General features: G+C 69.7%; 110 protein-coding genes and 1 tRNA gene (2 of these 111 running past the window's edge). 53 read left to right on the forward strand and 58 right to left on the reverse strand.

The genetic code is table 11. The features are described from left to right. Positions 1-657, reverse strand: the 5' portion of a protein-coding gene (locus T9R20_RS09885; RefSeq protein ID WP_322409147.1) for a hypothetical protein. The gene continues 138 nt to the left of window position 1, outside the view; the window shows 657 of its 795 coding nt (coding positions 1-657); the start codon lies at positions 655-657; the stop codon falls past the left edge of the window. A 109-nt stretch (positions 658-766) separates the two neighbouring features. On the opposite strand from T9R20_RS09885, the gene T9R20_RS09890 reads away from it, so the two are divergent. The 7 genes from T9R20_RS09890 (at position 767) to T9R20_RS09920 (ending at position 4,674) form a co-directional block, all read left to right on the forward strand. Next, entirely contained in the window at positions 767-949 is a 183-nt protein-coding gene (locus T9R20_RS09890) for a helix-turn-helix domain-containing protein (RefSeq protein WP_322409148.1), read from the forward strand. Then, complete coding sequence (locus T9R20_RS09895; RefSeq protein ID WP_322409149.1) at positions 946-1,233, forward strand: hypothetical protein; 288 nt, start codon at positions 946-948, stop codon at positions 1,231-1,233. The genes T9R20_RS09890 and T9R20_RS09895 overlap by 4 nt, the downstream gene beginning before the upstream one ends. Before the next feature lie 25 nt (positions 1,234-1,258). Beyond that, complete coding sequence (locus tag T9R20_RS09900; RefSeq protein ID WP_322409150.1) at positions 1,259-1,963, forward strand: helix-turn-helix domain-containing protein; 705 nt, start codon at positions 1,259-1,261, stop codon at positions 1,961-1,963. 18 nt (positions 1,964-1,981) lie between these two features. Further along, positions 1,982-2,311 (forward strand): hypothetical protein, encoded by a 330-nt coding sequence (locus tag T9R20_RS09905; protein WP_322409151.1) that lies wholly within the window; start codon positions 1,982-1,984, stop codon positions 2,309-2,311. Beyond that, positions 2,308-2,571 (forward strand): hypothetical protein, encoded by a 264-nt coding sequence (locus tag T9R20_RS09910; protein WP_322409152.1) that lies wholly within the window; start codon positions 2,308-2,310, stop codon positions 2,569-2,571. The genes T9R20_RS09905 and T9R20_RS09910 overlap by 4 nt, the downstream gene beginning before the upstream one ends. Before the next feature lie 257 nt (positions 2,572-2,828). Beyond that, complete coding sequence (locus T9R20_RS09915; RefSeq protein WP_322409153.1) at positions 2,829-4,001, forward strand: phage major capsid protein; 1,173 nt, start codon at positions 2,829-2,831, stop codon at positions 3,999-4,001. A 142-nt stretch (positions 4,002-4,143) separates the two neighbouring features. Then, positions 4,144-4,674 carry a hypothetical protein gene (locus tag T9R20_RS09920; RefSeq protein WP_322409154.1) on the forward strand — a complete coding sequence of 177 codons (531 nt, stop codon included), beginning with the start codon at positions 4,144-4,146 and terminating at the stop codon, positions 4,672-4,674. A 954-nt stretch (positions 4,675-5,628) separates the two neighbouring features. Here the strand turns inward: T9R20_RS09920 and T9R20_RS09925 are convergent. From T9R20_RS09925 to zapE, 5 genes are all read right to left on the reverse strand, one after another. Continuing rightward, entirely contained in the window at positions 5,629-6,279 is a 651-nt protein-coding gene (locus T9R20_RS09925) for a DUF3800 domain-containing protein (RefSeq protein ID WP_322409155.1), read from the reverse strand. A gap of 89 nt (positions 6,280-6,368) precedes the next feature. Beyond that, the gene (locus T9R20_RS09930) at positions 6,369-7,196 is read right to left on the reverse strand and encodes a nucleotide-binding protein (protein ID WP_322409156.1); all 828 of its coding nucleotides are present in this window, start codon (positions 7,194-7,196) and stop codon (positions 6,369-6,371) included. 209 nt (positions 7,197-7,405) lie between these two features. Then, positions 7,406-7,927, reverse strand: coding sequence for a type II toxin-antitoxin system PemK/MazF family toxin (locus tag T9R20_RS09935; RefSeq protein WP_322409157.1), 522 nt, complete (start codon positions 7,925-7,927; stop codon positions 7,406-7,408). A 66-nt stretch (positions 7,928-7,993) separates the two neighbouring features. Next, a complete protein-coding gene (locus T9R20_RS09940) occupies positions 7,994-9,262 on the reverse strand; it encodes an ammonium transporter (protein ID WP_322409158.1) in 1,269 nt (422 codons plus the stop codon). A gap of 211 nt (positions 9,263-9,473) precedes the next feature. Further along, positions 9,474-10,508: a cell division protein ZapE gene (gene zapE / locus T9R20_RS09945; RefSeq protein ID WP_322409159.1), complete on the reverse strand. Its 1,035-nt coding sequence runs from the start codon at positions 10,506-10,508 to the stop codon at positions 9,474-9,476. Positions 10,509-10,643: 135 nt separating this feature from the next. Between zapE and T9R20_RS09950 the strand changes: the two genes are divergently transcribed. From T9R20_RS09950 to T9R20_RS09960, 3 genes are read left to right on the forward strand one after another with little or no spacing between them, the layout of a single operon-like run. Beyond that, positions 10,644-11,549 (forward strand): sulfurtransferase, encoded by a 906-nt coding sequence (locus tag T9R20_RS09950; protein WP_322409160.1) that lies wholly within the window; start codon positions 10,644-10,646, stop codon positions 11,547-11,549. Positions 11,550-11,591: 42 nt separating this feature from the next. Further along, on the forward strand, positions 11,592-12,050 hold the full coding sequence (locus T9R20_RS09955; RefSeq protein ID WP_322409161.1) for a SufE family protein: 459 nt from the start codon (positions 11,592-11,594) through the stop codon (positions 12,048-12,050). A gap of 14 nt (positions 12,051-12,064) precedes the next feature. Further along, positions 12,065-12,829 (forward strand): dihydrofolate reductase family protein, encoded by a 765-nt coding sequence (locus tag T9R20_RS09960; protein WP_322409162.1) that lies wholly within the window; start codon positions 12,065-12,067, stop codon positions 12,827-12,829. Here T9R20_RS09960 and T9R20_RS09965 read toward each other — a convergent pair. Continuing rightward, positions 12,798-14,087 (reverse strand): alpha/beta hydrolase family protein, encoded by a 1,290-nt coding sequence (locus T9R20_RS09965; protein WP_322409163.1) that lies wholly within the window; start codon positions 14,085-14,087, stop codon positions 12,798-12,800. The two genes, T9R20_RS09960 and T9R20_RS09965, sit on opposite strands and share 32 nt — an antisense overlap. A 25-nt stretch (positions 14,088-14,112) precedes the next feature. Here T9R20_RS09965 and T9R20_RS09970 point away from each other — a divergent pair, with 25 nt between their 5' ends. From T9R20_RS09970 to T9R20_RS09985, 4 genes are all read left to right on the forward strand, one after another. Continuing rightward, the gene (locus tag T9R20_RS09970) at positions 14,113-14,700 is read left to right on the forward strand and encodes a DUF3000 domain-containing protein (protein WP_322409164.1); all 588 of its coding nucleotides are present in this window, start codon (positions 14,113-14,115) and stop codon (positions 14,698-14,700) included. Continuing rightward, entirely contained in the window at positions 14,693-15,892 is a 1,200-nt protein-coding gene (locus T9R20_RS09975) for a ribonuclease D (RefSeq protein WP_322409165.1), read from the forward strand. Before T9R20_RS09970 ends, T9R20_RS09975 begins: the two co-directional genes overlap by 8 nt. A gap of 75 nt (positions 15,893-15,967) precedes the next feature. After that, complete coding sequence (locus T9R20_RS09980) at positions 15,968-17,173, forward strand: thiolase family protein (RefSeq protein ID WP_322409166.1); 1,206 nt, start codon at positions 15,968-15,970, stop codon at positions 17,171-17,173. Between the two features lie 12 nt (positions 17,174-17,185). After that, on the forward strand, positions 17,186-19,333 hold the full coding sequence (locus T9R20_RS09985) for a 3-hydroxyacyl-CoA dehydrogenase NAD-binding domain-containing protein (protein WP_322409167.1): 2,148 nt from the start codon (positions 17,186-17,188) through the stop codon (positions 19,331-19,333). Between the two features lie 64 nt (positions 19,334-19,397). Here the strand turns inward: T9R20_RS09985 and dxs are convergent, their stop codons facing one another. The 5 genes from dxs to dut all read right to left on the reverse strand — a co-directional run bounded on the left by dxs (position 19,398) and on the right by dut (position 26,272). Continuing rightward, positions 19,398-21,356, reverse strand: a complete 1,959-nt coding sequence (gene dxs / locus T9R20_RS09990) for a 1-deoxy-D-xylulose-5-phosphate synthase (protein WP_322409168.1) — start codon at positions 21,354-21,356, stop codon at positions 19,398-19,400. A 140-nt stretch (positions 21,357-21,496) separates the two neighbouring features. Beyond that, entirely contained in the window at positions 21,497-24,319 is a 2,823-nt protein-coding gene (locus T9R20_RS09995; RefSeq protein ID WP_322409169.1) for an aconitate hydratase, read from the reverse strand. Positions 24,320-24,453: 134 nt separating this feature from the next. Next, complete coding sequence (locus tag T9R20_RS10000) at positions 24,454-25,230, reverse strand: DUF3159 domain-containing protein (RefSeq protein ID WP_416182894.1); 777 nt, start codon at positions 25,228-25,230, stop codon at positions 24,454-24,456. Continuing rightward, positions 25,227-25,823 (reverse strand): DUF3710 domain-containing protein, encoded by a 597-nt coding sequence (locus tag T9R20_RS10005; protein WP_322409170.1) that lies wholly within the window; start codon positions 25,821-25,823, stop codon positions 25,227-25,229. The genes T9R20_RS10000 and T9R20_RS10005 overlap by 4 nt, the downstream gene beginning before the upstream one ends. Beyond that, positions 25,820-26,272, reverse strand: a complete 453-nt coding sequence (gene dut / locus T9R20_RS10010) for a dUTP diphosphatase (protein WP_322409171.1) — start codon at positions 26,270-26,272, stop codon at positions 25,820-25,822. Before dut ends, T9R20_RS10005 begins: the two co-directional genes overlap by 4 nt. Positions 26,273-26,290: 18 nt before the next feature. Between dut and T9R20_RS10015 the strand changes: the two genes are divergently transcribed. Continuing rightward, positions 26,291-26,845 (forward strand): DUF3093 domain-containing protein, encoded by a 555-nt coding sequence (locus T9R20_RS10015; RefSeq protein ID WP_322409172.1) that lies wholly within the window; start codon positions 26,291-26,293, stop codon positions 26,843-26,845. On the opposite strand, the gene T9R20_RS10020 is transcribed toward T9R20_RS10015, so the two are convergent. Beyond that, complete coding sequence (locus T9R20_RS10020) at positions 26,778-27,071, reverse strand: DUF4193 domain-containing protein (RefSeq protein ID WP_124293148.1); 294 nt, start codon at positions 27,069-27,071, stop codon at positions 26,778-26,780. The genes T9R20_RS10015 and T9R20_RS10020 overlap by 68 nt on opposite strands. Positions 27,072-27,348: 277 nt before the next feature. Here T9R20_RS10020 and sepH point away from each other — a divergent pair, with 277 nt between their 5' ends. Further along, entirely contained in the window at positions 27,349-28,389 is a 1,041-nt protein-coding gene (sepH, locus tag T9R20_RS10025) for a septation protein SepH (protein WP_322409173.1), read from the forward strand. A gap of 10 nt (positions 28,390-28,399) precedes the next feature. Here the strand turns inward: sepH and T9R20_RS10030 are convergent, their stop codons facing one another. After that, positions 28,400-29,524: an alkaline phosphatase family protein gene (locus T9R20_RS10030; protein ID WP_322409174.1), complete on the reverse strand. Its 1,125-nt coding sequence runs from the start codon at positions 29,522-29,524 to the stop codon at positions 28,400-28,402. A gap of 60 nt (positions 29,525-29,584) precedes the next feature. On the opposite strand from T9R20_RS10030, the gene T9R20_RS10035 reads away from it, so the two are divergent. Further along, on the forward strand, positions 29,585-32,038 hold the full coding sequence (locus T9R20_RS10035; RefSeq protein WP_322409175.1) for a DNA topoisomerase IV subunit A: 2,454 nt from the start codon (positions 29,585-29,587) through the stop codon (positions 32,036-32,038). 9 nt (positions 32,039-32,047) lie between these two features. Here T9R20_RS10035 and T9R20_RS10040 read toward each other — a convergent pair whose 3' ends face one another. After that, a complete protein-coding gene (locus T9R20_RS10040; RefSeq protein ID WP_322409176.1) occupies positions 32,048-34,120 on the reverse strand; it encodes a DNA topoisomerase IV subunit B in 2,073 nt (690 codons plus the stop codon). 168 nt (positions 34,121-34,288) lie between these two features. Here T9R20_RS10040 and T9R20_RS10045 point away from each other — a divergent pair, with 168 nt between their 5' ends. Further along, entirely contained in the window at positions 34,289-34,507 is a 219-nt protein-coding gene (locus T9R20_RS10045) for a hypothetical protein (RefSeq protein WP_322409177.1), read from the forward strand. Between the two features lie 3 nt (positions 34,508-34,510). Here T9R20_RS10045 and T9R20_RS10050 read toward each other — a convergent pair whose 3' ends face one another. Both T9R20_RS10050 and T9R20_RS10055 read right to left on the reverse strand, forming a co-directional pair. Next, positions 34,511-35,554, reverse strand: a complete 1,044-nt coding sequence (locus tag T9R20_RS10050; RefSeq protein WP_322409178.1) for an alanine racemase — start codon at positions 35,552-35,554, stop codon at positions 34,511-34,513. Next, the gene (locus tag T9R20_RS10055) at positions 35,551-36,240 is read right to left on the reverse strand and encodes an alanine racemase C-terminal domain-containing protein (protein ID WP_322409179.1); all 690 of its coding nucleotides are present in this window, start codon (positions 36,238-36,240) and stop codon (positions 35,551-35,553) included. Before T9R20_RS10055 ends, T9R20_RS10050 begins: the two co-directional genes overlap by 4 nt. Before the next feature lie 48 nt (positions 36,241-36,288). On the opposite strand from T9R20_RS10055, the gene T9R20_RS10060 reads away from it, so the two are divergent. Further along, entirely contained in the window at positions 36,289-37,314 is a 1,026-nt protein-coding gene (locus T9R20_RS10060) for a sugar-transfer associated ATP-grasp domain-containing protein (RefSeq protein ID WP_322409180.1), read from the forward strand. A 91-nt stretch (positions 37,315-37,405) separates the two neighbouring features. Then, positions 37,406-37,957 carry an HdeD family acid-resistance protein gene (locus T9R20_RS10065; RefSeq protein ID WP_322409181.1) on the forward strand — a complete coding sequence of 184 codons (552 nt, stop codon included), beginning with the start codon at positions 37,406-37,408 and terminating at the stop codon, positions 37,955-37,957. 30 nt (positions 37,958-37,987) lie between these two features. Here the strand turns inward: T9R20_RS10065 and T9R20_RS10070 are convergent, their stop codons facing one another. After that, entirely contained in the window at positions 37,988-39,967 is a 1,980-nt protein-coding gene (locus tag T9R20_RS10070) for a S9 family peptidase (RefSeq protein WP_322409182.1), read from the reverse strand. Between the two features lie 3 nt (positions 39,968-39,970). After that, entirely contained in the window at positions 39,971-40,735 is a 765-nt protein-coding gene (locus tag T9R20_RS10075; RefSeq protein WP_322409183.1) for an SDR family oxidoreductase, read from the reverse strand. A gap of 129 nt (positions 40,736-40,864) precedes the next feature. Here T9R20_RS10075 and T9R20_RS10080 point away from each other — a divergent pair, with 129 nt between their 5' ends. The 4 genes from T9R20_RS10080 to T9R20_RS10095 all read left to right on the forward strand — a co-directional run bounded on the left by T9R20_RS10080 (position 40,865) and on the right by T9R20_RS10095 (position 43,734). Then, complete coding sequence (locus T9R20_RS10080; protein ID WP_322409184.1) at positions 40,865-41,350, forward strand: NfeD family protein; 486 nt, start codon at positions 40,865-40,867, stop codon at positions 41,348-41,350. Next, the gene (locus tag T9R20_RS10085; protein ID WP_322409185.1) at positions 41,347-42,453 is read left to right on the forward strand and encodes an SPFH domain-containing protein; all 1,107 of its coding nucleotides are present in this window, start codon (positions 41,347-41,349) and stop codon (positions 42,451-42,453) included. Before T9R20_RS10080 ends, T9R20_RS10085 begins: the two co-directional genes overlap by 4 nt. Positions 42,454-42,493: 40 nt before the next feature. Next, entirely contained in the window at positions 42,494-43,237 is a 744-nt protein-coding gene (locus T9R20_RS10090; RefSeq protein WP_322409186.1) for a glycerophosphodiester phosphodiesterase family protein, read from the forward strand. 113 nt (positions 43,238-43,350) lie between these two features. Next, positions 43,351-43,734, forward strand: a complete 384-nt coding sequence (locus tag T9R20_RS10095; RefSeq protein ID WP_124293134.1) for an RNA polymerase-binding protein RbpA — start codon at positions 43,351-43,353, stop codon at positions 43,732-43,734. Here the strand turns inward: T9R20_RS10095 and lnt are convergent, their stop codons facing one another. From lnt to T9R20_RS10140, 9 genes are all read right to left on the reverse strand, one after another. Beyond that, positions 43,735-45,336 (reverse strand): apolipoprotein N-acyltransferase, encoded by a 1,602-nt coding sequence (gene lnt / locus T9R20_RS10100; protein ID WP_322409187.1) that lies wholly within the window; start codon positions 45,334-45,336, stop codon positions 43,735-43,737. Continuing rightward, a complete protein-coding gene (locus tag T9R20_RS10105; RefSeq protein WP_322409188.1) occupies positions 45,333-47,807 on the reverse strand; it encodes a DEAD/DEAH box helicase in 2,475 nt (824 codons plus the stop codon). Before T9R20_RS10105 ends, lnt begins: the two co-directional genes overlap by 4 nt. A gap of 19 nt (positions 47,808-47,826) precedes the next feature. After that, the gene (gene tatC, locus T9R20_RS10110; protein WP_322409189.1) at positions 47,827-48,588 is read right to left on the reverse strand and encodes a twin-arginine translocase subunit TatC; all 762 of its coding nucleotides are present in this window, start codon (positions 48,586-48,588) and stop codon (positions 47,827-47,829) included. A gap of 63 nt (positions 48,589-48,651) precedes the next feature. After that, positions 48,652-48,900 (reverse strand): twin-arginine translocase TatA/TatE family subunit, encoded by a 249-nt coding sequence (gene tatA / locus T9R20_RS10115; protein ID WP_322409190.1) that lies wholly within the window; start codon positions 48,898-48,900, stop codon positions 48,652-48,654. Between the two features lie 64 nt (positions 48,901-48,964). Further along, positions 48,965-49,948 carry a WYL domain-containing protein gene (locus T9R20_RS10120; protein ID WP_322409191.1) on the reverse strand — a complete coding sequence of 328 codons (984 nt, stop codon included), beginning with the start codon at positions 49,946-49,948 and terminating at the stop codon, positions 48,965-48,967. Then, complete coding sequence (locus T9R20_RS10125) at positions 49,945-50,952, reverse strand: helix-turn-helix transcriptional regulator (protein ID WP_322409192.1); 1,008 nt, start codon at positions 50,950-50,952, stop codon at positions 49,945-49,947. Before T9R20_RS10125 ends, T9R20_RS10120 begins: the two co-directional genes overlap by 4 nt. 47 nt (positions 50,953-50,999) lie before the next feature. Further along, positions 51,000-51,956, reverse strand: a complete 957-nt coding sequence (locus tag T9R20_RS10130) for an FKBP-type peptidyl-prolyl cis-trans isomerase (protein WP_322409193.1) — start codon at positions 51,954-51,956, stop codon at positions 51,000-51,002. A gap of 9 nt (positions 51,957-51,965) precedes the next feature. Beyond that, positions 51,966-52,955, reverse strand: a complete 990-nt coding sequence (locus T9R20_RS10135; protein ID WP_322409194.1) for a tRNA (adenine-N1)-methyltransferase — start codon at positions 52,953-52,955, stop codon at positions 51,966-51,968. Then, positions 52,952-53,638, reverse strand: coding sequence for an HAD family phosphatase (locus T9R20_RS10140; protein WP_322409195.1), 687 nt, complete (start codon positions 53,636-53,638; stop codon positions 52,952-52,954). The genes T9R20_RS10135 and T9R20_RS10140 overlap by 4 nt, the downstream gene beginning before the upstream one ends. An 86-nt stretch (positions 53,639-53,724) precedes the next feature. On the opposite strand from T9R20_RS10140, the gene T9R20_RS10145 reads away from it, so the two are divergent. Further along, positions 53,725-54,591 carry a PAC2 family protein gene (locus T9R20_RS10145; RefSeq protein WP_322409196.1) on the forward strand — a complete coding sequence of 289 codons (867 nt, stop codon included), beginning with the start codon at positions 53,725-53,727 and terminating at the stop codon, positions 54,589-54,591. Between the two features lie 16 nt (positions 54,592-54,607). Here T9R20_RS10145 and T9R20_RS10150 read toward each other — a convergent pair whose 3' ends face one another. Both T9R20_RS10150 and T9R20_RS10155 read right to left on the reverse strand, forming a co-directional pair. Beyond that, entirely contained in the window at positions 54,608-55,438 is an 831-nt protein-coding gene (locus T9R20_RS10150) for an undecaprenyl-diphosphate phosphatase (protein ID WP_322409197.1), read from the reverse strand. A 39-nt stretch (positions 55,439-55,477) separates the two neighbouring features. Further along, a complete protein-coding gene (locus T9R20_RS10155) occupies positions 55,478-56,779 on the reverse strand; it encodes a M20/M25/M40 family metallo-hydrolase (protein WP_322409198.1) in 1,302 nt (433 codons plus the stop codon). A 141-nt stretch (positions 56,780-56,920) separates the two neighbouring features. Here T9R20_RS10155 and T9R20_RS10160 point away from each other — a divergent pair. Further along, positions 56,921-57,005, forward strand: a tRNA-Leu gene (locus tag T9R20_RS10160). 46 nt (positions 57,006-57,051) lie between these two features. On the opposite strand, the gene T9R20_RS10165 is transcribed toward T9R20_RS10160, so the two are convergent. Next, positions 57,052-58,155, reverse strand: coding sequence for a VIT1/CCC1 family protein (locus T9R20_RS10165; protein ID WP_322409199.1), 1,104 nt, complete (start codon positions 58,153-58,155; stop codon positions 57,052-57,054). A 119-nt stretch (positions 58,156-58,274) separates the two neighbouring features. Next, entirely contained in the window at positions 58,275-60,083 is a 1,809-nt protein-coding gene (locus T9R20_RS10170) for a DEAD/DEAH box helicase (protein WP_322412155.1), read from the reverse strand. Between the two features lie 131 nt (positions 60,084-60,214). Here T9R20_RS10170 and T9R20_RS10175 point away from each other — a divergent pair, with 131 nt between their 5' ends. Next, a complete protein-coding gene (locus T9R20_RS10175) occupies positions 60,215-61,045 on the forward strand; it encodes an SGNH/GDSL hydrolase family protein (RefSeq protein ID WP_322409200.1) in 831 nt (276 codons plus the stop codon). A 6-nt stretch (positions 61,046-61,051) separates the two neighbouring features. Here the strand turns inward: T9R20_RS10175 and T9R20_RS10180 are convergent, their stop codons facing one another. Beyond that, positions 61,052-61,864 (reverse strand): RNA methyltransferase, encoded by an 813-nt coding sequence (locus tag T9R20_RS10180; protein WP_322409201.1) that lies wholly within the window; start codon positions 61,862-61,864, stop codon positions 61,052-61,054. Positions 61,865-61,955: 91 nt separating this feature from the next. On the opposite strand from T9R20_RS10180, the gene T9R20_RS10185 reads away from it, so the two are divergent. After that, complete coding sequence (locus T9R20_RS10185) at positions 61,956-62,810, forward strand: Sir2 family NAD-dependent protein deacetylase (RefSeq protein WP_322409202.1); 855 nt, start codon at positions 61,956-61,958, stop codon at positions 62,808-62,810. Between the two features lie 37 nt (positions 62,811-62,847). Beyond that, positions 62,848-63,474: a histidine phosphatase family protein gene (locus T9R20_RS10190; protein WP_322409203.1), complete on the forward strand. Its 627-nt coding sequence runs from the start codon at positions 62,848-62,850 to the stop codon at positions 63,472-63,474. Here T9R20_RS10190 and T9R20_RS10195 read toward each other — a convergent pair. The 5 genes from T9R20_RS10195 to T9R20_RS10215 form a co-directional block, all read right to left on the reverse strand. Beyond that, a complete protein-coding gene (locus tag T9R20_RS10195; RefSeq protein WP_322409204.1) occupies positions 63,464-64,273 on the reverse strand; it encodes a CoA ester lyase in 810 nt (269 codons plus the stop codon). The two genes, T9R20_RS10190 and T9R20_RS10195, sit on opposite strands and share 11 nt — an antisense overlap. A 5-nt stretch (positions 64,274-64,278) precedes the next feature. After that, a complete protein-coding gene (locus tag T9R20_RS10200) occupies positions 64,279-64,782 on the reverse strand; it encodes a MaoC family dehydratase (protein WP_322412156.1) in 504 nt (167 codons plus the stop codon). A gap of 100 nt (positions 64,783-64,882) precedes the next feature. After that, the gene (locus T9R20_RS10205) at positions 64,883-66,049 is read right to left on the reverse strand and encodes an acyl-CoA dehydrogenase family protein (RefSeq protein ID WP_322409205.1); all 1,167 of its coding nucleotides are present in this window, start codon (positions 66,047-66,049) and stop codon (positions 64,883-64,885) included. Continuing rightward, on the reverse strand, positions 66,030-67,994 hold the full coding sequence (locus tag T9R20_RS10210; protein WP_322409206.1) for an acetyl/propionyl/methylcrotonyl-CoA carboxylase subunit alpha: 1,965 nt from the start codon (positions 67,992-67,994) through the stop codon (positions 66,030-66,032). Before T9R20_RS10210 ends, T9R20_RS10205 begins: the two co-directional genes overlap by 20 nt. Before the next feature lie 5 nt (positions 67,995-67,999). Then, positions 68,000-69,604 (reverse strand): carboxyl transferase domain-containing protein, encoded by a 1,605-nt coding sequence (locus tag T9R20_RS10215; RefSeq protein WP_322409207.1) that lies wholly within the window; start codon positions 69,602-69,604, stop codon positions 68,000-68,002. Between the two features lie 105 nt (positions 69,605-69,709). On the opposite strand from T9R20_RS10215, the gene T9R20_RS10220 reads away from it, so the two are divergent. Both T9R20_RS10220 and T9R20_RS10225 read left to right on the forward strand, forming a co-directional pair. Continuing rightward, positions 69,710-70,303: a TetR/AcrR family transcriptional regulator gene (locus T9R20_RS10220; protein WP_322409208.1), complete on the forward strand. Its 594-nt coding sequence runs from the start codon at positions 69,710-69,712 to the stop codon at positions 70,301-70,303. Positions 70,304-70,322: 19 nt separating this feature from the next. After that, entirely contained in the window at positions 70,323-72,068 is a 1,746-nt protein-coding gene (locus tag T9R20_RS10225; protein ID WP_322409209.1) for an alkaline phosphatase family protein, read from the forward strand. Between the two features lie 29 nt (positions 72,069-72,097). Here the strand turns inward: T9R20_RS10225 and T9R20_RS10230 are convergent, their stop codons facing one another. The 3 genes from T9R20_RS10230 to pdhA are packed head-to-tail and all read right to left on the reverse strand — an operon-like array spanning position 72,098 to position 75,613. Next, complete coding sequence (locus T9R20_RS10230; RefSeq protein ID WP_322409210.1) at positions 72,098-73,477, reverse strand: dihydrolipoamide acetyltransferase family protein; 1,380 nt, start codon at positions 73,475-73,477, stop codon at positions 72,098-72,100. Beyond that, entirely contained in the window at positions 73,474-74,484 is a 1,011-nt protein-coding gene (locus tag T9R20_RS10235) for an alpha-ketoacid dehydrogenase subunit beta (protein ID WP_322409211.1), read from the reverse strand. The genes T9R20_RS10230 and T9R20_RS10235 overlap by 4 nt, the downstream gene beginning before the upstream one ends. A 1-nt stretch (position 74,485) precedes the next feature. Next, the gene (gene pdhA, locus T9R20_RS10240) at positions 74,486-75,613 is read right to left on the reverse strand and encodes a pyruvate dehydrogenase (acetyl-transferring) E1 component subunit alpha (protein ID WP_322409212.1); all 1,128 of its coding nucleotides are present in this window, start codon (positions 75,611-75,613) and stop codon (positions 74,486-74,488) included. A gap of 162 nt (positions 75,614-75,775) precedes the next feature. Here pdhA and T9R20_RS10245 point away from each other — a divergent pair, with 162 nt between their 5' ends. After that, entirely contained in the window at positions 75,776-76,249 is a 474-nt protein-coding gene (locus tag T9R20_RS10245; RefSeq protein ID WP_322409213.1) for an Lrp/AsnC family transcriptional regulator, read from the forward strand. Here T9R20_RS10245 and T9R20_RS10250 read toward each other — a convergent pair. Continuing rightward, complete coding sequence (locus tag T9R20_RS10250) at positions 76,221-77,225, reverse strand: DMT family transporter (RefSeq protein ID WP_322409214.1); 1,005 nt, start codon at positions 77,223-77,225, stop codon at positions 76,221-76,223. The genes T9R20_RS10245 and T9R20_RS10250 overlap by 29 nt on opposite strands. 74 nt (positions 77,226-77,299) lie before the next feature. On the opposite strand from T9R20_RS10250, the gene T9R20_RS10255 reads away from it, so the two are divergent. Beyond that, complete coding sequence (locus tag T9R20_RS10255) at positions 77,300-77,854, forward strand: CGNR zinc finger domain-containing protein (protein ID WP_322409215.1); 555 nt, start codon at positions 77,300-77,302, stop codon at positions 77,852-77,854. Here the strand turns inward: T9R20_RS10255 and T9R20_RS10260 are convergent. Beyond that, entirely contained in the window at positions 77,814-78,713 is a 900-nt protein-coding gene (locus T9R20_RS10260) for an alpha/beta fold hydrolase (RefSeq protein ID WP_416182895.1), read from the reverse strand. The genes T9R20_RS10255 and T9R20_RS10260 overlap by 41 nt on opposite strands. A 53-nt stretch (positions 78,714-78,766) precedes the next feature. Here T9R20_RS10260 and T9R20_RS10265 point away from each other — a divergent pair, with 53 nt between their 5' ends. Next, complete coding sequence (locus T9R20_RS10265; protein WP_322409216.1) at positions 78,767-79,522, forward strand: exonuclease domain-containing protein; 756 nt, start codon at positions 78,767-78,769, stop codon at positions 79,520-79,522. Positions 79,523-79,568: 46 nt separating this feature from the next. On the opposite strand, the gene T9R20_RS10270 is transcribed toward T9R20_RS10265, so the two are convergent. From T9R20_RS10270 to glgA, 3 genes are all read right to left on the reverse strand, one after another. After that, a complete protein-coding gene (locus tag T9R20_RS10270) occupies positions 79,569-79,820 on the reverse strand; it encodes a type B 50S ribosomal protein L31 (protein WP_124293105.1) in 252 nt (83 codons plus the stop codon). A gap of 114 nt (positions 79,821-79,934) precedes the next feature. Further along, entirely contained in the window at positions 79,935-80,720 is a 786-nt protein-coding gene (locus tag T9R20_RS10275) for an ABC transporter ATP-binding protein (RefSeq protein ID WP_322409217.1), read from the reverse strand. A 30-nt stretch (positions 80,721-80,750) separates the two neighbouring features. Then, entirely contained in the window at positions 80,751-81,956 is a 1,206-nt protein-coding gene (gene glgA / locus T9R20_RS10280) for a glycogen synthase (RefSeq protein ID WP_322409218.1), read from the reverse strand. Positions 81,957-82,033: 77 nt separating this feature from the next. Here glgA and T9R20_RS10285 point away from each other — a divergent pair, with 77 nt between their 5' ends. Together T9R20_RS10285 and serB are read left to right on the forward strand one after the other, a co-directional pair. Further along, the gene (locus tag T9R20_RS10285; RefSeq protein WP_322409219.1) at positions 82,034-83,278 is read left to right on the forward strand and encodes a glucose-1-phosphate adenylyltransferase; all 1,245 of its coding nucleotides are present in this window, start codon (positions 82,034-82,036) and stop codon (positions 83,276-83,278) included. A gap of 28 nt (positions 83,279-83,306) precedes the next feature. Further along, a complete protein-coding gene (gene serB, locus T9R20_RS10290) occupies positions 83,307-83,945 on the forward strand; it encodes a phosphoserine phosphatase SerB (RefSeq protein WP_322409220.1) in 639 nt (212 codons plus the stop codon). A gap of 55 nt (positions 83,946-84,000) precedes the next feature. Here the strand turns inward: serB and T9R20_RS10295 are convergent, their stop codons facing one another. Further along, positions 84,001-84,711, reverse strand: a complete 711-nt coding sequence (locus T9R20_RS10295; protein ID WP_322409221.1) for a beta-ketoacyl-ACP reductase — start codon at positions 84,709-84,711, stop codon at positions 84,001-84,003. A 77-nt stretch (positions 84,712-84,788) separates the two neighbouring features. On the opposite strand from T9R20_RS10295, the gene T9R20_RS10300 reads away from it, so the two are divergent. The 4 genes from T9R20_RS10300 (at position 84,789) to T9R20_RS10315 (ending at position 86,882) form a co-directional block, all read left to right on the forward strand. Next, positions 84,789-85,289 (forward strand): DUF4190 domain-containing protein, encoded by a 501-nt coding sequence (locus tag T9R20_RS10300; protein WP_322409222.1) that lies wholly within the window; start codon positions 84,789-84,791, stop codon positions 85,287-85,289. Between the two features lie 194 nt (positions 85,290-85,483). Next, the gene (locus tag T9R20_RS10305) at positions 85,484-85,756 is read left to right on the forward strand and encodes a DUF3099 domain-containing protein (RefSeq protein WP_416182977.1); all 273 of its coding nucleotides are present in this window, start codon (positions 85,484-85,486) and stop codon (positions 85,754-85,756) included. After that, a complete protein-coding gene (locus T9R20_RS10310; RefSeq protein WP_322409224.1) occupies positions 85,753-85,971 on the forward strand; it encodes a hypothetical protein in 219 nt (72 codons plus the stop codon). Before T9R20_RS10305 ends, T9R20_RS10310 begins: the two co-directional genes overlap by 4 nt. Further along, on the forward strand, positions 85,968-86,882 hold the full coding sequence (locus T9R20_RS10315; protein ID WP_322409225.1) for an SURF1 family protein: 915 nt from the start codon (positions 85,968-85,970) through the stop codon (positions 86,880-86,882). The genes T9R20_RS10310 and T9R20_RS10315 overlap by 4 nt, the downstream gene beginning before the upstream one ends. A gap of 24 nt (positions 86,883-86,906) precedes the next feature. Here the strand turns inward: T9R20_RS10315 and T9R20_RS10320 are convergent, their stop codons facing one another. Then, entirely contained in the window at positions 86,907-88,505 is a 1,599-nt protein-coding gene (locus tag T9R20_RS10320) for an ABC-F family ATP-binding cassette domain-containing protein (RefSeq protein WP_322409226.1), read from the reverse strand. A gap of 108 nt (positions 88,506-88,613) precedes the next feature. Here T9R20_RS10320 and T9R20_RS10325 point away from each other — a divergent pair, with 108 nt between their 5' ends. The 6 genes from T9R20_RS10325 (at position 88,614) to T9R20_RS10350 (ending at position 94,253) form a co-directional block, all read left to right on the forward strand. Then, positions 88,614-89,243, forward strand: a complete 630-nt coding sequence (locus tag T9R20_RS10325) for a biotin transporter BioY (protein ID WP_322409227.1) — start codon at positions 88,614-88,616, stop codon at positions 89,241-89,243. 122 nt (positions 89,244-89,365) lie between these two features. Then, on the forward strand, positions 89,366-90,400 hold the full coding sequence (locus T9R20_RS10330; protein WP_322409228.1) for an iron-siderophore ABC transporter substrate-binding protein: 1,035 nt from the start codon (positions 89,366-89,368) through the stop codon (positions 90,398-90,400). 16 nt (positions 90,401-90,416) lie between these two features. After that, positions 90,417-91,466 (forward strand): iron ABC transporter permease, encoded by a 1,050-nt coding sequence (locus T9R20_RS10335; RefSeq protein WP_322409229.1) that lies wholly within the window; start codon positions 90,417-90,419, stop codon positions 91,464-91,466. Continuing rightward, positions 91,463-92,527, forward strand: coding sequence for a FecCD family ABC transporter permease (locus T9R20_RS10340; protein ID WP_322409230.1), 1,065 nt, complete (start codon positions 91,463-91,465; stop codon positions 92,525-92,527). Before T9R20_RS10335 ends, T9R20_RS10340 begins: the two co-directional genes overlap by 4 nt. After that, positions 92,524-93,360 carry an ABC transporter ATP-binding protein gene (locus T9R20_RS10345; RefSeq protein WP_322409231.1) on the forward strand — a complete coding sequence of 279 codons (837 nt, stop codon included), beginning with the start codon at positions 92,524-92,526 and terminating at the stop codon, positions 93,358-93,360. Before T9R20_RS10340 ends, T9R20_RS10345 begins: the two co-directional genes overlap by 4 nt. Then, positions 93,357-94,253 carry a siderophore-interacting protein gene (locus tag T9R20_RS10350; RefSeq protein WP_322409233.1) on the forward strand — a complete coding sequence of 299 codons (897 nt, stop codon included), beginning with the start codon at positions 93,357-93,359 and terminating at the stop codon, positions 94,251-94,253. The genes T9R20_RS10345 and T9R20_RS10350 overlap by 4 nt, the downstream gene beginning before the upstream one ends. An 18-nt stretch (positions 94,254-94,271) precedes the next feature. Here T9R20_RS10350 and T9R20_RS10355 read toward each other — a convergent pair whose 3' ends face one another. Genes T9R20_RS10355 through sufB form a run of 7 tightly spaced genes read right to left on the reverse strand, consistent with a single transcriptional unit; the run spans position 94,272 to position 100,873 of the window. Continuing rightward, positions 94,272-95,660, reverse strand: a complete 1,389-nt coding sequence (locus tag T9R20_RS10355) for an MFS transporter (RefSeq protein WP_322409235.1) — start codon at positions 95,658-95,660, stop codon at positions 94,272-94,274. Beyond that, complete coding sequence (locus T9R20_RS10360) at positions 95,657-96,808, reverse strand: MalY/PatB family protein (protein WP_322409236.1); 1,152 nt, start codon at positions 96,806-96,808, stop codon at positions 95,657-95,659. The genes T9R20_RS10355 and T9R20_RS10360 overlap by 4 nt, the downstream gene beginning before the upstream one ends. 8 nt (positions 96,809-96,816) lie before the next feature. Continuing rightward, positions 96,817-97,146, reverse strand: coding sequence for a metal-sulfur cluster assembly factor (locus T9R20_RS10365; RefSeq protein WP_263795653.1), 330 nt, complete (start codon positions 97,144-97,146; stop codon positions 96,817-96,819). Positions 97,147-97,170: 24 nt separating this feature from the next. Further along, complete coding sequence (gene sufC, locus T9R20_RS10370) at positions 97,171-97,941, reverse strand: Fe-S cluster assembly ATPase SufC (protein ID WP_322409237.1); 771 nt, start codon at positions 97,939-97,941, stop codon at positions 97,171-97,173. Next, complete coding sequence (locus tag T9R20_RS10375) at positions 97,941-98,267, reverse strand: non-heme iron oxygenase ferredoxin subunit (protein ID WP_322409238.1); 327 nt, start codon at positions 98,265-98,267, stop codon at positions 97,941-97,943. The genes sufC and T9R20_RS10375 overlap by 1 nt, the downstream gene beginning before the upstream one ends. Further along, positions 98,264-99,454, reverse strand: a complete 1,191-nt coding sequence (sufD, locus tag T9R20_RS10380) for a Fe-S cluster assembly protein SufD (RefSeq protein ID WP_322409239.1) — start codon at positions 99,452-99,454, stop codon at positions 98,264-98,266. The genes T9R20_RS10375 and sufD overlap by 4 nt, the downstream gene beginning before the upstream one ends. Next, positions 99,455-100,873 carry a Fe-S cluster assembly protein SufB gene (gene sufB, locus T9R20_RS10385; protein WP_322409240.1) on the reverse strand — a complete coding sequence of 473 codons (1,419 nt, stop codon included), beginning with the start codon at positions 100,871-100,873 and terminating at the stop codon, positions 99,455-99,457. A gap of 250 nt (positions 100,874-101,123) precedes the next feature. Between sufB and T9R20_RS10390 the strand changes: the two genes are divergently transcribed. Beyond that, a complete protein-coding gene (locus T9R20_RS10390; RefSeq protein WP_322409241.1) occupies positions 101,124-102,113 on the forward strand; it encodes a COX15/CtaA family protein in 990 nt (329 codons plus the stop codon). A 183-nt stretch (positions 102,114-102,296) separates the two neighbouring features. On the opposite strand, the gene T9R20_RS10395 is transcribed toward T9R20_RS10390, so the two are convergent. Both T9R20_RS10395 and T9R20_RS10400 read right to left on the reverse strand, forming a co-directional pair. Continuing rightward, complete coding sequence (locus tag T9R20_RS10395) at positions 102,297-103,151, reverse strand: DUF559 domain-containing protein (protein WP_322409242.1); 855 nt, start codon at positions 103,149-103,151, stop codon at positions 102,297-102,299. 314 nt (positions 103,152-103,465) lie between these two features. Further along, a complete protein-coding gene (locus T9R20_RS10400) occupies positions 103,466-104,392 on the reverse strand; it encodes a heme o synthase (RefSeq protein WP_322409243.1) in 927 nt (308 codons plus the stop codon). 253 nt (positions 104,393-104,645) lie between these two features. Here T9R20_RS10400 and tkt point away from each other — a divergent pair, with 253 nt between their 5' ends. Genes tkt through pgl form a run of 6 tightly spaced genes read left to right on the forward strand, consistent with a single transcriptional unit; the run spans position 104,646 to position 112,865 of the window. Continuing rightward, positions 104,646-106,751: a transketolase gene (tkt, locus tag T9R20_RS10405; protein WP_322409244.1), complete on the forward strand. Its 2,106-nt coding sequence runs from the start codon at positions 104,646-104,648 to the stop codon at positions 106,749-106,751. Between the two features lie 48 nt (positions 106,752-106,799). Then, positions 106,800-107,930 (forward strand): transaldolase, encoded by a 1,131-nt coding sequence (gene tal, locus T9R20_RS10410; RefSeq protein ID WP_322409245.1) that lies wholly within the window; start codon positions 106,800-106,802, stop codon positions 107,928-107,930. Then, complete coding sequence (locus tag T9R20_RS10415; protein ID WP_322409246.1) at positions 107,927-109,549, forward strand: glucose-6-phosphate isomerase; 1,623 nt, start codon at positions 107,927-107,929, stop codon at positions 109,547-109,549. Before tal ends, T9R20_RS10415 begins: the two co-directional genes overlap by 4 nt. A 7-nt stretch (positions 109,550-109,556) precedes the next feature. Continuing rightward, on the forward strand, positions 109,557-111,149 hold the full coding sequence (zwf, locus tag T9R20_RS10420; protein WP_322409247.1) for a glucose-6-phosphate dehydrogenase: 1,593 nt from the start codon (positions 109,557-109,559) through the stop codon (positions 111,147-111,149). Then, a complete protein-coding gene (locus T9R20_RS10425; RefSeq protein ID WP_322409248.1) occupies positions 111,146-112,099 on the forward strand; it encodes a glucose-6-phosphate dehydrogenase assembly protein OpcA in 954 nt (317 codons plus the stop codon). Before zwf ends, T9R20_RS10425 begins: the two co-directional genes overlap by 4 nt. Next, entirely contained in the window at positions 112,092-112,865 is a 774-nt protein-coding gene (pgl, locus tag T9R20_RS10430; RefSeq protein WP_322409249.1) for a 6-phosphogluconolactonase, read from the forward strand. The genes T9R20_RS10425 and pgl overlap by 8 nt, the downstream gene beginning before the upstream one ends. Positions 112,866-112,893: 28 nt before the next feature. On the opposite strand, the gene T9R20_RS10435 is transcribed toward pgl, so the two are convergent. Next, on the reverse strand, positions 112,894-113,121 hold the 3' portion of the coding sequence (locus T9R20_RS10435; RefSeq protein WP_141938228.1) for an RNA polymerase-binding protein RbpA. It continues 126 nt past the right edge of the window; the window shows 228 of its 354 coding nt (coding positions 127-354); its start codon lies beyond the right edge, outside the window; its stop codon occupies positions 112,894-112,896.

Consider the following 113,121-nt stretch of genomic DNA (forward strand, 5'->3'; position numbering starts at 1 on the left):
TCGAGCTGCGACGTCCTCGATCTCGGCTTGACGTGCGCCGAGGTCGACCATCAACGACGCATACGCCGCGTCAAGCTCTGCTGCACCTGCGCCGGGACTGGGAATGAGGCCACGGGCGCGGGCTTCTTTGACCTTTCGGGAGGCAGTAGCGCGCGAGCCGTAGCCGAGCAGCTTCATCACCGAATCGGTGGGTTTCGGCCGGGCGCCCGGGCTCAGATAGACCCTTGCCACTTCGCGCAACTCGGCGTCGCTGTCTGCGAAGCCGCGGTAAACCCCACGATGCACCTCGGGCATTGCCGCAGCGTCTCCGCCAGGCTTCCGCGAGTACGTTTCCGGGGCGATCTCAGTCTCGGCAAATCGAGTGAAAGCCTCTTCTGCAAGGGCGTCGAGGTTGAACACCGTCAGGTCGGTCGTACGAATCGCCCTATCCCCTGGCTTACTGCTGATGTTCACTTCTGTGCACACTGCGGCCCCATCGATGACCTCGAACCGAAACCGCGCCTGCGGCCACCGGCGCCCAACGGGCAAGGTCGCATCCCCCGTGACGTGCACCTCGACTTCTCGCGGCACCGCAAACCTGCCGAGCTTCACCAAGCCCACACGGTGGGGACGCCATGCTCGGACCGAGTACGTCCACTGCTCGCCGTCATCGGCCATATCAAAATCCGTTCACTATGAGACAGTACAGCGTCTCATTGCTGTGTCAGCCTGTCAATGGGTGTTCGTCCGGGCACCTACGGACACTCACACAACGGAAGGCACTCTCATGTCGGCTCGTCCCATCTGCCCCATCAGTGAGGCACAGGAGTATCTCGGCGGCATTAGCCGCTCGGCGCTCTACGAACTCATCGACCGCGGATCGGTCGAACGGGTTCACATTGGCAAGCGCGCGTTCGTCACCCGCGACAGCATGGATCGGTATGTCGCGTCTCTGGCCGGTGCGGTGTGACCGCGCGCAGCGAGCAAGAGACGACGATCACGTACCTGCGGGACGATGACGCCGTTAGTGTCTACACCTCATCCCTCCCCGTTCTTCGCCGCTTCAGAAAGCTGTCAAGCACGCAGGAATTTGTCCGGGAGGTACGCGGCGGCACGGACTGGGCAGAGTTCACTATCGCCGCCGAGAACTTCCGGCTATTCACTGCGGTTCGCGCGAAGCGGAAGATATCAGCGGCCGAACGCGCGAGGCGGTCGGAACGGATGCGGCGGATGCGCAACGAGGTTTCCGCATGAGCGCTGGGCGTCCCGGTGGTGGCTGATGGGGTTCAAACTCGCCGACTGGGCCTATGGCCTCGACCTCCCTAGCACGCAGAAGGTCGTTCTCGTGGCGCTGTGTCATCGAGCGACTGACAAGACTCACGAGACATTCGTCGGCCAAGAGACTGTCGCCCAGATGATCGGACAGACGCGCCGCTCGGTAACGGCTGCGATGGGACATCTCGAAGCGTCGGGCATCATCAGCCGCGAGCGTCGATACAACAAGCGCGGGTCGCGCACGTCAGACCGAATCGTGATCAACACCTATGTGAAGAACGTTCCTACAGGTCAGGTGAACGACGTTCACGTGCATGACGTTCACCTAGGCGAGTCCAATGTGCAAATGACGTCGAGGTTAGGTGAACGACGTTCGCAGCAAGAAGAACTTCGTTCTTCCTATCAGTCAGTGATCACTCAGTCTGGGCAGATCTCCTTCGAAGAGTTCTGGTTGGTCTGGCCAAGGCATGAGGGGAAGAAGGATGCGCAGACGGCTTGGCGCAAGGCCCTCAAGCGCGCCCCCGCAAATGAGATCCTCACCGCAGCTCGGGCTCTAGCTGCGTCAAATCCCGAACCGAGATTCGTTACGTCTGCGGCGAAGTGGCTAGACGGCGATCGATGGAATGACGAGCCGCCAGTGTGCGCGAGCGCTGCGACCGCATCGGAGCAATCTCCGATCGGTCACGAATGGATGGGCTTTGCGAGGTAGCAACACGTTCATCGATCGATGCGCGTGATCGAGAGAGGAAAAGAAATGACGAACACCAGCGAGGTCCGGCCGATCGATCGGGCACGAGCACGCGCCGCGGCGCTGGCGGTAGCGACCGGCGACGGCATGATGCTCACGAACGCCGTCGCCGACGCTGCCGACGATCCAGAACCGCTCGCGATCCATTTGATGATCGCGGCTCTCGCGGAGGACGCGGTTTCGATCGCGATCGACGCGGCGGGCAACAGCGGGGTGGAGGATCCGCCCGCAGCCGTGGTCGAGGGGCTTCGGCGGGCGCTCGCGGCATCCGCCGCTGCCGCAGATACCGACGACAAAGATCGCAAATGAGCGGCTACCCTTTCGAGCGTCTGGGCGCCGAACCACCGGCGTATCTGCGGGACTTGCGCGGAACTCTTCCGGCAGCGGCTGAGGTCGCGCACCTTCGGCACATCGCCGTCGCCGACTGGATCGCTCGCCATTCGCTGGACGTCGCCGTGGAGGATCTACTCGCCCGGATCGCTGTCGTCGGTGCGGACGTCGCGACCGCCGAAGCACTCACCGGGAGTCTTCCCCGGCGCGCCGATGTCTCGGATCACGGTGATGTCTGAAGCGGGTGTTAAGGTCGTGCGCAGCAGGTGCGGGAATCCGTTGCTCTGTCGGAAGGCCAGCCCGTTGGGGTCCGTCTTCACGGCGGAGGCAGCCACCTACCGCACGGCACCCGGATCGTTCGCTGAATCCGTCGATGCCCCGCGCTGAGTGTGGGAGTTGCGTCGGCCACCTAAGCCCGTTCCTGGCTCCCCATTCAGGCGCGGTCGTCCCGTGATTCGTTCCGGTGCGGCGCATCTTCCGAGAGGAACCGATCGTCATGACGATCAAGGAACAGATCAAGGCGGAACTCGATAAGGCACAGGCGATCGCGGCAGCCGCGGACGCTGCAAAGCGAGACCTCAACCCCGATGAGATCCAGAGGGTCGAGGGGCACCTGAGAACCGTCAAAGTCCTCCAGGGCCAGCTAGCCGAATCCGAATCGCCTAACGCTCGTGCCCTCGCTGATTTCCTGGCGGGAGGCCGACCCCCAGCAAACGAAGGCTCGGCCTCGAAGTCGCCCGTCGGGTCGAAGGCTGCGATGGCGGCCGCATGGGCAAAGGATGCCGCCGAAGCCGTGCAGAAGGCGATGGGCAGAGGCGCGGACGGTTCGAAGGCTCTCGTGAGCGGGACGGTTGACGTTCCGTCGATCGTCGGCCACGTCGCGGAGATTGTCGGCCGCCCGGTGTCGGTGCTTGATCTGATCAAGAAGCCGTCCAGTCCGGCGCGAGGCGATGGCAACGCCTTCAGCTACCTCCGGCAGACCGCGAGAACGAACAACGCCACGGCCGTTCCCGACGGCGGAGCAAAGCCGACGTCGGTCTACTCGTTCACGGATGTCGAGAGCAAGTTCTCTGTGTACGCGGCACTTAGCGAATCTCTGCCGCTGCGGTACCTGTCCGACTTCAACGGCCTCGTGGACATCCTCAAGAGTCAGCTCGCTGCAGGTGTGCTCGAAGCGATCGAGGCAGACATCCTGGCTGGCCCAGGAACCGGCGACCGATTCACCGGTGTGCTCAACACGTCCGGCATCCAGACGCAGGCTGCCGTGACCGGCGACATCCTGACCACGCTCAGCAACGCCCGCTACAAGGCGCTGACCGCGTTCCAGACACCCACGGCGTGGGTGCTCAACCCGGCAGACGCGCAGAAACTGGAGCTGCTGCGAGAGTCGGGCACGACCGGTGCGTTCATGTTCCGAAACGGGCTCGCTGACGCCGAGAAGTTCCTCGGCGACTACCCCATCGTGCAGACCGTGCTCATGCCCGCAGGGACCGCGCTGCTCGGCGACTGGGATCAGGTCGAGCTGCTGGTGCGTGAAGGCAACCATATCGACGTCGACACCGCCGGGACACTGTTCACCACGAACAGCTTCGTCGCCCGCGCTGAAGGTCGGTTCGGGCTGAAGGTGGGGCGCCCGCTTGCGTTCGTGAGGGTGACGCTTCCGGCCTGATGATCGTTCGTGCCTCCTACCTGAGTCGCATCTGTTCCGGAGACACGGCGAAACGGGGTCATCTGACCTCGGGGCGGGGAGTCGGCTCGGGACAGCCGCCTCTCCGCCAACTCTTCAGGCTCTCCCAATCTAGGTTTGGCTCATGTGGCGCGAGGCGGCGAAAGTGGCTCTGACTGGCGAGAATGCAGAGACAGCCATCTGGGCTGTCGAGTCGAAGCTGCTCCTGGAGAGGATCGGCGTACCGCCACGAGAAATCTCGGCAGGCATCCGGGAAGCGTGCTGGTGGATCGCCAGCCTCGATGACCTGATCACGTACGGCATCCCAGAGCCGGGCAGGACGTCGTACAAACAAGCGCGCAATGCCGACGAACGCGGACGAGTTGTTGCCGGAATCAAGTGGGTGCGACACCGGCACTCCCACCAGCTCGCAGCGGGCACGACAAGGGAGGGCGACCTGCGCCCATTCATAGGAGAGACGGGCGGTCCACCGTTCTTCATCTCCCGATCCTGGCGCTGGCACACGGTCGAGCAGATGAACCTCACCGACGACGAACTCAAGCTCAGCGCGCGGCTGCAACCAGCGTACGAACGCTACGTAGCTCGACACCCCGTTCAAACAACCATCAGGGACGCGCTCGCATGGTTCTACTACCTGCGCGACTCCGACTCATGACCCGCGAGGGTATAGGGGTCCAAATCACTGCACCTGAACGACAAGCCCCAATCCGCCGGGTGTGGTTTTCCCCCTCGGAAAGTATGAATGCCGCGGCGTCACGTCACGACAACTCTCGTGAGGTAGCGAATGGCTAAGTCACCTGCCCAGCGGTCTGCGGAGTACCGGGCGCGACGTCGTGCAGAGCGTGACGCGGTGTCGGCCGCATCGCGGGCGGATGCCGCCGCGAATGCGAGCACTCAGATGCGCGACGCTTTGGAAGTGTCGCTCGCGTCGATGACCTGGCTGGCGGCTTCCGATGGTGCCGCGGTCGCTCTGGCGCGTCAGGTGGCGGAGATGATCGATCATGCGGGGTACCGCGGCGACGATCGCGCGTTCCTGGCTGCGTCAGGACTTATGAGCCGACTCCTGGATGGGTTGGCAGCGTCACCGGTGAGACGGACGCAGTATGAGCTACGTTCCCGGCGTCTGGCGCCGGTGGATTCGTCTCCGCCGTTGCCTGCCAATCCCCCGGCGAACGTGTCACGGTTTCAGCGCCCGCCGAAGACTCTGTGACGGCGTAGCGCCTAACCGTCAGCGAATTGTCGCGGAATCCACTACCCGCGCCGCATGTACCCTGCCGGTACAAGCGTATGGACCGCATCCGATCCAATGGGCGCGCGGAGAAAAGCCCTGGGTGTGGGCATGGACTTCATGGCAGGACGCGCCAGCGTCGCGTGTCGCCTGGCGTGGCCTCGGGCTGGAACGATCGAGTAGTGATCTTCGAGTAGGAGGCGATAGATGGAAGACACAAGTGTCGTCCTGTGGCGGAACGCAGTCACTCGGAGGGAACAGTGATCTGAGCCGTTCGCGGTGACCCTATCGATCTGTCGGTGTGTCGGAGTACGCTAGTCACGCCGGTGAAAAGAGGTCCAGGGGACCTCTTCCCCTAGCGGGGATAGCCGGCGCTTCTCGTTACCGGCCCCACGGCGTGAACGTCGACTGAAGGCTTGGCCGCACGGACTCTTCGAACCACGCGCCCCCCTTGCCGACGAGGTAGCGGTGCGTGCCCCAAAGGCCATAGTCGGCGACTTGTAAACCCCAGGAAGTCGACGCGTCCCATACACACAGAGTCACTCTTCGGTTTAGCTGATCACAGACGTCTCGGATAGCTTCGCGTGCCCTGCTCGCCCGTTCATTTGTCCCGAAGCTCCCGGCAATGATGATCACTCTGTCATTTGGATTGGAGGTCTGACGTATGACCTCCTTGATGTGCAGGAACCAGGCGAGCTTGTAGAGGTACATCTGCCCCCTGTCGCGGACGCTCGCGTAGGCGTTCGACTTGAGAAGGAAGGTCGTATCGAAGCGCGGCGACAGTTCACGAATCACGGCAAATACCTCGTTGCGTGTAGCAACGCTGTCGTCCTTGGCATGGAACCCGCGCGGCACTTGTAGTCCGTGCGCAGCCAGCCGCGTCCGGAGCTCATGGCCACGCCAGATGGCGTCGCCGTGTTCGTCGCGGAACATGGCTGTACCGAAGCCGAAGAAGCCGGATTCGTTCCCGGTGGGATGCTGCGCGTAATCGAGATTTCCAGTCTCATCCGCGTATAGATAGATCACGGCCACCGTCGCATCCTAGCCAAGCGCTTGCGACGGGCGTTGCGCCACTGCCGTCCTACCGGGACCGGGTGCAGCCAAGCGATGGGGCTTTACCTTCAGGGAAACTCCCGTCGCAGCGTGGCCAAGACGTCACCGAATGCTTCGCGGATGTTCCCTCTGCCAAAGCGGATGTATTGGATGCCGTCCAGGTTGCTTAGATTCTCCACGCCATCTTCGAGGAGGATGATCGCCCGAGAGAAGCCCAGACGTCCCTGGAAAAGACCCGCCTCATGCACCACGTTTTGGCGTGCACGGTACCCACCGTCCGCTTGCTCGTCCTCCGCGGTCATCACGAGGAAGGCGATGTTGGCTTCGGCGAGCATGTCTTCCAAGATGTCGCGGATCGCGTGTCCGGCCCGCGCTCCGGACTCGTAGGCTTCAACTTCGTAGTTGTGCTGGTGCGAGAGATGATCTCTCAAGTCTCGCCATTGGCCACTGCGGCCGTGGCCGATGAAGACGCGAGGGGCCGAGGGCTTCGGCTCTGGGGGCGAGATGGTCAGGCCTGGGGCGGCTTCTTGGAGGACTTGATGCACTCGTTGGATAACAACCCGCGACGGGTGGTAAACCTCCGCCGTCACGCCGTTGGGGTCCTGCCAGACTTTTACCTCGCCGCGGCCTTGCCAGTTCAACGGACTTGGGACCCGAATTCCAAAGCTGGCCGACCTCACCGACGGATTCGCAAACTCCACGAAAAATTCATCGGGATCGTCAAACGTCCAGCGCTCACGGCCTTGCATCACCGTCAACATGAAGTACTCCGCCGAAGGGGGTTCCTCTTCCGCATCGGCTTCGGCCGCAGGATAGGACCCAAGAAGGGCGGCGACAACGCTCTTCAGTGTGGCCACATCTAGCCGCATGAACGGAAAGCCGACTGTCTTCTCCACGCGACCACCATACTGAGGCCCTTACCCGTACCCCTCGGATGTACCCCAACCAGCATCTGGCCGTGTCGGTCCGCAGGTGTCCGCATGCGGGGAGAATCCGCCAAATCAACGGGAAGCGTACACGTGCGAACCACCCTGGATACGATTCCGATCCTTCACACGGAAGAGGTCATCAGTTCGAGTCTGGTATCGCCCACCACATCCTCTCCTCACTTCGGTGCGGAGAACCGCCATCCGTACCTCGTACGGAGCGCCTCGGCGACCGTCGTGAAGCGCGTGAGATCCAGCGCAGCCGCCTCGCGCCTCATCCCGCGATCGTGGACCGTGTACAGCTGCTCGATGTCGACCCACGAGGCGCGGCCGCGACTGTCCCACTCCCCTGCTCCGAGCGGCAGGAAGTCGCGGTCTCCGTCGTGTGCCTTGCTGGTGAGGCGAACGGCGTAGACCCGATCGGGCGCGGCACGGCCGATGACGAGGACGGGGCGATCCTTTCCTCGTCCGTCGTTCTCGACGTACGGGACCCAGGTCCACACGATCTCCCCGGCGTCCGGCGCGCCGTCGGCATCCGGGCGGTACTCGATGATGAGGTCGCGCGGCGGGCGGATGACCGCCTGCGTCGCGGTCGTCGACCCGGAGGTCCCTCCGTCACCGAGCCGAGTGGATCGAGATCCGCGGCGGCCCGCTCCGACGAGCGCCGCGAGGGAACCGAGGAGACCGCGCATTCGCACCATGCCGCCAACATACGCGGAGGGCGCCGCGCTCTCGCGCGACGCCCTCCGGTTTCAGCGGTGTGTTGCTCAGCCGCGCGTGTCGGTGAGGACGTAGCCCTCCTCGCCGTGCACGACGGTGTCGATGCCGGCGACCTCGTCCTCGTTCTTCACGCGGAAGCCGATCGTCTTCTGGATGGCGAAGCCGATGATCCAGGCCAGCGCGAAGGAGTAGGCCAGGACCGCGAAGGCGGCGATCGCCTGCACCAGCAGCTGCGTGCCGTCACCACCCATGAACAGGCCGGTGCCGTTGGCGAAGAAGCCGATGTACAGCGTGCCGACGAGGCCACCCACCAGGTGGATGCCCACGACGTCCAGCGAGTCGTCGAAGCCCCAGGCGTACTTCAGCTCGATGGCCAGGGCGCAGACGACACCGGCGATGATGCCGAGGAGGATCGCCCAGATCGGGTCGAGCGATGCACAGGCCGGCGTGATGGCGACAAGACCGGCCACCGCACCCGATGCGGCGCCGACCGAGGTGGGCTTGCCGTCCTTGATCTTCTCCACGACGAGCCAGGCGAGCAGGGCCGCGGCCGGAGCAGCGATGGTGTTGACGAACGCGAGCGCAGCGACACCGTCGGCGGCGAGCTCGGAGCCGGCGTTGAAGCCGAACCAGCCGAACCACAGCAGACCGGCGCCGAGAAGGACGAACGGCGGGTTGTGGGGAACGTGCACGCCCTTCTGGAAGCCGACGCGCTTTCCGAGCACCAGCGCGAGGGCCAGAGCTGCGGCACCGGCGTTGATGTGGACCGCGGTTCCACCGGCGAAGTCGATCGCGCCGACCCCGAAGGTCTCCTGCAGGCCGTAGGTGATCCAGCCGCCGTAGGCGAAGCTGCCGTCCTCGGCGAGGCCGAAGTTGAACACCCAGCTGGCAACCGGGAAGTAGACGATCGTCGCCCAGAGGCCTGCGAAGATCAGCCAGGCGCCGAACTTGGCACGGTCGGCGATCGCGCCGGAGACCAGCGCGACGGTCAGGATCGCGAACGTTGCCTGGAAGGCGACGAACGCGAGCGGCGGGTAGGCGGCGCCCTCGGGCACCTCGAGAAGGCTCGTCAGACCGAGTGCCGACCAGTCGATCGACCAGGGGGCGACCAGTCCCTCAGCGCCCGGGAACGCGATCGCGTATCCGTAGAGCACCCAGAGGACGCCGATGAGTCCGAGCGAGCCGAAGCTGAGCATCATCATGCTGATGACGCTCTTGGCCTTCACCAGTCCGCCGTAGAAGAACGCCAGCCCTGGCGTCATCAGCAGGACGAGTGCGGCCGCGATGAGCATGAATGCGGTATTGCCTTGATCCATCTCTCAGGAGAACCTCTCTGCAGGGACGCAGGATGTAGCGTCGGGTGGCCTCCAGTGTGCTGACCCGCGGTTTCGAGAGGCATGCGCCCCGTGTTTCCTGTCGGTTACGCGCGTGGCCCGCAGGTAAACATCAGATTTCCGGATGCCGCGAAGCGACCTCGACCGCCCTGCGAAACGGCTCGGCACGCGTGGCGGAGCCGAGCATCGGTGTTCAGGCGAGCGTGGAGGCGATCAGACGCGAGGTCGCGCGCAGGTACTTCTTGCGGTATCCCCCACTGAGCATCTCTTCGGGGAACACTTGGTCCAGCGACAGCCCGGTGGCGCGGATCGGCAGCTGGGCGTCGTACACCCGGTCGATGAAGGCGACGAAGCGGAGCGCCGCCGACTGATCCTCGAATGCGCGCACATCCCGCATCCCGACCATGTCGACGCCGTCGATGAGACGGATGTAGCGCGAGGGGTGCACGCGCGCGAGGTGGGCGATGAGGTCGTCGAACGCGTCGTCGGAGACGAGCGATCCGGTGGCCGCATCGGCGACAGCGCGGGCGTAGTCGGCGTCGTCGAGGGTGACGGCGTGACCGTCGAGCGAACGATGCCGGTAGTCGGTGCCGTCGATGCGGATGGTCTCGAAGTTCGCCGCCATGGCGTGGATCTCGCGGAGGAAGTCCTGTGCGGCGAAACGGCCCTCGCCGAGGGCGTTCGGCGGGGTGTTGGAGGTTGCGGCGAGCTTGGTGCCTCCGGCGACGAGCTCGCCGAGGAGCCGGGTCATCACCATCGTGTCGCCCGGATCGTCGAGCTCGAACTCGTCGATGCACATCAGATCGGTGCCACGGAACAGCTCGACGGTCTTCTGGTAGCCGAGTGCGCCGACCAGCGCGGTGTACTCGATGAACGAGCCGAAGTACTTCCGTCGCGCCGGCATCGCGTGATAGACGGCGGCGAGGAGGTGGGTCTTGCCGACACCGAATCCGCCGTCGAGGTACACGCCCGGCTTGGTCTCGGGCTGCTTCTTCGCCCGCCGGAAGAATCCGCCGCGCTCGGGAGCGGGTCCCCCGCCGGCGAAGGTCACCAGGTAGTCCTTGGCCTCCTGCTGCGAGGGGTACTGCGAGTCGGCGCGGTAGGAGTCGAAGGTCGCCGAGGCGAACTGCGGCGGCGGCGTCAGCGCGGCGACCATGTCGGCACCGGAGATCTGCGAGTCGCGCGACGTGAGGTGGATGACACCGGTTCCGGTGCGGGTTGCGGTCATGAGCGTCCTGTGTCGCCGTCTTACGGAAGGGTGGAACCGAGGGTGCGGCGCAGCGCAGCGGATCCTAGGCTCGAGGGGACGGTTACACCCTACGCCGTCCACCCGTCTCCCCCGACACCCCGAGGAGTGTGCCCCGTGCCCGTGGAATTCGACACGACATCGCCCAAATTCGCCGAGTACGCCGACCCCGGGCGTCTCGTCACGGGCGCCTGGCTCGAGGAACGTCTGGGCACTCCGGGCCTGGTGGTCGTCGAGTCCGATGAGGACGTGCTGCTGTACGAGACCGGCCACATCCCCGGCGCGGTGAAGGTCGACTGGCACACCGAGCTGAACGACCCCGTGGTGCGCGACTACGTCGACGGCGAGGGGTTCGCAGAACTGCTCAGCCGCAAGGGCATCTCCCGCGACGACACGGTCGTCATCTACGGAGACAAGAACAACTGGTGGGCCGCATACGCGCTGTGGGTGTTCTCGCTGTTCGGGCACGAGGACGTCCGCCTTCTCGACGGCGGCCGCGACAAATGGATCGCCGAGGGCCGTCCCCTCACGACCGAGCCCGCCTCGCCCGCCCCGACGGAGTACCCCGTCGTGACCCGCGACGACACCGCGCTCCGGGCCTACAAAGAGGACGTGCTCGCCCACCTCGGCCACCCGCTCATCGACGTCCGCTCCCCGGAGGAGTACAACGGCACCCGTACGACCGCCCCGGCCTACCCCGAGGAGGGCGCATTGCGCGCCGGCCACATCCCCAGCGCGAAGAACGTGCCGTGGGCACGCGCCGTCGCCGAGGACGGCGGGTTCAAGCCCCGGGCCGAGCTCGAGAAGATCTACCGGGACGAGATCGGACTCACCGACGGCGAGCCGATCGTGGCCTACTGCCGTATCGGCGAGCGCTCCAGCCACACGTGGTTCGTCCTGCGTCATCTGCTCGGCTTCCGCGAGGTGCGCAACTACGACGGTTCGTGGACCGAGTGGGGGTCGGCGGTGCGCGTGCCGATCGTTGCGGGCGACGCACCGGGCGAGGTGCCCGCCCGCTCGTGAGCGACCCGGCCGGGCTCGCGGGAGCGTGGAAGGATGGTGGGGATGACCTCTCCCGCCACCTCCTCGGACGTCCCCGCCGCCCTGGCGGAGATCCGCGACGAGTTCCTCGAGCTTCCCGAGCCGGAGCGCCTCCAGCTGCTGTTGGAGTTCTCCCAGGAGCTTCCCGCGATCCCCGATGAGCTCGCCGATCATCCGGAACTGCTCGAACGCGTGGCGGAGTGCCAGTCTCCGGTCTTCATCATCGTCGAGGTCGACGCCGACGGTGTGGTGGCGATGCATGCGACCGCGCCGGCCGAAGCCCCGACGACGCGCGGGTTCGCGAGCATCCTCGTGCAGGGGCTGACGGGGCTGAGCGCCGACGAGGTCCTCGCCGTTCCCGATGACTATCCCCAGAGCATCGGCTTGACCCGCGCGGTCTCGCCCCTCCGCATCGCAGGAATGACCGGCATGCTCGGTCGGGCGAAACGGCAGGTGCGCGCCAAGAGCGCCGCCGCGGGATGACGGGAGCAGAGCCCGTGCACGCCACCGCACCGGCGGGTCGATGGGTGACCGAGGTCATCCCGACCTCTCTCGAACGCGTCGACACGACGACCGAGACCTCGGCGGAGTGGATGGCGCGGCGATACCGCCGCGCAGAGGAATCGTTCGTCCGACTGAACATGGTCACCACGCTCACCGGGTCGTCCGCGGGTGAGGACGGCTCGAGCACGTCGATCAGCTCCCGCGTGGACAGACTGATCCTCGGCGCGATCCGTCGCGAGGCCGACGTGGTCGTCGTGGGGGCCGAGACCGTCCGCGCCGAGGGCTCGATGTTGCCGAAAACCGCGAGGATGGCGATCGTGACGGCTTCGGGCGACCTCGGCGGCGGATCACTCCGACGGCGCGACGGTCTGGACGCGCCGCCCGCCCTGGTCCTGTGCCGCCCCGAACATGCGGCGCGAGTGGCTGCAGCGATCGGCGACGCGCCGGCCGACATCGTCGCCGTCGCCTCGTCCGACGCCGCGACACCGGACGACGCCGCGCGACTGCACCCCGCCGACATCGTGCGGGCGCTGCGCGAGCGGGGGCTCGCGCGCATCGTCTGCGAAGGCGGCGCGGGCCTGGCAACGCAGTTCGTCGCGTCGGGGGTCGTCGACGAGGTCTGCGTCACCGTCTCGCCGCTCCTCGCGCCGGTGCACCATCCCTTCCTCTCCCTCACCGCGTCGGTGACGGCGGAGGTGACGGGGATGCTGGTCGACGACGCCGGCTTCAGCTATCGGCGTCTGGCGATCCGCCGCTGAGCTCCGACGCGCCGTCCGCCCCGTCTTCGGGCCGGACGCTGTCGAGGTCGCGGCTCAGATCATGACGCCCGAGCCACGATCGGATGGCCGTGCTCCAGCGCTCCTGGTCGTAGTTCCAGAGCTTGGTGTGCCGCGCGACGTCGAAGACGATGAGTTCGACCAGGTCCGGCCGCGCCACCACGAGATCGTGCGAGGCGTCGGAGGGCACGAACCCGTCGTCGTCGCTGTGCAGGATGAGGATCGGATGCCGCAGTTCGCTCGCTCGCGCCACCACGTCCAGCTGATCGAAGGGGATCGGCCCGCCGGTGCGGGTCAGGGGCGTCGTCCACTCGCTGGCGAGCGCCCCGAGGGCGAGGCCCGTCACGGGGGCGGGCAGGCCCATCAGCTTCGCCTGGTAGGTGAGCACGATCCGCCAATCGATGACGGGCGACTCGAGGATCAGGCCGGCGATCACCTGCCGGTGGGGGGAGTTCAGCGAGACCTGCAGTGCGATCGCCCCGCCCATCGACCACCCCATGAGGATGATGCGCTGGGCGCCCCGGCGGCGGGCGAACCCCACGGCGGCGTCGACGTCGCGCCACTCGGTGGCCCCGAGCGCGTAGGTTCCCGTTCGGCTGCGAGGCGCCTCGCCGTCGTTGCGGTACGAGACGACGAGGGAGGTGATTCCGAGCGCGTGGAACACCGGCACCGCGCGGAGGCACTCCGAGCGGGTGGTGCCGCGTCCATGGATCTGGATGACCCAGGTCTCGGGCATCTCTCCGGACGCCTCAGCGGGGAAGAGCCACGCGGGGCACGGACCGACGCCTGAGCCGATGAGCTCGGCGGAGAACGGCAGGTGCAGCTCTTCCGGGCGCTCGTAGTACCACCCGCTGAACGCGGCGTCGGGGGCGACCCCCGCTCCGGGCGGAACGTGCGTGAGGAGCTTGCGGCGGACGCTGAGGGCGTCTTCGTCCAGCACCGAGCCGAGCTTGAGATAGCCGGTGTCGCCGCCGGTGATCAGTCCGTAGCGGCCCGGCAGCACGGTGTCGTCGGTGCGCGAGAGCGTGATGGTCTGCGCAGCGGGATCGACGGCGAGGATGCGGGTGTCGGCGACGCGCGCGGCCGGGGTCACCACCCGACGGGCGACCCGGACCGAGACGATCCCGAGCACACCCGCGGCGGCGGCGAGTGCAGCGCTGAGGATCGCGGCGGCGGCCCTCACTCCCCGTGCGAAGCCGGGTGTGGCCCCGGTGGGTGCGGCGCGCCTGGAGTCGACCATCGAGCGATCACTCTAGTCTGTCCGCGTGGCTGACCAAGGATCCCCCGCGGCGACGGCGTTCACCCGCGCTGCGGAGGCCGTGCGCGCGACGTCGTTCCGAGAGGACTTCGCCGTGCGCGAGATCCCCGCGCCCGCGGGCCTCGCGCCCGACGCGATCGCGCTCGCCGGCGATGTGCGCCCGGAGGATGACGGCGTGGACTCGCCGTACGGAACGGGCCGCTTCATTCTGCTCCACGACGAATCCGAGCCGGCGGCATGGGGGGGCGCGTGGCGGGTCGTCTGCTTCGCGCAGGCGCCCCTCGAGCCCGACATCGGTGTCGATCCGCTGCTCGCGGACGTCGCCTGGTCGTGGCTGATCGACGCGCTCGACTCCCGTCACGCGGCGTATCACTCGGCGTCGGGAACGGCGACCAAGACACTTTCCAAGGGCTTCGGATCGCTCGCCGACGAGGGGGACGGCGCCCAGATCGAGCTTCGCGCATCGTGGTCGCCGGACGGCGACATGACCGGACATGTGGAAGCCTGGAGCGAATTGGTCTGCATGCTCGCCGGGCTCCCGCCGGGGTCGGAGGGCATTGCGGTCTTCGGTCCCCGGAGGACGATGCGTGGCTGAGTACACCGTGATCGCCGACGAGGCGTCGTTCGCGCGCGCCGTCTCGACGCTCCGCGACGCCGACGGCCCGGTCGCCGTCGACGTGGAGCGGGCCTCGGGCTTCCGCTACTCCCAGCGCGCGTACCTCATCCAGGTCTTTCGCCGTGGCGCCGGAGTCCACCTGTTCGACCCGCCCGTCCTGGAGGACTTCTCACCGCTGCAGGAGGCGATCGGCAGCGCCGAGTGGGTGCTGCACGCCGCCAGCCAGGATCTGCCCTCGCTGCGCGAACGGGGGCTCGAACCGACCGAGATGTTCGACACCGAGCTCGCGGCGCGACTTCTGGGGCACGAGCGCGTCGGCCTCGGCGCCGTCGTCGAGGACACCCTCGGCATCAGCCTGGCCAAGGCCCACAGCGCCGCGGACTGGTCGACCCGGCCTCTCCCCGACTCGTGGCTGGAGTACGCCGCCCTCGATGTCGTCCACCTCATCGACGTCCGAGACGCCCTCGCCGCGGAGCTGGCGGAGCAGGGCAAGACCGAGTTCGCCCGACAGGAGTTCGCCGCTGTGCTCGCCCGCGAGCCCAAGCCGTCGCGCGACGATCCGTGGCGGCGCCTCAGCGGGCTGCACACCGTTCGCGGACGCCGGGCGCTCGCTGTCGCCCGCGCCCTCTGGACGGCCCGCGAGGAGTATGCCCGCGAGCAGGATGTCGCACCCGGGCGGCTCGTCCCGGATCGGGCGCTCGTCGCCGCCATCCGTGCCGATCCGGCCTCCAAGCACGAGCTGGCCGGCGTCAAGGACTTCACCGGGCGGGCCAGCCGCAGTCAGCTCGACCGCTGGTGGAACGCCATCCAGGAGGGTCGCGCGACGACGGACCTCCCGCCCGACCGACTGCCGAGCACCGACACCATCCCGCCCCCGCGCGCGTGGCCCGACCGCAATCCCGCGGCCGACGCCCGGCTGAAGGCCGCCCGCCCGGTCGTGGAGGCGCGGGCCGCCGAGCTGTCGATGCCGACCGAGAACCTGCTGACCCCCGAGCTCCTGCGCCGCGTCGCGTGGTCGCCGCCCGCGGAGGTCACTGCCGAGCGGATCGGGGAGTCCCTGGCATCCCTCGGAGCACGAGCCTGGCAGATTGACCAGACTGCACAGATCATCGCCGATGCCTTTGTGGAATCCGTGCAAAGCGCCGCAATGCCCCCGGAGAGCACTTCGTAGGTTGCGCCCAACCGATTCCGCGCGGTTTCGGGGGCCCTCCTACGCTCGCAGCATCCCTGATCTTTGGAGGCTTAAGTGGCCGAGCTTTCGGACGTCTTCTTCGTCGACGGTATGCGTACCCCCTTCGGGCGCGCCGGCGAGAAGGGCATGTACTGGAACACCCGGGCTGATGATCTCGCCGTGAAGGCGACCATCGGGCTCATGGAACGCAATCCTTCGGTGCCGAAGGACCGCATCGACGACGTCGCCATCGCGGCGACATCACAGACCGGCGACCAGGGCCTCACCCTCGGTCGCAGCGTCGCCCTCCTCGCGGGTCTCCCCCAGACCGTCCCGGGCCTGGCGATCGACCGGATGTGCGCCGGCGCGATGACGAGCGTCACCACGATGGGCGCGTCCATCGGCGTCGGGATGTACGACCTTGCCCTCGCCGGCGGTGTCGAGCACATGGGTCACCACCCCATCGGCGGCAACGCCGACCCGAATCCCCGCTTCGTCGCGGAGAAGATGGTCGACCCCGGGGCCCTGAACATGGGCGTGACTGCGGAGCGGATCTTCGACCGGTTCCCGCACCTGACCAAGGAGCGCTCGGACCGCTACGGCATGCTGAGCCAGCACAAGGTGCAGGCCGCCTACGACGCCGGGAAGATCCAGTCCGACCTGGTGCCGGTGGCCATCAAGGGCGCCGACGGCGCCTGGGGTCTCGCGACCGAGGACGAAGGCCGGCGCCCGCAGACGACCATGGCTGACCTCGCTGGGCTGAAGACTCCGTTCCGCCCCCACGGGCGCGTCACGGCAGGCACTTCGTCGCCCCTCACCGACGGCGCGACCATGTCGCTCCTCGCCGGCGGCGCGGCGGTGAAGGAGCTCGGGCTCCGCCCCAAGATGCGGATGGTCTCGTTCGGCTTCGCCGGAGTCCAGCCCGAGATCATGGGCATCGGTCCGATCCCCTCCACCGAGAAGGCCCTCTCCCGGGCCGGGCTGAAGATCGACGACATCGGGCTGTTCGAACTCAACGAGGCCTTCGCGATCCAGGTCATCTCCTTCCTCGATCACTTCGGGATCGCCGACGACGACCCGCGCGTCAACCCCTGGGGCGGGGCGATCGCCTTCGGGCACCCGCTGGCCGCGTCGGGCGTCCGCCTGATGATCCAGCTCGCCGCCCAGTTCGCCGAGCGTCCCGATGTCCGCTACGGCCTGATCGCCATGTGCGTCGGGCTCGGGCAGGGCGGTTCCGTCATCTGGGAGAACCCCCACTACGACGGCAAGAAGCGCAAGTAAGGGCAGGCAGCGATGACCGACTACACCGAGATCGATTTCTCCCCTCTGTCCGCCCTGTCCGGCGACGAGGTCGTCACGCACTCCCCCGTCAGCGACATCCGCCTGCCATCCGGCATGGTCCTCGCCCTCATCACCCTCGACAACGGTCGCGATCACACCCGCCCGAACACGCTCGGACCGGCGACGCTGACCGAGCTCGGCGCGACACTCGACACGCTGCAGAAGAGAGCGGATGCCGGCGAGATCGACGCCGTCGGGATCACCGGCAAGCAGTACATCCTGGCCGCCGGCGCCGACCTCAGCGACATCACGAAGGTGGATTCGCGAGACACCGCTCGCCTGGTGGCCCAGCTCGGTCACCATGTGCTGGGTCGGCTCTCCGATCTCGGGGTCCCCTCGTTCGCCTTCGTCAACGGCCTCGCCCTGGGCGGCGGACTCGAGATCGCTCTGAACTCGACGTACCGCACCGTCGACGCGTCGGCCGCCGCGATCGCGCTCCCCGAGGTGTTCCTGGGGATCATCCCGGGCTGGGGCGGCGCCTACCTGCTGCCGAATCTCATCGGCATCGAGAACGCACTCGAGGTCGTGATCTCCAACCCGCTCAAGCAGAACCGGATGCTCAAGCCCCAGCAGGCGTTCGACTACGGGATCGTGGACGCGATCTTCCCGGCGGCGAACTTCCTGGAGGATTCGCTGCGCTGGGCCGACGCGGTCCTCGGCGGTCGCAAGGTCGAGCGCAAGAACGAGCCGGGCAAGATCGAGCGGCTGACCAAGTGGCCGATCGCGATCAAGATGGCGCGGGGCATGCTCGAATCCAAGATCGGCACCGTTCCGCGATCGCCGTATGTCGCTCTCGATCTGCTCGACAAGGCAAAGTCGGGCACGAAGGCCGATGGATTCGCCCGTGAGGACGAAGCCCTCGCCGACCTCGTCGTGGGCGATCAGTTCGCCGCGTCGATGTACGCGTTCGACCTGGTCCAGAAGCGCGCCAAGCGGCCGGTCGGCGCACCCGACAAGGCACTGGCGAAGAAGGTGACCAAGGTCGGAGTCATCGGCGCCGGCCTCATGGCGAGCCAGTTCGCGCTGCTGTTCGTCCGCAAGCTCCAGGTGCCCGTCCTCATCACCGACCTCGACCAGGCACGCGTCGACAAGGGCGTGGCCTACATCCACGACGAGATCGGCAAGCTCGAAGCCAAGGGGCGCCTGGACGCCGACACCGCCAACCGGCTGCGGGCACTGGTGACCGGGACGACGGACAAGACCCTGTACGCGGACTGCGACTTCGTGATCGAGGCGGTCTTCGAAGAGGTCGGCGTCAAGCAGGCCGTCTTCGCCGAGATCGAGGCGGTCGTCGCCGAGGATGCGATCCTCGCGACCAACACCTCGTCGCTGTCGGTCGAGGAGATCGGCGCCACTCTGGCCCACCCCGAGCGGCTCGTCGGATTCCACTTCTTCAATCCGGTCGCCGTCATGCCGCTCATCGAGGTGGTGACGACCCCGAAGACCTCGGAGGCGGCCTTGTCGACCGCCTTCGTCGTCGCCAAGGGCCTCGGGAAGAACGCCGTGCTCACGGCGGATGCACCCGGGTTCGTCGTGAACCGGCTTCTGGCGAAGGTCATGGGCGAGGCCGCCCGCGCGGTCTACGAGGGGACCCCCGTCGCCGAGGTCGAGAAGGCCTTTGCGCCGCTCGGACTCCCCATGGGTCCGTTCCAGCTGATCGACCTCGTGGGATGGAAGGTCGCCGCGCACGTGCAGGACACAATGGTCCGGGCCTTTCCGAATCGCTTCTACGCGAACGAGAACTTCCACGCCCTGGCGGAGCTCTCCGAGGTCGTCGAGAAAGACAAGTCGGGCCGGGTCACCGGGTTCACCAAAGCGGCCGAGAAGGTGCTGAAGGGACAGGTCGGCGACAGCCCCGCCTCGGCGGAGACGATCCTCGCGCGGGTGCAGGACGGCCTCGCACAGGAGATCCGCATCATGCTCGACGAGAAGGTCGTTCCGGCGGTCGAGGACATCGATCTCTGCCTGATCCTCGGCGCGGGGTGGCCCTTCATCGACGGCGGCGCCTCTCCGTACCTGGACCGTGAGGGAGCGTCGGAACGGGTCTTCGGAGACACGTTCCACCACCCGCCCATCCGCGGCGTGGCCTCGCGCGGCTGACCGTCGTACGGCGTGTAAGAAGGCCCCCAGCCGACGGCTGGGGGCCTTCTTACACGCGAGCGGGTCAGCTGTCGGCGTCGGAGAGGCGAGCCGGCTCGGCCAGCCACACGGAGGAGTCGTCGCCGCTCGGACGCGCGACGGGGATACGCGTGCCGAGAACCTGCGAAACGACGTCCTGAGCGATCTTGGCCGCCGTGAGGCCGGCATCCTCCAGGATCTGGTCACGGCTGGCGTGATCGATGAACTCGTCCGGAAGCCCGAGCTCGTCCACGGCGGTGTCGACGCCCGACTCGCGCAGCACCTGCCGGACGCGCGTGCCGATCCCGCCGACGCGGATGCCGTCCTCGATCGTGATCACGAGGCGGTGCGAGGCGGCGAGGTCGATGATGGAGGGTTGCACGGGGATCGCCCAGCGCGGGTCGATGACGGTGGCGCCGATGCCCTGCGCGCGCAGCCGATCGGCGACATCCATCGCCAGGTGGGCCATGGGTCCGATACCGATGATGAGGACGTCCTGCGCATCGGAGCGGGCGAGGACGTCCACGCCATCGGCGAGGCGCTCGATCGCCGGCAGATCGGGACTGACGTCCCCCTTCGGGAATCGGATGACGGTGGGCGCGTCCTCCACCTGCACCGCCTCACGGAACTCCTCGCGCAGTCGCTCCGCGTCCCGCGGTGCGGCGATGCGGATGTGCGGCACGATCTGCAGCATGGCGAGGTCCCACATGCCGTGGTGGCTGGGGCCGTCGGGTCCCGTCACGCCGGCGCGATCGAGGACGAACGTGACGCCGGCGCGGTGCAGCGCGACATCCATCATCACCTGGTCGAAGGCGCGGTTCATGAACGTCGCGTAGATGGCCACCACCGGGTGCAGGCCGCCGAAGGCGAGTCCTGCCGCGGAGGCGGCGGCGTGCTGCTCGGCGATGCCGACGTCGTAGACCCGCTCGGGGAATCGCTGCGCGAAGGGCAGCATCCCGGTCGGGCGGAGCATCGCGGCCGTCATCCCGATGATCTCGGGACGCTCCTCGCCGACGGCGACGAGCTCCTCGGCGAAGACGTCGGTCCACGCCGTTCCCGAACCGCCGCCCAGCGGTTCGCCCGTGACCGGGTCGATGCGGCCGACGGCATGGAACTGGTCGGCTTCGTCGTTGCGGGCCGGCTCGTAGCCGCGGCCCTTCTCGGTGATCGCATGCACGATGACCGGCGCCCCGTGCGACTTCGCCAGCTCCAGCGTCTCGATGAGCGCCTCGAGGTCGTGACCGTCGACGGGACCGAGGTACTTTATGTCGAGATTGGAATACAACGCCTCGTTGTTGATGAAGCGCGCGAGAAACCCGTGGGTTCCCCCCCGGACACCGCGATAGAGCGCGCGGGCGGCGGGCCCGAGGCGGCGGAAGAGATCGGCCGATCCACGGGCCAGGGTCTCGTAGCCCTCGGTCGTGCGAACCCGGTTGAGGAAGCGGGCCATTCCGCCAATGGTCGGTGCGTACGAGCGGCCGTTGTCGTTGACGATGATGACCAGGTTCCGGTCGTTGTCGTCGGTGATGTTGTTGAGCGCCTCCCAGGTCATCCCGCCGGTGAGGGAGCCGTCTCCGACGACGGCGACGACGTGGCGGTCACGACGACCGGTGCGACTGAGCGCCCGGGAGACGCCGTCGGCCCAGCTGAGCGAGCTCGACGCATGGGAGGACTCGACGACGTCGTGGACGCTCTCCGAGCGCTGCGGGTAACCCGCCAGGCCTCCCCGCGACCGCAGGCCTGAGAAGTTCTGACGCCCGGTCAGGAGCTTGTGCACATAGGACTGGTGCCCGGTGTCGAAGATCACGGGGTCGTGGGGTGAGTCGAACACCCGGTGCAGGGCGATCGTGAGCTCCACGGCGCCCAGGTTCGGACCGAGGTGGCCGCCCGTGCGGGAGACGTTGTCGACCAGGAACGCGCGGATCTCCGCGGCCAGTTCGTTGAGCTGCTCGATGCTGAGCCCGTCGAGGTCACGAGGGGTCGAGATCGTGTCGAGGATCGCCACCGGTCTCCTTTCGCCGGGCGATCCGTCGTCCCCGGACGAGGAGACGGATGCGCGTGGTGCGATTCTAGCGCCGCCCGGGATCGGCACGACGCGGAAGCGCCCGACCGGATTCGATGCCGGCCGGGCGCTTTCCGAGCGACTCAGACCAGGGATCGGAGCACGTACTGCAGGATGCCGCCGTTGCGGTAGTAATCCGCCTCACCGGGGGTGTCGATGCGCACGACGGCGTCGAACTGCACCGCGGCCGCGCCCGGCGCGGAGGCGTCCGTCGGCTCGGCCGTGACCCGCACGGTCTTCGGCGTGGATCCGCTGTTGAGCTCTTCGATGCCGGTGATCGTGAACGTCTCGGTGCCGTCGAGGCCCAGCGAGGATGCGGACTCCCCCGCCGGGAACTGCAGCGGGATGACGCCCATGCCGATCAGGTTGGAGCGGTGGATGCGCTCGTAGCTCTCCGCGATGACCGCCCGCACGCCCAGCAGGCGCGTTCCCTTGGCCGCCCAGTCGCGCGACGAGCCCGAGCCGTACTCCTTGCCGGCGAGGATCACCAGCGGCACCCCGGCCTGCTGGTAGTTCTCCGACGCGTCGTAGATGAAGGACTGCGGGGCGCCCTCCTGGGTGAAGTCGCGGGTGAAGCCCCCCTCGACGCCGTCCAGGAGCTGGTTGCGCAGCCGGATGTTCGCGAACGTGCCGCGGATCATCACCTCGTGGTTCCCGCGGCGCGAGCCGTAGGAGTTGAAGTCCTTCTTGTCCACGCCGTGCGACTGCAGGTACTGGCCCGCGGGGCTGTCGGCCTTGATCGATCCGGCCGGCGAGATGTGGTCGGTGGTGACCGAGTCGCCGAGCTTCGCGAGCACGCGGGCCCCGGCGATGTCGCTGACCGGATCGGGCTGAAGCGTCATGCCGTCGAAGTACGGGGGCTTGCGCACGTAGGTCGAGGAGTCGTCCCACTCGAAGGTCGCCCCGGTGGGCGTCGGAAGGGAGCGCCACCGGTCGTCGCCCTCGAACACGGCGCCATACTGCTTGGTGAACATGTCGGTCGAGATCGACGAGTCGATGGTCTGCTGCACCTCGGCGGGGCTCGGCCAGATGTCCTTGAGGAACACGTCGTTGCCCTGGCTGTCCTTGCCCAGCGGGTCGGTCTCGAAGTCGAAGTTCATCGAGCCGGCCAGCGCGTAGGCGATCACGAGCGGCGGGCTGGCGAGGTAGTTCATCTTCACATCGGGGTTGATGCGACCCTCGAAGTTGCGGTTGCCCGACAGCACGGCGGTGACGGCGAGGTCGTTGTCGTTGACCGCAGCCGAGACCTCCTCGATGAGCGGACCGGAGTTGCCGATGCACGTGGTGCACCCGTAGCCGACGGTGTAGAAGCCCAGCGCCTCGAGGTCGTCGGTCAGTCCCGCCTTCTCGTAGTAGTCGGTGACGACCTTCGACCCCGGCGCCATCGTCGTCTTCACCCACGGCTTGGCCTTCAGACCCTTCTGGGCGGCGTTCCGCGCGAGGAGGCCGGCGGCCAGCATCACCGAGGGGTTGGAGGTGTTCGTGCACGAGGTGATGGCGGCGATGGTGACGGCGCCGTGGTCCAGCATGTACGAGGTGCCGTCCGCGGTCGTCACCGGCGTCGGCTTCGACACTGCCGACGGTGCGTGGCTGCGGTGGTCGGCGGCCACGACGCGGTCGGAGAGGTTCTCGTCGTCGGGGGTGAAGCCGACCGGATCGGATGCCGGGAAAGTCCCCTCCACGGCCTCGTCGACCCGGGTCTCGGGTCCGGCCTCGGCGTAGTCGAGGACATCCTTCTCGAACTGGGTCTTGGCCGCGGTCAGCTCGATGCGGTCCTGCGGGCGCTTGGGTCCGGCGATCGAGGGGACGACCGTGCCGAGGTCGAGTTCGAGGTACTCGCTGAACACCGGCTCGCGCGACGGGTCGTGCCAGAGGGTCTGCGCCTTGGAGTACTGCTCGACCAGTGCGAGTTGCTCGTCGGAGCGGCCGGTCAGACGCAGATAGTCGACCGTGACGTCGTCGATCGGGAAGATGGCGGCGGTGGAGCCGAACTCGGGGCTCATGTTGCCGATGGTGGCGCGGTTGGCCAGCGGGACGGACGCGACGCCGTCGCCATAGAACTCGACGAACTTGCCGACCACGCCGTGCTTGCGCAGCAGGTCGGTGATCGTGAGGACGACGTCGGTCGCGGTGACCCCGGCGGGGATGGTGCCGGTGAGCTTGAACCCCACGACCTTCGGGATGAGCATCGACACGGGCTGTCCGAGCATGGCCGCCTCGGCCTCGATGCCGCCGACGCCCCAGCCGAGCACGCCCAGGCCGTTGACCATGGTGGTGTGCGAGTCGGTGCCCACGCACGTGTCGGGATAGGCGCGGAGACTTCCCCCGACGGTGCGGGTGTAGGTCACCTTCGCCAGGTGCTCGATGTTCACCTGGTGGACGATGCCGGTGCCGGGAGGAACGACCTTGAAATCGTCGAAGGCGGTCTGGCCCCAGCGGAGGAACTGGTAGCGCTCGCCGTTGCGCTCGTACTCGATCTCGACATTGCGCTCGAACGCGTCGGGGCGGCCGAACAGGTCGGCGATGACCGAGTGGTCGATGACCAGCTCTGCAGGGGCGAGCGGGTTGATGCGGGTGGGGTCGCCGCCGAGGTCGGCGACGGCCTCGCGCATCGTGGCCAGGTCGACGATGCACGGGACGCCCGTGAAGTCCTGCATCACCACGCGGGCGGGGGTGAACTGGATCTCGGTGTCGGGTTCGGCGCTGGGGTCCCAGGAGCCGAGGGCCTCGATCTGCTGCTTGGTCACGTTCGCACCGTCTTCGGTGCGCAGCAGGTTCTCCAGCAGGACCTTGAGGCTGAACGGCAGCTTCTCGTATCCCGGCACCGCGTCGATGCGGAAGATCTCGTAGTCGGTGCTGCCGACCGTCAGGGTGCTCTTGGCACCGAAGCTGTCAACTGTGGACACGTGTGTCTCCTTCGTCGGCCGCGAGGACGCGAGCAGTCCCCGCATCCCCATCTTCGCTGGCCGTCGGTGTGGCGGCTAGCAAGGCGAGCCTTAGCCCGCGACGCACAATTTATCTCGACGTCAAGATAAATGTATCACTTGGGCGCCGGAGGATAGAGGGCGCGCACCACCAGCCAGGTGACGGCGAGCAGCGGAGCGAACAGGGGGATGCCCATGACGAGCTTGAGAGTGCCCAGCAGTGCCACCGCACTGTCACGCTGACTCTCGTCCAGCGAGGTCAGATAGATCGGGAACTGTACCGCCAGGCGCGCCGCGAACAGCGCCGCCCAGGCGATCGTCAGCCAGAAGAACGCGCGCCGCTTGCGTCGATCCGTCCGCCAGCGCGTGCCCTCGCCGACGAGGAAGCCCACGGCCAGTCCGATGAGGGGCCACCCCACGAACGCCGAGATCAGCAGCGCTGAGCCGTAGAGGGCGTTGGTGATGAAGCCGGGGATGAAGTTGTCCGACGGGTTGCCCGTGATGAGCGCCAGCCCCGCCGCCACACCTGCGGCGACCAGACCGCCGATCGCGGCGGACGGCGGCGACTTCTGGACGAGGCGCACGAGGGTGAACACCGCCGCGATCCCCACCGAGACCGCGAGGGCCGGAAGGAGCTTCTCGCGTGTGTCACCCGGGAGGAGCGTGTACGTGAGGATGAACGTCAGGCTCGGCAGCACCGATTCGAGCACTCCGCGCCATCCGCCCATGGCCGACCAGACCACCCGTCCCGTGCTCCCCTGCTGCGCCGGATCGAGCCCCGCCCGCTTGGCGGCTCCGCCGAGGGCGGCCCCGATCAGGTCGGAGGGGCGCTGCTCGCCGGCCCCCGCGCGTTCGGGATCGGGGCCCGGGTCGGCGGTCGGCGCGTCGCTCACGTCGTGCCGGGTGTGGCAGGCATGCGAAGCGGGATGAGGTCGCGCGGCGGCATCGGCGAGGTGCCGCGGACCACGACGATCGAGCGGAAGAGATCTTCGACCTTGGCCGCGGCGTCGACGTCGGCAGCGGCCGCTCCGCCGATGACGCCGCGCAGGAACCACCGCGGACCGTCGACGCCGACGAAGCGGGCGATGCGCTTGCCCGCTCCCCCGTCGGCTCCGGCGACCACCGGGACCTCGGCGAGGAGCTCAGGGCCGAGCGGACCCTCGCGCTCCTCGACGCGTCCGCCCTGCTGGCGGATCTGCTGCCGGATCTGCTCCCGCGTCTCCTCCCACAGGCCCGCCGAGCGGGGTGCGGCGAAGGGCTGGATCTGGAGTGTCGAGTCGGCGTAGTCCAGGCCCACGGCGACGATGCGCTTGGTCTGCTCCTCCACCTCCAGGCGCAGGTTCAGACCCTCGCGGGGCAGCACCTTGATCCCGCCGAGATCGATGTAGGGCCGAACCGGGTTGGCCTCGGCTTCGTCGAACGGACCCTCGGTCGCCCGGTCTGCGGGTGCGCTCTTGGGCGAATTCTGCGGTGTGGCGTCGGTCATGCCGTCGCTCCGTCCTTCTGATAGCCGGTCGAGCCGAATCCCCCGGCGCCGCGGACGCTGTCGGGAAGCTCGTCGACCGGAACGAATGCGGCCCGGGTCACGGGCATGACGATGAGCTGGGCGATGCGGTCGCCCGGAGCGATGTCGAACGCGTTCTCGCGATCGGTGTTCAGCAGGGCGACCTTGATCTCTCCGCGGTACCCCGCGTCGACGGTGCCCGGTGCGTTGACGATGGTGATGCCGTGCTTGGCTGCCAGACCGCTGCGGGGGACGACGAAGGCGGCGTACCCGTCGGGAAGGGCGATCCGCACGCCGGTGCCCACGAGGGCGCGCTGCCCGGGCTCCAGCCGGAGCGCCTCCGCGGACACCAGATCCGCCCCCGCATCACCGGGGTGGGAGTAGGCCGGAACGTCGGGGGCGATAATGAGGACGTCCACGGTTTCAGTCACGCAACGAGGGTAATGCACATGTCCGAGCCACGCCGCAGCGGCGAGCAGGCCGTGCTCTACCGCGAACGGCTCGGTCCGAGTCTGTGGCTGCTCGTGGCCGCCGCGGTATGCGGGCCGATGGCGGCACTGGTGTTCACCCCGGTCGATTCCACCGTCGCCCTCGTCGTGGGGGCGGTCGTCGCGGCGCTCATCGTGGTCCTCCTCGTGTCGGCCTCACCGGTGGTCGAGGTCGGTGCCGACGGGATGCTGCGGGCCGGGCGTGCGCGCATCGAGGTGCGGCATCTCGGCGAGGCCGAGGGCTTCACCGGCGAGGACGCACGCCGCAAGCGCGGTGTCGAATTGCACCCCCGGGCATGGCACCTGATCCGCGGGGGAATCGACCCGGTGGTGGTCCTCCCCCTGCGGGATCCCGACGACCCCGTGCCGGAGTGGGTCATCTCGACCCGCACGCCCGACCGGCTGATCGCCGCGATCGAGCGGGCGCGCCGCGGTGATGCGCAGCCTGTTACGCCGCGCACTCCCGGCAGATCGGTCCGTCGCCGCCCTCGTGGTCCAGCTGCGAGCGGTGCTTGACGAGGAAGCAGTTCATGCAGGTGAACTCGTCCTCCTGAGGCGGCAGCACGACGACGTCCAGCTCGAGATCGGACAGGTCGGCGCCGGGCAGTTCGAAGCCCGAGGGGTTGTCGGCGTCCTCGACGTCCACCGAACCCGACATCTTGTCGGGGACGCGCTCCTTGAGCGCCTCGATCGACTCGCTGTCGTCTTCGGTCTTGCGGGGGGCGTCGTAGTCGGTTGCCATGCGGGGGGATCTCTACTTCCGGTGATTCTCGGGTGCACCTGGCCTGAACAGGCGGCCATAGTTTGCATGACCGGTGGGCATTTCGCAAATGCTCCGCCGGGTGTCGCTGCGGCCGGTTCGGGACGCCCACGAGCGCGCCTGCGGGTGTTCGGACGCCGCCCCAGGCGCGAGGGGGCGACGATCACCCACCGGAACATGCGCCACGCGCACGATATTCCCGGCGCCGCGGCGTCCCTGTGACACCATGGCGGCACTGCTGAGTCGGAGAGGCGTTCGCATGGAACAGCTCAAGGTGATCGGAACCGAGGACGACAGACTCGTCCTCGCGACCGAATCGGGCGACCGGTTCTCGCTGCCCGTCGATGAGGTGCTGCGCAACGAGCTGCGCCGCACCCGACGCGACCGCGACCAGGAAGGCCAGGCCGCGCGCCCGAGTCCTCGCGAGATCCAATCGCACATCCGCGCCGGGCTCTCGGCCGCCGAGGTGGCGACGCTCCTGGGATGCCGCATCGAGGACGTCGCACGCTTCGAGGGGCCCGTCCTGGCCGAGCGCGAGCACGTCGTCGGTCAGGCTCTCGCGGTGCCGGTGCTGCTCGGCGGCCAGCTCGAGCACGACGCGCACCCCACCTTCGGCTCGGCCGTGCGCGGAAAGCTGCAGGAGGCCGGCGCGGTCGGTGAGCGCTGGACGAGCTGGAAGGAACCCTCGGGCTGGATCGTCAAGCTCGAGTTCACCGCCAACAGCGTCGATCACGACGCCCGGTGGAGTTTCGACCCCCGCCGCAGCACCCTGTCCCCGCTCAATGCCGACGCGATCCAGCTGTCGCGTCAGGGCTCCCTTCCCGAGGGTCTGATCCCGCGCCTGCGCGCGCTGGATGCCACCCCCGCGAAGGACGACTCGCGCTTCGACAGCGGCGCCTTCGGGCCGCGCCGCCCGCCGGAGGCCGACCTCGAGCATCCCGAGATCCCGGCTCCGGTCGCCCCGGCCGTCCAGGAGGCCGCGATCAAGCGAGCGACCGAGCCGGCGGTGACGTCGGCAGAGACCGCCGACCTGCTCGAGGCCCTGCGCCGTCGCCGCGGACAGCGCGAGCCCCTGCCCGGCGCAGACGAGGTGCGCGAGCGCACCGCGTCGCCGCAGCCCGTCGCCCTCTTCGACGCGCTCGAGCCCGGGTACGGCGCATCCGAGCCCTCCGACGACGAGACGCCCGGCGACCGAGGCACGTCCGCCACCCACGTCGCCGAAGCGGCGAGCCGACGCAAGGGCCGCACCTCGATGCCCTCCTGGGACGAGATCGTCTTCGGCGCGCGCGGGGACGACTGAACGACGCCGCTCAGGCGAACGCGCCGAGGCGGATGAGCGGGACGATCCGCTCCGCCTCGGTGAGGGAGCCGTGCTGTCCGATCATCTGCTGGCCCGTGCGTTCGGCGTCGCGGTCGTCGTAGTAGGCCGACGACCCGCGCGCCGCGACGAGGACGTCACCGATTCGCGGGCGGACCGCGGTGTCGACGTCGCCGAACAGGCCCGCGTCGACCGCCTCGTCTCTCGTGAGGATCCAGGCGTGCCCGGATTCGGCCGCGCGCCACGCCTCAGCCGCATCGTCGACCATCCCCGGATCGACGTACAGGTGCAGCATCCGCGGCTCTCCGCCGATCTGGGACACACCCTCGAGAAGCGGACTGCCCTCGACGAGCAGGCGATGTCGGTGCCGCGGGACATCGATCATGCCGTGGTCGGCGGTGACGATCGCCCCCGCATCCTTCGGCAGCGATCCGCCGAGGTGGGCGAGCGCGGCGTCGACCTCTTCGAGGCCGACCGTCCACTCGTCGGACTCCCAGCCGCGGCGGTGGCCGATGCCGTCGAGCTCGGGTGTGTAGAGGTAGACCAGAGCCCCCGGATGCCGAGCCACGAGGTCGACGGCGATGTCGACGCGGTCCGGGAAGTCCTCCGCGGGCACCGCCGTCGCGCCGCGAAGGGTCGCCTCGGTGAACCCCGTTCCGGTGTACTCGGGCTTGGAGACGAAGAACGTCGGCCGACCGCTGTCGGCCTCCCGCGCGAACAGGGGGGTGGAGCGCTGCCAGCTCACCGGCAGACCGTGGGTGTCCCAGCCGCGCAGCTGGTTGAGCACCTCGCCGGTGTCGGGGACCAGAGCGCGGTATCCGACGATCCCGTGCACGCCCGGCTCCGTCCCGGTCAGCAGGCTCGACAGTGCGGCCGCGGTGGTGGAGGGGAACACGGTGCGCGCGACATCCCGCTTCGACATCGCCGCGGTCAGGTACCGGGCGTGCCCCGCGCGGGCCCGTAGGTTGTGCGCCCCCAGTCCGTCGACCACGCACACGATGGCGCTGCGCGCGGGCGCGAACCAGTCGGAGGTCCCGCTCAGGGCGGCGATCAACTCCGGCACGACGCCGGTGAGGCGCCGGGCTGCCGGCGGGTCCGACGGTAGGCTGACGCTCACCCGGGCCAGTCTGGCACACCCCGCCGGCGGCTCCCCGCTCCGTCTTGGAACCCCATCGCCATGCCCGCATCACCTGCTGACACCACGCCCACCGAACGCATCGAGGACGTCGACGTCTCCGTCGAGATGCAGGGGTCGTTCCTGGAGTACGCCTACTCCGTCATCTACTCCCGCGCCCTCCCCGACGCCCGCGACGGCCTGAAGCCCGTGCAGCGCCGGATCCTCTACCAGATGGCCGACATGGGGCTGCGTCCCGATCGCGGGCACGTCAAGAGCGCCCGGGTCGTCGGCGAGGTGATGGGAAAGCTCCACCCCCACGGCGATGCCCCCATCTACGACGCGCTCGTGCGGCTCGCCCAGCCGTTCTCGCTCCGGGTGCCCCTCGTCGACGGTCACGGGAACTTCGGCTCGCTCGACGACGGTCCGGCAGCCCCGCGATACACCGAGGCGCGCCTCGCTCCCCCGGCGCTGGCGATGACCGCCGACCTCGACGAAGACGTCGTCGACTTCATCCCCAACTACGACGGCCAGTTCCAGCAGCCGGAGGTCCTCCCGGCGGCGTTCCCCAATCTGCTCGTCAACGGCGCGTCGGGCATCGCGGTGGGAATGGCCACCAACATGGCCCCGCACAATCTCATCGAGGTCGTCGCCGCCGCGGTGCACCTGCTGCACAACCCCGAGGCCACCCTCGACGAGCTGATGGAGTTCGTCCCCGGCCCCGACCTGCCCTCGGGCGGCATCATCGTCGGACTCGACGGGATCCGCGATGCCTACACCGCTGGACGCGGATCGTTCCGGACCCGAGCGAAGGTCTCGGTCGAGAGCCTCGGCCCGCGCCGCACCGGTCTCGTCGTGACCGAGCTGCCCTACCTCGTCGGCCCGGAGCGGGTGATCGAGAAGATCAAGGACGCCGTGACGAGCAAGAAGCTCACCGGCATCGCCGACGTCACCGACCTCAGCGACCGGACCAAGGGCCTTCGCCTCGTCATCGGCGTGAAGACCGGCTTCGACCCGAACGCCGTGCTCGAGCAGCTCTACCGCCTCACGCCGCTGGAGGACTCCTTCGGCATCAACAACGTCGCCCTCGTCGACGGGCAGCCCCAGACCCTCGGACTGCGCGAGATGCTTCGGGTCTACCTCGACCACCGCATCCGTGTGATCACGCGGCGGAGCGAGTACCGGCTCGCGCGGCGTCGCGAGCGTCTGCACCTCGTCGAGGGTCTTCTGATCGCCATCCTCGACATCGACGAGGTCATCCAGGTGATCCGCACCTCCGATGACGGCGAGCAGGCGCGCGGCCGCCTCATGGACGTCTTCGACCTCACCCAGGTGCAGGCCGAGTACATCCTCGAACTGCGGTTGCGGCGACTGACGAAGTTCTCACGCATCGAGCTGGAAGCCGAGCGCGACGCCCTGAAGGCCGAGATCGACGCCCTCGTGGAGCTGCTGGGCGACCCCGCGCTCATCCGCGCCCAGGTGGCGAGAGAACTCGACGACACCGCCGAGGCGCTCGGCACCCCGCGCCGGACGCTGCTGCTGAACGGCGGGCCGGTCACCGCCCGGTCCTCGAAGTCGGCCGGGCCGATCGACCTCCAGATCGCCGACGCGCCGTGCCGCGTCTTCCTCTCGGCGACCGGGCGGATGGTGCGCGCCGAGCGGACGCCGGATGCGCCGGGCGGGGGTATCGTCACCCCGTCGCGACGCTCGAAGCATGACGCGCTGCGGTCCGCGGTCGACACGACCACGCGCGGGGACGTCGGGGCGGTCACCACCACCGGACGCCTCATCCGGTTCTCGCCGGTGGACCTGCCTTCGGTTCCGGGCAACTCCGTCCAGCTGTCGGCGGGGAGCCGGGCCGACCAGTACCTCGGCCTCACCGGCGGCGAACACGTCGTCGCCCTCGTGCCGCTCGCCGCCGACCCGCCGATCGCCGTCGGCACCGCGCAGGGCGTCGTCAAGCGGGTGGCCGCCTCGGAGCTCGCCGGCAAGCACGACGTCACGATCATCTCCCTCAAGGACGGCGACCGCGTGATCGGGGCGGCTCCCGCCCCCGACGGCGCCGAGCTGGTCTTCATCGCCGCAGACGCGCAGCTCCTCCGCTTCGACGCGTCGTCGGTCCGGCCCCAGGGGCGTGCGGCCGGCGGGATGGCCGGCATCCGCCTCACGCCCGGCGTCGAGGCGATCGGCTTCTTCGTCGTCGGCGGCTCGGCCTTCGACGCCGTCGTAGTCACCGTCGCCGGGTCGGCGTCGGCCCTGCCCGGGACCGATGCCGGAAGCGCCAAGGTCTCGGCCTTCACCGAGTACCCCGCCAAGGGGCGCGGCACGGGTGGCGTGCGGGCGCACCGCTTCCTCAAAGGCGAAGACAGTCTCACGCTGGTGTGGGTCGGGTCCGAACCGCGCGCCGTCGGGGTCGACGGGGCCGTCCGTCAGCTGCCGGCACCGGGAGCGCGACGCGACGCGTCGGGAACCCCGCTCGACGGGGTCGTCGGAGGGCTCGGGACGGTCGTACGCTGAGGACGCCGATCAGGCGTCGATGCGCTCGCGCGACAGTCGGTCGCTGGAGTCCACGATGAACTCGCGACGGGGCGCGACATCGGTGCCCATCAGCAGCTCGAAGATGCTCGATGCCACCTCGGCGTCCTGGACGCGCACACGGCGGAGGGTGCGTCCACCGCGGTCCATCGTCGTGGTCGCGAGCTGATCGGCATCCATCTCGCCGAGTCCCTTGTAGCGCTGCACCGGCTCCTGCCAGCGCTTGCCCGCCTTGGTGAGCTTGGTGAGGAGGGCGTGCAGCTCCTGCTCGCTGAAGGTGTAGATGGTCTCGTTCGGCTTCGTGCCCGGGTTCATCACGATCACCCGGTGCAGGGGCGGCACCGCCGCGAAAACCCGGCCGGCCTCGACGAGAGGCCGCATGTAGCGGAAGAACAGCGTCAGCAGGAGGGTGCGGATGTGCGCGCCGTCGACGTCCGCATCGCTCATCAGGATGACCTTGCCGTAGCGGGCCGCGTCGAGGTCGAACGAACGCCCCGAGCCCGCCCCGATGACCTGGATGATCGAGGCGCACTCGGCGTTGGAGAGCATGTCGCTGATGGACGCCTTCTGCACGTTCAGGATCTTGCCGCGGATGGGGAGCAGCGCCTGGTACTCGCTGTTGCGCGCCAGCTTGGCCGTGCCCAGCGCCGAGTCGCCCTCGACGATGAACAGCTCCGACTCCGCGACGTCGTTCGTCCGGCAGTCGGCCAGCTTGGCAGGCAGGGAGGATGATTCGAGCGCGTTCTTCCGGCGCTGCGTCTCTTTGTGCGTCCGCGCCGAGATGCGCGCCTTCATCTCGGAGACGACCTTGTCCAGCAGCAGCGAGGTCTGCGCCTTGTCGTCGCGCTTCGATGAGGAGAATTTCGCCGCGAGCTCCCGGGTGACGACCTGCGTCACGATCTGCCGGACCGCCGGGGTGCCCAGCACCTCCTTGGTCTGACCCTCGAACTGGGGCTCGGGCAGCCGGACCGTCATCACCGTGGTGAGGCCGGCGAGGATGTCATCCTTCTCGAGCTTGTCGTTGCCGACCTTGAGCCGTCGTGCGTTCTGCTCCACCTGTGCACGCAGCACCTTCATGAGCCCCTGCTCGAAGCCCTGCTGGTGCGTGCCGCCCTTCGGGGTGGCGATGATGTTGACGAAGGAGCGTGCGACGGTGTCGTAGCCCGTTCCCCACCGCAGGGCGATGTCGACCTCGCAGGTGCGCTCCACCTCGGTGGGGATCATCGCGCCCGTGGGCTGCAGCACGGGCACGGTCTCGGTGAAGACGCCCTCGCCCGTCAGGCGCCATACATCGGTGACACCGGCGTCAGGGGCCAGGAACTCCACGAACTCGGAGATGCCGCCTTCGAAGCGATAGGCCGTCTCGACCGGCTCACCGGCGCGCTCGTCGCGCACGACGATCTGCAGGCCGGGCACGAGGAAGGCCGTCTGGCGCACCCGCTGCTCGAGCTCCTCCAACGAGAACGCCGCGTCCCTGGTGAAGATCTGGCGGTCGGCCCAGTACCGGATACGCGTGCCCGTCGCGCCGCGCGCCGCCCTCCCGACCACGCGCAGCTCGCTGCTGTCTTCGAAGGGGGTGAACGGCGCGTCCGGGCCGGGACCGGCGAACACACCGGGCTCGCCGCGATGGAACGACATGGCGTAGGTCTTGCCGCCGCGGTCGACCTCGACGTCGAGGCGTTCGGACAGGGCGTTGACCACCGACGCCCCCACGCCGTGCAGACCCCCGGATGCCGCGTAGGATCCGCCGCCGAACTTGCCGCCCGCATGCAGCTTCGTGAAGACGACCTCTACCCCCGTGAGGCCGGTGCGAGGCTCGACGTCCACGGGAATGCCGCGGGCGCGGTCGCGCACCTCGACGCTGCCGTCATCGTGGAGGACGACATCGATGCGGTCGCCGTGACCGCCCAGTGCTTCGTCGACGGCGTTGTCGATGATCTCCCACAGGCAGTGCATGAGACCGCGGGCATCGGTCGACCCGATGTACATGCCCGGACGCTTGCGGACGGCCTCGAGTCCCTCGAGCACCTGGAGGTGGTGGGCGGAGTACTCAGCGGCGGTCACAATCTCCAAGGCTAACCGGGGGTTCCGTCCCGGCCTTGCACAGACACGGCGGGCGGGGCTCGCCGTACGCGCTCAGCGAACGGTCATCGGATCGCGGCATGACCGTAACAATGCCGTGGTTGTATGTGGAGACCACGCCGAGAGTCACATTCCCGAGGAGGCACCGCGATGACACTTTCGACACCCTCTGAGACGGCCGTCCTCGAATACCGCCTGACCGCGGCGGACCGCTGCGATTCCTGCGGAGCTCAGGCCTACATCGCCGCCGAGGTGAACGGCAGCGAGCTGCTGTTCTGCGCACACCACGGCCGCAAGTACGAAGAGAAGCTTCGTGCCGTCTCCACGTCGTGGCACGACGAGACCGCGCGCCTCAGCAACGACGACTGATCGTCACCGCATCCCCCGATAACGACGGGGCACCAGCGGAGAGACCCTGACCGCGATCTCCTCGCCGATCGTTCCGATCGATTCGGCGAGCGAGGTCGCGGTCGCTCCGTCTTCGGCTGCGCCGAACACGGTCACTCGGTCCCCCACCGCCGCACCGTCCCACCGGGTGACCTCGACACGCGATCCCGTGATCGCCGTCACCCGTCGAGGACCGGCGGGCGTCCCGACCGTGCATCCCACCAGCGTGCTGAACAGACCGTCGCGGGACCCCACGCCGATGCGGACCGTGTCCGCTCCCACCTCGGTGACGGGTGCCGTCCAGCGCGCCACCGGCCGAACGCCCAGGGCGGCCTCCTCCGGACCGCCGGCCGGACGGATGCCGTAGGCGAAGGCACCGACCCGGACGAGGTCGTAGCGGAACTCGGGCCGGGCGAACGACGCGGCGCTGGCCGACAGGTGCCGCCAACGCGGCCGCAGGCCGGCGTCCGCGGCGATCGCGAGCGCCCGTTCGAAGCGCGCTCGCGCACGATCGTCCTCGTCATCGGACGCCTCGGCGATGTGGCTCCAGATCCCCTCGACGCTGAGGACGCCCGCGTCCTCGGCGGCGACGGCCCGTGCGACCAGGTCGGACCAGTCCTCGGGGCGGACCCCGTTGCGGCGCAGTCCCGTGTCGATCTTCAGGTGCACGCGTGCCGTTCGGCCGCCCCGGATGCCCGTGAGAGCGGTGAAGAGCCGGAGATCGCCCACCCCGATATCGATGTCCAGGTCGACCGCCAGCGACGCCTGGGCCTCGTTCTCCGCGGTCCAGATGAACACCCGGGGCTCCGGGCCGACGAGGTCGCGCACGCGAGCCCCGGTGATGACGTCGAAGGCGCCGAACCAGCCGACGCCCTCCCGGCGTGCTCTGGCCACCACCGCATCGAGCCCGTGTCCGTAGGCGTCGTTCTTCACCACGAGCATGACCTCGGCCGGCGACACCGCCTCGTGCACCCGGCGAAGGTTGTCGGCGAGCCGATCGAGATCCACCTCGAGCGCCGACCCGCTCATCCCGATGCCACCCGACGAGCCCGGGCGCCGACGATGGCGACGATCTCGCCGGCGGTGAGCCCGGTCGCCGCCGTCCACGTGTCCAGCGACGGCTCGTCGCTTTCGGGATCTCCGAAAAAGTGGGCCCGGTCACCCGGTTCGGCGCGGCCCGTCGACCCGAGATCGACGACGCACACATCCATGGCCACCCGTCCGATGACGGGTGCGTTCCGGCCCGCGATCCGGACGGCCACGCGGTTGCCGAGAGCGCGGACCACTCCCTGCGCATACCCGCCGGAGACGAGGGCGACCGTCGTGTCCGCTGCGGCGCGGAAGGTGTAGCCGTACGAGACGCCCTCTCCCGCCAGCACCCGCTTGGTACTGACCACCCGGCCCCGGAACGCCATGGCCGGCACCCCTCGGGATCCGGGCAGGCCGAATAGGTGCGCACCGTCGACCGCGTCGACATCAGACGTCGCCCACCCGAGGCCCGCCTCCGAGACCGCTCGGCGGACCTCCGCCTCGCCGTGCCCCCACCCGTCTGCCTCGAGCACCTCGGGGTCCACGGTGACGAGCCCGGCATCGTGAGCGGTCTCGAGGTTCGCCGCGAGAGCGGACCGACGGATGAGGGCGACCGGCCGGTGGTCGTGGGCCCCGCTGTACTCCGAGACGTCGTGCGCCGTCGGACGCAGAGGATCCACCGACATCACCCCTTTAGACTATCCGGGTCCGTCGTCCCCGACTCGAAAGTCCCCATGCCCTCGACCGGTCTCGGCCTCTCCTCCCGCCTCCGCTACCTCGCTTACCGCGCACGCCGGATCGACGTGGGATCGGTGTGGGAGCGGGCGAGGGAAGCCGCAGCGCAGCACGGCAAGTGGACGCCGGCGGTCGTGGTCGACATGCTCTACTCCGCGGGCTTGCGTCAGGTCGGCTTCCAGGACTACATCGACTACGACTTCGCGATCCTCACCCGCCGGGAACGGGCGACCTTCATGACCCACCCGTTCTCCAATCAGCTGTCCCAGCGCTTCGACCACCCCGGCTACCGCCACCTGTTCCAGGACAAGATCGCGTTCGACCGCGCCTTCTCCGAGCACCTCCAACGCGAGTGGATGGTCGTCGAACCAGGCAACGCCGACGAGGTCCGCGCCTTCGCCGAGCGACACGGCACCATTGTCACCAAGGAGCCGATCGGACAGGCGGGGACCGGTGTGCATCGCTACCACGCCGCCGACATCACCGATTGGACGGACTTCCACGGGGGCCTCCTCGATCGCGGCGAGCTGCTCATCGAAGAGGTCATCGTGCAGCACGCCGATCTCGCGGCCGTCTGCCCGGGAACGGTCAACACCACGCGGGTGACGGCCTTCTTCGACGGTGAGCGCACCCACATCCTCGCGATCGCGCAGAAGTTCGGCCGCGGCGCCGTCAGCGATCAGATGTCGTTCGGCGGCTTCTACACGATGCTCGACGACGACGGTCGCGCCGTCGGCCCCGGATACGACTCGCACGGCCACGTGCACATCACCCACCCCGATTCCGGCTTCCCCATCGCCGACTTCCAGCTGCCGATGATGGCCGAGGTGGTCGCCTTCGTCGACCGCGTCGCTCGCGTCGTCCCGCAGGTGCAGTACGTCGGATGGGACATCGTGGTGACCCCCGGCGGTCCGGTGCTCGTCGAGGGGAACTGGGGCGCCGGCGTCTACGAGAACAAGCCGAGCGTGACCGGCATCCGCACCGGCCACAAGGCCCGTTATCTGGCCGCGACCGGACTGGCCTGACGCGCGACGGCCTGTCGCCGTTCCCTCGAACCCGGCCCAGGGCTACAGTGAGAGCGCAGTCTCTCAGGAAACGCTCAGAAAGGGTTCGGTCATGTCCACCGGTACCGGGGAGAAGTCCCTCACCAACACCGTCCGGGTCGCCCTCGGCGTCGTCGGCGCGATCGCGCTCATCTTCGGTCTGCTGATCCTCATATGGCCCGAGAAGACCTTCAGCGTCATCACCTGGATCCTCGCCGTCTACGCGATCATCGCAGGGCTGATCTACATCGGCCTCGGGGCGTTCTCGCGCGAGCGGGGCGGCTGGTCGCGGATCGGCTACATCGTGCTCGGCGTGCTGTTCGTCATCGCCGGCATCGTCGCCATCGCCAACATCGCCAGCGCCGCGAGCGTCCTGCTTCTCCTCGTCGGACTGATGATCGGCATCACCTGGGTGGTCGAAGGGATCGTCTCGCTGTCCACCCTCTCGGACACGTCGTCGAAGGGCTGGACGATCTTCTTCGCGATCATCAGCATCGTCGCCGGTGTCGTGGTGATGTTCGCCCCCATCTGGGGCGCCCTCATCGTCTGGCTGTTCTTCGGCATCTCGCTGGTGATCCTCGGGATCATCCAGATCGTCCGCGCCCTCCGCTTCGGTCGCGCCTGACGCGCGCCCAGGACCCCGGCGGTCGTCCGCTCAGCCGACCGGCAGGTGGCGCGCCCACCACTCGATCACGGCGTCGAAGCGCTCGACCCGGTGGCGGGGCTGGCCGCTGCGGGTGAGCTCGTGGTTCTCGCCGGGGAAGACGAGCATCTCGCTCGGCACCCCCGCCCGGGTGAGAGCGGAGTAGTACCGTGTCGCCTGCTCGAGCGGACAGCGATGATCGGCCTCGGCGTGCATCACGAGCGTCGGCGTCCGCACCTGCCCGGCGACCTCCATCGGACTCTGCGCGGCGATGAGCTCGCGATCGGCGCCGACGTACTCGTCGCCGAAGAACGAGCCGATGTCGCTGGTCCCTTGGAAGGAGATCGGCTCGAGGAAGCCGCGCTCGACGATGGCCGCACGGAAGCGGTGGTCGTGCGCGATGATCCATGCGGTGAGGTAGCCGCCGTACGATCCCCCCATGATGCCCAGCCGGCCGGAATCGAGGGCGGCGTCGGACTCGAGAGCGCCGTCGAGGAAGTCGATGACGTCGTGATGGTCGACCGTGCCCATCGCCTGACGGATGGCACGCCCGTGCGCCCGTCCGTAGCCGGCCGATCCCCGCGGGTTGCAGTAGACCACGGCGTACCCCGCGTCGACGAGGACCTGGGTCTCGTCGAAGAGATGGATGCCGTAGCTGGCATAGGGTCCGCCGTGGATCTGGAGGACGACGGGGAACGGCCCGTCCCCGTCGGGCCGGGCGACCCAGCCGTGCACGGGGTAGCCGTCGCGACCGCGGACGGTCAGCTCGCGCGGCGTCACGATCCCCGTCGCGGCCGCCGACGCGCCGAAGGCGGTCAGCACCCGAGGCTCCCCGGGCCCGGCGAGGACGAGCTCGCCGAACGACTCGGGGGTGGCGACGGCGGCGACCACGACGGATCCGGATGCCGCGTGGCCGAGCACTTCACGGTCGCCGCCGACGACCTCGGTGGCCGATCCGTCGCGTGAGACGCGGACAAGCCGGACCCGTCCGCGACGCCGGTCCTGCACGAGGAAGGCATCGCCGGCCGGCGTGACGTGGCTTCCGACCTCGCCGAGGTCGACGGTCTCGGGGTCGGTGAGGATTCGCGCCTCTCCCTCGCCGATCACATACAGCGCCGTACCGGGAGCGACGAAGTCCGTTCCCGTCGCCCCCACATCGGAGGCCAGAGCGACCACCGTGCCGTCGTCCGCGACAGCGAGGCCCGACACGGAGAGGTTCGCGTCGGTTCCCAGCACGTCGCGGCGCCCCGCACCGTCGAGGCGATGCGCGACGACGGGGGTGCGCAGGTCTCGGCGATCGGTCTCGATGCGATCGGGAACGGCGAGGACCTCTTCTCCCGCGATCGCGAGCGTCGACCAGCTGAGCTCGCCCTCGGTCAGTGCACGCGCGGTCGCGGCGACCGCGCGTCGCGTCGGCGCCTGATCGCCGCCCTGCACCGCGGGCGCGGGCTCGTAGAACGGCTCGCTGTCGACCTCGGGCGCCGGGATCACGAAGATCTGCGCCGGACGATCGGCGAGGTAGCCGAGACCGTTGGCGTTCCAGCGGATGCCGGTGATCCGTCGCGGCGCCTCAGCGGCGGCATCCAGTCCTTCGACCGTGCCGTAGCGCCCCTGCTCGGGCATCCGCGCGGTGTAGGCCAGTGAGCGTCCGTCGGCGGTCCACACGACCTCACCGACGCCCAGCGGAGCATCGGTGGCCTGCACCGGATCGCCGCCGCCCGCCGCGACCACGAAGGCCTGCGCGCGTCCCTTCGCGTCGGGGCGGAGGAAGGCCAGGCGGGTGTCGTCGGGAGAGAGCACGGGCGAGGTGTCGAGGACTCCTCGCGTCATGCGGCGCGGAGCGCCGTCTGGCAGATCGATCCGCCACAGCTGGCCGACCGTCCTGTTGGCAGGGACGTCGGGGCGACTGACGGAGAAGACCACGAATTCGCCGTCCGACGAGAGTGCGGGCCGCCCGACGCCGAGGAGCTTCTGGATGTCGGTGGGGCTCATGGCTCACGCCCCCGCGAAGGAAGCGGTGTCACCCACCAGCCGGGTGTTGCCCTCGGGGATCGGATCAACGGCGGCCCGCGCCACCTCGGCGGCGAATTCCGACACGTTGTACAGCCGCCCCGCCGAGTCGCGTCGCGAGGCGATGGCCCCGGGGTTCGCGCGCTCGAGGAGCGTGGCGGTGATGGTGCCCTCGATCATGTCGCCCGAAACGACGACGAAGTCCACGCCGCGCTCGGCGAGCATCGGGATGCGCTCCCGCAGGGCGTCCTCGCCGGCGCGCTTGGACAGCGCGACCTGCTCGTACTCGGGCATCGTCGGCGTCGTGCGGATGAAGTGGGCCTGGTGGCTGGTGACGAAGACGACGCGGGCTCCGTCACCGAGGAGCGGGATGGCGGTCTCGAGCACCGACACCTGGGCGTCACGATTGAGGCGGAGCGCATAGTCCTCCGCCATGCCGGCCTCCATGCCGCCCGACGCGTTCAGTACGAGGACGTCGAGCCGACCGAACTCGCGCTCGACCTCGGCGAACATCGCCTGCACCGAGGCGGGGTCGGTCAGATCGGCCCCGACCACCAGCACCCGCACGCCGAGCTCGCGCAGCTGGGTGGCGAGCTTCTCGGCGCGCGGGGCCTTATTGCGGTAGTTGATGACGACGTCGGCTCCCGCTTCGGCGAGGAAGCGGACGGTGTCGGCGCCGATCCCGCGGGAGGATCCGGTGACCAGGGCGGTCTTCCCCGCCAGCGATCCGGAAGCAAGGGTCTGAGACATGTGAGGCGACTCCTGTGATGACGCACCGCGGGATGCCGCGGCAGGGCCCTCCGGCCCCCTGAACCCTATCAACGCCGATGCGTCGGACTGCGGTGTTAGGGTGGCCGTCAAGGCCGAGGAGGAGCCGCGATGCTGCCGGATCTCACGCAATATCTCTGGATCGCGTGGCTGGTGTTCGCGGGCATCTTCATCATCATCGAGCTGCTCACGCTCGAGTTCACCTTCCTCATGCTCGCGGCGGGGAGCGTCATCGGCGGCCTCGGCGTCAACCTGCTGGGTGGACCGTGGTGGCTGCAGATCGCAGCGGCTGCGGCGATCTCGGGGCTGCTCCTGTTCACCATCCGTCCCCTCCTGCTACGACTGCTCCATCGCGGCGAACCGGCGAGGACCAACGTCGATGCCCTCTACGGCATGGGCGGACGCGTCGTGGCCGCTTTCGTCGATGGCGAAGGCGGCTCGGTGCGCCTGGACAACGGCGAGACCTGGACGGCGCGCCTGGCGCCCGGGGCGGACTCCCCCGGTGTCGGCATCCGCGTCACCGTCGACCGCGTCCTCGGCGCCACCGTCGAAGTGAGTCCCGCCACCACCCCGTCAGCGGAAGGAAGCACCCCGTGATCGACCTCGGCGCATTCATCGGTCAGATCTTCATCATCGTCCTGCTCGTCGTCCTGGCGATCTTCGTCGTCGTCGTGCTGTTCCGATCGATCCGGATCATCCCGCAGGCCTACGCAGGCATCGTCGAGCGCCTCGGCCGGTACCAGCGCACCCTCCAACCGGGTCTTAACCTCCTCGTGCCGTTCGTCGATCGTCTGCGACCGCTCGTGGACATGCGCGAGCAGGTGGTGTCGTTCCCGCCGCAGCCAGTGATCACAGAGGACAACCTCGTGGTCTCCATCGACACCGTGGTGTACTTCCAGGTCAACGATGCGCGGGCGGCGACGTACGAGATCGCGAACTACCTCAGTGCGGTGGAGCAGTTGACCACGACGACGCTGCGCAACGTCGTCGGCGGGCTCAACCTCGAAGAGGCGCTCACCAGCCGTGACAACATCAACGGCCAGCTCCGCGTGGTGCTCGACGAGGCGACCGGCAAGTGGGGTCTGCGCGTCTCGCGGGTCGAGCTGAAGGCCATCGATCCGCCGACCTCCATCCAGGACTCGATGGAGAAGCAGATGCGCGCCGAACGCGACCGCCGCGCGGCGATCCTCACGGCCGAGGGCACCAAGCAGTCCCAGATCCTCGAAGCCGAGGGCCGGCGCCAGGCCGAGATCCTGCGCGCCGAAGGCGACAAGCAGGCGGCGGTGCTCCGCGCGCAGGGTGAGGCCGAAGCCATCGAGATGGTGTTCGGTGCCATCCACGCCGGCGAGCCCGACGACAAGCTGCTGGCGTACCAGTATCTGCAGACCCTGCCGAAGATCAGCGAGAGCCCGTCCAACAAGCTGTGGATCATCCCGAGCGAGTTGACCGAGGCGCTCAAGGGCATCGGGAATGCGCTGGGCGGCCGCGACGAGGGCGGGTCGGCGACCGGCTCTCCGAAGCGGCCTACGACGGCCGCGCGTCGTGCCGAGTACTCCGCGGCGTCGGATGCGGCCGTGGCGGCCGCGCGCGAAGCCGCGTCGGATGCGGACGCGATCGCCAACGAGGCCCGGTCCACGACACCGGGGGCGATCCGCTCCGACGACGCCGCCCCGGCCGAAGGCGGGGCCGGCTCTGCCTGACCCGAAGCACCCGTGGTTCCAGGCGTCGGAGACGCCGCGCGTGCTGGCCCACCGCGGTCTGGTCCCCGAAGAGTCCACGGATCTCGTCGAGAACTCGTTCGCCGCGGTGGCCGCGGCTCACGCCGCGGGGGCGACCTACGTCGAGTCCGACTGCCACCTCACCCGCGACGGCGAGGTGGTGCTCTTCCATGACGACGACCTGCAGCGCGTCGCGGGGGATCCGCGCGCGGTCGCCGAGGTGACCATCGCCGAACTGTCCGAGCTGATGGCCGGCCTCGGAGGCCTGCTGACCCTCACCCAGGCCCTGGAGTCCTTCCCGACGGTGCGGTTCAATCTGGACGTCAAGGCGGCCGCCGCGGCCGGGCCAGTGGGGCGCCGCGTCGCACCGCACGCCGAGCGCGTGCTCCTCACGAGCTTCTCCGACGACCGCCGCCGCGCCGCGCTGCAGGCCGCTGCGGATGCCGGCGCGCCCATGCGACCGGCCACCTCGGCCGGCACCGGGACCATCACCCGACTGCTCCTCGCGTCCGGGCTCCGGGCGCGACGCACCGTCGCCCGCCTCCTCTCCGACGTGGACGCCCTGCAGGTGCCGGAGCGACGGGGACGTGTGCCGATCGTCACCCCCCGCTTCATCGAGGATGCGCACCGTCATGGCGTCGAGGTGCACGTGTGGACGGTGAACGACCCGGCCGACATGCATCGACTCCTGGACCTGGGCGTGGACGGGCTCGTGACCGATCGCGCCGACGTCGCGCTCCCGCTCACGGCTCGACGCGCCTCCTGATCGCCGGCCGAAGGGCCTGAGCATCGGCTGTGAAAGCCGCTCAGGGCCCCGGGCTTCGGATGATCCGCCCAGGCGAGGGCGTTATACCTGATCAGCGACGGAAGGACCACACAATGGCAGACCGCAGTCTTCGCGGCATCCGACTCGGCGCCCAGAGCCTACAGAGCGAAGAGGGCGTCGTGTTCCATGAACGCGTACAGCACATCTATTCCTGCACGTCCTGTGGACGTGACACCACGTTGACCTTCGCGGCCGACGCCGAAGTCCCCCAGGCCTGGGAGTGCCGCACCTGCGGCTCCGAGGCCCTGCTCCGCATCGGCGAGGGAACCGCGACCGTCGATCACAGCGACGAGAAGGCACCCCGTACTCACTGGGACATGCTTCTCGAGCGCCGTACGATCCCCGAGCTCGAAGAGCTTCTGGAGGAGCGTCTGGCTTTCGTCCGCGCCCGCCGCGGCGCGGCAGACGACACCTCGAAGGGCAAGCTCAGCGCCTGATCAGGCACTGACGTCCCTGTCGACGCCGGTCTCCTCGCAGGCCGGCGTCTTCGTCTGTGTGCGCCGCCCCCGGACCCGCAGGAGGATGCCGACCCCGGCGAGGGCCAGAAGACTGCCCCACCCGAGGAGCACCTGCACCGCCGGGCCGATCATGACCGCAGGCGTGAGCCCCGTGCGCAGCGGGACATCCTCGAGCAGATGCCCGGCCGTACCCGCCGGGAGGCTGTCGATGGTCGCGCCATCCGGACCGATCACCTGGCTGGTTCCCACGGTGGACAGATTGACCACCGAACGCCCGGTCTCGATCGCCCGCATCCGCGCGAACGCGAGCTGCTGCAGGTTCTCGTCGGTGTCGCGGAAATCGGCGTTATTCGTCTGGAAGACGTAGAACTCCGCTCCGTCGCGGGCCCCTTCCCAGATGACGGCGTCGTAGATCACGTCGAAGCAGATGGCCAACCCGACCCCCACGCCGTCGACGTCGATGAAGGGTGGATTGTCGCCGGGCGTGTACTCCCGCTGGATGAGTCCCACGAGGTCGGGGACGATGCGTTCGAAGAACCAGCGGTCGGGGACGTACTCCCCCATGGGGACCGGGTTCCGCTTATCGTGGAACGCCACCGGGTTCTCCGACCCCGCCTCCCACAGCATCGACGTGTTGAACGTCTGCGCGCCCCGGTCGGTCGCAGCATTGACGAGCAGCGGTGCCTCGAACTCCTCGGCGAGGGCGTCGAGGGTCGCCGCGGTGGTGGCGTCCTGCAACGGGTCGTAGTCGATCCCGCCCTCGGGCCACACGAGCAGGTCGAGATCCTCTCCCGCCAGCGGGGCGGTCGCCTCGAGCTGGGCGTTCAGGATCGCGTACTGCGTGCGTTCGTCGAAGTACGCCGACGGGCCGTTGCCCTGCACCGCTCCCACGCGGAGATCTCCCGACGGGGTCGTGGGGAAGGCGGGGACCGCGATGAGCAGCACGACGGCGACGGTGGCGGGGAGCGCGGTGCGGAGGTCGCGGATGCGGCCGAGCCGCAGCCATTCGACGACCGCGGCCGTGGCGGCGACCATCAGGAACGTCAACCCCGCGACACCCGTCCACGACGCGATGTCGGCGAGAGGACTCTCGGACTGGCTCATCCCGATCCGCGCCCAGGGGAACCCCGTGTACGGCCAGGACCCCATGAACAGCTCACGAGCGGTCCACAGCCCCGCGACGAGGATCGGGAGCACGATCAGCCGTGACAGGGTCCCGGGCATCGCCCGCGGCAGCCAACGGTAGGCGAGGGCGATCGGCACGGCTCCGACGGCCATGAGGATCGCCTCCAGCCCCGACAGCGCCAGCCAGGGGATCGGCCCGAGGTACCGGGTGATCCAGATGATGTGGATGAGGGAGAACGAGGCGCCGAAGACGAAGCCGACGAAGACAGCGCCGCCGATGCTCCGGCCGATGAGGGACACGAGGGCGAACGCCACGCCGACGAAGGCGAACGGCCACCACCCCACGTCGGGGAAGGCGAGGTCGAGAACAGGTCCGGCGACGGCGGCGGTGAGCGCGGCCGCCCACAGCGGGAGGAGCGGCCCCTGCGCCACGCGCGCCGCAGGCGCGGCGCTCATACCGACGAGTGCGCGACGATCCCGCGCCGCACCGCATCCAGCGCCGAGCGCGCGGTCCGTCCCACCTCGGTGTCGGCGACGATCGAGAGCTGATCGAGCAGGTCGATCGTCTGCTTCGCCCAGCGCACGAAGTCGCCGGCGGCCATGTCGGCCTCATCGAGCACCCGGTCGAGCATGCCCCCGCGCGCCCAGGTGTGCATCGCCAGGGCGAGGCCACCGGAGGGGGGCTCCGATCCCGGCAGGTGGTGCTCCCGCTCGAGGTCGTCCAGACGCTGCCACAGCGTGAGCGTCTCGGCGAAGACCGGCCGGAAGGCGCCCCGCGGCAGGGCGTTCTCTCGGCCGTCCTCGCGGCGCGGCTCGAAGACGAGGCAGCAGGCAAGGGCCGCCAACGACGCGGCATCCAGCCGGTCCCACAGGTGGAGGCGGAGCGACTCCGCGACGAGCAGGTCGCGCTCGCCGTAGATGCGCCTCATGCGGCGCCCCTCGGCGGTGAGGCGGGTGTCGCCGGACGGGTCGATCTCGACGTAATCGAGGGCGCTGAGCACGTCGACGACGCGGTCGAACACCCGGGCGACCGTGCCGGTGCGGCTGTCGATCTGACGGCGCATCCGCTGCACGTCCCGATCCAGGCGGTGATAGCGCTCCCCCCACCGGGCGTGACTCTCGCGGTCCGGGCAGGAATGGCAGGGGTGACGCTGCACGCGCTTGCGGAGGGAGGCGAGCTGACGTTGCCGGCTCTCTCGCAGGCCACGCGGCGCCGTGGCATCCCTCCGATTGATCTTCTCCAGGTCGCTCAGTTCGCGGCGGATCCCCGCATACTCCACGAAATCGCCGCGATCGCAGGCCATCGCCGTCGCATATCCGGCCAGCGACTCCTCCGCCTCCTTCACCTGTCGCGCGAGACCCACCACCGCGCGGTCGGCCTGGAACTGGGCGAACGAGGACTCCAGCACCTCGCGTGCCCGGGGCCTGCCGAACTGATCGATCAGGTTCACGGCCATGTTGTAGGTGGGGCGGAAGCTGGAGTTCAGCGGATAGGTGCGCCGTGACGCCAGGGCCGCGACCTGCTGCGGATCCATCTGCTCGGTCCACTGGATGACCGCGTGACCCTCGACGTCGATGCCGCGGCGCCCCGCACGCCCCGTGAGCTGCGTGTACTCCCCGGCGGTGATGGCCACGCGCGCCTCGCCGTTGAACTTCTCGAGCTTCTCGAGCACGACGGTGCGGGCGGGCATGTTGATCCCGAGGGCCAGGGTCTCGGTGGCGAAGACCGCCTTGACCAGCTTGCGCTGGAACAGCTCTTCCACGACCTCCTTGAAGGCAGGCAGGAGCCCGGCGTGATGCGCGGCGACACCGCGCTCGAGGTTCTCCCGCCACTCCCAGAACCCCAGCACGGCGAGATCCTCGTCACCGAGGGTGCGGGTGCGCTCGGCGACGATCTCGCGGATGAGGTCGCGCTCCTCGCGGCTGGTGAGTCGGAGGCCGGCCCGCCGCACCTGCTGCACGGCAGCGTCGCAGCCGGCGCGACTGAAGATGAAGAAGATCGCCGGCAGCAGGTTGCTGCGCTCGAGAAGGTGCACGACGTCGGGGCGGTCGATGCGCTCGATGCTGCGCATGTTGGAGGGCCGCACCGGTCGCACCCCGCCGCGCGGCGGCCGACGACGGTTTGGATCGTTGCGCGCCTGCTGGGCCCGGCGGTTGTTCTCGAAGGCGGCGCCTTTGAACGAGCGCAGCCGCATCAGCTCCTGGTTGACCTGGGCGGTCGCCACCCCCGCCCGGTCGTCGAAGAGCGGCAGGAGATCGCCGCGCACGAGCACGTGCTGCTCAAGCGGGACGGGCCGGGTCTCTGACACGATGACCTCGGTGTCGCCGCGGACCGTGTCGAGCCAGTCGCCGAACTCCTCGGCGTTCGAGACCGTCGCGGACAGCGAGACCAGTCGCACGCTCCGAGGGAGGTGGATGATGACCTCTTCCCAGACCGCACCCCGGAAGCGATCGGCGAGGTAGTGCACCTCGTCCATGACGACGTAGCGCAGACTCCGCAGCGCCGGGGAGTCGGCGTACAGCATGTTGCGCAGCACCTCGGTGGTCATCACCACGACGCGGGCGTTGCCGTTGATGTTCGTGTCGCCGGTCAGCAGGCCGACCTCGTCGGGACCGTACTCGTCGACGAGCTCGCGGTACTTCTGGTTGGACAGGGCCTTCATCGGCGTCGTGTAGAACGCCTTGTCGTCGGGCTCGCGCATCGCGAGGTGGATGGCGAACTCCCCGACGATCGTCTTGCCCGCGCCGGTCGGGGCGGCCACGAGGACGCTCCGCCCCTCCTCCAGCGCCCGGCAGCTCTCGATCTGGAACGGATCGAGGTCGAACGGCCGCGAGGCGGCGAAGGCGGTGGTGACCGGGTGCCCACGCTGCTCACGGGAGGCCGCGGCCGCGCGGGCGTACCGCTCGGCCGGCGACGGCCGCGTCATCAGCGGGCCCCGGGCGGCGTCATCCGCTCGCCCCGGGCGGCAGCAGTGCGGCGTCGCGGCGGGAGCGACGGTGGTCGAACAGCAGAGAGAGCCCTGCGGCGGCGAAGAAGAGGACGACGAGGATGCCGGCGAGCATGAGCATGCTCACCACGTCGGCGGCGGGGGTGGCGAGGGCGGCGAAGATCGTCGCGACGAGGACCGCCACCCGCCAGCCCTTGAGGATCGCGCGTCCGCTCATGACACCGGCGATGTTGAGCGCGACGAGAAAGACCGGGAGGACGAAGGATATCCCGACCACGATCAGCAGCTTGAAGACGAAGTCGTAGTAGTAGGTCGCGTCGAAGAAGGAGGCGGCCCCCTCGGGGACGAACGTCGACATCAGCTCCACGATGTGCGGCATGATCAGCAGCCCGACGTAGGCACCGGCGAAGAACAGTGGAACGGCCGACGCGACGAATCCGACGGTGTAGCGGACCTCTTTTCGGGTGAGCCCGGGCATGACGAACGCCCAGATCTGCCACAGCCAGATCGGCGCCGAGAGGAGGAGGCCGATCGCGAAGGACATGCGCAGGCGCAGATCGAAGGCCGAGGTCACCGTGGTGAACATCAGCTCGACCGCGGCCTGCTCCCCCTTGACCTCGGCCACCTGCTGGATCGGCAGGGTGATGAGGCGGATCACCGGATCGGTGATGAAGAAGGCGACCACCATCCCCACGATGAGCGCCAGCACGGCGATCATCAATCGCTTGCGGAGCTCGAGGATGTGCGCTCCCAGCGACATGCGACGATCGCGCCGCGGCTCGCTGTCGTCGGTGCGCGCGCGTTCGGCCGTAGCCACGGCCGATCAGGTGGTTTCGGACGACCTGCCCGGGGACGCGTCACGTGACGCGGCGGGCGAGGTGGGAGAGGCCGTCGGCGACGATGTGTCGCCGGAAGGGACATCCTCTTCCTTCATCGCCTTCATCTCGCCCTTGAAGACGCGGGCGGACTGACCGACGCTCTTGGCGAGAGCCGGGAGCTTGGCCGCCCCGAACAGCAGCAGGATGACCAGGAGCACGACGAGGAAGTGCCAGCCGGTGAGGTTTTGGAACACGATGGGCTCCGTCGCTAGGGGTCAGGAGTTCCAGTCTAACCCGCGGTCCCCGCCGACCGGCCGGTCACGGGTCGGCGCGTTCGGTGTACTGGGCGAGGCCGGCACGCGCCCAGTCGGCCGCGGCGCGGCGAGCCCCCTCGGGCGCGACGATCTCGACGATCCCGCCGCGCCGCGCCGCGAGGCGGCGGAGAGTCGTCTCGTCGGCGACGCGCAGGGTGGCCACGGCCTCGTCACCGTCGCGCACGACCGTCGCGCGATCGACATAGTCGCCCAGGAGCGGCGCCAGCGATGCGCGGAAGCGGACGTCGACGATGACCTCGCCGCCGCCGTCCGCCGGATCGAACCAGCCCGGCGCGGCGTCTTCGCTGTGGGTACTCGGGATGTCGGTGATCCGCAGATCGCTCACCCGGTCGAGGTGGAACGTGCGCATCGCCTGGCGCAGATGGCACCATCCCTGGAGGTACCACTGGCCGTCGGCGATGTGCACCTTGACCGGGTCGACCGTGCGGGCAGTCGGCGCGGATTCGGGCGCCTTGTAGGTGAAGGTGACGGCGACCCGCTCGCGCAGGGCGATCGCCACCGCCTCGCGCACGTCGTCGACGGGGCTGGGAGCGACGATGACATCGGCCGGTTTGGCCGAGGCTCCCTGGGAGAGCTTGGCGAGCAGGCCGCTGTAGATCGCACTGTCGCCGACCCCCGGTATGGCGCGTGCGAGCTGGAGTCCCGCCAGCAGCGCCGCGGCCTCGCGCGCCGTCAGGCGCGGGGAGCGCTCGAGGCCGACGGAGTGGGTGATGGCGATGAGGTCGCGGGTGTCGAGGAGGTCCCAGTCGATGTCGAACAGGTCGTTCGCCATCTGCCAGTAGCCTCGCTCGCCGGGAAGACCGATGACGGTGAGCTTCTGCACCATGTCGCGCATCTCGTCAGGGGTGACGTCGAACTCGGCGGCCGCCTCGACGATCGACACCTCGCCCTTGCTGATCAGATAGGGCACGAGCTGCAGGATGAGCGCGGCCCGATCGGTGGCGACGAGGGGTCGACGCGCGCTCACGACGAGACCCCCGGTGCTCCGTCGTGGCGGTCGAGGGCTGCGCGGAGGCGGGCGACGACGAGCGCGCGGAGGGCGTCCGGAGCGACGACCCGCACCTCGGGTCCGTAGGAGGCGAGCTCGTCGGCGAAGACGTGGGCGTCGACGTAGGGCACGTGGATGCCCTGACCGGCCGGACGACCACGGCGGGCGAGGCGGAGCGCGGCCTCCGTCCCGGGATCGACCTCGAGGTGGGCGAGCTGGCGCTCGGCGAGCGCGTGGAGCTCGGCGAGCGCCCTCTCCCCCGCGCCGTCGCGCAGCTCCGGGTCGAAGGTGTCGCGGGTGACGGCGACGTCTCCGACGATGCGGCTGAGCAGGAAGGTGCGATCGGCGTCGAGGTTCAGATCGTGACCGAAGACGTGCCACCGGGCCTCGTACTCGAGGAGCGCCAGGGGCCGGATGCGACGCAGCCGTTCGCTGTCGTCGCCGGGACGCAGGTAGGGGAAGGTCACCACGCGGCTCTGCTCGATGGCGCGCTGCAGCACGGGGAACGAGGGCTCCCTCGCGCTGATGCGCGGCGAGTACCCGATGATCGGCTCGTCGACGTCGATGCCGAGAGCGCGGATCTTGCGCAGGCCACTGCGCGCCTCGGCCGACAGCGACCCCTCGCTCCACACCTCGCCGGCCAGATTCAGCAGCGCCAGTTCGGCAGGGGTGAAGACGATGTGCTCGGGGAGGGCGTACTCGGACTTCGGGACGCGGTACCGTGCGTCCCGCAGATCATCGGGATCGGCGAAATCACCGATCGTCTCGATCGGGACGCCGAGACCGCGGAGGTTCTCCTTGTCCCGTTCGAACATCTTCTCCAGCGCATCCTTCGACGCCCCGGATTCGGTGTGCTCGCGATAGCCCGAAACCGACCGGAGGATGGTGTCCTTCGTCAGTCCCTGCTCCGTGGCCATGAGGGCGACCACGAGATTGACCAGGCGCTCCTCCGGCGGATTCTTCGTAGGGGTGTTCGCCGGCACCCCCTCATCCTAGGCCGCGGAAGGCCCCGGTCCGGAAGGGGCGGAGGTCAGGAGACTTCGTCGAGTCCCAGGATGTCCACGACGAACACCAGCGTCGCCCCGCCCGGGATGCTCCCCTGGCCGGCATCTCCGTAGCCCTGATCCGGCGGCACGACGATCATGACCTGGGATCCGACCGTCTGACCCTCCAGGCCCGCGGCGAACCCGGGGACGACGTCCTCGAGGGAGAACGAGACGGGCGCCTGTCCCCAGGACGAGTCGAACACCGTCTTGTCGTCCCACAGCACGCCGGTGTAGGCGACGCGCACCGGAACGTCGCCGGTCACCTCGGGGCCGTCACCGCGGATGAGCGTCTCCACGACGACGTCGCCGGGGGGTGCGGCGTCCGGGACGATCACGCCGGGCGTGCCGTCGGCGGCTCGGACGACCGAGGGGAGGTTGAAGCCGGCGTTGAACTGCAGCGCTCCTGCCGCCCGCGGGAGGTAGGCCTTCCGCACGTCGACGACCGCGACGGCCGACTCGTCCTCGCCGAGCCCGATGCTCGCCGCCGCCTCCGGCAGGATGTCGCCGGGGGCGAGACCCACGACCACGCGCGACCCTTCGGTGGCGCACTCCAGCGCGTCTTCCAGCGCGGGGATCGGGGTGTACCACTGCGACATCGGCGCCACCCGGGCGATGTCGTCGTCGTACGGGGTCTGGATGAGCACCTCGCCCGTCTCGCCGCTGACGATCGTGACGTCCAGCAGGGCCGCCTGCTCGGTCTCGGTCAGCGCCGCTCCGCCCCCCGACTCGAGGTCGGTGTGCGCGGTGGAGCGGACCTGGAACGGCGTGTACAGCTCGACCTCGGGAGCGCTTCCCGGCTCCCCATCCACGGTCACGAGGTCATCGAGAGACGATCCGGATGACGCGGGCCGGTCGCATCCCGCCTCGGGGACGCTGGTGCATCCGACCAGGGTCAGCGCGGACAGGCCGACGACGGCGAGCAGAGCGGGGAGTTTTCGCACCCGGCTAGTTTAGGCGGACCCCTGGGTGCCCCCTGTGCGTGCGTCGGCGGCGCGCTGCGCCTCGCGCACCCGCTTGCGCAGATTCTTGTCGGTGATCTCGCGGTCGCCCACGGCCCCCGGCGTCCACAGCTCCACGTCCTCGTCGCCGTAGCTGGACTTCGACGCCCGGCGCTTGCGCTCGGGGAGCACGGCACCCGGAGCGAGGCGCCGGGCTGTCAGCAGGAACCCGGTGTGCGCGACCATCCGGTGATCGGGGCGGACGGCGAGCCCCTCGACGTGCCACCCGCGCACCATCGTCTCGTTGGCCTCGGGCTCGGTGAAGAGCCCCGTGCCGCGGATGTACTCGGCGACCCGGCTCAGCTGGGTGGCCGTCGCGACGTAGCAGACGACGACACCGCCGGGCACGAGCGCGTCGGCGACGACGTCGATGCAGTCCCAGGGAGCGAGCATGTCGAGGACGACCCGATCGACCGTGCCGTTCTCGAGAGTGGTGGGGAGAGCCTCGGCCAGATCGCCGACGACGACCCGCCAGGCGGGCGGCTCCTCGCCCAGGAAGGTGGCGACGTTCGCGCGCGCGACCTCGGCGAAGTCCTCGCGCCGCTCGAAGGAGACCAGGCGCCCCTCCGGGCCGATCGCGCGGAGCAGCCACAGCGCCAGCGCGCCGGAGCCGACGCCGGCCTCGACGACGGTCGCGCCGGGGAAGATGTCGGCGTCCGCGACGATCTGCGCGGCATCCTTCGGGTAGACGATGGCCGCCCCCCGGGGCATCGACATGACGAAGTCGCGCAGAAGCGGTCGGAGGGCGAGATACTCGTGACCCCCGCTTCCCACGACGACGGAACCGTCGGGCATGCCGATGATGTCGCGGTGCGCGAGCACCCCGTGGTGGGTGTGCAGCTGGCCGTCCTCACGCAGGGTGACCGTGTGCAGCCGCCCCTTCGGCCCGGTCAGCTGCACCCGCTCGCCGACGCGGAACGGCCCGCTCCAGCGACCGCTCATGCGCGAGCCGCCCCTCGGGCCAGTCGCGCAACGTGGAAGGCCTCCACGTCCGCCGCGGTGCGCCCCTCCAGGCTCTCCCAGATCGTGTGCGCGCCGGCCCCGGCCAGCGAGACCATGAGCGGCACACCGATCACCGAGGCCCCCGACGCGACGGCCGAGCGGAGCCCATTGGGCGAGTCCTCGATCGCGACGGTCTGGGACGGGGCGACGCCGAGGACCTCGCAGGCCTGCAGGTAGGGGTCGGGGAAGGGCTTGGGACGAGTGGCGTCGTCGCCGGCGATGACGACGTCGAACGCGTCGAAGTCGATGAGGTCCACCACAGTGGTGGCCATGCGCCGCATCGACATCGTCACCAGCGCCGTCTTGATGCCGCGGTCCCTGAGATCGCGCAGCAGCTCTCTGGCACCGGGGCGGAACGGCACGCCCGTGACGGCGAGCTGTCGCATCACCTCGTCCGTCAGGTGGTCGATGATCTCGCGGACCCCCATGCGGACACCCGCATCCTGGAAGATGCGCGCCGAGTCCTCCAGGCCGAGCCCCACCAGGCCGAGCGCCTGCTCGTGGGACCAGGTTCCCCCGAAGCTCTCGACCAGCGGGGTCTCGGCGGCCATCCAGTAGGGCTCGGTGTCGACCAGTGTGCCGTCCATGTCCCAGAGGACGGCGGCGAGGGAGGGGGAATGCACCGGTCAAGGCTACCGGGCGCCCCCGTCCGGACCGTACGGCGCCTATCCTGGGTAGCAACCCGCGCCGGCGGGCCGAGGGAGGTCCTGTGGAGGGTCTGGGACGCAGGGTGATCGTCGCGGCGTTCGACGGATGGAACGACGCGGGAGAGGCCGCGTCGTCGGCCCTGTCGCAGATCCGCGGGACGGACGGCTTCGAACCGGTCTTCTCGGTCGACCCCGAGCTGTACTTCGACTATCAGTACACCCGCCCGCAGGTGTCGATCGACGGCGAGGGGCGCAGACGCCTCGCGTGGCCGGAGACGACCCTCCTGCGACCGGTTCGCAAGACGCGCGGCACGCAGCTCTGGCTCCTCACCGGGGTCGAGCCGGCCCGCGCGTGGCAGGCCTTCGCGGCCGAGATCGTCGACGCGGCGCTGCGCGAGGACATCACCGGTTTCGTCGCGTTGGGATCGATGATGTCGGACGTGCCGCACACACGCCCGATTTCCGTGTTCGCCGGAAGCGACAACGAGCAGCTGCGGCAGACCCTCGAACTGGAGAAGAGCACCTACGAGGGGCCGGTCGGCATCCTCAGCGTGCTGGCGCACGCGGCCGAAGCCGCCGGCATCCCCACCGCGAGCCTCTGGGCGAGCGTGCCCCACTACGTCGCGGGCCACACGCCGTCGCCGAAAGCCACGCTGGCGCTCCTGGACCGCCTGGAGGACCTCACCGGCGCGCAGGTTCCGCGCGGCGATCTCTCCACCGAGGCAGCCGCCTGGGAGGCCTCGATCGACGCGGCCGCGGCGGACGACGAGGAGATGACCGAGTACATCCGTCAGCTCGAGCGCACCCGCGACACGTGGGATTCTCCCGAGGCCTCGGGAGACGCCATCGCGCAGGAGTTCGAGCGCTACCTGCGGCGCCGTGGCGACGGACCGAGCAAGCCCGGACGGGACGACCCCCGACGGTCGTGAGCAGTGCGGTCCGTGATCAGTACGGCTGCAGCACACCCACCGACAGCAGCACGATCAGCACGATGCCGAGCATCACGCGGTAGATCACGAACGGCAGGAAGCTCCCGCGCTTGAGGTAGCGCATGAGGAACGCGATCACCGCGAGTCCCACACCGAACGCGACCACCGTCGCCACGGCCGTGTCGAACTGACCGTACAGACCGCCGGGCTCTTCGAAGCTCTGCAGCAGTTCGTAGAAGCCGCTGCCGAACACCGCGGGCACGGCCAGCAGGAAGGCGTACTCGGCCGCGGCGGGGCGGGTGTATCCGAGGGCGAGCCCGAGCGTGGTGGTCGCGCCCGAGCGCGACACTCCCGGGACGAGGGCGAGCGCCTGGGCGAATCCGAGGGCGAGGCCGTGCGGATAGGTCAGATCGCTCAGCTCCCGCCGACGCGCGCCCCAGCGGTCGGCGGCGCCCAGCAGCAGACCGAAGACGATCAGCACGATCGCCACGAGCCAGAGGTTTCGGAAGGTGTCGCGGATGACGTCCTGCAGGAGGAATCCGAGCACGCCGATCGGGATCGTACCGATGATGATCAGCCAGCCCATGCGGGCATCGGGGTCGTTCCGCGGGACGCGTCCCGCGAGGGACTGCGCCCACCGCGAGATGATCCGCACGATCGTCTTCCAGAAGTAGAGCAGGACGGCGGCTTCGGTTCCGATCTGGGTGATCGCGGTGAAGGTGGCCCCGGGGTCCTCTGCGGAGGGCAGGAACTCCCCCACGATGCGCAGGTGCGCGCTGGAGGACACCGGGAGGAATTCGGTGAGGCCCTGAACGATGCCGAGGAAGATCGCCTCAATGAGCTGCATGTGCGCCTTTCGGTGAGCAGTGACGGGGGGCGGCGCCGGTCAGCAGGTGCGCAGGAGATCGGTGAGCACCCGCTGACCGAACTCGAGTGCCGCGATCGGCACCCGCTCGTCGACGCCGTGGAACATACCGGTGAAGTCCAGATCGGCCGGCAGACGCAACGGTGCGAATCCGTAGCCGGCGATGCCCAGCTCGGCCAGAGCCTTATTGTCGGTGCCGCCGCCCATGAGATACGGGATGACGGGGGTTCCGGGGTCGTGCGCATCCAGCGCGCGCACCATCGCGTCGACGAGGTCCCCCCCGAACGGCACCTCCAGCCCGATGTCGCGGTGCACGACCTCCACCTCGACGTCGTCGCCGACGATGCGCTGGATGTCGGCGAGGGCGGCGTCCTCGGTGCCCGGAAGCACCCGGACGTCGATGAGCGCCTCTGCGCGGTCGGGGATCACGTTGTGCTTGTACCCAGCGGTCAGTCCGGTGGGGTTGGTCGTCGTCCGCAGCGTCGAGCGCAGGAACCCGGCAGCCGGGCCGGTCTCTGCGGCCAGCTCGTCGGGATCGCCGCCTGGACGCCCGGAGAGCTCGCCGAGCGCCGACACCAGCTGGGCCGTCGTGTCGGTCAGCGTCACCGGCCAGGCGGTGCGGCCGAGGGAAGCCACCGCTTCGGCGAGGCGGGTCACGGCGTTGTCGGGGTGGAAGCTGCTGCCGTGCGCGGCGCGGCCTCGGGCGATGAGCCGAATCCACACCAGCGCCTTCTCGCCCACCTGCAACAGGTAGGCACGGCGGTCGGCGACGGTGATGGAGTAGCCGCCGACCTCGCTGATCGCCTCGGTCGCTCCGGCGAACCACTCCGGTCGATCGCGCACGACGAGTTGCGAGCCCTCGATGCCGCCGTTCTCCTCGTCGGCGAAGAACACCAGCACGAGGTCGCGTCGGGGCCTCTCCCCCGCGCGCAGCAGGTCGGCGACCGAGGCGAGGATCATTGCGTCCATGTCCTTCATGTCCACCGCTCCGCGACCCCAGAGCATCCCGTCGCGCACCTCACCCGCGAACGGGTCGACGCTCCAGTCCTCGGCGACGGCGGGGACCACGTCGAGGTGACCGTGGAGCACGAGGGCGGGTCGATCGGGATCGCGTCCCGGCACGCGCGCCATGACATTCGTGCGCCGATCGATCGGCTCGTAGAAGTGGGGCTCGAGACCCAACGATTCCAGGAACGCCCCGACGTACTCGGCTGCCTCGCGCTCACCGCGGGATCGCCCGCCGCCGTAGTTCGTGGTGTCGAAACGGATGAGGTCTCGGGCGATGCGGGCGACTTCGGGGAGGTCGGATCCGGGCGTCGGCATGCGGACTAACCTACCTGTCCGTCGTGTCCGCCATTTTTCGACCGTGCGCGACCTCGACGACGCCGCGACCGCCGCCCGGCGCACGAGCGGCCCCGCGGACGTGGTAATGTCGATCCTCGGTTGCACGACCGAAACACCCATGCGCGGGTGGCGGAATAGGTAGACGCGCTAGCTTGAGGTGCTAGTGCCCGTATAGGGCGTGGGGGTTCAAGTCCCCCCTCGCGCACAGAGAGAAAACCCCCGGTTCGCCGGGGTTTTTCTCGTTCCTCAGGTCAGCCCATGGAGACGCCGAAGACGAGTCCGAGGATGTAGGTGACCGCCGCGGCGGCGTAGCCGATGGCGAGCTGCCGCAGCGCGCGGCGCAGCGGCGGGCCCCCGGAGAGCAGACCGACCATGGCGCCCGTGGCCAGGAGGGCGACCCCCACGAGCACCAGAGCCAGGACCATGGCGGCCGTTCCCGAGAGGCCGAACAGCCACGGCACGAGGGGGATGACGGCGCCGGAGGCGAAGAAGAGGAAGCTCGACAGGGCAGCCCCCCAGTCGCGCCCGACGACGTCGTGGCCCTCGACCTCCTCGGCGGCGCGTCGGTAGGGGACGCTCCGATCGGCGTCGCGGGCCTCTCCGACGACCGCCCGCGCCCGCGCCCGCGCATCAGCCTCCGACATCCCGCGGGTGCGGTAGACCAGTGCCAGCTCGTTGGCGTCCAGGTCGAGGTCGGGGAGGACGTGGTCGGCGTCGTTGTTCGGCTCGGTGGCGGCGAGGAGCTCGCGCTGCGATCGCACCGACACGAACTCCCCCGCCCCCATCGACAGCGCGCCCGCCAGCAGGCCGGCGACGCCGCTGAAGAGGACGAAGGACGGGGCGACGCCGGTTGCGCCGATGCCCATCACGAGAGCCATGTTCGAGACCAGGCCGTCGTTGGCGCCGAACACCGCGGCGCGGAAGGATCCCGACAGCCTCCGCCGCCCCCGGGCGGCGAGCCCGCGCACGACCTCCTGGTGGATGCGCTCATCGGCCGCCATCGTGGCCGAGGCGAACGGCTCGGCGTCGTACGGCGACCGCGCCTCGGCCCGCTGCGCGAGCGCGAGGACGAAGATCGAGCCGAAGCGGCGCGCGAGGACCGCCAGCACTCGGGTGCGCAGATCGGGTCGGGGCAGCCGATCGGGCTCACCGCCGAGCATCTCGAGCCAGTGCGCCTCATGACGGCCCTCCGCCTCGGCGAGGGCGAGCAGGATGTCGCGCTCCTCCCCCTCGCGACGTGCGGCCAGCTCACGGTAGACCTGCGCCTCCGCGCGTTCGTCGACGAGGTACTGCGCCCAGCGGCGGCGGTCACGGGCGGTGATGGGGCGGGGAGCGGCAGGGGCGTCGGCGGGCACGCGGAATCAACCTCTTCTCAGGGCGTGGGGGGCACCTCCACGCTAGCCATCGACACCTTCCGAGTCGTTGTCGGAACGGGGATTGCCAGCATTTCGGACCGCCGAACCCCCACCGTTCGTCACGACCGGATGCGCGCCCGCAGCACGTCGATCCGCGCCTGCAGCTGGGCCACGGTGGCGTGAGAGACGGCAGGTCCGCCGCAGATGCGCCGGAGCTCCGCATGGACGGCGCCGTGCGGCTCTCCGCTCTGCCGCGCATAGAGGCCCACGAGACTGTTCAGAAGCTGGCGCTGCTCCTTGAGCGTCCGGTGCAGAGGTGCCGGCGGTGCGGGTGCGGTGGGTTCGGACCCGGTCGCGGCAACGGCCTCTCGGACCTTCCGATGACGGCTCTGCCGTGCCTGACGCTGGATTAAGAGCTCGTGGACGTGCTCGGGCTCGAGAAGCCCCGGAAGACCGAGGAACTCCTCCTCCTCCGGGGTGCCGGGGACGGCCAGCTCGCCGAACTCCTTGCCGTCGAACATGACGCGATCGAAGTGGGCCGCCGACCCGAGCGCCTGGAAGGTGAATTCCTGCGTGAGCGCGTCGGAGGCCTTCTCCTCCCGCTCGGCGGCATCCATGAGGTCCTCTTCGGCATTCCACTCGTCGTCACCGTCGCTGTCACGATCCAGGGCGTGATCGCGCTGGCGCTCCAGTTCGTGCGCGAGCGCCAGCAGCTGCGGCACGTTCGGCAGGAACACGCTCGCTGTCTCGCCGCGCCGCCGGGCACGCACGAAGCGCCCGATTGCCTGGGCGAAGAACAGCGGCGTGGACGCCGAGGTGGCGTAGACGCCCACCGCGAGGCGTGGGACGTCGACGCCCTCGGAGACCATTCGCACGGCGACCATCCATCGCGACGTCCCCGCCGCGAAAGCCTCGATCCGCGCGGACGCCTCCGCCTCGTCGGACAGCACCACCGTCGGTCGCTCTCCGCTGAGGGACTCCAGGATCGCCGCGTACGCCCGGGCGGCGGTCTGATCCGTCGCGATGACGAGGCCCCCCGCGTCGGGCACCTGTTCGCGCACTTCGCTCAGTCGACGGTCGGCCGACCGGAGGACCGCGGGGATCCAGTCCCCCTCGGGGGCGAGCGCAGTGCGCCAGGCCTGCGAGGTGATGTCCTTCGTGTTGTCCTGACCGAGCTGGGCCTCCATCTCGTCGCCGGTCTTGGTGCGCCACCGCATCTGTCCGGCGTAGACGAGGAAGATCACAGGGCGCACGACACCGTCCTCCAGCGCCCGGCGGTAGCCGTAGGCGTAGTCGGTGCGGGAGATGCGGATCCCCTTGTCGTTCGGGTGGTACTCCACGAACGGAATGGGAGCGGTGTCGCTGCGGAACGGCGTACCCGAGAGCAGCAGACGACGTGTCGCCCGCCCGTACGCCTCACGGAGCGCGTCACCCCAGCTGAGCGCGTCGCCGCCGTGGTGGACCTCGTCGAGGATCACGAGCGTGCGCGCCGAATCGGTCAGGTGCTGGTGCACCGAGGGCTTCACCGCGACCTGCGCATAGGTCACGGCGACCCCGTGGTACTGCCGCGACGGAGCGACGAAGCGATTGCTGAACGCCGGATCGAGACGAAGCGAGACCCGCGCGGCGGCGTCGGCCCACTGCGTCTTCAGGTGCTCGGTGGGGGCCACGACGACCACGCGGTCGACGACCTGCCGCCGGAGGAGCTCGGTGGCCAATCGCAGCGCGAAAGTCGTCTTCCCCGCGCCCGGCGTGGCTGCCGCGAGGAAGTCCCTGGGGCCGGAGCCGCGACCGTCGGGGCCGTCGAGCGAGAAGTAGAGGTCCAGAGCCTCGGCCTGCCAGGCCCGCAGCCGCTGCGCGGTCCCCCACGGCGCCCGCTGCGGCCAGGTCGGCGACAGATGCTCGGCGGCGAAGCTGCCGAGGTGGATGTCCGTCTCGCCGGCGGTGGGGGTCGGAGCGGCCTCGTCCACAGCTCCCCCTTCCCGAACACGACGAGTCACCACGATAGACGACGCCCCGGACGCTACCCTCGACATGAGCCACGAGCCGAGGAAGCGCCATGTCGACCACCCCCGACCATCCGAGTCCCTATGCCGCCAACCACGAACTGCACCCCTGGCGGCGGTTCGTCGCCCTGGGCGATTCGTTCACCGAAGGCATCGGCGACCCCGAACCCGGCTCCCCCGGCGGGCACCGCGGCTGGGCCGACCGGGTGGCGGAGGTGCTCTCGCGGCAGGTGCCCGACTTCGCCTACGCCAACCTCGCGATCCGCGGTCGCCTGATCCGTCAGATCGTGGACGAGCAGGTCGAACCGGCTCTCGAGCTCAAGCCCGATCTCATCACGTTCTCGGCGGGCGGCAACGACGTCATCCGGCCAGGATCCGATCCGGATGTCGTGGCCGACATCTTCCACGATGCCGTGGTCCGGCTGTCGTCCTCCGGCGCGACGCTGGTGGTGTTCACCGGCATCGACACCAACTTCACGCCGGTGTTCCGCGGCATCCGCGGCAAGGTCGCCATCTACAACGAGAACATCCGCGCGATCGCCGAGCAGTACGACTGCATCGTCGCCGACCAGTGGGCTCTCAAGGAGGTGCAGGACATGCGCTTCTTCGACGACGACCGGCTGCACTACAACTCACTGGGGCATCACGAGGTGGCCCGCATGGTGCTCCGCACCCTCGCGGTGCCCAACGACCTCCACCCCATGGCCCCCGACCCTCTTCCGGTGCGCACCTGGCGTCAGGCGCGCACGAACGACCTGGTCTGGGCACGCGAGTACCTCGTTCCCTGGGTGCTGCGGCGCCTGCGGCAGCAGTCCTCGGGCGACGAGGTCGTACCCAAGCGCCCCGAGCCGCTGCCGATCATCCGCTCGACGGACGACGCCTGACCGGTGTCACTTCACGCCCCGCGTGAGCGCCCACAGGGCGACCGCGCTGGCTGCGGCGACGTTCAGCGAGTCGACACCACCGGACATCGGGATGGTGACCACCGAGCGGGCGTCGGCGAGACTTCGGCGCGAGAGCCCGTGTCCTTCACCGCCCAGCAGCAGCGCCACCCGGTCGGGCCGCTCACGGGCGAAGTCCTCGAGGGTCACCGCGTCGTCCGAGAGCGCGAGGGCCGCGACGTGGAAGCCGGCCGCGGCCAGCTCGGCGGCGCTCGATCGAGGATCGACCAGCCGCGTCCAGGGGACTTGGAAGACCGTTCCCATCGATACCCGGACGCTCCGGCGGTAGAGCGGATCGGCGCACCGGGGCGAGACGAGGACGGCATCGGCGCCGAGTCCGGCGGCATTGCGGAAGACGGCGCCGACGTTGGTGTGATCGACGATGTCCTCGAGGACGACGACGGTCCTCGCCCCCGCGACGGTCTCGGCGACACTCCGCAGTGCGGGACGGTGCATCGCGGCGAGGGCCCCGCGGTGCACGGCGTAGCCGGTGAGGGCCTCGGCCACGGCCGGCGAGACGACGAACACCTCGACCTCGGGGATCTCTGCCACCAGCGGCGCGATGTCGTCGATCCACGTGCGCTGCACCAGGATTGATCTCGGTCGATGCCCGGCGGCCAGGGCCCGGGCGATCACCTTGGCGGATTCGGCGATGTAGAGCCCCTCCCGCGGTTCGCGAACCCGCCGCAGAGCCACGTCGGTGAGGTCACGGTAGTCCGCGAGACGCTCGTCGCGCGGGTCGTCGATCTCGCTCAGCTGCATCCGTCCACTCTCTCGCACCCGCCTGTGCGTAACATCGCCGAAAAGCGCCGCGCCTAGAATCGGCGACCTACACTCGGCGGAGGGGGTGTCCGTGACCGTCACGACCGATCTCGGCTCTCAGACGCCGGCCGTCGCCGAGGCGCTGGAGGTGCTGCAGGGCCGCCGCGTGGCGATCCTCACCGGCGCGGGGGTGTCCACCGACTCGGGGATCCCCGACTATCGCGGCGAGGGAGCGCCGGTGCGCACCCCGATGACCGCTCAGGAGTTCCTCGGCGACGTCGCCGCCCGGCGGCGCTACTGGGTGGGTTCCCACCTCGGCTGGCGCGCCTTCGCCGCGGCGAGTCCGAACCCCGGGCACACCGCGATCGCCGACCTCGAGCACCGCGGCATCGCCGCTGGGGTGGTCACCCAGAACGTCGACGGTCTGCACGTGCGGGCGGGGAGCCGGCGTGTCGTCGAGCTGCACGGCACGATGCGGCGGGTCTTCTGCACGCACTGCGGCCAGGTGTTCGACCGTCGCGACCTCGCCGCGCGGGTGGAGCGCGACAACCCGTGGCTGACCGTGCCCGATGCGGTCCCCCTCGGACCGGACGGCGATGTCGTCCCGTCGGCGACGGAGGGATTCGTCCTCCCCGACTGCACGGTGTGCGGCGGCATGCTCAAACCCGACGTGGTCTTCTTCGGCGAGTTCGTCCCGGCGGAGAAGTTCCGCGAGGCGGAGCAGCTCGTCCGCAGCGCGGACGCGCTGCTGATCGCCGGCTCGTCGCTGGTGGTCAATTCCGGCATCCGCCTGCTCGAACGCGCGCGCCGCCGGCGGCTTCCCGTCGTCATCGTCAATCGGGGCCAGACGCGCGGCGACGCACGCGCCACGGTGAAGATCGACGCCGGCACCTCGCCGGTGCTGCGGTTCCTCGCCGACAACCTCCCCGATCCGTCGCCCCGCTGAGAGCGGACCGTCAGCCGGGCCCGGGTACGCTCGTGCAGTGAGCTCACTGATCATGGTCCGCCACGGCGAGACCGAATGGAATCGGGCCGGGCGCATCCAGGGGCTCACCGACATCCCGTTGAACGACACGGGGCGCGCGCAGGCCCGACGGGCCGCGGAGGACCTGCGCGACGAGCTCAGGGCCGCCGGTGCGGATGCCGCGGACGACGCCGTCATCGTGTCCAGCGATCTGGCGCGGGCCGCCGAGACCGCGGACATCATCGCCGCGGCACTGGGGCTCGGCACCCCACGCCGCTATGCCGGTCTGCGCGAGCGCGCGTACGGGGAGGCCGAGGGTCTTCTCACCGAGGAGTTCCAGCGCCGGTGGGGGCCGTGGCACCTGGCGGACGTCCCCGGCGCCGAGACACGCCACGACCTTCGCGGCCGCGCCCTCGAGGCGCTCGCCCTCGCGAGGCACGACGCCGTTGACGCCCACACGGTCGCCGTCGCCGATCTCCGCCTCATCGTGGTCGCTCACGGAGCACTCATCCGCGAGGTCATCGGTCACGCTACCGACGACCGGCTGCCTGAGCCCGGCGTGCGGCTTCCGAACGGCTCGCTCCACCGCTTCGCGGTCGAGGACGATGCGCTCCGCCTCGTGATGCCGCTCGACGTCACCCGCTGAGGTCGGCGCGGTCCAGCACCGAACGAGCATGCCGGAGCACCGGCTCATCGATCATGCGCCCCTCGTAGGTGAACACCCCGGGCCGTCCCTCGGCGGCGGCGAGGACACCGCGCGCCCACGCGATCGTCGCCTCGTCGGGTCGGTAGGCCTCACGGATCACCGGTACCTGCGACGGGTGGATGCACGCCGTGGCGGTGAAGCCCGATGCCGCGGCGTCGGCCGCCTCGCGCCGGAGGCCCTTGACGTCGCCGATGTCGAGATGGACGGCGTCGACCGCGGCCTTGCCCTGCGAGCCCGCCGCCAGCAGCACGCGCGCCCGGGCGTACCGGGCGATGTCGCGGTAGCGGCCGTTGGATCTGCGACTGGACGTGCCGCGGAGGCTCGCCACGAGGTCTTCGGCTCCCCACATCAGGCCCATCACCTGGTCGTGGGCCGCGAGCTTGTCCGCCGCCGCCACTCCGCGGGCGGTCTCGCAGAGGGCGATGATCGAGAACCGCCTGTCGATGGCGCGCAGCGCCTTGGTGCTCTCGGCCTTGGCCACCATCACGGTGCGATAGTCGGTCTGGGACAGGGTGGCCATGTCGGAGGCGAAGGCCTCGGTCCCGACCGGGTTCACCCGCACGATGACCCGGGACGGATCGAGGTCGGCGTCGATCAGGGCGCCCCGGGCCGCGGTCCTGCGGTCGGGTCCGACGGCATCCTCGAGGTCGAGGATGACCGCATCCGCGCGGTCCAGCGCCTTGACGAAGCGTTCGGGGCGATCGGCGGGACAGAACAGGAGAGCCGGCGCGGGCAGCATCCCTCTCACCCCTCCTCTGCGATCGTCGGAGCCGACGTTCCCGACGTGCGGACGGCATCCTCGCACCACATCAGCGCGACCCGGGTGGCGGTGGCGACGACGACCCCGTCCTGATTGCGCCCGGTGTGGCGCATCGTGACGATTCCCTGTCCGGGGCGGGACGCCGAGCGCCGCGCCTGGAGGATCTCGGTCTCGGTGTAGAGCGTGTCACCGTGGCGGAGCGGCGCGGGGAAGGTCACATCGCTCATCCCGAGTTGCGCGACCAGAGTTCCCAGGGTCAGCTGCGACACCGATGCCCCGACCATCGTCGACAGCGTCCACATCGAGTTGACCAGGCGCTCCCCGAAGGAGCTGTCGGCGGCCCACGCCGCATCGAGGTGGAGAGGCTGCGCGTTCATCGTCAGCGCCGAGAACAGCACGTTGTCGGTCTCGGTCGCCGTCCGCCCGGGCCGGTGCAGGTAACGGGCGCCCACCTCGATCTGGTCGAAATACAGTCCGCGCTGAAGGATGCCGGCGCGCTCTGTCCCGGTCTGGTTCGGGCCGGGCTGTACCGGGCCGGGATGTACGGGGCCGGGCTGTTCTGGGTCGTCGTTCACGATGCCGCTCACGCTACCCGCCGAGTCCCAGTGCCCGCGAGATCACCAGCAGCTGCACCTCGGTCGTGCCCTCGCCGACCTCGAGGATCTTCGAGTCGCGATAGTGCCTGGCCACCGGGTACTCGTTCATGAAGCCGTTGCCCCCGAAGATCTGCGTCGCATCGCGGGCGTTGTCCATCGCGGCGTCGCTCGCGGTGACCTTGGCGATGGCCGCCGCGGTCTTGAACGGCTTCCCCGCGTCCCGCAGCCGGGCGGCGTGAAGCCAGGCGAGTCGGGCGTTGTGGACGCGCGCCTGCATCCGGGCGAGCATGAACTGGATCCCCTGCCGGCTCGCCAGCGGCGCAGCGAAGACCGTACGCGACCGGGCGTAATCGACGGATGCCTCCAGGCACCCCTCGGCTGCGCCGGTGGCGAGCGCGGCGATGGCGATGCGTCCCTCATCGAGGATGTGCAGGAAGTTCGCGAATCCCCGCCCCTCCTCGCCGAGCAGGTGCGAGGCGGGGACGCGCACGTCGGTGAACGTCAGCGGATGGGTGTCGGACGCCCGCCATCCCACCTTGTCGTAGCCGTGCTCGACCGTGAACCCGGGCGTCCCGTGGGGGACGATGATCGTGGAGATCTGCTTACGGCCGCCACTCTCGCCGGTGACGGCGGTGACGGTGACGAACCGCGTGATGTCGGTGCCGGAGTTGGTGATGAACTGCTTCGACCCGTTGATCACCCACTCGTCGCCGTCACGACGCCCCGTCGTGCGGGTGGCCCCGGCGTCCGAACCCGCCTCGGGTTCGGTCAGCCCGAATCCGGCGAGCGCCCGTCCGGCGAGGAGATCGGGGAGGTACTCGGCCCGCTGCGCGTCGGTGCCGAACCGGTGGATCGGCATGGCCCCGAGGCTCACGCCGGCTTCGAGGGTGATCGCGATCGACTGGTCGACGCGGGCGAGCGCCTCGATCGCGAGGCACAGGGCGACGTAGTCCCCGCCCTGTCCGCCGACCTCCTCCGGGAACGGCAGACCGAACAGTCCCATCTCCCCCATCTGCGCCACCACATCCAGCGGCAGGGTGTGCGTGCGGTCGGCCTCGTACGAGACGGGCGCGACGACCTCGTCGGCGAACTCGCGCACCAGCTGGGCCAGTTCGAGCTCGGTCTCCTCGAGGGCGTACTCACTCAGTGGAATCGTCATGCTGGTCCTCCTCGACCTCCGCGACCGTCTGATCGCGGTTCACCTGGTCGCCGATCGCGACATGGATGCGGACGGCGCCGTCATGGGGCGCGACCGCGATGTGCTCCATCTTCATCGCCTCGATGCTCACGAGCCGGTCCCCTGCGGCGACCCGTGATCCGTCCGGGACGTGCACGGCCACGACCGTTCCCGGCATCGGGGCGCGCACCTGAGGGTCCACGGCCGAGACGTGCCGGGACCGCGCCGCGAGGCGCCGCGTCATCGCCTCGTGGCGGTCGATGGGTGTCAGCCGATGCGTGACCCCGTCCCGCCAGGTCCACACCGCGGCGTCCGGCCCCCGCACGGCGACGACCTCGGAGGCGCCCGCCGCGTCCGTCCGGCGCGTGGAGACCACGTCCCCGCCGTCGACGAGGAAGGACACGGTCTCGGCCGCCGCCGGGCGTCCGGCGCGCCATCCGCGCAGGTTCCGCCAGACAGCGCCCGCCCCACCGCTCTGCCCGACGGGCGGTACCTCATCGTCGATCGCCCGGAGCACCGCGGCCGCGGCCGCGAGCTCGGCCTCATCCGGCGACGAGGCCTCGAGCACCGGCATCCGGTCGATGATGCCGGTGTCGAGGTCGCCGACCCTGACGTCGTCTCGGGCGAGCAGGGACCGCAGGAACGCCACGTTCGTCTCGACCCCGGCGATGACGGTCGACGCCAGGGCCGCGTCCAGCGCCCGCAGCGCCTGGGTGCGGTCGTCGGCGTGGGCGATGACCTTCGCGATCATCGGGTCGTAGTCGGCGGTCACGCGCGATCCGATCTCGATCGCCGCGTCGGTCCGGATCCCCCGGGCGGGGCGCCACACGAGGATCTCCCCCACCGACGGCACGAAGTCCCGCTCGGGGCTCTCGGCGTACACGCGCGCCTCGACGGCATGGCCGCGCAGGCGCACCTGGTCCTGCGTGAACGAGAGCGGCATGCCCGCCGCGATGCGCAGCTGCTCGGCGACGAGGTCGATGCCGGTGACCTCCTCGGTGACGGGATGCTCGACCTGCAGACGGGTGTTCATCTCGATGAAGAAGAACTCGTCCGGACGCGCGGCGGCGACGAGGAACTCCACCGTTCCGGCACCCCGGTAGTCCACGCTCGCCGCCGCGGCGCATGCCGCCCGGCCGAGACGCTCACGCGTCCGCGGGTCGACGGCCGGGGAAGGCGCCTCCTCGATGACCTTCTGGTGCCGGCGCTGCAGCGTGCACTCCCGTTCGCCGAGGTGCACCACGGCGCCGTGGTCGTCGGCGAGCACCTGCACCTCGATGTGGCGAGGGCGCTCGAGCAGTCGCTCCAGGAGCAGCGTGTCGTCGCCGAACGCGGCGCGCGCCACGCGCCGCGCGCTGTCCAGGGCCGCGGGCAGGTCGTCGGCGGCGCGGACGACCTGCATGCCCTTGCCACCGCCTCCGGCGGACGGCTTGACCAGCAGGGGGAACCCGGTCGCCTCGGCGGCCCGGGCGATCTCGGCGTCATTCATCCCCGCGGCCGAGAACCCGGGAACGGTCGGCACGCCGGATCCGGCGACGTGCTCCTTCGCCCGGATCTTGTCGCCCATGACCTCGAGGGCGCGCTCGCCCGGACCGATGAAGACGATGCCCGCCTGGGCGCACGCTCGCGCGAAGGTCACGTTCTCGGAGAGGAAGCCGTACCCCGGGTGGATCGCCTCGGCGCCGGACTGCCGGGCCGCGGCGATCACGGCGTCGATGTCGAGATACGACGCGGTCGCGGCTGCGGGACCGATCCGGACCGCCTCGTCCGCCTCGCGCACGTGCGGAGCATCGGCGTCGGCGTCGCTGTAGACGGCCACGGCGCGGATACCGAGGGCGCGCAGCGTCCGGATGACGCGGCGGGCGATCTCACCGCGGTTGGCCACCAGGACGCTGCCGAAGATGGTCGCGGGGTGCTCGAGGGTCATGGGGCTCACATCCGGAAGACGCCGAACTGCGGCGTCGGCAGCGGGGTGCGGCTGACGACATCGAGGGCGAGTCCCAGGATGTCGCGGGTGTCGGCGGGATCGATGACGCCGTCGTCCCATAGTCGGGCTGTGGCGTAGTAGGGGCTGCCCTGCTCGTCGTACCGCGCGCGGATCGGCGCCTCGAAGGCCTCCTGGTCGGCCGGGGTCCACTCTTCTCCGCGTGCGTCGAGCTGATCGCGCTTGACCGTGCCGAGGACGGCCGCGGCCTGGGTTCCGCCCATGACCGAGATGCGGCTCGCCGGCCAGCTCCACAGAAAACGGGGCGAGTACGCCCGGCCGCACATCGAGTAGTTGCCCGCGCCGAAGGATCCGCCGATGATCACCGTGAGCTTCGGCACCCGCGTGGTGGCCACCGCGGTGACCATCTTCGCCCCGTCTTTCGCGATGCCTCCCGCCTCAGCCTCGCGACCCACCATGAAGCCGGTGATGTTCTGCAGGAACACCAGCGGCGTCCCGCGCTGGTCGCACAGTTCGATGAAGTGGGCGCCCTTCTGCGCCGATTCGGAGAAGAGGACGCCGTTGTTGGCGACGATGCCGACGGGGTGACCGTGGATCCGGGCGAAACCGGTGACGAGGGTCTCGCCGTACTCGCGCTTGAACTCGTGGAAGTCGCTGCCGTCGACCAGGCGCGCGATGACCTCGCGCACGTCGTACGGCTGGTTGACGTCCACGGGCACGACGCCGTACAGCTCCGCGGGGTCGGCCGCGGGCGCGACGGACGGGATCACCGGCCACACCGGACCGGCTTCTGCGGGCAGGGTCGCGACGATGTCGCGGACGATCTCCAGGGCGTGCTCGTCGTCCTCGGCGAGATGATCGACGACACCGGACCGACGTGCGTGCAGCTCGCCGCCGCCCAGCTCCTCGGGAGTGACGACCTCGCCGATGGCGGCTTTCACCAGCGGCGGTCCGCCGAGGAAGATCGTCCCCTGGCCGCGGACGATCACCGTCTCGTCGCTCATCGCCGGCACGTAGGCGCCGCCGGCGGTGCACGACCCGAGGACCGCGGCGATCTGCGGGATTCCCGCGGCGGAGAGCCGAGCCTGGTTGAAGAAGATGCGTCCGAAGTGGTCACGGTCGGGGAAGACCTCATCCTGCATGGGAAGGAACGCACCGCCCGAATCGACCAGATACACGCACGGGAGCCGGTTCTCCAGGGCGATCTCCTGCGCGCGCAGGTGCTTCTTCACCGTGAGCGGGAAGTACGTCCCCCCTTTGACGGTGGCGTCGTTGCAGACGACCATCACGTGCCGTCCGTGGACGAGACCGATCCCGGCGACGACCCCGGCCGCCGGAGCCTCGCCGCCGTACAGTCCGTCCGCCGCCAGCGGTGCGACCTCCAGGAACGGACTCCCCGCGTCCAGGAGGCGGTCGACACGGTCTCGGGGCAGGAGCTTGCCCCGGGCGATATGGCGCTCCCGCGACGAGACCGGTCCCCCGAGCGCGGCTTCGGCCAGGCGGCGGCGGAGGTCGTCGGCGAGGCCGCGCTGCGCCGCCTCGGCGCGCCGGAAGCGGTCATCCCGACGCACAGTGGTGCTGAGCCTGGCCATGTCATCTCCGTCGACGTCACGATCCGGTCACGCCCGTTGTCGGCGCGTGGCGGGGGCGGTTAGTGTGCGTTAACCGAGCTTTCACGTTAGCGGGGATTAACTGAAATGGCAAGCACCACCGGCCGCGATCGGGCGAAGGCCGACCGGCACTCCGCCCTCCTCGCCGAGGCGGCGCGTCTGTTCGCCGAGCGCGGGTTCACCGGCGTCAGTCTGGAGGATCTCGGAGCTGCGGTCGGTGTGAGCGGCCCGGCGATCTATCGCCACTTCGCCAACAAGCAGGCGCTGCTGGGCGCCATCCTGATCGGCGTGAGCGAACGGCTCCGTGACGGCGGCCGGACGGTGATCGACAGAACGGATGACGCCGTCTCGCGTCTTTCGCAGCTGGTGGCGTTCCACGTGGATTTCGCCCTCACCGATGCCGATGTCATCCGCGTGCAGGACCGCGACCTCGCCAGTCTCGGCGAGGAGGATCGCCGCACGGTCCGGCGCCTGCAGCGCGAGTACGTCGAGATGTGGATCGGCGTCCTCGCGGCGGTGCACCCGGAGCGCCCGGAACAGGATCTCCGCGTGCGCGCGCACGCCTGCTTCGGCCTGATCAACTCCACGCCGCACAGCATCCGGACCGGTCAGGGTTCCCTCGACCAGACGGATGTCCGCGCAATCCTGACCGAGATGGCCGAGGCCGCCCTGGCCGTCTGAGGGGTATTCTCTCTGCAAGATGCGTGAGACCCCCGAAGAAGAGGCCCTCAGTTCACGCCGCGACTTCCTCAAGGTCGGCGGCCTGGCAGCGGCCGGCTTCGCCGTGGGCGGTGCGACCGGTGCCGTCGGCGGCGCCGCGGTCGGCCACGCCGCGGGCGTCCGGGAAGGGGCGCAGGAGCTGCCCGCCCTCACGGCGCGTTCCGAGCCCGGCTTCGATCACATCGTGGTGTTCATGGGCGAGAACCGCTCCTTCGACAACATGCTCGGGTGGCTCTACACGCCCGACACGCTCCCCGAGCGCTCGACGTTCGACGGGCTCGCCTTCGGCGACTACGCGAACCTCTCCCCCCGGGGCGATCGCGTCGCGGCGCACGTGTACTCCGGCGCGACGGATGTCGTGATGGGTCTTCCCAACCCCGATCCGGGCGAGGAGTTCCCTCACGTCAACACGCAGCTGTTCGAACGCGTCGATCCCGCCGGCAATGCCACCGCCCAGGTCGGCCAGATGGGGTCGCCGTTCAACGCTCCCCCGCCCGGAACCGATCCGACGATGGGCGGCTTCCTCCAGGACTATTGGAACAACTTCACCCGTCTGCGCAACGGCACCGAGCCCACGCTCGAAGAGGCCTCCCAGATCATGGGCGGCTTCTCTCCCGAGCAGCTGCCGGTGCTGTCGACGCTGGCCCGGGAGTTCGCCGTCTTCGACGCCTGGTTCGCGGGTGTGCCGTCGCAGACGTACTGCAACCGCTCGTTCTTCCACGCCTCGACCTCGCACGGCTTCGTGACGAACAAGCACGGCGGCGGATACGACAAGTGGTTGAACGCCCCCGAGACACCCACCATCTTCAACCGCCTGGAGGAGGCGGGGCTGTCGTGGAAGATCTACTTCGACGAGATGCAGCTGGTGTCGTTGACCGGTGTGCTCCACGCTCCGGTGCTGGAGAAATACTGGCGCACCGAGCACTTCGCCTTCATGCCGGAGTTCTATCGCGATGCCAAGAACGGCACCCTTCCCGCCTATGCGTTCATCGAGCCGCGTCTGGCCTACAACCACAACGACTTCCACCCGCCCTTCGGCGTCTACCGGTCGAGCGAGGTGGACGGCCGGCTCGTCATCGACTCGGCCGTGTCGGACGTGCGCGCCGGTGAGAAGCTGGTGGCGAGCATCTACGACGCCATCCGCACCAGCGCGAGCACCACGGGATCCAACGCGATGAACACGCTGCTGCTCATCACCTTCGATGAGCACGGCGGCACCTACGACCACGTCCCCCCACCCCGTGCGGTGCCGCCGGTGGAGGGCGCCGAGCCGGGGGAGATGGGTTTCGCCTTCGATCGGCTCGGCGGTCGTGTTCCTGCGATCGCGGTGTCGGCGTACACCCGGGTGGGCACCGTCATCAACGACGAGATGCACCACGGGTCGGTCATCGCGACCCTCGCCCGCCGCCACGGGCTGCAGCCGCTGAACCGACGCGATGCGGGGGCGAACACGCTGTTCTCGGTGCTGAACCTCAGCAAGCCCCGCCATCCGGCGACCTGGCCGACCGTGCACCCGATGTACCACCCGCCGAACCCGCAGGCTGACGAACCGATCGACGTGACCTCGTCTCCGCATAAGGACAAGCCGCTCAGCCCCCCGGGACGGGGGCTCCTCGGCCTCCTCCAGGCGCGCTACGGCGAGGGGGCGCAGGGCGAGCCGCAGACCTACGCCGAGGCCTACGACTACCTGCGACGGCGCGGGAGCGGTCTGTTCACCAAGGCGTGACCCCGACCCCGTCATCCCCGCCTTCTCCGTCACCCCAGGAGCATCGCCCGCCCGGGTTCTCGAAGCACCGCACCCACGTCGGCCAGGAACCGTGAGCCCTGCTCGCCGTCTACGAGACGGTGATCGAAGGACAGCGCCAGCGTGACGACGTCGCGGAGCGCGATCTGTCCGCGATGCTCCCAGGGCTGTCGACGCACCGCGCCGATGGCCAGGATCCCCGCCTCGCCCGGATTGAGGATCGGAGTACCGGCATCCACCCCGAACACCCCGACGTTGGTGATCGAGAAGGTGCCGCCGCGCATCGCCTCGGGCGGGGTCTTCCCGGCGCGCGCCGTGACCGCGAGGTCGCGGATCGCGTCGGCGAGGGCGGGAAGGGTCAACCGGTCGGCATCACGGATGTTCGGGACGACGAGCCCGCGTTCGGTGGCAGCCGCGATCCCGAGGTTCACGCCGTGATACTGCACGATCTCGCCGCTGTCCGCGTCCCAGCGGGAGTTGAGGCCGGGGTGATGGCGGAGCGCGAGACAGACGGCCTTCGCCGCGACGGCGAGCACGCCGATGCGGTGGTCGGCGAGCGCGCGGTCCTCGCGCAGGGATGCCACGAGCTCGACGGTCTCGGTCATGTCGACCGTCAGGAACACCGTGACATGAGGGGCGGTGAAGGCGCTTCGCACCATGGCCTCGGCGGTGTGCTTGCGCACGCCGCGGATGGGGATCCGGGTCTCCCCGGTGCCTGTGTCCTCGCGGCTGCGGACCGTGTCCTCGCGGCTGCGGACCGCGGCCTCGGACTCGGGCGTGCGCGTGATCGTCTCGGCGTAGCCGCGGACGTCGTCGCGGGTGATGAGGCCGCCCTCCCCCGTCCCGGTCACCAGCGCGATGTCGACGCCGAGGTCTTTGGCGAGCCTGCGGACCGGCGGGGTCGACCGGGGTCGCTCCTGCAGCGGCTCGGTCTCGATCACACGGATGTCGTCGTGCGGCGCCGCCGCGAGCACGGCGGTGTCGGTCGCTGCCGTGCGCGGGGTCGAGGACGCCATCCGCGGCCGGCGACGGGGCCGGGAGTCGCCGCGGGGCGCCACGCCGTAGCCGACGAGGTTCGGACCGGCGACGTCATCGGACGGGGCGTCGTCGGTGGCGGCATCATGGGCCGGGGCGGCGCCCGCCCCGCGCTCGGCGCCGACCTCGAACGAGATCAGGGGCGAACCGACCTCGACGACGTCCCCCGCTGCGGCGTGGAGGACCTGGACGACACCGGCGTGGGGAGACGGCAGCTCGACGACGGCCTTGGCGGTCTCGACCTCGGCGATCGTCTGGTTCAGAGCGACCCGGTCGCCCTCGGCCACGAGCCACTGCACGAGCTCTGCCTCCGGCAGCCCCTCGCCGAGATCGGGAAGACGGAACTCCTGGATCACAGCTCCACCCCCGTCAAGCTGTTCGGTCGATCGAGCACCCGGTCGACGGCGTCGAGGATGCGGTCGAGGTCCGGAACGTGGTGCTTCTCGAGTTTTGCGGGCGGGTAGGGGATGTCGTGCCCCGTGACCCGCACCGGCGGCGACTCGAGGTAGTGGAAGCAGCGCTCGGTCACGCTGGCGACGAGCTCGGCGCCCACCCCGGCCTCGCGAGCGGCCTCGTGGGTGATCACGACGCGACCGGTCTTGCGCACCGACGCGCCGATCGTGCGGTGATCCAGCGGCGACAGCGAGCGCAGGTCGATGACTTCGAGCGAGATGCCGTCCTCCTCCGCCGCCAGCGCGGCATCCAGAGCCGTGATCACCTGCGCGCCGTAGGTCAGGACGGTGGCGTCCGTGCCCTCCCGGGCGACCCGGGCGAGACCCATGGGCGGGGCGTCGGCGGGATCGACGTCGAGGTCGACGTCACCCTTGGCGTGGTAGAGCCGCTTGGGCTCGAAGTAGACCACCGGGTCGTCCGAGGCGATCGCCTGACGCAGCATGAGGTAGGCGTCCTGCGGATTGGACACCGCGACCACGCGGAGACCGGAGGTGTGGACGAAGTACGCCTCGGGCGACTCGGAGTGGTGCTCGGCGGCGCCGACACCCCCCGCCCACGGGATGCGGATCGTCAGCGGCATCCGCACGTTCCCGCGGGTGCGGTAGTGGAGCTTCGCGACCTGGCAGACGATCTGGTCGAACGCGGGGTAGACGAAGCCGTCGAACTGGATCTCCACCACCGGCCGGAAGCCGCGCAGGGCGAGCCCCACGGCGGTGCCGACAATGCCCGACTCGGCCAGCGGGGTGTCGATGACCCGCTGCGCGCCGAACTCCTCTTGCAGGCGATCGGTGACGCGGAAGACGCCGCCGAGCTTGCCGATGTCCTCCCCCATCACCAGCACCTTGGGGTCATCCGCCATGGCGCGGCGCAGACCCTCGTTGATGGCCTTCGCCATCGTCAGCTGCACCATGTCAGGCCCCCTGCGCCGTGGCGAAGCCGTCGAGGTAGGCGGCGTAGGCGGCACGCTGCTCGTCGATGCCCGTGTGAGGCTCGGCGTAGACGTCGTCGAAGATCGACAGCGCCGGCCGGGTCACCGCTCCCATCGCGGCCTCGCGCACCGCGGCGGCCAGAGCGTCGGCGTCCGCGCCGACGCCGGCTACGAAGGCGTCGTCGAACGCGCCCTCGGCGCGCAGCAGCGCCTCCACGCGGTCGATCGGATCACGGCGGCGCCAGATCTCGACCTCCTCCTTGTCGCGGTAGCGGGTGGGGTCGTCCGAGGTGGTGTGCGGACCCATGCGATAGGTCACCGCTTCGAGGAAGACCGGGCCCCGCCCCCTGCGCGCGTGATCGGTCGCCCAGCGCATCGCGGCGAGGCAGGCGAGCACGTCGTTGCCGTCCACTCGCATGCTGGGAATGCCGAACCCCGGGGCGCGCCCCGCGATGGGGAATCGGGCCTGCACGCTGACCGGCTCCGAGATCGCCCACTGGTTGTTCGTGCAGACGAAGACCACCGGAGCGCCGAACGACGCCGCGAACACCATGGCCTCGTTCACGTCGCCCTGGCTGGTGGCACCGTCGCCGAAGTAGGCGGCGGCCACCTGATCGCCACCGTCGCGCTGAACACCCATGGCGTAGCCGACGGCGTGGAGCGACTGGGCTCCGATGATGATCTGCTGAGTCGCGGTGTGGAGCTCGTAGGGGTCGTAGGTGGAGTGCCCCTCGCCCCGCCAGGCGAGGACGTAATCGGAGGGCTTGCCGCCCCGCGCGAAGACGACGCCGGTCTCGCGGTAGCTCGGGAAGGCGAAATCGTCCGCGCGGAGCGCCCGGGCGGTGCCGATCTGGGTCGCCTCCTGACCCCGGCACGGCGGCCACAGGCCCAGCTGCCCCTGCCGCTGGAGGGCGACGCCCTCGTCGTCGATGCGGCGCAGCAGCACCATGTCACGGTAGAGCCGCCGGATGGCGGCGGTATCGACGTCGGCGATCCATTCCTGCAGATCCGGATCGGCGACTCGTTCGCCGCCGGGGCTCAGCAGGCGAGCGACGTCGTCCACATCGGTGGCCGGATCGGCCGTGGGGTTCAGGGTGTGCACCGTTGTCATCCCTCCTCGAGGCGACACTCTCGTGAAGCGTCGCGCGTGAGTCGCCGGCAGCGTCGCCGACAAGCCCGAGGCTACCCGTTCTGTCACCTAGCTCAAGCATCTTCGTGATCATTGAGCAACATGCGCAGACGACTGACACCGCACCTGCTAATGTTTCGCACTATGAGCACTCTCGATCACGTCGATCTCGAGCTCCTCGCCGCTCTCTCCGACGATCCCCGGGCCACGGTGGTCGCGCTCGCGGAGCGACTGGGCCTCTCGCGCAACACCGTCCAGGCCCGGATGTCGCGACTCGAGCGCACCGGCGTGTTCCTCTCCTACGAACGGGCCATCTCGCCGGACGCGCTCGGCTTTCCGATCGAGGCGTTCCTGAGTGTCACGGTGCGCCAGGCGGATCTGCCCCGCATCACCGCCGAACTCGCACGCGTGCCCGAGATCGTGCAGGTCCACGGCCTGAGCGGTCAGGTCGACCTGCTGGTCCGCGTGGCCTGTCGCGACACCCAGCACCTCTTCGACACCGACGCCCGGATCCTCGCGATCGAGGGTGTCGAGCGCACCGAGACCTCCCTGGTCATGGGAGAGGTCATCGGCTATCGCGTACGGCCCCTCATGGAGCTGGCACGACGGGAATCGTAGGGGCTGCCGCTCGCCGACCTGCGGGCGACGCCGCATCGAGGCGGACGAGGATCACCCCGACGAGAATCAGCGCGCCACCGACGAACTGGACCGGAGCGGGGATCTCGGAGAGGAAGACCCACGCGAACGCCAGGGCGAACAGCACCTCGGACAGTCCGACGAAGGACGCCACGCGGGAGCCGGTGCGCGGCACCGCCATCACTCCTAACGCGTAACCCACGGTGGTCGCCACCGCGGCGACCCACAGAAGAGGCAGCCACCACGCCACCTCGGCACCCGCGAGGGTGACGGTCACGGGGGGCGCCTGGAAGGGCAGGATGCCGGTGGCGCACAGTACCGCCATCACCAGGCCGCCGAACAGCAATCCCGCGGCCGCCAAGGCGAGGGGCGGGAGGTCGTCGCCGGCGCGCTCGGCGATGACGAAGTACGCGCACACGCAGACCGCCGCACCCAGCGCGAAGAGCACGCCGACCGGGTCGAACGCGGCGCCGGAGACATCCACCACGAGCACCAGACCCACGACGGCGACGACCGAACCCGCGAGCACGAGCGTCGAGGGTCGCCGGCGGGTGCGGATCCAGACCGCGACGACGAGCATCACCGGAGCGAGGTACTGGATGAGGAGCGCCACCGCGACCGGCATCCGCTGCATCGCGGAGAAGAAGAGCAGCTGGCAGCCGAGCACGGGCATCAGGCCGAAGCCGACGATGAGGAGCCAGTGGCGGCGCAGGAACCCGGGCTGACGGCGGATCGCCCGCACCAGCGCCGGCGACAGTACGAGGGCGGCGAGGCCCATCCGGACCAGCAGCGCGGCACCGAGCGACCAGCCGGCCTCCAGCAGCGGCTTCATGAACGGGCCGCTCGAGGAGAACGCGAGCGCGGAGGCCAGTGCCATCACCAGGCCCGTCGTCGCCACCCGCGACGCGGCCGCGGGAACGCCCAGCGGAAGGACGGGGAGCGGGGCGGTCGCGGTCATCGGATCATCCGTCCGTCAGGAGTCAAGCATGCGTACACTGGTGACACTAGCGGCGTGCAATGTCAGGAGTCAACATGGTTTTCATCCATGACACGGAGCAGTCGCTGCGCGCGGCCTCGTACCTGGTGAACACGCTGCCCGGTTTCGACGGAGAAGACCGGATGCGCACGGTCGACGATCTCGTCGACTACCTCGCGGTGAATCCGTACACCGGCGACATCGCGCGCGAAGAAAAGACTGTTGCAGAACTCCGCGACGTGCGCGAGCGACTCCGAGCACTGTGGGATGTCGATCGCGACGAGGCCGTGCCGCTGGTGAACGCGATGCTCCACGATGGCGGAGCACTCCCCCGACTCGTCCAGCACGACGGGTACGGCTGGCACATCCACGCCACGCCCGATGATGCGCCCCTTGCGACACGTGTCCTCGTCGAAGCGGCGATGGCCTTCGTGGACGTCATCCGAGCCGATGCCTACGACCGCGTGCGCATCTGCGCGGCACACGACTGCGAGTCCGTGTACGTCGACTACTCGCGAAACGGCTCCAAGCGCTACTGCGACACCGGGAACTGCGGCAACCGGATGAATGTCAGCGCGTACCGGCAGCGGAAGGCGCAAGAAAGCGACTGATCGCGGCCGCAGCGGCTCCGGGGGTCTCGTAGTGGATCAGGTGCCCCACCTCGGGGATCTCGACCAGCTCCGCCCGCGGGAACAGTGTCTGCAGCCGTCGCTGTGCGGCCAGAGGGGTGATGTCGTCGCGCTCGGCGACGATGAGAAGTGTCGGCTGTGCGATCGCGGGCGCGAAGGCACGCACGTCGTTGCCGACGGAGGTCTCGAAGGCCTCGCGGAGGACGTCGCGGTCGGCGAACCGCGAGAAGTACCGATCGTGCTGGTCGTGGATGTAGCGGCGGAGGTCGCGGCGGCGCGTCTTGGCCATCGCCACGCTCATGCCGCGGACGATCGCTCGCTGACGGAGGATCCACTCGCCGGCCGGCCGGGGCAGGCGGGCGCCCAGGCGGTAGTAGAGCACGGCGAGGCGGGTGAGGATGCCGCGCGGTCCCTCCAGTGCCGGCGCGCCGATGGGGTTGATGAGGACGAGCCGGGACGTCGGCAGTCCTCCCGCCACGGCGGCCGAGGCGACGATCGACCCGAACGAGTGCCCGAGGATGACCGCCGCCGGCGCCACGGCGGCATGCACCTCGATGAGCCAGGACCGATAGGCGTCGATGTCGTGCCGCCGCCCGGGAAGCGGGGTCGACTCGCCGAACCCCGGAAGGTCGGGGACGATGAACCGGACCTCCGGGAGAAGAGCGACGATCGAGGCCAGACCGTGGTGGTCGCCGCGGAACCCGTGGACCGCGAGTACCGTGACGTCGGCGTCAGAGGGCCCGTAGGTCCAATAGGCGGTCTCGCCGCCGAGGATCTCGATCCGGTCCCCCTCGGGGACCGCCGCGCGCGGAGCGGGGACCTCGGGGTGCGGAATCGACACGTTCGAGTCTAACCGGCAGCCGATGTCGGGACCGGCGCGTACGGTTCCGAGCCATGACGATCCCTCGCCCCGCTTCCGATCCCGCCGCGCCGACGCCGGTCCCCCTGCGCGGCGACCCGCCGCCCTGGCTTCGCGTCGTGGGCGTGTTCGATCTGGAGACCACCGGGGTGGACGTGCGCTCCGACAGGGTGGTCACCGGGCACGTCGGACTGCTGGATGCCACGGGTGCGGCCGTCTGCGGACGATCCTGGCGGGCCGACCCGGGTGTGGAGATCCCCGCGGCGGCGACCGCGGTGCACGGGATCTCCACGGCTGAGGCCCGCGCCACGGGGCGTCCCGCGGCGGAGGTGGTCGCCGAGATCGTCGGGTGCCTTCGCGGCATCCTCGACGCGGGCATCCCGGTGGTCGCCTACAACGCCGCGTACGACTTCTCCCTGCTGCGGCACGAAGCGCTGCGACACGGCGTCGCGCCGCTCGATCATCCGTCCCCCGTGTTCGATCCCCTCGTCATCGATCGGCACGTCGATCGGTACCGCAGAGGCAAGCGCACGCTCGACAGGGTCGCGGCGCACTACGCGGTGAGCCTCGACGCCGCCCACGAGGCCGCCGCCGACGCTCGGGCAGCGGGACGTGTGGCGCAGGCCCTGGGGCGACGGTACCGTGGCCTGCTCCCGCCGACCGCCCGTGCGATCCACGTCGAGCAGATCGCCTGGGCGCGCGATCAGGCCGCCAGCCTCACCGAGTACTTCGTGAGGATCGGCCGCATCGACCCCGCGGACGAGGTCGACGGCACGTGGCCGGTGCGGTGACGCGCGAAAAAGCCCCCGACCACGGTCGAGGGCTTCTTCCGACGGCTCAGCGGCCGCCGAAGTTCTTGAAGCGCTGGTTGAACTTCTCGACGCGGCCGGCCGAGTCCAGGATGCGCTGCTTACCCGTGTAGAACGGGTGCGAGGCCGACGAGATCTCCACGTCGATCACGGGGTACTCGACGCCGTCGAGCTCGATCGTCTTGTCGCTGGTGACGGTGGAACGGGTGAGGAAGGTCTCGCCCGAGCCGAGGTCGCGGAACACGACCGCGCGGTAGTCGGGGTGGATGTCAGTCTTCATGGGAATCCTTGCGGGAGCGACGGAAAGTCTTCGGTGCGAGAGCACCAGCGAGCGAGTCTACCAGGCGTCGACGCGGTCTGCCGAACCGCGCTCTTCCGGAGGCCGGAGGTGGCGTCACCGAGCGGCGCGCGCGGTGAAGCGGCCATCCTCTTCGCGCAGCACGATCGGGGTGCCGAACGTCTCGGTCAGCGTCTCCCCCGTCAGCGCCTCGGCGAGGGGTCCTGCCGCGACCGCCCGCCCCTCGCGCAGCAGCAGCACGTGGGTGAAGCCCACCGGGATCTCCTCAACGTGATGGGTCACCATCACCATCGCCGGCGTGGTCGGCGCCTGTGCGTATCCTCCGAGAAGCGTGAGCAGCTCTTCACGCGCACCGAGGTCGAGGCTCGCGGTCGGCTCGTCGAGGAGGAGGAGCTCGGGGTCGGTCATGATCGAGCGGGCGATCTGCACCCGCTTCTGCTCGCCGTCGGACAGCGTGCCGAACGTGCGATCGGCGAGCTCCTCCAGACGCCATTCGGCGAGGACGCGCAGAGCGCGCCGTTCGTCGATGTCCTCGTAGTCCTCGCGCCAGCGTCCGACGACCGAGAACGCCGCGGTCAGGACGACGTTCAGCACCGTCTCGTCCCCGGGGATCCGACGCGCCATGGCGCTCGAGGCGAAGCCGATGCGCGGCCGTAGTTCGAACACGTCCGTGCGGCCCAGGCGTTCGCCGAGGATCGTCACCGTCCCCGAGGTCGGGTGGATCAGGGTGTCGGCGAGCTGCAGGATCGTCGTCTTCCCTGCGCCGTTGGGGCCGAGGACCACCCACCGCTGATCATCGCTGACCTCCCAGTCGAGACGGTCGATGATGTCACGGGCGTTCCTGCGGACGACGACGTCGGAGAACTCCAGCACCTGCGGCATGACCCCAGCCTATCGGCCGGGCCTGGTCGCTCACGGCGCCGCGGCGACCTCCCGGTACAGAGCCGCCGTCTGGGCGGCGATGCTCTGCCAGCTGAAGTCGGCGATCGCCCGGCGACGCCCGGCTTCTCCCCACTCGCGCGCGCGGGCGGGGTCGCTGACCACTTCGGTGAGCGCGGCGGCGAGATCGGCGACGAACCGGTCGGGATCCAGCGGCGTTCCCGTGCCGTCATCCATCTGCTCGATCGGGACCAGCCGCCCCGTGACCCCGTCCACGACGACCTCGGGGATGCCTCCGGTGGCGGTGCCGACCACGGCGGCGCCGCATGCCATGGCCTCGAGGTTCACGATCCCGAGAGGCTCGTACACCGAGGGGCAGACGAACGCGGTGGCCGCGGTGAGCACCGTACACAGTTCGTGTCGCGAGAGCAGGCGGTCCAGCCACACCACGCCGTCACGCGTCTCTTGCAGCCCGCGGACGAGCCCCTCGACCTCGGCCATGATCTGCGGGGTGTCCGGAGCCCCCGCGCAGAGGACCAGCTGCACCTCCGGCGGCAGCTGCGCGGCCGCCCGCAGCAGGTAGGGCAGGCCTTTCTGGCGGGTGATGCGTCCGACGAAGACGACCGACGGTCGTGCCGGATCCACGCCCAGGCTCTGCAGCATCGACTCATCGGCCACCGGGTGCCAGCCATCGGTGTCGATCCCGTTGTAGATCACCCGGACCTTCCCGGGATCGACGGCGGGATAGCTGCGGAGGATGTCCGCGCGCATGCCCTCGCTCACCGCCACGATGGCCGCAGCGTGCTCGTACGCCACCCGCTCCACCCAGCTCGAGACCGCGTACCCCCCGCCGAGCTGCTCGGCCTTCCACGGACGGAGTGGTTCGAGGCTGTGGGCGGTGAGCACGTGCGGGATCCCGTGGAGGAGCGACGAGAGGTGCCCGGCGAAGTTGGCGTACCAGGTGTGGCTGTGCACGACGTCGGCCCCGCCGACATCCGTCACGATCTCGAGGTCGGTGCCGAGGGTCTGGACGGCCGCGTTGGCAGCGCCCAGTTCGGCCGGCACCCGGTAGGAGGTGGTGTCGGCCTCGTCGCGGTCGGCACCGAAGGCACGGACGCGCACATCCACGGCCTCGCCGCCGCCTCCGGCCCGCAGCGCCCGGACCAGTTCGGTCACGTGCACTCCGGCGCCGCCGTAGATCTCCGGCGGGTACTCCTTGGTGATCATGTCCACGCGCATGGGTCGAAACCTAGTACACGCGGGCATCTGTGGACAGTCGCTGGGTTCCCGCGCGAAACCGGGCCTAGGGTGGTGCCATGCCTGCAGCGCCGAAGGTCTTCGGAATCATCCTCGCCGGCGGCGAGGGGAAGCGACTCATGCCCCTGACCGCCGACCGCGCCAAGCCCGCCGTGCCGTTCGGCGGCCAGTACCGGCTGATCGATTTCGCCATATCGAATCTGATCAACTCCGGGCTTCGGCAGATCGTCGTCCTCACGCAGTACAAGTCCCACAGCCTCGACCGGCACGTGTCCCAGACGTGGCGGATGTCCGCCTTGCTGGACTCCTATGTCGCGTCGGTGCCCGCGCAGCAGAGACTCGGGAAGCGGTGGTTCTCGGGGTCGGCCGACGCGATCCTGCAGAGCCTGAACCTGATCAACGACGAGCAGCCCGACATCGTCATCGTGATCGGCGCCGACCACGTGTACCGGATGGATTTCCGGCAGATGCTCGCCGCCCATATCGAATCGGGCGCTCGGGCCACGGTGGCCGGCATCCGCCAGCCGATCTCGCTGGCCGACCAGTTCGGTGTGATCGACGTCGATTCCGACGACCCCAGCCGGATCCGCGACTTCCTCGAGAAGCCGCAGCAGCCCCAGGGCCTCGCCGACGCACCCGATCAGGTGCTCGCCTCGATGGGCAACTACATCTTCGACGCCGACGCGCTGATCGAGGCCGTCGAGGCCGACGGCGAGATCCCCACCTCCAATCACGACATGGGTGGCGACATCGTGCCCTACTTCGTCGGTCGCGGCGAGGCGGGCGTGTACGACATGGTCCGCAACGACGTGCCGGGATCGAACGACCGCGACCGGTCGTACTGGCGGGACGTCGGGACGATCGATTCGTTCTTCGAGGCCCACCAGGACCTGATCTCGACCCTGCCCATCTTCAACCTGTACAACATGCAGTGGCCGATCCACTCGCAGGCGGTCAACTCCCCGCCTGCGAAGTTCGTCCGCGACTCCGTGGGCCGCATCGGCAACTCCATCGATTCGATCGTGTCGCTCGGGTCCGTCCTCTCGGGAACCCATCTCGAGCGCAGTGTCGTGGGTCCGTGGACGCTCGCCGCGGGGGGATCGACGATCACGGACGCCGTGCTGTTCGATCACGTGCAGGTGGGCGCCGGCGCGCGGATCCATCGTGCGATCCTCGACAAGAACGTCGTCATGGCCGACGGCGCCACGGTGGGGGTCGACCGAGAACGCGACATCGCCCGCGGATTCACCGTCACCGACAGCGGGATCACCGTCGTCGGCAAGGGCGTCTTCGTCGATCGGTGACCTGTCGGGCCGCCGCTACGGTGGAGGGGTGAGCGAGCCCCCGCGATTCCTGGTCGTCCTCGACGCCGACTCGACTCTGATCCGCAACGAGGTGATCGAGCTCATCGCCGATGAGGCCGGCCGTGGGGCGGAGGTCGCCGCCGCCACCGAGGCCGCGATGCGGGGCGAGGTCGACTTCGCCAGCAGCCTGCGCGCGCGTGTGAGGACACTCGCCGATGTTCCGCTCTCGGCCCTCGACCGGGTCCGCGCCCGGGTCGAGCCGACGCCGGGCGCCGCAGAGCTCATCGCCGCGGTGCACGATCGCGGCGGGATCGTCGGGGTGGTCTCAGGCGGCTTCCACGAGATCCTCGACACTGTCGCCCCGAGCCTCGGCGTCGATCTCTGGCGGGCCAACCGACTCGCCGTCGAGGACGACGTCCTGACCGGGGAGGTGTCCGGGCCGATCGTGGATGCCGAGGCGAAGGCGGCCACTCTGGCGGCCTGGGCGGACGATCACCGGGTCCCCCGGGCGCGCACCCTGGCGATCGGCGACGGAGCCAACGACCTCGCGATGATGTCCAGGGCCGCGCTCGGCCTCGCCTTCAACGCCAAGCCGCTCGTCCGCGCTCGCGCCGACCTCGTGATCGGGCCGGTGGATCTGCGGCACGTCATCCCCCTGCTCCCCTAGGCGCGGTCGGGGACGCCGAGCATGAGGCGTGGGCGGGGACGGCGATCCCGAGGGCTCAGTGCCCCATCCCGAGCCCACCGTCCACGGGGATGACCGCGCCGGAGATGTACGCCGCGTCATCGGACGCGAGCCACGACACGACGCCGGCGACCTCGGCGGCATCGCCGAAGCGACCCGCGGGGATGTTCTTCTTGTACTCGGCCTGGGTGTCGGCGGGGAGTTCGGCGGTCATGTCCGTCTCGATGAACCCGGGCGCCACGACGTTGGCCGTGATCCCGCGGCCGCCGAGCTCACGGGTCAGCGAGCGCGCGAATCCCACGAGTCCGCTCTTGGAGGCGGCGTAGTTGACCTGCCCGGCGGAACCGTACAACCCGACCACGCTGGAGATCAGGATGATGCGGCCGAAGCGCGCGCGGATCATGCCCTTCGACGCGCGTTTGACCACGCGGAAGGCCCCTCCGAGGTTGGTGGCGATGACACTGTCGAAGTCGTCGTCGCTCATGCGCAGGAGAAGCGTGTCCCGCGTGATCCCGGCATTGGCGACGACGATCGTCACGGGGCCCAGCTCCTGCTCGACCTCGGTCATCGCGGCGTCGAGAGCAGCGGCGTCGGTGACATCCGCCCGGACGGTCAGGGTGCCCTCCGGCCCCTCCCCCGAGCGGGCGGTGACGGCGACCCGGTACCCGTCGGCCACGAAGCGCTCGGCGATGGCGCGGCCGATGCCGCGGTTTCCCCCGGTGACCAGGACGACACGATCGTTGCTCATCCCCCCAGCCTATCCAGCCAGGTTTGACACCCGGGACGGCGGCCTGGGACCCTGGAGCCAGACCAGAGAGGCGCACCGTGAGCACACCCGACAACCCGCAGGGCACCGATCCGAACGCTCCCTCCGTCCCGCCGTACCCGGGTGCGCCGCAGGGATCGCCGACGCCGCCCGCGTACGGCCAGCCGCCGGCCTACGACCCGCCCGCCGCGGCGCAGGCGCCGTACGGCTCGGCCGCGCCCTACGCCGCCCAGGCCCCCTACGGTGCCGCGCCCTACGGCGGAACCGCCCCCTACGGCGCATACGCCGGCCCGAAGACGAACGTCCTCGCGATCGTCTCGCTGATCTCGTCGATCGTGGCGTTCGTCGTGCTCCCCTTCATCGGCTCCCTGGTCGGCGTGATCACCGGTCACATGGCCCTCTCGCAGATCAAGCGCACCGGCGAGCAGGGGCGAGGTCTCGCCCTCGCGGGCACGATCGTCGGCTACGTCGGGCTGGGCTTCATCCTCCTGTTCATCCTGTTCTTCCTGTCGTTCCTGCCGCTGATCATCGGCAGCGCAACCACCGGCACGCTCTCCTGAGCTTCCGCGGCCGCGGATCGACTCGGAGCAGATCTCTTGCGATCGAGAAACTGTTGATGCTCGCCGGAGCCGCCCCCCTCTACGCGGCGTACCCTGGTGGCATCGTGAACCGCTCGTCGAGGCCCCCATCCGCCACGTCGCTGCCCCGTGCACCCCGTGACGATTCCGGTGCGCGATCAGCCCGCTACCTCGCGATGATGGGCGTACGCGTCCTCTGCTTCATCCTGATGGTGCTCATCACCCCCTACGGCTGGTACACCTGGGTGTTCGCCCTCGGCGCGGTGTTCCTTCCCTACGTCGCCGTGGTCTTCGCGAACGTCGGGGCCACCGACCGGGTCGTCCGGTCCGAGAACCCGGAGCGGCAGATCTCGACCCCTGTCGCCGCGGAGCCCGCACCCCCTCCGGTCGATCGGGTGCTGCGCATCCAGGAGTCCGCGCCGCCGCCGCGCCGCGGAGAGGACGAGTGAGCGGCGGGCAGTCCGAGGCGCAGTGCTCGCGGGCGGGATGCCGCGCCGCGGCGACCTGGCTGATCCGCTGGCGGAACCCGCGCATCCATGCCCCGGATCGCTGGAAGACGTGGGTCGCCTGCCCGGATCATCGGGACTACCTGCGGGAGTTCCTCGCCGCCCGTGCGTTCCCGGTGGACGTCTCAGCCCTCGACCGGGCGCCATCCGGATCATGAGCAGCGCGCGAACGGGTCCCCTCGTCCGCTGGACCGGCTACGCGCTGGTCGCGGTGCTGTTCGCGATCGCGTGCGCCTTCCTGTCGAACTGGCAGTTCTCGCGCAACGGCGAGCGCTCCGAAGAGCTCCGGGTGGTCGAGCAGAACTACGATGCCGCCCCGGTGCCGCTGGGCGAGGTCGTTCCCGCCGGATCGGTCCTCGACCCCGACGACGAGTGGCGCCCGGTCGAACTGTCCGGACGCTACCTCGCCGACCAGCAGCTGCTCGTGCGAAATCGCCCCCACGGCGGAACCGCGGCCTTCGAGGTTCTGGTGCCCTTCCTCCTCGAGGACGGCCGCGTCATCCTGGTCAACCGCGGCTGGATTCCGCCGGGCGCCGACCAGGCCGAGCCCGATGCGGTCCCGGCACCGCCGGCGGGCACGGTGACCGTCGAGGCGCGACTGCGTCCCGAGGAGGCAGCTCCCCGTTCGGGTCGATCGGCCCCCGACGGACAGGTACCGACGATCAACCTCGGTCTTGTGGCCGAGCGGCTCCCCGCCGACACGTCGGCCGCCCTGCAGCCCTCGCTGTACGCGCTGATGGCCCGTGAGGATCCGGCGGTCTCTCCCGCGCCGTCCGCGCTCGAGGTGCCCTCGGAGGATCCCGGTCCGCATCTGTCGTACGCGATCCAGTGGATCCTCTTCGCGATCATGGGATTCGTCTTCATCGGGTACATCATCCGGACCGAGCTCCGTCACCGGCGCGAGGATCGGGAGGATGAGAGCCACGAGGGCCCGACGCGCCGCGCCGACGCCGTTCCCGTCGTCGACGACCTGGGCGAGAAGGCCGGCCGCGCACGCCGCCGCCGGGATCCCGATGCGAGCGAAGAGGATGCCCTGCTCGACGCGGCGGGCTCCGAACGGCGCTCGTGAGGCCTGGGCCGGCCGGCCGACGGGTCAGGCCAGCGAGATCAGCTCGGCGTAGTCGCGCCCCCAGATGTCTTCCACACCATCGGGCAGGATCAGCACCCGCTCCGGATTGAGGGCGTGAACGGCGCCCTCGTCGTGTGAGACGAGGACGACGGCGCCCTCGTAGTGCGCGAGGGCATCGAGGATCTCCTCGCGCGAGGCCGGATCGAGGTTGTTCGTCGGCTCATCGAGCAGGAGCACGTTGGCGCTGGAGACCACGAGCGTCGCCAGCGACAGCCGCGTCTTCTCGCCCCCTGAGAGCACGCCGGCGGGCTTGAGCACGTCGTCGCCGGTGAACAGGAACGAGCCGAGCACCTTCCGCGCCTCGGTGGCCGTGATGTCCGGCGCTGCCGACATCATGTTCTCCAGCACCGAGCGGGAGACGTCGAGGTTCTCGTGCTCCTGCGCGTAATAGCCGATCTTCAACCCGTGGCCCGGGTCGACCGTGCCGGTGTCGGGGGCGTCCACACCCGCGAGGATGCGCAGGAGGGTCGTCTTGCCGGCGCCGTTCAGGCCGAGGACGACGACCTTCGACCCGCGGTCGATCGCGAGGTCGACGTCGGTGAAGATCTCGAGCGACCCGTAGGACTTCGACAGTCCGGCGGCCGTCAGCGGCGTCCTGCCGCAGGAGGCGGGCTTGGGGAAGCGGAGCTTGGCGACCCGATCCTCCTGGCGGACGTCCTCGAGGCCCGCGAGCATCTTCTCCGCCCGCGCGACCATCTGGTGGGCGGCGGCCGCCTTCGACGCCTTCGCCCCGAAGCGGGCCGCCTGCTGCTGCAGGACGGTCGCCTTCTTCTCGACGTTCGCGCGCTCCTTCTTTCGACGCTCCTCGTCGGCCACCCGCTGGCGGAGGTAGTTCTTCCAGTTCATGTTGTAGACGTCGATCACCTGCCGGTTGGCGTCGAGGTAGAACACGCGGTTCACCGTCTCACCGACCAGCTCGACGTCGTGGGAGATGACGATGAGCCCGCCCTTGTAGCCCTTGAGGAACTCGCGCAGCCACACCACGCTGTCGGCATCGAGGTGGTTGGTGGGCTCGTCCAGGATCATCGTGCCGGCGTCGGAGAACAGGATGCGCGCGAGCTCGATGCGTCGGCGCTGACCGCCGGACAGGGTCTTCAGCGGTTGATCGAGGATGCGATCGGGAAGCGAGAGGTTGTGGGCGATCGAGGCCGCCTCGGCCTCGGCCGCGTATCCGCCGAGAGCCTCGAATCGCTCGGTGAGCTGGGCGTACCGGCGCATGGCCCGGGCCGCGACATCGGCGTCGTCGGAGGCCATCGACATCGACGACTCCTGCATGCCGATGGCGATCGTCCCGAGTCCTCGCGCGTCGAGGATGCGGGTGCGGGCGAGCATCTCGGGATCCCCGGAACGCGGATCCTGCGGCAGGTAGCCGATCTCGCCGGAACGGTCGACGCGCCCCTGTGCGGGGATCAGATCGCCCGCGAGCACCTTCGTGAGTGTGGTCTTGCCCGCACCGTTGCGGCCCACGAGCCCGACCTTGTCGCCGCCGGACACCCGGAAAGACACCTCGGACATCAGCACGCGGGCGCCCACGCGGATCTCGAGGTCGTGTACGGCGAGCACGGCGAACGTCCGATCGGTCAGCGGGGGTGGGATGGCCGAGTGGCCAGCATCCCAGTATAAGACCGCACCGGCTTCGCCTGATCCCGTGCCGTCTCCTAGGCTGAGCGCATGTCATCGATCGCCGTCGCCCCCCGCCCGCGCCGCGTCCTCGCCGACGTCATCGCGCGCCCCTCGTCCCGCACCCGTGCCTTCGCCGTCGACGCCGCCCTCGTGAGCGCCGGCGCGCTGTTCGTCGCCGTTCTCGCGCAGGTGTCGATCCCGCTGTGGCCGGTCCCGATCACGGGGCAGACCCTCGGGGTGATCGTGGTCGGCGCCGCCCTCGGCGCCCGCCGCGGCGCCCTCAGCCTCACCGCGTACCTGCTCGCGGGGCTCGCGGGCCTGCCGGTCTTCGCCGACTTCACCGGGACGCTCGCGGCGGTCGCCAAGCCGAGCTTCGGGTTCATCATCGGGTTCATCGCCGCAGCGGCGGTCGCCGGATGGTTCGCCGAGCGCGCCTGGGATCGCCGACCCGCCCTGGCCTTCCTCGGCTTCGCCGCAGCGAGCGTGATCCCGTTCCTCTTCGGCATCCCCTACATGGCCCTCATCCTCAACGTCGTCGCCGGCATGGACCTGTCGTTCTGGCAGATCCTCGAGCTGGGGCTGTTCCCCTTCATCGTCGGCGGCATCGTCAAGGCCGCGATCGCGGCAGCCCTCATCCCGGCCGCGTGGGCCCTCGTCCGCAGACTCGATCGCCCCTGACCGTTCCGATCTCTCGACATCGAGCGAAACCCCGGCCCGGCGGCCGGGGTTTCGTCATGAGGGATGGCGGCGCGAATCGGCTCAGGTAAAGTAAGGCTGTCCTAATCTCCCTGGAGGCTCCGTTGACCCGATTCCGTAAGGCCGCCGCACTCGGCGCCGGCCTCGTCTTCACTCTCTCCCTCGCCGGCTGCGCGGGCTCGGCGGCGACCGGCAGCACTGCCGACGATGCCGCGGCCTCTGCGGACGGCGCGTTCCCGGTGACCATCTCCCACGCGTTCGGCGAGACCACGATTTCGGAGCAGCCCGAGCGTGTGGCCGCCGTCGCGTGGGGCAACCACGAAGTGCCGCTGGCACTCGGGATCGTGCCGGTGGGCATGAGCAAGGCGACCTGGGGTGACGACGACGGCGACGGCGTGCTGCCGTGGGTGGAGGACCAGCTCGAGGAGCTCGGCGCGGAAACCCCCGTGCTGTTCGACGAGACCGACGGCATCGACTTCGAAGCCGTCGCGGACACCCAGCCCGACGTGATCCTCGCTGCGTACTCGGGCCTCACGCAGGAGGACTACGACACGCTGTCGAAGATCGCCCCCGTGGTGGCCTACCCCGAGGTGGCGTGGGGCACCTCCTACGAAGAGATGATCGAGATGAACTCCGCTGCCCTCGGGCGCGCGGATGAGGGGGCCGCCCTCATCGAGGATCTGCACGCGCAGGTGGACGAGGCCCTCGCCGCTCACCCCGACCTCGCCGAGGGGAAGGTGCTGTTCTCCTATCTGGACCCCGCCGACCTCAGCCAGATCGGGTTCTACACCGCACTGGACACCCGCCCCGGCTTCCTCGCCTCCCTCGGGATGCCGCTGCCGACCACGGTCGAGGAGATGTCGGCCGACACCGAGGAGTTCTACCTCAGCGTCAGCGCCGAAGAGGCCGACCGCTTCGCCGACGTCGACGTCTTCGTCACCTACGGCGACGCGGACGGCGCCCTCGTCTCCGAGCTGCAGGCCGACCCGCTGCTCTCGCAGATCCCGGCGATCGCGAACGGCAACATCGCGGTCCTCGAGAACAGCACGCCCCTCGCCGCGTCGGCGAACCCCTCGCCGCTGTCGATCGGCTGGGGCATCGAGGAGTACTTCGCACTTCTCGACGGCGCCGTGAACTGATCGCTCCCGCTCGATCGTGACGACCTCGCTCGCCCCCGCGCCCCTGCCGGACGCCGCCGCTCCTCTGCGGCGTCCGGCAGGGGTGCGGTGGGCGTGGCTGGGGGCGTCGCTCGTCCTGCTGGTGGTGCTGTGCACCGCATCGATCGCGTTCGGGGCACGTGACGTCACCGTGTCAGAGCTCCTCGCCGCCCTCTCGGGCCGCACCGACACCGTCGGAGAGGCCGCCGTGGTGGCACGCGTCCCCCGGACCGTGCTCGCCGCGGTGGTGGGGGCCGCCCTCGCGCTGGCCGGGGCGACGATGCAGGCCGTCACCCGCAATCCGCTGGCCGATCCGGGGATCCTCGGCGTCTCCGGCGGCGCGGCACTGGCGGTGGTCATCGGGCTCGCGTTCTTCGGCGTGGCCGATCCCTGGAGCACCATGGGACTCGCGATCGCCGGCGCGGGGGGAGCCGCCGTCTTCGTCTACGCGGTCGGGTCGCTCGGACGCGGCGGCGCGACTCCGCTCAAGCTCGCGCTGGCGGGCGCCGCGGTCTCTGCGGCGTTCGCATCGCTGGTCAGCGCCATCCTCCTCCCCCGGGTGGACGTGATGGAGACCTTCCGGTTCTGGCAGATCGGCGGCGTGGGCGGCGCCACCTGGGACCGCCTCCTCGCCGTCCTTCCCGTCCTCGGCCTCGGCGCGCTCATCTGCCTGCTCACGGCCCGCGGCATGAACTCCCTGGCGCTCGGAGACGACCTCGCCGCGGGGCTGGGCGAGAACGTCGGCCAGACCCGTCTGCTGTCTTCCGCCGGCGCTGTCATCCTCTGCGGCGCGGCGACCGCCGTCGCCGGTCCGATCGGGTTCGTCGGCCTCGTCATCCCGCACCTCTGCCGACTTCTCATCGGGACCGACCATCGCTGGCTGCTGCCCCTCTCGGCGGTCGTCGGCGCCGATCTCCTGCTCACCGCAGACGTGATCGGTCGGATCGTCGCGCGACCGGAGGAGATCGAGGTCGGCATCCTCACCGCCCTCATCGGCGCCCCCTTCTTCATCTGGATCGTCCGCCGGCAGCGGGTGCGCGAATTGTGACCGCGGTACGCACCCCCTCCCTCCTCGCGGCCTCGACGACCGCGCGGACGATCGCGCGCGGCCGTCGGCGGCGGGCGACCCGTCGGGTGGCCGTCATCGGGGCGCTCTCGGTGGCGATCGCTGCGGTCTTCGCCGTGTCGCTCATGATCGGCAACACCTTCTACGGTCCCGGCGACGTGTTCCGGGTCATCCTCGGCGAGCAGGTCACCGGGGCGTCGTTTACCGTGGGGGAGCTGCGACTCCCCCGCTCGCTCCTCGGCCTGTTCGCCGGGTTCGCGTTCGGGATGGCCGGGGTCACCTTCCAATCCCTCCTCCGCAATCCGCTGGCATCCCCCGACATCATCGGGATCAGCGCAGGCGCCAGTGCCGCAGCGGTGACCGGCATCGTCGTGCTCTCCCTGTCGGAGACGGCGGTGTCGCTCCTCGCCCTCGCCGGCGCGCTCGCGACCGCACTGGTGATCTGGCTCCTGGCCCACAAGGACGGGTTCGCCGGAACGCGCCTGATCCTCATCGGCATCGGTGTCGCTGCAATGCTCGACAGCGTCATCACCTACGTCCTCTCCCGGGCAGCGGTCTGGGATCTGCAGGTCGCGATGCGATGGCTCACCGGCAGCCTCAACGGCGCCGACTGGCAGACCCTGACTCCTGTCGTGATCGCGGCGGCGATCCTGGTGCCGGTGATGATCGGTCAGACCCGCAATCTCGACGCGCTCCGCCTCGGGGATGACACCGCGGCGGCCCTGGGCGTCGCCCTGACACGCAGCCGGCTTCTTCTCATCGTCGCCGCCGTCGCGCTCCTCGCCTTCGCGACGGCGGCGACGGGGCCCATCGCGTTCGTGGCGTTCATGGCCGGGCCGATCGCGGCGCGTCTCATCGGGCCTGCCGGGTCGCTCCTCGTCCCCGCGGGAGTCGTCGGCGCGCTCCTCGTCCTCAGCGCGGATCTCGTCGGCCAGTTCGCCTTCGAGAACCGTCTGCCGGTCGGCGTCATCACGGGCGTCCTCGGCGCCCCCTACCTCATCTACCTCCTCATCAGGACGAACCGCTCCGGAGGCTCGCTATGACCACCGCCCATCGCCTGGCCGCCGAGGGGCTCACCCTCGCTTACGGGAGTCGGCTGATCGTGCCAGAGCTGGACCTCGTCGTCCCGTCGGGTCGGGTCACCGCGATCATCGGCGCGAACGGCTGCGGGAAGTCCACGCTCCTGCGGGCGCTGGCCCGTCTGCTCGCTCCGCAGTCGGGACGCGTGGTCCTGGACGGCGAGGCGCTGCACACGCGGAAGTCCAAGGAGGTTGCCAGGATGCTGGCGCTCCTCCCCCAGAGTCCGATCGCGCCGGAGGGGATCGCCGTGGCCGACCTCGTCGGTCGCGGCCGCCACCCGCACCAGCGTCCTCTCGCGCGGTGGAGCACCCGCGACTACGAGGTCGTCGCGCAGGCGCTCGAGGCCACGGGTGTCGCCGACCTGGCCGATCGACCCATGGACGAGCTCTCCGGGGGCCAGCGTCAGCGGGTGTGGATCGCGATGGCCCTCGCGCAGGAGACCGACATCCTGCTGCTGGACGAACCGACCACCTTCCTCGACGTCGCCCACCAGATCGAGGTGCTCGACCTCCTCACGGATCTGAACCGCGCCCGCGGAACGACCATCGTCATGGTCCTGCACGACATGAACCTCGCCGCCCGGTATGCCGACCATCTGTTCGCGCTGCGCGACGGGCGCGTCGTGGCGGAGGGGCCGCCCCGCGACATCCTCACCGGGGATCTCATCGGCGACGTGTTCGACCTCGACGCCGTCGTCATCGACGATCCCGTCTCGGGCGCTCCGATCGTCCTGCCCCGCGGTCGCCATCACGCCACCCGCACCCCCGCAGAAACCCACCCGGAGGTCTCCCGATGAGCGCGATGCGCTTCTTCCGCGTCCACGTCTCGCGCATCAGGGACTTGACGCCGAGCTTCCGGCGGTTCACGTTCGCCGGTGACGATCTGGATCAGTACGGCGACCCGGGATACGACCAGCGCGTGAAGGTGGTCTTCCCGACCGCCGGACTCACCCTGGACGCGATGCCGACCGGTGAAGACTGGTACACCGCGTGGCGCGCGCAGTCCGCTGACGAACGGCTGCCGTTCCGCACCTACACCACGCGCGCGGTGCGCCACGAGGCCCGCGAGGTGGACATCGACATGGTCGCGCATGACGTCTCCGGCCCGGCGTCCGCGTGGATCGCGGGCGCGAAGGAGGGCGATGAGGTGCTGATCCTCGCGCCCACCATCGCGCACCGGGGTGTGAGCCTTGGCGTCGACTTCGTGCCGCCCCGGCACACCGAGAATCTCCTCCTCGCGGGCGACGAGACGGCGGCCCCGGCCATTGCGGTGATCCTCGAGCAGCTCGCCCCCGACGCCCAGGGGGTGGTCGCGGTGGAGGTCCCCCACGAAAAGGATGTCGACTACCTGCCACGCCATCCCGGCTTCGACTACCTCGTCGCCGCGCGCGGCGACGGTCCTCGTCACGCTCATCTCGTGGCCGCCGTGGAGCAGGCCGTCGAACGACTCGCCCCAGCCGGGCGCGGGGGCGAGATCGAAGAGATCGACATCGACGAGGGGATCCTCTGGGAGGTCCCCCGCACCGCCAAGGGAGGCGCCGCGCTGAAGAAGGCCCCGCTCTACTCCTGGCTGGCCGGCGAAGCGAGCGCCATCAAGGCGCTGCGACGCCACCTCGTCGCCGAGCAGGGGGTGGACCGGCGGGCGGTCGCCTTCATGGGCTACTGGCGTCTGGGACGGGCGGAGAACTGAATCCGGTGCGTGGCCATCTCACGCGCGACGCGCGGACCGCTCCTCGTGCGCGTGTCCGAGGCGGAGCCCCGGGAGGAGCGCCGCGAGAGCGAGGAGCGTGCCGATCACGAACACGGCGGGGAAGCCCGCATCCGTCCCCGCCAGGAGAGTGAAGACGAGCCCCATCACCGCGATGGATGACGCCGAACCGACGGCATCCGAGATCGACAGCGCCGAGGAGTTGAACCCCTGGTTCTGGGGCGTCGAGTACGCCAGCGTCAGCACCGTCAGGCGCGGGTACATCAATCCCATGCCGGCGCCGGCGAGGCTCCAGCCGGCGATGAGGACGAGGGGCGCAAGACTCAGCGCCGCAGTGGCCACCGCGATGAGCAGCGAAACGGCCAGCAGCGCTGTTCCGATGAGGGTGATCCGGGTGCTGCCGAGGCGATCCCCGATGCGGCCCTGCACTTCCGCCGCGCCCGCCCACGCCAGGGCGGCCGCGGTGAGTCCGAGGCCCGCCCAGGTCGGCGAGAAGCCGTAGTCGTCGATGAGCAGGTAGGGGATGTAGATCTCGGCACCGAACAGCGCCCCGGCGATGAGTCCGCGCATCAGGACCACACTGGGCAGCCCGGGGGCGGCGCGCAGAGCGCCCGCGGGAAGCAGCGGACGCGCCGCGAGGGCGATCATGACGATGGAGGCCGCCACCGCGACCCACGCCCACCCGCCGAGCTCGCCGGCGAGGCTGAGCCCCAGCGCGCCGACGGCGACGACGAGGGCGCAGGCGAGCCGCGGCCCCACCCGTGCGGTGGCGGGCTCGTCGGTGTCGAGCGGAAGGCCGCGAAGACGCGCCAGCACCATGACGAACGCGACGACCGTGAGCGCGGCGACGCCCAGGAACACCCACCGCCAGTGCAGGAACTCCGCCACCGCACCGGCGAGGAAGGGACCGATGAGCGAGGGCACGACCCACGCCGCCGAGAACGCCGCGAAGACGCGGCCGTGCACGATCCCCGGGTAGACACGGGCGACGACGACGTACAGGGCGACCGTCTGCCCGCCGGTTCCGAGACCCTGAACGAGTCGGCCGGCCACGAGAGCGGGCATGCTGGGAGCGAGCCCCGCGATCAGCAGACCGAGCACGAACAGTCCGACCGCGGTGCTGAGCGGCGCGAGCACACCGCCGCGATCGCACCAGGCACCCACCGCCACCATGCCGATGACACTCGTGGCGAGTGTGCCGGCGAAAGCGACGGCGTAGAGGCGGTCGCCGTCGAGATCGGCGCTGACGACGGGCATCACCGTGGTCACCGCCAGCGCCTGGGTCGCCGCGAGGAAGATGAGGGCGACCGCTCCGAAGGTCACCCAGACGAACGGCGCGCCCCACACGGACGGGGGTGCGACGCCGGCCGAGGCGCGCGGCGCGGTCATGCGCCGGCGAGGGCGCCGACCCGGGCGACCGCCTCGCGCAGCATCTCGGGATCGCAGCCGAAGTTCACCCGCACGTGTCCCCGCCCCTCTGCGCCGAACTGCGGTCCGAAATGGAACGCCACCCGCGCGTCGCGGAGGATCCGGCGCCCCGGATCATCGCCCCACCCGTAGGCGCTGAGGTCCACCCATCCGAGGAACCCGGCGGGCGGGATGCGGTACCGCGCAAGGGGGAGGTGATCGGCGAGGAGACCCTGCAGCAGCCGGCGATTGACGTCCAGACGCACCAGGAGCGCGTCCAGCCAGTCGTCGCTGTGGGTGAACGCGGCGACCGCGGCGTGCGCACCGAAGATGCTCGTGCGCCACTCCACCTCGACGGGAAGGGACCGGAGGGTGCCGGACCGCTCGGCCGTGCCGGCGACCATGATCGCGCACTTCAGACCGGCGAGGTTGAACGCCTTGCTCGCGCTGACCAGAGCGAATCCGACCGAGGAAGCGGTGTCAGACACCGCGAGGAACGGGACGAAGCCCGCATCCGGGTGCGCCATGGGCGCGTGGATCTCGTCGCTGACGACGACGGCATCGTGCGCAGCGGCGAGCTCCGCGAGCCGTCTCAGGATCGCGGGCGCGTGCACCGTCCCGGTGGGGTTGTGGGGGTGGCACAGGAGGATCGCCCGCGCGCCGCCCACGAGCGCCGCTTCGACCCCGTCGAGATCAATCTCCGACCCCTCGGCGCCGATCACGAGGGGCACCCGCTCGACCACCGCGCCCGCCTCGGCGACAGCGTCGAAGAACGGCGGGTAGACCGGCGGCATGACGACGACGCGGTCACCCGGTCGCGTCACCTGCCGGAGGATCTCGACGACACCCATCATGACGTCGCAGGTCGTCTTCATCAGGGCCGGATCAGGATGCCACCCGAATCGACGACCCGCGAACCCGGCGTAGGCCTCGCGGACGCCCGACGCGCGCGCCGCGTAGCCGGTGTCGCCGAGCTCGACCGCGCGGCGCAGGCGCTCGGTGATCGCGGGCGCGAGGGCGAAATCGGTCTCGGCGACGAACAGCGGCAGCACGTCGTCGGGGTAGGCCCGCCACTTCGCGCTGGAGCGCTCCCGCAGCTCGGGCAGCGGGAGCGCGTCGAGGGGTCGCACTCCCCCGGTCAGATCGCGAAGCCCAGAGCGCGCATCATGTCGCGCCCGTCGTCGGTGATGCGCTCCGGACCCCACGGCGGCATCCACACCCAGTTGATGCGGAATCGCTCGACGACCTCGTCCAGTGCCTGAGCGGTCTGCTCCTCGAGGACGTCGGTCAACGGGCAGCCCGCCGAGGTGAGTGTCATGTGGATGACGAGGGCGTCGTTCTCGTCATCCCAGGCGAGATCGTAGATGAGGCCCAGGTCGACGACGTTGATCCCGAGCTCGGGATCCATCACGTCCTTGAGGGCCTCGGTGACCTCGTCGTACTTCTCGGAGGTGAGCGTCGCGGTCATGGCTGCATCCTACGCGGGGTCATTTCAGGCGTCGACGGGGGTCTCGTCGCCGATGAAGCGGTCGTAGCCCTCGTCCTCGAGTCGCTCGGCGAGCTCGGGCCCACCCTCTTCGGCGATGCGGCCGTTGACCATCACGTGCACGAAGTCGGGCCGGATGTAGCGGAGGATCCGGGTGTAGTGGGTGATCAGCAGCACGCCGAGATCGGTGTCCTGCTTGGCGCGGTTGACGCCCTCCGAGACGATCTTGAGCGCGTCGACGTCGAGACCGGAGTCTGTCTCGTCGAGGACCGCGATCTGGGGCTTCAGCAGTTCGAGCTGGAGGATCTCGTGGCGCTTCTTCTCGCCGCCGGAGAATCCCTCGTTGACGTTGCGCTGGGCGAACTTCGGGTCGATGCGGAGGTTCTTCATGGACGCCTTGACGTCCTTGGTCCAGGTCCGGATCGCGGGTGCCTCGCCGTCGATCGCGGTCTTGGCGGTGCGCAGGAAGTTCGTCACGGTGACGCCCGGGATCTCGACCGGGTACTGCATGGCGAGGAAGAGCCCCGCGCGCGCCCGCTCGTCCACCGACATCTCCAGCACGTCTTCGCCGTCGAGCGTGATCGTGCCGCCGGTGACGGTGTACTTCGGGTGCCCTGCGATGGTGTACGCCAACGTGGACTTGCCGGAGCCGTTGGGCCCCATGATCGCGTGGGTCTCGCCGGTGCGGACGGTCAGGGTCACGCCGTTGAGGATCGGGGTGGTCCCGGCGTCGGTCTCGACCGTGACATGGAGGTCGCGGATCTCGAGCACAGTCATCAGATGTCCTTCTTCACATTCGGGTCGATGAGCACGTCGTCGCCGTCGATGGTCACTTCGAAGACCGGGACGGGTTCGTATGCAGGGAGGTTGAGGGGCTTGCCGGTGCGCAGCGAGAACGCGGAGCCGTGGGCCCAGCACTCCAGCGTGTCGCCGTCGACGAAGCCCTCGGCGAGGGAGATGTCGCCGTGCGTGCAGGTGTCGCCGATGGCGTGGACCTCACCGGAGGCGTCGAGGACGACGGCGATGGCGACGCCGTCCACCTCTACGCGCAGAGCAGTGTCCTGCTCGAGGTCGCTGAGGGCGCAGACGCGGGTGGCGCTCACGCCGCTGCTCCTTCCGCGAGCTCACGCTCGATGGCCTCGAACAGCTCCTCCTCCAGCGAGGGGATGCCGATCCGCTGGACGATCTCGCCGAGGAAGCCGATGACGACGAGGCGACGCGCCTCCGCCTCGGAGATGCCGCGCGCCTGGAGGTAGAACAGCTGCTCGTCGTCGAAGCGTCCGGTGGCGCTGGCGTGGCCGGCGCCGGCGATGTCGCCGGTCTCGATCTCGAGGTTCGGGATCGAGTCGGCTCGGGCGCCGTCGGTGAGGACGAGGTTGCGGTTGGCCTCGTAGGAGTCAGTCCCCACCGCGTCCCGGCCGATGAGCACGTCGCCGATCCAGACGCTCCGGGCGCTCTCGCCCTGGAGGGCGCCCTTGTAGAGCACGTCGCCGACGGTGTGCGGCCCCTTGTGGTGGAGGTAGACCTGGCTCTCCAGGTGCTGCCCGGCGTCCGAGAACGACACGCCGTACAGCTGTGCGCGGGACCCCGGACCGGCCAGCTCGACCGAGGGGTTCACCCGCACGACCGAGCCGCCGAGGCTGACCACGACGTGGGTGAGCGAGGCGTCGCGGCCCACCCGCGCCTGGTGCGCCGCCGCATGGACCGCGTCGTCATCCCACCGCTGGACCGAGACGACGGTCAGTGCCGCACCGTCACGGACGATGATCTCGACGTTCTGGGCGAGGAGTGCCGGCCCCGCGTGACGGAGCAGGACGATGCCGCGCGCGTTCGGCGCGGCTTCGATCACCAGGTGCGCGAACGTGGCACCCGCGTCGGCCCTCACGTCCACGACCACCGGGGCTTGAAGTTCGACGCCTGCCTGAAGCTGGATGCGCGTCGCCTCGGGCGTACGCGCCCACGCGAGGGCCGCGGGATAGTCCTCGGGGGTGAAGACCTCTCCCCGCGGCGCCGACCCGGCCGCCAAGGTGTCGACGGTCACGCCGTCGACACCGTCGACGGTGATGTCGGCCGGGCGCGAAAGCGCGGCATCCGTCTGCCAGAGCGGCGCGAGACGGTCGATGGGGGTGTGCTTCCAGTTGACCTCTCGCCCCGTCGGGACGCCGAAGTCATCGGGTTCGTAGGACTGCGGACGCTCGGATCGGGTCTGGATGGGAGCGATGCCCCACCCCCCGTCGGTGTGCGCAGTGGATCCCGGCACCACGACGGGCGCCTGCGTGGTGGAGCTCATTCAGCCGACGCTGCCTTCCATGCCCATCTCGATGAGCTTGTTCAGTTCCATCGCGTACTCCATCGGCAACTCCCGGGCGATCGGCTCGATGAAGCCGCGGACGATCATGGCCATCGCCTCATCCTCGGGGAGCCCTCGGCTCATGAGATAGAACAGCTGCTCTTCGCTGACCTTCGACACCGTCGCCTCGTGACCGAGCTGCACGTCGTCGACGCGGATGTCGATCGCCGGGTAGGTGTCGGAGCGCGAGATCGTGTCGACCAGCAGGGCGTCGCAGCGCACGGTGTTGGCGGAGTGGTGCGCGTTGGCATCCACCCGCACCTCGCCGCGATAGCCGGCGCGTCCGCCGCCGCGGGCGATCGACTTGGACACGATCGACGACTGGGTGTACGGCGCCATGTGGATCATCTTCGCGCCGGCATCCTGATGCTGACCGGGGCCGGCGAAGGCGACCGAGAGCGTCTCGCCCTTGGCGTGCTCGCCCACGAGGAAGATCGACGGGTACTTCATCGTCACCTTGGAGCCGATGTTTCCGTCGACCCACTCCATGGTCGCGCCCTCGTGGGCCACGGCTCGCTTGGTGACGAGGTTGTAGACGTTGTTCGACCAGTTCTGGATCGTCGTGTAGCGCACGCGGGCGTTCTTCTTCACGATGATCTCGACGACGGCCGAGTGCAGCGAGTCGCTCTTGTAGATCGGCGCGGTGCAGCCCTCGATGTAGTGGACGTACGATCCCTCGTCCGCGATGATCAGCGTCCGCTCGAACTGGCCCATGTTCTCGGTGTTGATGCGGAAGTACGCCTGCAGCGGGATCTCGACGTGCACGCCCTTGGGGACGTAGACGAACGATCCGCCTGACCACACCGCGGTGTTCAGCGCGGCGAACTTGTTGTCGCCGGCGGGGATGACGGTGCCGAAGTACTCCTCGAAGAACTCGGGGTGCTCCCTCAGCGCGGTGTCGGTGTCCATGAAGATGACACCCTGGCGCTCGAGGTCTTCCTGGATCTGGTGGTAGACGACCTCGGACTCGTACTGCGCGGCCACGCCGGAGACCAGACGCGAGCGCTCCGCCTCCGGGATGCCGAGCCGCTCGTAGGTGTTCTTGATGTCCTCGGGGAGGTCTTCCCAGGACTGAGCCTGCTTCTCGGTGGAGCGCACGAAGTACTTGATGTTGTCGAAGTCGATCTCCGACAGGTCGGCGCCCCAGGTGGGCATCGGCTTGCGCCCGAACAGCTGGAAGCCCTTGAGGCGGTTCTTCAGCATCCACTCGGGCTCGTTCTTCATGCCCGAGATGTCGCGCACGACGGCCTCGTTGATCCCGCGCCTCGCGCTGGCGCCGGCAGCGTCGGTGTCGTGCCATCCGAATTCGTACACCCCCAGACCCTCGAGCTCTGGGCGATCGATCAGTACATCCGACATCGTCACACTCTCCTCTAGGGGCCCCAACGGATGTCTCCGTTCCGACATTCCCGCTCCCTCGGGGAGAAACGGAAGGGGATGTCGCTGGGTGGGTCCTTTCAGACTCGCGCCCGTACTGCGCGAATAGACTGTCTGTGCGCGGCGTTCGCAGCCCGCGCCGACGATTTCGATTCTACAGGCTCCCCACCCCCACGGCGGTGCCGGCATCCCCCCGCCGACGAGCCCATGACGAGGAAATGAGGACGCGACGATGTCCGCCGAGGCTCCCGCTCCCACCCGGCCCGGCCTTCTGGGGCGGTTCCGCCGCTGGTTGCCGTCGACGATCGACCGCCGCGTGATCGTGGCCGCCTGGGCGACGCTCGTCGTGCAGATCGGCATCGTCGGAACCGGCGGACTCGTCCGCCTGACCGGCTCGGGCCTCGGCTGCCCGACGTGGCCCCGCTGTACGCCGGAGTCGTTCGTCTCGACGCCCGAGATGGGCATCCACGGCGTGATCGAATTCGGCAACCGGCTGCTGACTTTCGTCCTGGTGGCGGTGGCGATCGTGACCTTCCTGTTCGTCGTGCGGATGCGGCGCCGGCGGCGCGATCTGTTCTGGCTCGCGCTGATCATCGGCCTCTACGTCCCCGTCCAGGCGATCATCGGCGGCATCACGGTGCTGACGAACCTCAACCCGTACGTCGTGGGTCTGCACTACTTCGCCTCGGTCATCCTGGTCGCCCTCGCCGCCGTCTTCGTCGCCCGCGTCTACGCGGTGCCGGGTCCTCGGGTCCGTGCCGTGCCGGGGTGGTACGCCGGGCTCACCCACCTCACGAGCGCCTTCGTCCTGGTGACGGTGGTCGTGGGGATCCTGGTGACCGGGTCGGGTCCTCACGCCGGTGACGGCGGGGCGGCCCGGAACGGCCTGGACTCCGAGTTCATGCAGCACGTCCACTCGTGGCCGGCCTACATCACATTCGCCCTCACCCTCGCCCTGATCGTCGGTGCCCGACGAACCCCGCCCGCCCTGCGGCTGACGTTCTGGACGACACTCCTCCTCGCTGTCGAGGTCGTGCAGATCGTCGTCGGCGTGTGGCAGGCGCGCGCGGGCCTACCGATCGTGCTGGTCAACGTCCACATGATCCTGGCCGTCGTGCTCGTCGCCGCGATGACGGCGATCGTCATGCACCTGAAGCTCCCCGCCGCCGCGGTCGAGCCGGCGCCGGACGTCGAGCCCGCGGCATCCTTCGCCGGCCGCTGACCCGCGCTTCCGGTTCGCTGCCCGCCCTCCGGCGCACCGCACACTCCTTTCTCGCGCTCGCTCTTCTCCCGCTCCCTCCTCTCCCGCTCGCTCCTCTCCCTCCGCCGTCCGTTCGTTCCTCGGCGATCCGCCGAAACTCGGACAGATCGGTCGTGGGCGACCGCCCGAAGGAAGATCTCCGCGTCACCGTGCGAGGTGCAGGCCCTGCGCGATCGCGTCGAGGATCCGGCGCTGCACCGCGGGCCACTCCTCGAGCATCTCCGAGTACCCCACCCGGATGATGTGGTAGCCGAGGAGCATCAGCTCGGCATCGTGGGCGTTGTCCCGCGCCCGCTGGGCACCGACGTGGTGTCCTCCGTCGAGCTGGACCACCAGGCGGTCACCGATGAGGAAGTCCACCGGCCGGCCCGCGATCCACACCTGCGGCGTGATGGGGATCGGCAGCCAGCGGAGCCTGACGACGAAGAGCGTCTCAAGACCGGAGTCGGCGAACGGCCGCGCTTCGGCGAGGAGGCGGCGGGCAGCCGGCGGAAGGGGCGTTCGAGCCAGGACGGTGGGATCGACACGGCGCAGTCGGAACGCCGATTCCCAGATCACGAGGGCTTGCTCGTGAGGGACGCACGTCGCGACCAGGACGAGGGCATTGGGGAGCGGGTCGACGAGGTCATCGGGATCTCGCTGCATTACGGGTCGGGCCCAGTGCACAGTGGCACGGTCGGGTCTGGGCCCGGTGGCATGAGGTCCGCACGCGACGTGGCAGCGATCCTCGGTGAGCACCCACAGCCCATGCCGTCGCGCCGCGGTGACGCAGGTGAGGACGACGCCCCATCGGGCCGCGGCGACCAGCTCGGCGTCGGCACCGGGCGCGGCGACCCACCCGCGACGCAGCGGCTGCAGCAGTCCCTCGTCCCGCGCGATCCTCAACGTGTGTCGGCTCACCCCTTCATCCAGCAGGCGCGCGGTGCGGGCGACACCCCCGAGCGCGACGAAGGTCTGGGCGAGATGCTCGAGCTGGCGCGCCGTCTTGAAGGTCAACACGGCTCGATGCTGCTCCGATACGGCCGACGAGATCCGGGGAACAGGCGGATCTGGGGACCACTGGGCGCCCTCCTCGCCTGTGCAGGAACGGACGCGCGCGCAGCAATCGCGGCGATCTACCGTCACTCGGTCGGACCCGGCTCGACGAACCGTGGGACCGTCGATCCCCGCGGCGCGGCCGCGCGGCGTCCCTCGGAAGCCGACGCGCGGCGTCCGTCAGACAGCGACGCGCGCGCAGCAATCGCGGCGATCTACCGTCACTCGGTCGGACCCGGCTCGACGAACCGTGGGACCGTCGATCCCCGCGGCGCGGGTCAGAACGGCAGGAGCGGGTCGACGGCGATCGCGACGAAGAGCAGGGTGAGGTACGAGATGGACGCGTGGAAGACGCGCATCGGTCGCGGCTCGGTGCCGCGCACCGCGCGGTTATAAAGCCGGTGCGACTCGTAGATGAACCAGCCGCCGAAGACCAGCGCCGACACGGTGTACACCAGCCCCATCCCGGCCACGGGAATCAGCAGCAGCGAGCACGCCACTGTTGCCCAGGCGTAGAGGATCACCTGCAGCCCGACCTGCGAACCCGACCGGGTCGCGCCGAGCATCGGCACGTCGACCTCGGCGTAGTCGCCCCGGTACTTCATCGACAGCGGCCAGTAGTGCGGCGGGGTCCACAGGAACACCAGGAGGAACAGCACGAACGGCGTCCACGACAGCGACCCCGTCACGGCGGTCCAGCCGATCAGCACCGGGAAGCATCCGGCGATCCCGCCCCACACGATGTTCTGCTCGGTGCGGCGCTTGAGGATCATCGTGTAGATGACGACGTAGAAGAAGATCGCGCCCGCCGACAGTCCGGCGGCGAGAGGATTGGTGGTCACCAGCAGCCAGAGGGTGGATGCCACGGCGAGCGACCAGGCGAACACGAGCGCCCCGCGCGGGGTGACCTCACCCGTCACCAGGGGGCGGTTCTCGGTGCGCTGCATGTGCGCATCGATGTCGCGATCGAGGTACATGTTGAACGCCGCGGCCGATCCGGCGCTCAGCGAGCCCCCGACCACGGTCGCGAGCACGAGCCACAGGTTGGGCAGCCCGTTCTGGGCGAGGATCATCACCGGCACCGTCGTGACCAGCAGCAGCTCGAGGACGCGGGGCTTGGTCAGCGCGATGTAGGCGCGGACGGTACGACCCGGAGACGGTCGGTGGCGCGCGATCGCGCCACCGGCGGCCGTTGAGATGTCCATCGTCCCCCGTTGCGAGCCTCGAGAAGTCCCCTCCGAGTCTAGGTCATGGTGCGCCGACGCCGACCGCGCGTGAGAGGTAGCGCGAACAACGCGCGATGTCAACGCCCCGTCCGGACCTGTCACACACTCTCGCCGGGAGGTGCCGCTTCGCTATGCTGAAGCCACACGCGCCCCGCGTCCAATCCCCTTGCACCCCACCGGTCTTCGCCGTGGATTGGCTTCGTCGGGACGCACCTTCGAGAAAGGCGGCCCGGTGTCGGAACTGCGATGGGAAGAGATCGATCGACGCGCGGTGGACACCGCCCGAGTTCTGGCGGCGGACGCCGTGGAGAAGGTCGGCAACGGTCACCCCGGCACCGCGATGAGCCTGGCCCCGGCGGCCTACCTGCTCTATCAGCGGGTGATGAACCACGACCCCGCCGATACGCACTGGCCCGGCCGTGACCGCTTCATCCTCTCGGCCGGTCACAGCTCCTTGACCCAGTACGTGCAGCTGTACCTCGGTGGGTTCGGCCTCGAGCTCGACGATCTGAAGGCGCTGCGCACGTGGGGCTCGAAGACCCCCGGCCACCCCGAGTTCGGCCACACCGACGGCGTGGAGATCACCACCGGCCCGCTCGGCCAGGGTCTGGCCTCTTCGGTCGGCTTCGCTTACGCCCAGCGCTTCGAGCGCGGGCTGTTCGATCCCGAGTCCCCGGCGGGCGAGTCCCCCTTCGACCACCACATCTTCGTGATCGCCTCCGACGGCGACCTGCAGGAGGGCGTCACCTCCGAGGCCTCGTCACTGGCGGGGCATCAGAATCTCGGCAACCTCGTCGTCATCTACGACTCCAATCAGATCTCGATCGAGGATGACACCAACGTCGCCTTCACCGAGGACGTCGCGAAGCGGTACGAGTCCTACGGATGGCACGTGCAGACGGTCGACTGGAAGAAGACCGGTCAGTACGTCGAAGACGCCGCCGCGCTTTACGACGCCATCCAGCAGGCCAAGGGCGAGACCGACCGGCCGTCGATCATCATCCTGAAGACCATCATCGGGTGGCCCTCGCCGGGCAAGCAGAACACCGGCAAGATCCACGGCTCGGCGCTCGGCGGCGACGAGCTTCGCGCCACCAAAGAGGTGCTCGGCTGGAACCCGGACGAGACGTTCGTCGTCCCCGACGACGTCCTCACCCACACCCGCTCGCTCCGCGAGCGCGGCGCGGCGGCGCACGCCGCGTGGCAGGAGAAGTTCGACACCTGGGCCGCGGCCCACCCCGATCGCAAGGCGCTGTGGGATCGCGTCCAGGCGCGAGAGCTCCCCGCCGACATCCGCGAAGCCCTGCCCGTATTCGCCGCCGGCAAGGACGTGTCCACCCGGGCGGCCTCCGGTCAGGTGATCAACGCCCTCGCCGCCGCCCTGCCCGAGCTCTGGGGCGGCTCGGCCGACCTCGCCGAGTCCAACCTCACGACGATCAAGGACGCGAAGTCCTTCATCCCCGAGGTGTGGTCCACCCACGAGTGGTCCGGCGACCCGTACGGCCGGGTGCTCCACTTCGGCATCCGCGAGCACGCGATGGGCGCCATCGTCAACGGCATCGTGCTGCACGGTCCGACCCGCGCGTTCGGGGGCACGTTCCTGATCTTCAGCGACTACATGCGCCCGTCGGTGCGTCTGGCGGCGCTGATGAACATCCCGTCGCTGTTCGTCTGGACACACGACTCCGTCGCGCTCGGCGAGGACGGACCCACCCACCAGCCGATCGAGCAGCTGGCGGCGCTGCGCGCCATCCCGAACTTCACGCTCGTGCGCCCCGCCGACGCCAACGAGACAGCGGTGGTGTGGCTGGAGCTGCTCCGGCGCCACGCCGGACCCGCGGGCCTCGCACTGACCCGGCAGAACATCCCGGTGTTCGAGCGCGGCGACGGCGAGGCGTCGGGCGACACCCTCGCCTCGGCCGATGGCGCCGTTCGTGGCGCCTACGTGCTGGCGGACGCCCCCGACGGCCACCCCGACGTGATTTTGATCGCGACCGGCTCCGAGGTCCAGTTGGCCGTGGCGGCCCGCGAGACGCTCCGCGGCGAAGGCGTGAACGCTCGCGTCGTGTCCGCACCGTCGCTGGAGTGGTTCGCCGAGCAGGACGAGGCCTACCGCGAGTCCGTCCTCCCCTCCGCCGTGACCGCCCGGGTCTCGGTCGAGGCGGGGATCGCGCTGTCGTGGCGCGGCATCGTCGGCGACCGCGGGCGCTCGGTGTCGATCGAGCACTTCGGGGCGTCCGCGGACTACAAGACCCTGTTCGAGAAGTTCGGCATCACCGCCGAGGCCGTCGTCGAGGCCGCCCGCGAGACCATCGCCGCCACCACGGCCGGCAACTGAGAAATCGAGCCACCGCGCTCTGAGTCACCGAGGCACTGAGGAGATCCGATGACCACCCCCACCGCACGTCTTGTCGAAGAGGGCGTCAGCATCTGGCTGGACGACCTGTCCCGCCAGCGCATCGAATCCGGCAACCTGGCCGGTCTGATCGAGAGCCGCAACGTCAGCGGCGTCACCACCAACCCGACGATCTTCGCCGGTGCCCTCGCCAAGGGCGAGGACTACGAAGCACAGGTCACGGCGCTCTCCGCGGACGGTGCGGATGTGAACCGCACGATCTTCGAGATCACGACGGATGACGTCCGGTCGGCCGCCGACATCCTGCGGCCGGTGTTCGACGCCACCGACGGGGTCGACGGCCGCGTCTCGATCGAGGTCTCGCCCGACCTGGCGCACGACACCGCCGCGACGGTCGCCGAGGCGAAGAAGCTCTGGGCCCGGGTGGACCGCCCGAACGTGCACATCAAGATCCCGGCGACCCTTGCGGGTCTCCCCGCCATCACCGAGGTGCTCGCGGAGGGGATCTCGGTGAACGTCACCCTCATCTTCAGTCTCGAGCGGTACGCCGCGGTCATCGACGCCTACCTCTCGGGCATCGAGAAGGCGCGGGAGGCCGGGCACGACATCTCCGCGATCCACTCGGTCGCGTCGTTCTTCGTGTCCCGTGTGGACACCGAGGTCGACAAGCGTCTGGATGCCATCGGCACCGACGAGGCACGCGAGCTGAAGTCCCGCGCGGGCGTGGCCAATGCGCGCCTGGCCTACGAGCTGTACGAGCGGGAGTTCGCCACCGACCGCGCGAAGGCGCTGATCGACGCCGGCGCTCGCGTGCAGCGCCCCCTGTGGGCCTCGACCGGTGTGAAGGATCCGGCCCTCCCCGACACCCTGTACGTGACCGAGCTCGTCGCGCCCGGCACCGTCAACACGATGCCGGAGAAGACCCTCGAGGCGACGTTCGACCACGGTGAGGTCACCGGCGACACCGTCACCGGCTACTACGCCGACGCTCACGCCGTCTTCGACGGGCTGAAGGCCGTCGGGGTCGACTTCGACGATGTCACCGACGTCCTCGAGAAGGAGGGCGTGGAGAAGTTCATCGCCTCGTGGCACGAGCTGCAGGGCACGGTTGCCGCGGCGCTCGACGCCGCCCCCGCCAGCGTCGAGGAGGCAGCCCAGTGAGCTTCGACATCCACCTCTCGGGGCGCGTGAAGTCCGTCGTCGACGAGACGCTTCCCGAGCTCGTCGCAAGTCTCGTGGCGTCGGGGATCACCGCCGGCGACGCGACGCTGTGGGGACCGGATGCCGAGTCCGAGGCGTCCAAGCGCCTGGGGTGGGTGCAGGCCGTGTCGGTGTCGCGCCCCCTCGTCGGCGAGATCGTCGCGCTTCGCGACGAGCTCCGCGCGCGCGGCGTCACCCGGGTCGTCCTCGCGGGAATGGGCGGCTCCTCTCTTGCTCCCGAGGTGATCGCTCAGACGGCGGGCGTGCCGCTCGTCATCCTGGACTCCACGGCCCCGGGCCAAGTGCTGGCGGCCATCGACGGCGACAGCGAAGCCGGGGGCCTCGCGCAGACCGTGCTGGTCGTGTCCTCCAAGTCGGGGTCCACCGTCGAGACCGACTCGGCCAAGCGGACCTTCGAGGCTGCGTTCCGCGACCTCGGTATCGAACCCACCGAGCGCATCGTCATCGTCACCGACCCCGGCTCGCCGCTGGACCAGTCCGGCCGGGCCGACGGCTACCGCGTCTTCAACGCCGATCCCGAGGTCGGCGGACGCTATTCGGCGCTGACCGCGTTCGGGCTCGTGCCCGCCGGTCTCGCCGGTGTCGACATCGGTGAATTGCTCGACGAGGCCGAGGCCACGCTCCTCGAAGTCGCCGTCGACAGCCCCGAGAATCCCGCACTGGTCCTCGCCGCGGCGATCGCAGGCGGCACTCCTCGCCGCGACAAGCTGGGCCTGGTCACCGACGGCACCCACATCGTCGGGCTGCCCGACTGGATCGAGCAGCTCATCGCCGAGTCGACCGGAAAGCACGGCACCGGCATCCTCCCGGTCGTCCTTCTGCCGGTCTCGCCGGAGCTCGACTCCCGCCCCGACGACCTGCAGATCGTGCGCCTGGTCGACGAGGCGGCGGCCTTCCACCTGCGTGAACGTCACGAGGGCGAGATCCTCGTCAGCGGATCGCTCGGCGCGCAGTTCATGGTGTGGGAGTACGCCACGGCCATCGCAGGCAGGATGCTCGGGATCAACCCCTTCGACCAGCCCGACGTGGAGTCGGCCAAGACCGCCGCTCGCGGTCTGCTCGACGCCCGTCCCGAGCCTTCTGCGCCGGCTTTCACGCTCGACGGTGTCGAGGTGCGGGTCTCGGATCCCGCCCTCGCGACGTCCGGGATCGTCGCCGGTGTGCTCGATGCCCTGTGGGCGCAGCTCCCCGCCGACGGCTACGTCTCGATCCAGGCCTACGTGAACCGGCTCGACCTCCCCCAGCTCCAGGGACTGCGCGAGCTCGTCGCCGCCGACTCGGGGCGGCCGACCACGTTCGGATGGGGTCCGCGATTCCTGCACTCGACGGGTCAATACCACAAGGGCGGACCGGCGACGGGCGTGTACCTCCAGATCCTCGAACAGACCGACGTCGACCTCGAGATCCCCGGGCGCCCCTTCACCTTCGGTCAGCTCATCCAGGCGCAGGCCGCGGGGGATGCCAGCGTGCTGGCCGACGGCCACGGCCGCCCGGTCGTGACGCTGACGCTGACCGACCCGCAGGCCGAGGTGCTCTCCCTGTTCGAAGCCGCTCAGTAGGACGTTCATGACCGACGAGATCCACGGATCGAGCAGCGGCGCATCGGCGCCGGGTGTCGAGATCTCCCGCGGGCACAACCCGCTCCGCGACCCCGAGGACCGGCGCCTGAACCGCATCGCGGGGCCGAGCGCGCTGGTCATCTTCGGCGTCACCGGTGACCTATCCCGCAAGAAGCTGATGCCCGCGGTCTACGACCTCGCCAACCGCGGACTCCTCCCTCCCGGATTCGCACTGGTCGGCTTCGCGCGTCGCGACTGGGAGGACCAGGACTTCGCGAAAGTCGTCTACGAGGCGGTGCGCGCGAACGCCCGCACCGAGTTCCGCGAAGAGACCTGGGAGCAGCTGCTGGAGGGCATCCGGTTCGTCTCCGGCGAGTTCGGCGACCCCGATGCGTTCCGGCGCTTGCGCGAGACGGTGGACCAACTCGACACCGAGCGCGGGACGATGGGCAACCACGCGTTCTACCTGTCGATCCCGCCGAAGGACTTCCCGGTCGTCGCCGAGCAGCTGAAGGCCTCGGGGCTCGTCGATGACACCGCTGACCGCCCCGAACGGTGGCGGCGCGTGGTCATCGAGAAGCCGTTCGGTCACGACCTGACCTCGGCGCAGGCGCTCAACGACGCACTGCGCAGCGCCTTCCCGACCGACTCGATCTTCCGCATCGACCACTACCTCGGCAAGGAGACGGTCCAGAACATCCTCGCGCTGCGGTTCGCGAACGAGCTCTACGAGCCCATCTGGAACCGCAACTACGTCGACCACGTGCAGATCACGATGGCCGAGGACATCGGCGTGGGGGGACGCGCCGGCTATTACGACGGGATCGGCGCCGCCCGCGACGTCATCCAGAACCATCTCCTTCAGCTGCTCGCACTCACCGCCATGGAGGAGCCGATCTCTTTCGACGCGCAGCACCTGCGTGCCGAGAAGGAGAAGGTCCTCGCCGCGGTGACCCTCCCCGAAGACCTCGCCCGCTCGACCGCTCGAGGTCAGTACGCCGGCGGCTGGCAGGGCGGCGAGCGGGTTCTCGGGTTCCTCGAGGAGGAGGGGATGAACCCCGAATCGACGACCGAGACGTATGCGGCGATCACGCTCGAGGTGAACACCCGCCGGTGGGCGGGCGTGCCGTTCTACCTGCGTACCGGAAAGCGTCTCGGACGCCGCGTGACCGAGATCGCCGTGGTGTTCAAACGCGCCCCCGAACTACTCTTCTCCCGCAACCAGACCTCCGGGCTCGGTCAGAACGCGCTCGTCATCCGCGTGCAGCCCGATGAGGGCGTCACCATCCGGTTCGGGTCGAAGGTGCCGGGCGCCGGCCTGCAGGTCCGCGACGTCACGATGGACTTCGGCTACGGCCACGCCTTCACCGAGGCCAGTCCCGAGGCCTACGAGCGGCTGATCCTGGACGTCCTGCTCGGCGATCCCCCGCTGTTCCCGCGGCACGAGGAAGTGGAACTGTCGTGGCGGATCCTCGATCCCATCGAAGAGTTCTGGTCCACGCAGGACGGGCCGCTCGAGCAGTACGCCCCGGGTTCGTGGGGCCCGGAATCCGCCGAAGCGATGCTCGCCCGCGACGGACGCACCTGGAGACGCCCATGATCGTCGACCTGCCCGACACGACCGTCAGCAAAATCTCGCGTGCCCTCGTCAACGTCCGGGAGGAGGGCGGCGCGGTCGCCCTCGGGCGCGTCCTGACCCTCATCATCGTCACCCGTCAGGGGGCGCAGGAAGATGTGATCGACGTCGCGAACGCGGCCTCGCGCGAGCACCCGATGCGCGTCATCGTCCTCATGACCAACGGTGAGGACTCACCGCCGCGGTTGGACGCGCAGATCCGCGTCGGCGGGGATGCCGGAGCTAGCGAGGTGGTCACCCTCCACGCCCTCGGCGAGGCCGGCTCGACCAACCTGGAGAGCCTGGTGACGGGGCTTCTGCTCCCCGACGCCCCGGTGGTGGTGTGGTGGCCGGACGACACTCCCGACATCCCCTCGCAGACCTCGATCGGCAGGATCGCGCAGCGGCGGATCACGGATGCCGCGACGAAGCCGGATCCCTCGGCGTGGGTCGCCTCCCTCGGGGAGAAGTACCGCCCGGGAGACACCGACCTCGCCTGGACCCGCCTCACCCGCTGGCGCGAGCAGCTCGCGGCGATCCTCGACCAACCGCCGTTCGAGCGGGTGACAGGCGTCCGGGTGCGCGGTGCGTCGGACTCCCCGTCCACGGCGCTCCTGGCGGCCTGGCTGCGCCTCGCCCTGGACGTGCCGGTCGACTGGGGGTATCTCCCCGCCGAGGAGTGGCCGCACGGCATAAAGTCGGTGACGCTGGAACGCGAGAGCGGAGACGTCGTCCTCGAACGACCGAGCCCCGCCGTCGCTCTCCTCACGCAGCCCGGTCAGCCGCAGCACGATCTCGCCTTCCCGCGGCGGAGCCTCCGCGAATGCCTCGCCGAGGAGCTGCGGCGACTCGACCCCGATGTCCTGTACGGTCGAGTGATCACCGAGGGCTGGGCGCTGCTCGACCCGCCCACGACGCAGGAGACAAATGGCTGATTCGTCCGGCGAGAAGCGCGTCGTCATCACCTCCGACGCCACCGCGCTGGCCGACTCGGTCGCCGAGCGTTTCCTCACCCGACTGGCCAAGAAGTCGGCGTCCCGAGACGTGCACGTCGCCCTGACCGGGGGCGTCAGCGGCGCCGCGGTGCTGAGCGCCGCAGCCGCGCACGCGCCGGAGCACACGATCGATTGGACCCGCGTGCACTTCTGGTGGAGCGACGAGCGCTTCGTGCGACGCTTGCACCCCGAGCGCAACGAACGTCAGGGGCGCGAGGCACTGCTGGACAGCCTGCCCGGCGCGCAGGTGCATGCAGCCCCCGCGAGCGATGAGGGTCTCGATCTCGACGAGGCCGCCCAGGCCTACGCCGCCGAGCTCGCCCGGTACGGCACGGCGGACCAGCCGGGTTGGCCCACCTTCGACATCAGCTTCCTGGGCGTCGGGCCCGACGGTCACATCGCGTCGCTGTTCCCCGACCGACCCGAGATCCTCGTTACCGACGCCGCAGTCGTCGCCCTCCGCGACTCCCCCAAGCCGCCGCTGCAGCGGCTGACGTTCACCCGGCCGGTGATCAACTCATCGCAGCGGGTCTGGCTGGTGCTGTCGGGCACCGACAAGGCGTCCGCGCTCGGCCTCGCCCTCGCGGGCGCCAGCTACGCCAGCGTTCCCGCCGCCGGAGCGAAGGGAACGAAGCGCACGGTGTTCTTCGTCGACCAGGACGCCGCCGCCCAGGTGCCGCCCGAACTGATCGACCAGGACTACTGACGGCCCCGGGATCGCCGCAGGTGAGGGGTTACTGACCCCGCCGCTCGCGAAGCTGGTTCAGCGCATCCTCGAGGAGCGCGTCGGCCTCCTCTTCGGTGCGACGCTCCTTCACATAGGCCAGGTGCGTCTTGTAAGGCTCGGTCTTGGCCACCGCGGGAGGGTTCTCGCGGTCGCGGCCGGCGGGAAGACCGGAGTGCGGCGAGTCGATCGTCTCGGGGATCTCCTCGTCAGGGATTCCCGCCGCGAAATAGCGAAC

The organism is Microbacterium invictum (genome assembly GCF_034421375.1).
In the GTDB taxonomy this organism is placed as follows: domain Bacteria; phylum Actinomycetota; class Actinomycetes; order Actinomycetales; family Microbacteriaceae; genus Microbacterium; species Microbacterium invictum_A.

What these genes read in the sequence shown, in the direction of transcription:
- T9R20_RS09890 (WP_322409148.1), top strand. Translation starts at nt 767, where the DNA reads ATGTCGGCTCGTCCCATCTGCCCCATCAGTGAGGCACAGGAGTATCTC.
- T9R20_RS09900 (WP_322409150.1), top strand. Translation starts at nt 1,259, where the DNA reads ATGGGGTTCAAACTCGCCGACTGGGCCTATGGCCTCGACCTCCCTAGC.
- T9R20_RS09905 (WP_322409151.1), top strand. Translation starts at nt 1,982, where the DNA reads ATGCGCGTGATCGAGAGAGGAAAAGAAATGACGAACACCAGCGAGGTC.
- T9R20_RS09910 (WP_322409152.1), top strand. Translation starts at nt 2,308, where the DNA reads ATGAGCGGCTACCCTTTCGAGCGTCTGGGCGCCGAACCACCGGCGTAT.
- T9R20_RS09915 (WP_322409153.1), top strand. Translation starts at nt 2,829, where the DNA reads ATGACGATCAAGGAACAGATCAAGGCGGAACTCGATAAGGCACAGGCG.
- T9R20_RS09920 (WP_322409154.1), top strand. Translation starts at nt 4,144, where the DNA reads ATGTGGCGCGAGGCGGCGAAAGTGGCTCTGACTGGCGAGAATGCAGAG.
- T9R20_RS09935 (WP_322409157.1), bottom strand. Translation starts at nt 7,927, where the DNA reads ATGGTGCGAATGCGCGGTCTCCTCGGTTCCCTCGCGGCGCTCGTCGGA.
- T9R20_RS09940 (WP_322409158.1), bottom strand. Translation starts at nt 9,262, where the DNA reads ATGGATCAAGGCAATACCGCATTCATGCTCATCGCGGCCGCACTCGTC.
- zapE (WP_322409159.1), bottom strand. Translation starts at nt 10,508, where the DNA reads ATGACCGCAACCCGCACCGGAACCGGTGTCATCCACCTCACGTCGCGC.
- T9R20_RS09955 (WP_322409161.1), top strand. Translation starts at nt 11,592, where the DNA reads ATGACCTCTCCCGCCACCTCCTCGGACGTCCCCGCCGCCCTGGCGGAG.
- T9R20_RS09965 (WP_322409163.1), bottom strand. Translation starts at nt 14,087, where the DNA reads ATGGTCGACTCCAGGCGCGCCGCACCCACCGGGGCCACACCCGGCTTC.
- T9R20_RS09985 (WP_322409167.1), top strand. Translation starts at nt 17,186, where the DNA reads ATGACCGACTACACCGAGATCGATTTCTCCCCTCTGTCCGCCCTGTCC.
- T9R20_RS10005 (WP_322409170.1), bottom strand. Translation starts at nt 25,823, where the DNA reads ATGACCGACGCCACACCGCAGAATTCGCCCAAGAGCGCACCCGCAGAC.
- T9R20_RS10015 (WP_322409172.1), top strand. Translation starts at nt 26,291, where the DNA reads ATGTCCGAGCCACGCCGCAGCGGCGAGCAGGCCGTGCTCTACCGCGAA.
- T9R20_RS10020 (WP_124293148.1), bottom strand. Translation starts at nt 27,071, where the DNA reads ATGGCAACCGACTACGACGCCCCCCGCAAGACCGAAGACGACAGCGAG.
- sepH (WP_322409173.1), top strand. Translation starts at nt 27,349, where the DNA reads ATGGAACAGCTCAAGGTGATCGGAACCGAGGACGACAGACTCGTCCTC.
- T9R20_RS10035 (WP_322409175.1), top strand. Translation starts at nt 29,585, where the DNA reads ATGCCCGCATCACCTGCTGACACCACGCCCACCGAACGCATCGAGGAC.
- T9R20_RS10045 (WP_322409177.1), top strand. Translation starts at nt 34,289, where the DNA reads ATGACACTTTCGACACCCTCTGAGACGGCCGTCCTCGAATACCGCCTG.
- T9R20_RS10050 (WP_322409178.1), bottom strand. Translation starts at nt 35,554, where the DNA reads ATGAGCGGGTCGGCGCTCGAGGTGGATCTCGATCGGCTCGCCGACAAC.
- T9R20_RS10055 (WP_322409179.1), bottom strand. Translation starts at nt 36,240, where the DNA reads ATGTCGGTGGATCCTCTGCGTCCGACGGCGCACGACGTCTCGGAGTAC.
- T9R20_RS10060 (WP_322409180.1), top strand. Translation starts at nt 36,289, where the DNA reads ATGCCCTCGACCGGTCTCGGCCTCTCCTCCCGCCTCCGCTACCTCGCT.
- T9R20_RS10065 (WP_322409181.1), top strand. Translation starts at nt 37,406, where the DNA reads ATGTCCACCGGTACCGGGGAGAAGTCCCTCACCAACACCGTCCGGGTC.
- T9R20_RS10070 (WP_322409182.1), bottom strand. Translation starts at nt 39,967, where the DNA reads ATGAGCCCCACCGACATCCAGAAGCTCCTCGGCGTCGGGCGGCCCGCA.
- T9R20_RS10075 (WP_322409183.1), bottom strand. Translation starts at nt 40,735, where the DNA reads ATGTCTCAGACCCTTGCTTCCGGATCGCTGGCGGGGAAGACCGCCCTG.
- T9R20_RS10080 (WP_322409184.1), top strand. Translation starts at nt 40,865, where the DNA reads ATGCTGCCGGATCTCACGCAATATCTCTGGATCGCGTGGCTGGTGTTC.
- T9R20_RS10095 (WP_124293134.1), top strand. Translation starts at nt 43,351, where the DNA reads ATGGCAGACCGCAGTCTTCGCGGCATCCGACTCGGCGCCCAGAGCCTA.
- lnt (WP_322409187.1), bottom strand. Translation starts at nt 45,336, where the DNA reads ATGAGCGCCGCGCCTGCGGCGCGCGTGGCGCAGGGGCCGCTCCTCCCG.
- T9R20_RS10105 (WP_322409188.1), bottom strand. Translation starts at nt 47,807, where the DNA reads ATGACGCGGCCGTCGCCGGCCGAGCGGTACGCCCGCGCGGCCGCGGCC.
- tatC (WP_322409189.1), bottom strand. Translation starts at nt 48,588, where the DNA reads ATGTCGCTGGGAGCGCACATCCTCGAGCTCCGCAAGCGATTGATGATC.
- T9R20_RS10135 (WP_322409194.1), bottom strand. Translation starts at nt 52,955, where the DNA reads ATGAGCGGTCGCTGGAGCGGGCCGTTCCGCGTCGGCGAGCGGGTGCAG.
- T9R20_RS10150 (WP_322409197.1), bottom strand. Translation starts at nt 55,438, where the DNA reads ATGCAGCTCATTGAGGCGATCTTCCTCGGCATCGTTCAGGGCCTCACC.
- T9R20_RS10155 (WP_322409198.1), bottom strand. Translation starts at nt 56,779, where the DNA reads ATGCCGACGCCCGGATCCGACCTCCCCGAAGTCGCCCGCATCGCCCGA.
- T9R20_RS10175 (WP_322409200.1), top strand. Translation starts at nt 60,215, where the DNA reads ATGTCGACCACCCCCGACCATCCGAGTCCCTATGCCGCCAACCACGAA.
- T9R20_RS10180 (WP_322409201.1), bottom strand. Translation starts at nt 61,864, where the DNA reads ATGCAGCTGAGCGAGATCGACGACCCGCGCGACGAGCGTCTCGCGGAC.
- T9R20_RS10195 (WP_322409204.1), bottom strand. Translation starts at nt 64,273, where the DNA reads ATGCTGCCCGCGCCGGCTCTCCTGTTCTGTCCCGCCGATCGCCCCGAA.
- T9R20_RS10205 (WP_322409205.1), bottom strand. Translation starts at nt 66,049, where the DNA reads ATGACGATTCCACTGAGTGAGTACGCCCTCGAGGAGACCGAGCTCGAA.
- T9R20_RS10210 (WP_322409206.1), bottom strand. Translation starts at nt 67,994, where the DNA reads ATGACCCTCGAGCACCCCGCGACCATCTTCGGCAGCGTCCTGGTGGCC.
- T9R20_RS10215 (WP_322409207.1), bottom strand. Translation starts at nt 69,604, where the DNA reads ATGGCCAGGCTCAGCACCACTGTGCGTCGGGATGACCGCTTCCGGCGC.
- T9R20_RS10220 (WP_322409208.1), top strand. Translation starts at nt 69,710, where the DNA reads ATGGCAAGCACCACCGGCCGCGATCGGGCGAAGGCCGACCGGCACTCC.
- T9R20_RS10225 (WP_322409209.1), top strand. Translation starts at nt 70,323, where the DNA reads ATGCGTGAGACCCCCGAAGAAGAGGCCCTCAGTTCACGCCGCGACTTC.
- T9R20_RS10235 (WP_322409211.1), bottom strand. Translation starts at nt 74,484, where the DNA reads ATGGTGCAGCTGACGATGGCGAAGGCCATCAACGAGGGTCTGCGCCGC.
- pdhA (WP_322409212.1), bottom strand. Translation starts at nt 75,613, where the DNA reads ATGACAACGGTGCACACCCTGAACCCCACGGCCGATCCGGCCACCGAT.
- T9R20_RS10245 (WP_322409213.1), top strand. Translation starts at nt 75,776, where the DNA reads ATGAGCACTCTCGATCACGTCGATCTCGAGCTCCTCGCCGCTCTCTCC.
- T9R20_RS10250 (WP_322409214.1), bottom strand. Translation starts at nt 77,225, where the DNA reads ATGACCGCGACCGCCCCGCTCCCCGTCCTTCCGCTGGGCGTTCCCGCG.
- T9R20_RS10255 (WP_322409215.1), top strand. Translation starts at nt 77,300, where the DNA reads ATGGTTTTCATCCATGACACGGAGCAGTCGCTGCGCGCGGCCTCGTAC.
- T9R20_RS10265 (WP_322409216.1), top strand. Translation starts at nt 78,767, where the DNA reads ATGACGATCCCTCGCCCCGCTTCCGATCCCGCCGCGCCGACGCCGGTC.
- T9R20_RS10270 (WP_124293105.1), bottom strand. Translation starts at nt 79,820, where the DNA reads ATGAAGACTGACATCCACCCCGACTACCGCGCGGTCGTGTTCCGCGAC.
- T9R20_RS10275 (WP_322409217.1), bottom strand. Translation starts at nt 80,720, where the DNA reads ATGCCGCAGGTGCTGGAGTTCTCCGACGTCGTCGTCCGCAGGAACGCC.
- glgA (WP_322409218.1), bottom strand. Translation starts at nt 81,956, where the DNA reads ATGCGCGTGGACATGATCACCAAGGAGTACCCGCCGGAGATCTACGGC.
- T9R20_RS10285 (WP_322409219.1), top strand. Translation starts at nt 82,034, where the DNA reads ATGCCTGCAGCGCCGAAGGTCTTCGGAATCATCCTCGCCGGCGGCGAG.
- T9R20_RS10295 (WP_322409221.1), bottom strand. Translation starts at nt 84,711, where the DNA reads ATGAGCAACGATCGTGTCGTCCTGGTCACCGGGGGAAACCGCGGCATC.
- T9R20_RS10305 (WP_416182977.1), top strand. Translation starts at nt 85,484, where the DNA reads ATGATGGGCGTACGCGTCCTCTGCTTCATCCTGATGGTGCTCATCACC.
- T9R20_RS10315 (WP_322409225.1), top strand. Translation starts at nt 85,968, where the DNA reads ATGAGCAGCGCGCGAACGGGTCCCCTCGTCCGCTGGACCGGCTACGCG.
- T9R20_RS10325 (WP_322409227.1), top strand. Translation starts at nt 88,614, where the DNA reads ATGTCATCGATCGCCGTCGCCCCCCGCCCGCGCCGCGTCCTCGCCGAC.
- T9R20_RS10345 (WP_322409231.1), top strand. Translation starts at nt 92,524, where the DNA reads ATGACCACCGCCCATCGCCTGGCCGCCGAGGGGCTCACCCTCGCTTAC.
- T9R20_RS10350 (WP_322409233.1), top strand. Translation starts at nt 93,357, where the DNA reads ATGAGCGCGATGCGCTTCTTCCGCGTCCACGTCTCGCGCATCAGGGAC.
- T9R20_RS10355 (WP_322409235.1), bottom strand. Translation starts at nt 95,660, where the DNA reads ATGACCGCGCCGCGCGCCTCGGCCGGCGTCGCACCCCCGTCCGTGTGG.
- T9R20_RS10365 (WP_263795653.1), bottom strand. Translation starts at nt 97,146, where the DNA reads ATGACCGCGACGCTCACCTCCGAGAAGTACGACGAGGTCACCGAGGCC.
- sufC (WP_322409237.1), bottom strand. Translation starts at nt 97,941, where the DNA reads ATGACTGTGCTCGAGATCCGCGACCTCCATGTCACGGTCGAGACCGAC.
- sufD (WP_322409239.1), bottom strand. Translation starts at nt 99,454, where the DNA reads ATGAGCTCCACCACGCAGGCGCCCGTCGTGGTGCCGGGATCCACTGCG.
- sufB (WP_322409240.1), bottom strand. Translation starts at nt 100,873, where the DNA reads ATGTCGGATGTACTGATCGATCGCCCAGAGCTCGAGGGTCTGGGGGTG.
- T9R20_RS10390 (WP_322409241.1), top strand. Translation starts at nt 101,124, where the DNA reads ATGTCCGCCGAGGCTCCCGCTCCCACCCGGCCCGGCCTTCTGGGGCGG.
- T9R20_RS10400 (WP_322409243.1), bottom strand. Translation starts at nt 104,392, where the DNA reads ATGGACATCTCAACGGCCGCCGGTGGCGCGATCGCGCGCCACCGACCG.
- tal (WP_322409245.1), top strand. Translation starts at nt 106,800, where the DNA reads ATGACCACCCCCACCGCACGTCTTGTCGAAGAGGGCGTCAGCATCTGG.
- zwf (WP_322409247.1), top strand. Translation starts at nt 109,557, where the DNA reads ATGACCGACGAGATCCACGGATCGAGCAGCGGCGCATCGGCGCCGGGT.
- T9R20_RS10425 (WP_322409248.1), top strand. Translation starts at nt 111,146, where the DNA reads ATGATCGTCGACCTGCCCGACACGACCGTCAGCAAAATCTCGCGTGCC.
- pgl (WP_322409249.1), top strand. Translation starts at nt 112,092, where the DNA reads ATGGCTGATTCGTCCGGCGAGAAGCGCGTCGTCATCACCTCCGACGCC.